Raw genomic sequence first — 114,630 nt, 5'->3', positions numbered from 1 at the left:
GACCAGCACGGCGAGCGCCAGCCAGCGTTCCAGGCTGGTGCCGGTGACATAGGGTTCGAACAGGATGTTCAGAAACCACATTGCCGCGCCCATCATCACCGCCGCCACCCCTAATCGTGGCGCGCGTCGGCGAAGCTGCGCATCGGGGGCGAAATGCCCGCGCTTGGTCAACGTGCGATACAGCAGCGCGACGTTCACCGTGCTGGCGATCGCGGTCGCCAGCGGCGGACCCATGTGGCGAAGCGGCACGATCAGGATCAGGTTCAGCACCAGATTGACCGCGATCGAGATCGTCGCATACCGCACCGGCGTCCGCGTATCGCCCCGCGCATAATAACCCGGCGTCAGTACCTTCACCAGGATGTAGGACGGCAACCCGACCGAGAACGCCGCCAGCGCCTGCGCCGTCAACAGGCTTTCCATCGCGCCGAACTTGCCGTGCTGGAACAGCGCCGCGACGATCGGCATGCCGCACACGATCAGCGCGATCGTGGCGGGCAGCGTCAGGAACAGCGCCAGCTCCATGCCCCGGTTCTGCGTCTCCATCGCCTGCGCCTCCTCGCCCCGGCCGAGCAGGCGCGAGATGGTGGGAAGGAGCACGGTGCCAAGCCCGATACCGATCAGGCCCAGCGGCAACTGGTTCAGCCGGTCGGCATAATAGATGTACGACACCGATCCCGTCGGCAGCAGCTTGGCGGTGAGCGCGGTGGAGATGACGAGGTTGATCTGCACTGCGCCGGCGCCGGCGGCGGCGGGCCAGATCAGCTTCATCAATCGCCGCACGTCGGGGCCGAGGCGCGGCAGCTTCAGCCGCAACGTCACACCCGCCCGGCGGCACGCGTACCAGAGCCACAACAGTTGCAGCACGCCCGACACGGTGACGGCGATCGCTTGATTACGGGCGGTCAACAGCGGATCGGCGTGGTGAAACAGCAGCAACGCGGTAATCAGCGTCAGGTTGAGCAGGATGGGTGCAGCGGCAGCGATCCAGAACCGGTGCAGCGAGTTGAGGATGCCGCCCAGCAACGAAACGAGGCTGATGAGCAGCAGATAGGGGAAGGTCAGCCGGGCGAGGCCGACGGCGAAGGCGAACTGATCGTTCGTTGCGTCGCCGAAACCCAACGTCAGCGCCCAAGTGACGGGGTATGCCGCCACCTCCATCAACACCGTCATGCCGATCAGGATCGGCAGCAGTACCGACAGCGCATCCTCGGCAAAGGCGATGCCGTCGGGCAGGCCGTTACCGTCCTTGTCCGCCACCTTCTTATTGAACAGCGGGATGAACGCAGCGGAGAACGCGCCCTCCGCAAAGAGGGCGCGGAACATGTTCGGCAGGCGGAAGGCGATCTGATACGCGTCCGACGCGAAATTCGCGCCGACGAAGCGCGCGAACAGCGCATCGCGTACCAACCCCAGCACCCGGCTGGCCAGCGTGAGCCCGCCGACCGAGCCGAGTGCCTTGGTGAGGTTCATCTACCGTCCGCTGCCTAGTGTATCAGCAGGCCGTGCTATCAGGCGTGACCGACCTCGGTCGTGGTCGGCTGACCCTGCTGCGATGCCTGTTGCAAATAGAGCTGACCGAAATCGATCGGCTCCAGCAGCAGCGGCGGGAAGCCGCCGTCGCGCACCGCATCGGCCAGCACGCGGCGGGCGAACGGGAACAGCAGGCGCGGTGCCTCGCCCAGCAGGAACGGCTGGATCTGATCGACCGGCACGTTACGGAAGCCGAACAGGCCGGCGAACGATAGGTCGACGATGAACGCGGTCTGGCCATCGACATCGGCGCGCACGTCGATCTTCAGAACCAGTTCGTGCACTTCGTCGGCCACCTGGCTGGCGCCGATGTTGAACTGCACGTCGATCGCCGGCGGCGTCTGCGACTGGAAGATCGCGGGCGCGTTCGGGTTTTCGAACGACAGATCTTTCACATACTGCGAGATCAGACCCGCCGCGGGGCCGGTATCGGTGCCGTTGCCGACGGGCTGCTCGTTGGCGGCGTTGTCCTGATCGTCCATGTCCATATCCTTGACTGAAAGGGAGCGTGAGGCGGTAGGCCGGGGCAGGCGATCCCCGCGCCATCGGTCCGATGAAGCGCGCCTAGCAGTGCGTCGGAACGGTTTCAACGGGCGCGGGTTTGAATCGCAGCGTGCTTGCGCCTATGTTGAACAGGAAGATCGGAGGCCTGGTGCTGTACGTTGTAGTGTTTGCGATGATTGCTGCCTTCCTGGCGCTGAGACTGTACGGGGTGCTGGGCAAGCGCACCGGGCAGGAACAGCAGCCCTTGCCGCGTGCGGCGGAGGAGCGGGCAGCAGTGCCATCCGCCCCGCGAACCGTGGATGCGGTGGCCGAGGTGCGGGAACTCGCCAACCGGAATATCGACACCCGCGCCGAACAGGGCCTCCGCGCGATCGTCGCCGGTGAGCCTGGTTTCGATGTCGGCCAGTTTCTGCAGGGCGCCAAGGGTGCCTATCGCATGACGCTGGAGGCGTTCTGGAAGGGCGACGAGCAGACGCTCGCGGAGCTGGCCGAACCAGACGTCTGCGCGGCATTTGCCGAGGCGATCGCGGCGCGCAACGCTGCTGGCGAAACGCTGGAGAACCGGCTGGTGACGATCGAGAAGGCGGTGATCGCCGATGCGCAGCTCGCCGGTCGTGAGGCGCGGATCACCGTGCGCTTCGACGCCGATATCGCTGCGGTGACGCGCAACGTGGAAGGGCAGATGATTGCCGGATCGTTGACCGATGCCGTCGAGACGCACGACGTATGGACGTTCACCCGGACGCTGAAGAGCGGTGATCCGAACTGGAAGCTCGCCGACACCGACGAGGCGTGAACGTGCGCCTGATCGGGGGGATCGCGCTGGCGCTCGTGTTGAGCGCATGCAGCGGGCGGCTGGTGCCGCCCGCTCCCGTATCCGGGGCATCGCTAACACCTCCCCCGCCCACAAAAGCGACGCATCACCTGACGCGGGGCGATGTGCCGGTAAACGTCAGGCAGGCGGATGGGCGCATCGTGGCGGCGGTCGCGATCATGCCGCAGCTAGTCACGGTGCCGGTCGGTGCGGCGACAGCGGTGGCATCCGGCTTGGTGGCGGGACCGCCGGTCGCGTCCCTGCCAATGACCGACGTCCAGGCGGCGGCGGCGCGGGCGGCGTTCGCTCGTTCCTGTCCGGGGCTGATTCGCCGGGTCGACACGTCAGGGCTGACGAGAGGCACCGACTGGCAGCCTGCCTGCGCCGCGGCCGCGATGGGCGGCGACGCTCGTGCATTCTTTGCGAGCCATTTTGAGGCGGTACAGGTCGGCGACGGCAAAGCGTTCGCCACCGGCTATTACGAGCCAGAGATACGTGGGTCGCTCGATCGTCGGCCGGGATATGACGTGCCGGTCTATGGCCGGCCGACCGATCTGATCGACGTCGATCTGGGCCAGTTTTCCGAGACCCTGAAGGGCAAGCGCGTTCGCGGTCGGGTGAACGGCAGCAATCTGGTACCCTATTTCGACCGGACGCAGATCGAGGAAGGTGCGCTGGCCAATCGCGCGCCGGTGATCGCCTGGGCGGCCGATCCGGTGGAGATGTTCTTCCTCCAGATTCAGGGATCGGGCCGATTGCGGTTGCCGGACGGATCGGTGCTGCGGATCGGATATGATACGCAGAACGGCCGCGACTACACCGGGATCGGTAGCCTGATGCGTCAGCGCGGCCTGCTCCAGCCGGGGCAGGCATCGATGCAAGGCATCGTCGCGTGGTTGCGGGCGAACCCCGAACAGGGGCGGGCGCTGATGCGCGAGAACAAGAGCTTCGTGTTCTTCCGCGAACTGGACGGCCCGCCGCAGGGCGCGATGGGCTATGCGGTGACGGGGCAGGTCAGCGCGGCGACCGATCCGAAGTTCGTACCGCTCGGCGCGCCGGTATTCCTGTCGGTCGATCGGGCGGATGCTACGGGTCTGTGGGTGGCGCAGGATACGGGCGGCGCGATCAAGGGAGCAAATCGCTTCGACACGTTCTGGGGGGCCGGCGCCGGTGCGGAGGCGACCGCCGGCGGCATGGCGGCGCGCGGCGCGGCGTTTCTGTTGCTGCCGGTGGGTACGCTTGCGCGATTGAGCGCGGGGGTCGCGGGTGCGTCGCCTCAACCCTGACGAGGCATTGGCGTGGGGCCGGGTGATGGCCACCGTCAGGCCGATCCGGGTGCCGGCCGCCAAGGCGCCAATGCCGGTCGTCGTGGCGGCCAAGCCGATCGCGCTACCGAAACCGATCGTGGTGCCGACCCGCAAGATGGGCAGGGTGCCGCCTCCGCCCGTCATCGTGCCCAGACCCTCGCCCGCCCGCACGGTGCAGAACAATCTCGATGCGTCATGGGATCGCAAGCTGGGGCGGGGCGCGGTGATCCCCGACAGTTCGATCGATCTGCACGGACACACATTATCGTCGGCACATGCGATGCTGGATGCGGGGATCGAACGGGCGATCCGGCGGGGCGACCGGGTGCTGCTGCTTGTCACGGGCAAGCCGCCGCGCCCGGAGAGCGAGCGACCGCACGCGCGCGGCGCGATCAGGGCGGCGGTGGCAGACTGGCTGGCGGGATCGCGCCATGCCGATGCCATTGCGGCTGTACGCGGCGCCCATCCGCGCCATGGCGGGATGGGCGCGCTCTATATCGTGCTCAGGCGGCCACGCGTCGGATGATGTCGGCGTAGATATCGGTCAGGGCGTGGAGGTCGGCCACGGCCACCGCCTCGTCCACCTTGTGCATCGTCGCGTTCAGCAGGCCGAATTCGACCGTCGGGCAAAGCCGCGACAGGAAGCGCGCGTCGGACGTGCCACCGGTGGTGGATAGTTCTGCCACGACACCGGTGCGCGCCGCGATCGCATTGGTGACGATCCGCGACCAGTCGCCCGGCTGGGTCAGGAACGCCTCGCCAGAGATGCGGCCGCTCACGGTGGCGCGGTAAGGAGCGGTGAGGGCGCGGATCCGCTCGATCAGTGCCGCCCCACTGTGTTCGTCGTTAAATCGGATCGACAGGCGGGCGCGGGCGGCGGCGGGGATCACGTTGGTGGCGGGGTTGCCAACCTCGATGTCCGTGATCTCGATATTAGACGGCTGGAACCAGCGATTGCCGTGATCGAGCACTATTTCATCGATCGCGGCCAGCAGGGCAACGAGGCGGGGTATGGGGTTGTCGGCCAGATGCGGATAGGCGACATGGCCCTGACGGCCGGCGACCTCGATCCAGATATTGACCGATCCGCGCCGGCCGATCTTGACCATGTCGCCCAGCCGGACGGCCGAGGTAGGTTCGCCGACCAGACACAGATCAGGCACGATCCCGCGTGCCGCCATGCGATCGATCAGCGACAGCGTGCCGTAAGTCGCCGGTCCTTCCTCGTCCCCGGTGATGACGAGCGTCAGCGGCGTGTCCGGCACGCGGGCGGCAGCGGCGACGAAGGCCGCGACCGCTCCCTTCATATCGACCGCACCGCGGCCGTATAACAGGTCGCCGCGCACCTCGCCCGACCAGGGCGATCCGGTCCAACCGTTGCCCGCGGGCACGACATCGACATGGCCGGCGAAGGCGAGATGGCGGCCCTCACCACTACGGGTGGCGAGCAGGTTCTCGACCGGGCCATCGGGTGCTTCGCCCACCACGAAGCGGTCGATCGCGAAGCCGAGGGGGATCAGCGCGGCTTCCAGTACGGCGAACACGGCGCCGCGCGCGGGCGTGACGCTGTCGGCGCGGATCAATGCCGCCGCGAGCGCGACGGGATCGGTCGCCCCGTCGATCAATGCCCCCTGATCTCCGGCGTCTGTTCGTATTGCTGGATCACCCATTCCTCTTCCTGCGCCGCGGCGATCCAGTCCTGCATCCAGCGATGCTCCAGCACCGCCTGCATATAGGCGGTGGCGAAACGGGCGACGGGCAGTTGATAGGTGACGATCCGGGTGATGACGGGCGCGTACATGATGTCGACCGCACCGAACGCGCCGAACAGGAAATCGCCATCGCCGCCGAACCGCGCGCGCGCCTGCGCCCACAATTCCATGATGCGCGCCAATTCGGCGATCACCGCGTCGTCCGGGCGCTGGGCGGGAAACACCTGGCGGATATTCATCGCATAGGTGCGGCGCAGGTGCTGGAACGACGAATGCATCTCGGCCGCCATCGACCGGGCCATCGCGCGGGCGGCATCGTCGGCCGGCCAGAAGACGTCGCGACCGACCTTGTCAGCCAGATAATCGACGATGGCGAGGCTATCCCACACCACGGCGTCGCCATCCCACAGGATCGGCACCTTGCCGGAGGAGGGGGCGAATTCGTCACCCTGGCGGCGGCGATCCCATTCGGCGTCATAGAGCGGGACGACGACTTCCTCGAAGGGCAGGCCCGATTGCTTGCAGGCGAGCCAGCCGCGAAGCGACCAGGACGAATAGGCCTTGTTGCCGATGATGAGCTTCATGGCGCACGGACTAGGCGAGGCGACCGGCGGGGGCAACCGGGCTTAGGCTTTGCCGGGAGCGAGAGTTGAACATAGGATCGCGTCCGAAAGGGAGCGCATGGCCATCGAATCATCGTCCAGTCGTGCCGCCATTTCTCGTTCGGCGGGCCGGCGTATCGGGGCGATGGCAGCCACGATACTGGTCCATGCCATTCTGTTGCTGATGATCCTGTTCGGGCGAGATCCGCCGCTTGCCAATCCACCGGTGGTACCAGCGCTGATGGTGTTCGACGTTCCCCTGCCGCGGCCGCCGGCTCCCCAGCCGATCCCGCCACCCCCCACGGTCCAGCGACCGCGTCCGGATGCCGGCGGATCGCCGGGCCGGGCGCGGACGTTGCCGAGGGTCGCCGTGGTAAAGGCCCCGACGCCGCCGCCCCGCACGGCCATGCTGGAGGAGGAACCGTCATTGGTGTCACCGCAGGGAAGGCCGGTTTCGGCCGACCTGTTCGCATTACCCGATATTGCGGCGGGGAACGGCGGCGGGGCTGATCGAGGCGGGGCGGGCGGCCGCGGCGATGGTCGTGGTAGCGGCGATGGCGCCGGCGACCGCGTCGGGCTCTCGCGGGCACTGTGGATCAGGATGCCGACAGTTCGCGAGATGGAGCCCTATTGGCCGGTCCGTGCCCGTCGAGAGCATATTGCAGGGCGGGTCGTGCTGGCGCCTGCATCGTGCCAAGACCGGGGCCGCCCCGTCGATGCGCAGTGATCCAAGAATATCCGCAAGGAATTGGCTTCGGAGAATCGGCGCTGAAAATGTCGAGGCTGTTCCGGATGAAACCCGTGACCCGCGGATCGGCGGTCGAGGATTTGCCCGTGATCGTCCCCGTCAGATTCGATGTGTCGATCGACATCAACCTACCCGCCAAGGCCCGTTGAGCCACCGGCCGATCGGTGGTCAGACGGTGACGGCCTCCATCACGGCGGCGCGCAGTTCGGCGATGCCCATGCCGCCCTCCGACGACGTCGTGATGATCTCCGGATGCGCAGCGGGGCGCTGGCGCGCTTCGTCAGCGGTCGCCTGTGTCACGGCGGCGAGGTCGGTGGCCTTCACCTTGTCGGCCTTCGTCAAGACGATGCGATAACTGACGGCGGCCTTATCGAGCATGCCGAGGATCTCGCGATCGACATCCTTGATGCCATGGCGCGAATCGATCAGCACCAGCGCGCGCTTCAACACGTCGCGTCCGCGCAGGAAATCGTTCACCAGGAAACGCCATTGGCGGACCATGTCCTTGGGCGCCTTCGCAAAGCCGTAGCCGGGCATGTCGACGAGGCGGAAGCTCAGTGGCTGGCCGACATCGAAGAAGTTCAGCTCCTGCGTCCGCCCCGGCGTGTTCGACGTGCGGGCAAGGCCGTTGCGATTCGCCAGTGCGTTGAGCAGCGACGACTTGCCGACATTGGACCGGCCCGCGAACGCCACCTCCGGCACGATCGGTTCGGGCAGATGCTCCAGCTTGGGCGCCGATTTCAGAAATGCGATCGGGCCGGAGAAAATCTTCCGCGCGATTTCGACTTGTTCGTCGGTAAAGCTCACTTCGCTGCCGCCTGCTTCAGGCCCGGATGGCGGGCGTAGAGCAGCTTCTGCTGCAGGATCGACACGCAGTTGGTGGTGATCCAATAGACCTGAAGGCCGACTGCAAACGGCGCCATCACGAACATCAGCACCCATGGCAGGAACTGGAACACCTGCTTCTGGGTCTCGTCCATCGCCTGCGGATTAAGGCGGAACTGGAAGAACATCGAGATGCCGAGCAGCACCGGCACAACGCCGATCGCCAGGAAATGCGGCAGCGTGATGGGGATGTAGCCGAACAGGTTCAGCACGGTTGCCGGATCGGGCGCCGACAGATCCTTGATCCACAGGATGAATGGCTGGTGGCGCATTTCGATCGTCAGCAGCAGCACCTTGTAGAGCGCATAGAAGATCGGAATCTGGATCAGCGTGGGCAGGCAGCCGGCCAGCGGATTGACCTTTTCCTGCTTGTAGAGGGCCATGACCTCCTGCTGCATACGGACCTTGTCATCCTTGTACCGCTCCTGCAGCGCCTTCATCTTGGGCTGCACCGCACGCATCGCGGCCATCGAGGCGAACTGGCGCTGGGCGATCGGGAACAGGACGGCGCGGATCGTCAGCGTCAACAGGATGATCGCGACGCCGAAATTGCTGACCATGCGGAACAGCCAGTCGAGGTAATAGAAAATCGGCTTTTCGACGAGGCGGAACCAGCCCCAGTCGATTGCATAGTCCAGCTTGGCGATCAGGCCGGTGTCGGAATAATGATCGAGCAGGCGCACTTCCTTGGCACCGGCAAAGAAGCGCGCGCTGGTGGCGAGCGACTGGCCAGGCTGCAGCACCTTGGGCTGTACGATATAGTCGGCCTGATACGCCTGGTTGGCGCCGGCGCGGAACTGGCCGTCGAACGTCTGGGCGGCATCGGGCGACAGCGCGGTCAGCCAGTATTTGTCGGTGAAGCCCAGCCAGCCGCCCTGCGTGGTGAAACGCTGCGGCCCGGCGTCGACATCCTTGAAATTCGGATCGTAATGGGCGGCGCCGTTGTTGACGGACATCGGGCCGGTATGGATCGTCCAGCTATCCGGGTCCTTCGACACGCCGACGCGGTTGACGAAGCCATAGGGCGCGACGGGCACCGCGCCGGTGCCCGCGTTCAGGACCGTCTGCTTGATCGTGAACAGATAGCCGTCGTCGATCGCGATCTGGATGCGGAAACGCTGGCCGGTCGCGTTGGCGGCGTCGAGCGTGACGGGGCGACCGGGGGCGAGCACGTTGGACGATGCCGTCCAGGTCGCATCGGCGGCGGGTGGCGCCAGACCGTCCGCGCGCCAGCCGAAGCCGGCAAAATACGCTTCCGGCGCGCCGGCGGGCGACAACAGGCGGATCGGCGCGGAGTTCTTGGCGACGGTTTCGTTATAGCCGACCAGCACGAGATCATCGATCCGCGGCCCGCGCAGGTTGATCGAACCGCGCAGCGTCGGCGTCTCGATCCGAACGCGCGGCGATTCGCGCAGCACCAACTGGCGATCGCGGATCGCGGCGGGGCTGTCGGCGGTGGGATCGGCACCCGGCTTGGGCAACGCGACCTGCTTGCCGTCGACGATCTTCGTCGCGGGCGGATTGGCGGTCGGGAAGAAGCGATTCTGGATCAGCGGCCATCCGAACAGGATCAGCGCCGCGATCACCGCGAACAGCACGAAATTCTGGCGATCGTCTTTCACGGCGTCTGTATTCCCGTTTGGGCGTGATGGTCGTGGGCGTGAGTCAGGGGACCGGGTCCGGCCCGAACCCACCCCAGGGATGGCAGCGCGCGATCCGCTTTAGCGCGAGCCAGCCCCCCTTCATCGCGCCATAGCGGTGAAGGGCGGTGATTGCATAGGCCGAACAACTGGGATCGTAGCGACACGTCGGTGGCAGGATGGCCGAGGGGCCGATCTGCCAGCCGCGGGCCAGCAGGATAAGGAACCGGGCCATCACCGGGCGGGCGATCGCAGGGCCGGTGCCGCCTTGCCCGGTACCGCTTTGCCCGAGGCCGCCTTGCGAAGCGCCTTGGTCAGTTCGGTCCGCAACAATGCGAAGTCGCGCTCGACGCCGCCGTTGCGCCCGATCAGCACATGATCGGCACCGGCCGTGCCATCAGTGGGCAGCAGCTCGCGCGCAAGCATCCGCAGCCGGCGTTTCATCCGGTTGCGGACCACGGCGTTGCCGATTTTCTTGGTAACGGTGAAGCCGACGCGCATCGCGGCGTCACCGTCGTTGCGGGGGTGCACCAGCAGGACGAATCCCGGCATCGGTGCACGCCTGCCCGCATTGGCCGCCAGGAAATCCCGGCGGCGCGACATCACGATCAGGCCGACAGCTTCTTGCGGCCGCGGGCGCGACGGGCGCGGATCACCGCACGGCCGCCGACAGTCGCCATCCGCGAACGGAAGCCGTGGCGGCGTGCCCGCACCAGGTTGCTCGGCTGGAAGGTGCGCTTCATCGTTCATTCCTCGAAGATCGTCGTGTAATAAAAACGGCCGCCCGGAGGACGGCCTTGCGGGGCGGCGCATACGCGGGACGGGCGTTCAAGTCAACGCGTCGCGGCCACGGCCTGCGCCATACCTCGACCTGCTCTTACCCCATTTGCACGCGCTTGAAAGCGGTTATGAGGGCCGACCGGGGGGAATGTGAATGGCGGCGATCGTATCGACAGTGGCGTATCTGGGGCTGGAGGCGCGCGCGGTCGAGGTGCAGGTGCAACTGATCCCCGGCCTGCCGGCGTTCAACGTGGTGGGGCTGGGCGACCAGGCGGTGGGCGAGAGCCGCGAGCGGGTGCGCGGCGCGATCGCGGCAATGGGGTTGGCGATGCCGCCCAAGCGGATCGTGGTGAACCTGTCGCCCGCCGACCTGCCCAAGGAGGGATCTCATTTCGACCTGCCGATCGCGCTCGCCCTGCTGGGCGCGATGGGCGTGGTCGATGTCGAGACGCTGGCCGGCTATGTCGTCGTCGGCGAACTGGCGCTGGACGGCCGGGTGGCATCGTCGCCCGGCGTCCTGTTGGCGGCGCTGCATGCGGCAGAAACCGGCAAGGGCCTGATTTGTCCGGGCGCGCAGGGGGCGGAGGCAGCATGGGCCGGATCGGTCGAGGTGATCGCCGGCCCCGACCTGTTGTCGCTCATCAATCACTTCAAGGGTCACGGTCTGCTGGCGATGCCGCAGCCGGGCGAGGTGGAGGAGATGACACACGGCCCCGACCTGCGACAAGTAAAGGGGCAGGAGACGGCGAAGCGCGCACTGGAGATCGCGGCAGCGGGCGGCCATAATCTGCTGCTCTGCGGTCCGCCGGGAGCCGGCAAATCGCTGATGGCGGCGTGCCTGCCGGGTATCCTGCCGCCGCTCGATCCGGCGGAGGCGCTGGAGGTGTCGATGGTGCAGTCGGTCGCCGGCACGCTGACCAACGGCCGGCTGACGCGAACGCGACCGTTTCGCAGCCCGCACCATTCGGCGTCGATGGCGGCGCTGACCGGCGGCGGGCTGAAGGTAAAGCCGGGCGAGGTGAGTCTGGCGCATCTGGGCGTGCTGTTTCTCGACGAACTGCCCGAATTCGGGCGGGCGGTGCTCGATTCGCTGCGCCAGCCGCTGGAGACGGGGACGGTCAGTGTGGCGCGGGCCAATGCGCATGTGACGTTTCCCGCCCGGGTGCAGTTGATCGCGGCGATGAACCCGTGCCGGTGCGGGCATCTGGGCGATCCCGGCCTCGCCTGCGCGCGGGCGCCGCGCTGCGCGGCGGATTATCAGGCGAAGGTGTCGGGGCCGCTGCTCGACCGGATCGACCTGCACGTCGATGTCGCGGCAGTGACCGCGGCCGAACCGGTACTGCCACCGCCGCTCGAGGGATCGGCCGAGGTGGCGGCACGGGTCGCGGCGGCGCGGGCGGTGCAGACGGCGCGGTATCGCGACCACCCGGTGCGTACCAATGCCGAGGCGGACGGACCGTTGCTGGATACAATGGCGACGCCGGATCAGGCGGGCCGCACGCTGCTGGCCCAGGCGGCCGAGGCGATGCGGCTGACGGCGCGCGGCTACACCCGCATCCTGCGCGTGGCGCGGACGATCGCCGATGTGGCCGGTGCCGAGGAAGTAGGGCGCACCCATATCGCCGAGGCGCTGAGTTATCGCCGGCAACCCCCGCGTAACTGATGACGACGAGGGTCTGCATGAAGGCATCGTACTGATGCGTCCCGGCCGCCAGACGGACAAACGGCGATGACCGCCGACAGCGATGCTAGGCGTCTGACGTTGGCCCTGCTCGCTGCGCGCGCACCGGAGGCGACGGTTTGCCCCAGCGAAGTCGCTCGCGCATTCGCGCAGTCGGGCGGGGTCGGAACGACGGCGATGGACTGGCGCGAGGCAATGCCCATCGTTCACGCCGCGATCGACGGGATGGTCGTAGAAGGGCTCGTGCGATTGAGCTGGAAGGGCGACCGATTAGAAGCGCGGACCGGACCCTATCGGATCGGACGGGGTCCCGGCCGTACGGCGTGAAGTGGCCGTCTAATGCCGTTCAGTGTGACAAGCGACGCTCGTCACGTCATCGGGTCCGACCCTTCGCAATACCCATCACCAAATGAACCCGAAAATCCGATTTGAAAACTCCGGACGACTTGCATATAGGCTGGCGGCTCGCTGATCGGTGGCCCGCAAGTGGCACCGATCGACGTGCGGGCGTGGTGAAATGGTAGACGCGCCGGACTCAAAATCCGGTTCCGCAAGGATTGTCGGTTCGAGTCCGACCGCCCGCACCAATACTTGATCGACGTGGCGAACGTCCGGTCTCATCACCATCGATATGGCCGTCTGCTGCCCTGCCACGAACGCATGGCGGCGTTGGCGCTGCCTGAGAATCCGTCCATCGGTCTGCGAGTTTATCGCCATCACCTTACTGGTGCTGTTGGTGTCGAGCGACCACGATACCTCGCGCCGCTCGTCGGCCATGGCGACTGGATTAACGCGGCAATAGCGAGAGCGCGCATCTGGCTACGGTCCCGCCGTCCTAACGGCGACCGGGGGCGGATCAGACGTTGCTCTCCCGTCTTCCAACACCTCCACCTCATCCCCGACGCGGATCGTGCCAATCCGGTCGGCGATGGCGTTCTGGCCGAACATGATCCCCCCCGTGCCGGCATGACCCATCGCGCGCAGGGTCGTCAGCGGTTCATTGCCGTCAAGCCGCTCGCCGGTCAGCGGCTGCTGCGTCACGATGATGCACCGGGAACACGGCTTGGCGATGCGCAGCACCACCCCGCCGATGCGGATACGACGCCAGCGATCCTCCGCCCACGCCTCCGCGCCCGCGATGACGATGCTGGGCCTGAAGCGGGCCATGGTGACGGGCGTCACAAGGCGTTCGTTGAGCGCGGCCAACGATGCGTCAGTCGTTACCAGCAGCGGAAATCCATCGGCGAGGCTGACATGCTCACCCGGCCGCGACCATGCTGGATCGATCGGACGCACGCTGTCATCGGGTTGATAGGCCAGTCGCACAGGTCGGCCGAGCGCCGCCGTAAGGAAAGCGTCGGCGGCGGGATTGCCGAGCCGGACAGGCAACGTGTCACGCCAGACACTGGCGGTGGCCGTCTCGGCATCACTACCGGGTATGCCCGCCTCGCATCGTCCCAGCGTTGGATGATCGAACAAGATAGGTCCGTCCCCAACTGTCACATCCAGCAAGGCCATCTGCGGAAACTGCCGTCGCGTCAGGAACCGGCCGTTCGCATCGATCAGCATCCACCGCCGATCGCCCGCGATCCCGCGATGCTCCACCAGGGCCTCGGCCAGCGAATGCCCACGAACGCTTTTGACGGGATAGCGGAACACGCCAGACAGCTTCATCATCAGCGCTTCCTATCAGCGATCGGCGAGGGCCTGACGCAGAAAGGCACGGATTTTCGCGTCACGTTCCGGTGAAGCCGGACCGACGACACCGCGCGCATGGTCCGGCAGATGGTCTGCCACCGATGCTGCCGTTGGCTCGAACACATACTGCTCGAACCACACCCGCATTGCGTCCCGCTCACCCGCCGGCAGGTCGCGAACGGCCAGGACCGCGTGCATCAGCGCGTTGAACGGCGACGCGCCCGATCCTTCATGCCACCAATAATTGACGAGCACGTTGAGCGGCCCAGTCGCACGAACATCATGCCACCAGTATGCGGGGATATAGATCGCATCGCCCGGCCCCAGCTCCGCGACCCGCACCGCCGGCATCGCCTCGGCAAAGCGAGGATAGCGGTCAAGATCCGGAGCCTCCAGATCGACCATGCTCACCGGCTGCCCCGCAATCGTGTCCTCCAGCGGGCCGACGTACAGATCGGGCGTCTGCGCGGGCGGGATAACCGCGAAACGGCGGCGGCCCGACACCACAACGGCGAGGTTGCTCGACATGTCGTAATGCGTCGATACGCGGCTGCCGTTGCCGATCCACAATCGCGGCACCGCGCCCGGCGTCGGCAGCGACAGGACGTTCGCCTCTGCCCAGCCGGGAAACACATCGGGCGTCGGCGTCGAGCCGACATACAATGACGGCGCCGCCGGGTTGCCTGCCTCCGCTGCCAGCGCATCCAGGACAAGCGACAACAGCACCTGCGCCTGCTGAAAATTCATACCGCGATGATCGGCGCTGTAGAAGAAGCGCCCGGCGATATCCGGTGCGCCCGCGAACATCGTCACCGGCCGGCCGGCATCGAACTGCCGCAGGTAATCGATCATCGGCCGCACGCCGCCTTGCCACGCCGCCACCGCCGGCCAGTCCGCCGCCAAGCCGCGCAGCACGACCGGACGATAGGCGGGCACGATTTCGCTTGCGAAGACGTCGGGCGTGACACCCGACCGCTCGGCAATAGGCGCGGCGCTGGACAGGAAATCGATCATCGCGGTTCAGCCATCATCCCGTGTGCATCATCGATCAAGCACAAAAAAATGGGCGGGGCGGCCGATGCCGTCCCGCCCCGAGGTTGGGGAAACCGTAAAGGATCAGAAGTTGAGCCGGGTCGACAGGGTGAACTGACGATCGGTCTTGAACGAGGTCAACGGAGCCGTCAGACCATCGCCATTCAGCAGATAACGCGTCTGCGTCGTCGTGTTGGCGATGTTCTGCACCTCCAGGCCGATCTTGAATCGCGGGTTGACCGTCAGGAAGACGGAACCATCCAACTGTCCGGTCGGCTCGGCATAGACCGGCAGGAACGGGAAGCAGCAGTCACGGTTGTTGAGCAAGAACTTCGACCGCCAGCTATAGGCGATACGGGCGGCGAAACCGCCCATGTCGTAAAAGCCCGCCACGTTGTAATTGTGCTTCGACAGGCCCGCCAAGGGCAGGTTGTCATAAAGCCCGGTCACATCCAGCGGCGGCCGGTTGCCGTCGTTCGCCGCATTCGCTGGTGGCGAGTTCGGGATGTTGCCCGCGTCGACGAACGTATAGGTAGCCTGCGCGCCAAGTCCCTTCAGGAAGCCGGGCAGGAAGTCGAACGTCTGCTGGTACGAGACTTCGGCACCCTTGATGTTGCTGCTGCCGTCGATGTTTGCCGGCCCGTTGATGTTGGCCGTCACGGTCTGGCCGTTGTTCGTGAAGGTGCGGTTATAACCGAAATTGTCGAGGATGATGTTGCGCAGCTTCTTGTAGAACACCGTGCCCGTCAACTGACCGACCTTGGCGAAATACCATTCGGCGGTCAGGTCGAACTGATCCGCTTCGACCGGGGTCAGGAACGGATTGGCGTTGTTGGTGCTGCCCGAGAAGTTGTACGTCCCCGCGACGTTCGCGGCGCTCGGCGACAGCGTCGTGACGTTACGCAGCTTGCCGAAATCCGGGCGCGAGATCGCGCGCGAATAGGCGAAACGCATCAGCACCTTCGGCGACAGGTCCAGACGGACGTTCACGCTGGGCAGGAACTTGTCATAGCTCTGGTTGGTGACCGAGGGCGTCGTGCCGCCATTGGCAAACGCCAGTGCCGCCTGTGCCTGTGCCAGCGGAATCGTGCACAGTGCATCGACAGTCTGGAACTGGCCGGGATTGGCCAGGCGGAAAGCGCAATATTCCGCGATGGTGGTGTAACGAGGCGGCAGCGCCTGACCATTCGCGTCGGTCCGGCTGTCGGGGCGGAACACGTTGGTCGCCTGCGGATAATTGACGGCACCGAACGAGCGGTCTTGGGTCCGGACCCAACGCAAGCCGATGTTGCCCGACAGGTTCATCCCGCCGCCGAACAGATTGTCACGCCCGAAATCGACCCGGGCATAGGCGGCATAGGTCTTCTCGGTATTGCGATATACCTCGTTGGGCAGGAAATACCCCTCGACCAATGGCTGGCCGTCGGCGCGCACGCGATCCTCGATCGGCACATAGGTACCGCCGCTCGCCTTCGTTGCCGCGCGGATGAAGGTCATCAGCGCATCGTGGTTCGAGATCAGGTCGGCATTCAGGAAATTGGTCGGCAACGGGCCACCATCCGATGCGCCGCGCAGGAAATTGTCAAAGCTGTGCACGCCATACGTACCGGCGGGCGACTGGGCGAACGACACCGGACCACCGCCGGTCCAGGTCTGCGACACCGCACCCCAGTTGGTATAATCGTTGGTCCGCACCGTCTGATCGCGCGATGCGAAACGACCGCCGACCCTCACCTTGCGCAGGAAGCTGTCGTCGCCGAAGTCGTAGTCGACGTCGCCACGGAATGCCCACTCGTCGCCATCGTTGATGTTGCGGTTGTTGAACGCATCGGCAAAATAGAAGCTGTTGGGATTGGCGAAATAGCTGCCTGCATTAAACCCGGGCGTCAGCAACTGGACATTGGGGATGCTGCCGCGCGTGTCGATCGAAGCCTGCGCCTGCGATGCCGTGTCCAGAATGTCGTCACGACCGGTCACCTTCGACTTCACATACTGCCCATCAAGGTTGATGTGCAGACGTTCGGTCGGGTTGAACTTCAGGTTCAGCGAGTGATCCGCGGTGATCGACTTCGAATCGAAGTACCGGTTGGTGGAACCGATGTTCAGGCCGTTCGCGACGAACTGCGTCAGGGCGCCGAAGCCAGCGCCGTTCGGACGGTTGCCGAACACTTGGCCGGTGCGCCGCGCCAGCACGCCGCTGGTGAAGACACCGTTCGCGTCATAGGTCGGCGTCGTGCCGGCCAGCGGGAACGTCGTGGTGGCGTCGCCGTAATAGATCGCCGGCCCGATCGTGCGGTCGAGATGATCCTCAGAGCTCTGGGTGCGGAGATATTGCGCGGTCAGCAGCAATCGCTTGTCGAGGCTCTCGAACTGAAACGCGCCCTGGATACCTAGGCGCTCGCGATTGATGTGCTCCTCACGATATCCGCCACCCAGCGGCACATAGACGCGGCTGAGGCCATTCGGGACCGGGTAGGTATCGAACAACGACGAGGCATAAGGGGTGCCGGCGTTGATCGTGCGGCCTTCGCCCGTGTCCTGAACGCCGTTACCGTTTTTGTCGTCGTTAAAGCGCGGCAGGTAGGAATTGAGATAAACCGAATCCACGCGGGTGTGGAACTGCGAATAGGTCACGCTGCCGAGGATGCCGAACCGGCCGATGCCGGTATCGAACTGCTTCGAGAGAAGCGCCACGCCAGAAGGTGCGCCGCGCCCTTCGAAATCGCCATAGCTCATCCCGCCCGATACGTAGAGCAGGTCCTTGTCGCTATCGAACGGCTTGCGCGTGTTGATGTTGACGGTGCCGGAAATACCGCCTTCGATCAGGTCGGCGGTCAGGTTCTTGAAGACCTCGATCGATCCGACCAGCTCGGACGGCACGTCATTGAAGCCGATCTCGCGGCCGCCATTGGCGGCGAAGGTGTCACGGCCATTGAACTCGCTGCGGACATAGCTCAGGCCGCGGATCACCACGCCCGATCCCTGGACCGAGAAATGCTGCGCATCGGTCGGTGCGGCAAAACGGCTGATCGCGACGCCGGGAATACGCTGCAACGCTTCGTTCACCGACCGATCTGGCAGGGCGCCGATATCCTGCGAGGTGATCGCGTCGACGATCGTGTCGGCGTTGCGCTTGATGTTCTGGGCACTGGCCAGACTGGCGCGGACGCCGGTGACGACGATGTCGTCGGACGATGCCTCCTCGGCGGTGCCGGCGGGCACGGTGCCCTGCTCGGGGCCGGCCGGGCGCGTCGCGTCACCGGCCTGTTCGGCGGCGGCGCGTTCGGCGGGGGTGGCGGGCTTGCTGCCGGCGACGACCTGAGCCCAGGCGGGCTGTGTGGCACAGACGAGCGCCAACACCGATGCGGTGATGGCCAGACGATTGACGGCACCTTTGCGCGCCGCGCGATCGACAACAGTAAACATAAAGCCCCTTGATCCTCATCCCCGCTGCCTTCCTGTTCGGAAGATCGCATTATCCCGCCCCAATCGCGGTCATTGTCGTCAATAGACAATGGCCGGGACGGGCACAACAATAATATGGAAAGTTGAAATATTTTGTTAAGATCGCGTATGGGCCGGGGCGGGGAGAGAGCGGAACGGTGACGGAGCAGCAGCGCGTGAGCGTCGTGGTGGTGGGTGGCGGCACCGCCGGATGGATGACCGCGGCGGCCCTTCGCGGCGTCGCGTGTGCGGCGTGTGACGTGCATCTGGTCGAATCGGCAGAGGTGGGCATCGTCGGCGTTGGCGAGGCTACCTTGCCACATCTGCGCGCGTTCATCGAACGGCTGGGGATCGACGAGGCCGCGTTCATGGCGGCCACCAGCGCGACCTTTAAACTCGGCATCGAATTCTGCGATTTCGGCGCGATCGGTGATCGCTACATTCATCCTTTCGGCACCTATGGCCGCGACCTCGCCGGCGTCGGTTTCCATCATTACTGGCTGCGACGGGCCAGCGCGAACGCCGCCGCCGCACCGATCAGCGATTACAGCGCCGCCGTCGTTGCCGCCGAGGCGAGACGCTTTGCCCGACCGACCGGAATCGACGATCCGGCCGCCAGCTTCGGTTATGCGTATCAATTCGACGCGACCCGCTTCGCCCCTTTCCTGCGCGAATGGTCCGAGGCGCGGGGCGCGGTGCGGACCGAGGGACGCATCGTCTCGGTCGATCGTGATGCGGCGACGGGCGACGTCCGTGCGATCGTGCTAGCCAATGGATCGCGTATCGAGGGCGATCTGTTCGTCGATTGCTCGGGCTTCCGCAGCCTGTTGCTTGGCGAGGCGATGGGCGAGGGGTGGGAGGACTGGTCGCATTGGTTGCCCTGCGACCGCGCGGTCGCGGCCCCCTGCGCCAGTCCGCCCGGTCCGATCGAACCGTTCACGCGCGCGGTGGCGATGTCGGCGGGGTGGCGATGGCGCATTCCCCTCCAGCACCGGGTTGGCAACGGGTACGTCTATTCCAGCGCCCATATATCCGACGACGACGCGCGCACGGCATTGCTGGACGCGCTGGAAAGCGAGCCCTTGGCCGAACCGCGTTTCCTGCGCTTCCGGGCCGGTCGCCGGCAACGCAGCTGGGTCGGCAACGTCGTCGCGATTGGGTTGGCCTCCGGCTTTCTCGAACCGCTGGAATCGACAAGTATCTACCTGTCGCAAATGGCGATCACGCAGCTGATCGAACATTTCCCGGAGCGCATGGTGGAGGACGTCGATCGCGACGGGTTCAACGCGTCGGTCGATGCTGAATATGATCGGATCCGCGATTTCCTGATCCTGCATTATCACGCGACGACGCGGACGGACTCGCCGTTCTGGGATCATGTCCGTACCATGGCGATCCCCGATACTCTCGCCAGCAAGATGGCGCTGTGGCGAGAGACGGCGCAGGTTTCGAAATACGCCCATGGCCTGTTCCTCGAACCTAGTTGGGTCGCGGTGTATCTGGGCCAGGGCATCGTGCCGACCGGGTGGGACCAGCGCGCCGACCTGCCCGAACCGGCCGCCCTTGATCGCGCGCTGGCGACGCTGGCTAGCACGATCGCCGATCGCGTGGCGGCGATGCCCGATCACGCCACCTATCTGGCGCGCGGATCGGCATGAGCGCCGCCCTGCGCAGCGTAGCGGTATTCGGCGGCGGCATCGTCGCGCAATCCGCCGCGCTCGCCTTTGCGAAGGCGTTGCCACGGGCGGCGATCGTTCAGGTGGCGACGCCGGTGTCGCCCGCCGCGCTCGCCGACCGGCTGCCGCTGGTTCAACCCTTCGCACTGGCGACCTTCGATCGGTTGGGCATCGATCCCGATGCCCTGATCGATCGGGGCGTCGCGACGCACCGGCTGGCACAACGGTTCGAGGCATGGGGTCCCGATCGCCGCCCCTGGCATCTGTCCGACAGCGGCACCGCAGTCCCATCAGGGCCGGGCGCGCCACATCAACGCTGGCTGGAGGCGGAACGGCAGGGCGATACTCGTCCGTTCGATATGCTGTTACCTGGCGCGGTACTCGCGCAGTCAGGCCGGTTCGCACCCGATCTGCCGCCGCCACTCGACATGACCGAGGCGGCATTGCGGCTTGACGGGGACGCCTTCGCGCGCGTGCTGGCGAGCGGTCTGGCCCGCTCACGCGTGACGAGCCGATCCGGATCGATCGCGTCGGTCGATCGCGATGCCGATGGACATGTCGCCGCTGTCATGATGGCGGACGGTACGCGGATCGTCGCCGACCTGTTCATCGATGCCACTGGCCCGGCGGCGCTGGTGGCGGGCGATATGGCGTTCGAGGACTGGAGCGCCGCACTACCCTATGATCGACTGCTGCTTCAGCGCTCGGGCGCGGGCACGACACCGTTGCTCGACAGCTATACCGCCACCGATATCGGCTGGTCGGCGCGGTGGCCGTTTCCGGGTGGCGAATGGCGCGCGCTGGCTTTTGCGGCGACGACACGGGAAGATCGGGCGCGGCGCAAGCTGCCCAGCGGCCGCGATACCGCCGATCTGATATCATACCGTCCCGGCCGCCGCCGCGACGCGTGGCGGGGCAACGTCCTAACGCTGGGCGAAGCCGCCGTCCAACCCGGACCGCTGGGCCTCGCCGGCCTGTCGCTCGCCTGGACGCATCTGGCGCTGGCGCTCGACCTGCTGCCCGATCGAACCATGCCGCCGTCACTGATCGCCGAATATAATCGCCGCGCCGGCCTGCGCGCCGATCGACTGTGCGATTTTCTGGCCGCGCATTATCGGGGCCGGAACGAGGCGCCGGCCGGGCTGGCCACCACGCTGGTGCAGTTCGAACGCCGCGGACTGCTGCCGCATCACGAGGAGGAAAGCATGATCGACGATGCGTGGGCGGCGGTGCTGCTCGGCCAGGGGATGCGGCCGACGCGCCGCGATCCCCAGGCCATGGGCGCCGAACCGCGCGCCATCGCTGCCGCGCAAACGGCAATCACCGCCGCCGTCGCGCGCGTGCCGGCATGACCGGGGCACCGATCTCGCGCGTCGTGATTGTCGGCGGCGGCACCGCGGGCTGGATGGTCGCCGCCGCCGCCGCCCGCTTTCTGGACGATGGCCAGCGCACCATCACGCTGGTCGAATCCGATGCGATCGGCACGGTCGGGGTTGGCGAGGCGACAATCCCGCCGATCCTGAACTTCAATCGCCTGCTCGGCATCGACGAGGCGGAATTCCTCCGCGCCACCAACGGCAGTTTCAAACTGGGGATCGAATTCGTCGGGTGGCAGACGGGGGAGGATCGCTATTTCCATCCCTTCGGCATGCATGGTCGCGCGTTTGAGGGGCTGAATTTCCATCAGGTCTGGCTGAAGCTGCGCAACCGGCCCGGCATTGGCGACATCGGCGATTATTCGATGTCGACCGTCGCCGCCGCCGCGCACCGGTTCGGCGCGCCGGTCGACGATCCGCGCTCTCCTCTGTCGGGCATCGCCCATGCGTACCATTTCGACGCCGGTCTCTATGCCGCCTTCCTGCGCCAGCGGGCCGAGGCAGAGGGCGTGACGCGGATCGAGGGGCGGATCGCCACCGTCGATCGCGATGGCGAAAGCGGCCATGTCCGCGCCGTCGTGCTGGACGACGACCGCCGCATCGAAGGTGACCTGTTCATCGACTGCTCCGGTTTTCGCAGCCTGTTGCTGGGCGAGGCGATGGGTGTCGGCTTCACCGACTGGTCGCACTGGCTGCCGTGCGATCGGGCGATCGCCGTCCCGACGGTCCGGACAGAGCCGATACTGCCCTTCACCCGCTCAACGGCCCGCCCGGCGGGGTGGCAGTGGCGCATCCCGTTGCAGCACCGCACCGGCAACGGCCATGTCTATGCCAGCGCCTTCATGGACGACGATGCCGCCGAAGCATTGTTGCTCGCGAACCTCGAAGCGGCACCGGCGGCCGAACCGCGTCGCCTGTCGTTCAAGGCGGGGGTCCGGGCAAAGCTGTGGGAGGGGAATGTCGTCGCGCTCGGTCTGGCCGGCGGTTTTCTGGAACCGCTGGAATCGACCAGCATCCATCTGATCCAGGAAGGCATATCGAAACTGTTCGCGCTGTTTCCCGACCGGCGGTTCACCCCGGTCGAACGCGACGAATATAATCGGCTGATGGGCGATGCCTATGCCGGCATCCGCGATTTCGTGATCCTGCATTACCACGCGACCAAGCGCGACGACTCACCGTTCTGGCGCCATGTCCGCACGATGGAACTGCCCGATACGCTGCGCGCGAAGATCGCGCTGTTTCGGGAAAAGGGCCGCATCTTCCGGTACGACGACGAACTGTTCGCGGTGCCCAGTTGGGTCGCGGTGATGCTGGGGCAGGGGATCGTGCCGGATGGGTACGACCCGGTGGTGGATGCGCTCGACGCCGAGCGGCTGACGGCGGCGGTGGTCCGGATGCGCGGCGCGATGGCGGCGGCGGCGCAAGCGTTGCCGACGCATGGCGCGGTGCTCGATCGGTTGAAGGGAATGACGACGGCATGACGGGTTTGACGCGGCGGACCGCGATGTTGGGCGGTGCCGCCTTGGGTCTCGCCGCGCCCGCGCTGGCGGGGGCGACGCCATCGCTGTCGAACGCGCGCGCCGCCGCCGGCGCGCGGCGGTTATATGCCTGGCTGTGGAGCCAGTACGGCCGCAAGACGCTGACCGGTCAACAGGAACAGGGATCGGCACCGCCGAACCCGCATGCCGAACTCGATTATCTGGAAAAGGTGACGGGGCGCCTGCCGGCGATCCTCGGCCTCGATTATATCGATCCGCGTGACAATGATGCGGTGAACGCGCGCGCGATCGACTGGTCGCGGAAGGGCGGCATCGTCACCCTGTGCTGGCATTGGGGCGCGCCCGACATCGGCACGGGGTACGAAAATTCGAAGAAGGATTTCGACCTGATCGCCGCGCTGCGACCCGGCACGCCGCAAAACGTGGCGATGCTGGCGCAGATGGACGAGGTGGCGGTGCTGCTCCGCCGCCTGCGCGACGCGCGCGTACCGGTGCTGTGGCGTCCGTTGCATGAATTCAGCGGCGACTGGTTCTGGTGGGGCAAGCATGGGCCGGCGGCGTTCAAGGCATTGTGGCGGTTGATGTACGATCGCTTCACGCGGATGCACGGCCTGAACAATCTGATCTGGGTGCTGGGCTGGGCCGGGCAGAATGTCGATGCCGCCTGGTATCCGGGCCGATCGACGGTCGATATCGCGGGCGCGGATATCTATGCGGCCGATCACGGCAATCTGGCGCCGATGTTCGCACAGGTGAAACGCATCGTCGGCGACACGCTGCCGATCTGCCTGCATGAAAACGGGCCGGTCCCGGACCCCGCGCTGCTGGGCGCGGAGGCGGACTGGTTGTGGTTCATGACGTGGCATACCCGTTGGCTGACCGGCGCCGATCAAAACCCGCCGGACCTGTTGAGCCGCTATTATGGGTCTGATCGCTATTTGACACGCGACGAACTGCCAACATGGCTGAAGGACCCAAAATGAAACTGCGTATCGCCATCCTCGCCTCGGTCGCCTTTACCACTGCCGCCATCGGCGCACCTCGGCTGGCACCGGCCCCCGGCGCGCAAGTCACCACCGCCGCGTTGCCGCTACACGTCGGCGGGCGCGTGGTTCAGCGTGACGGCGACGCTGTACGGCAATGGCCCGGCACCTATTTCGAGGCAACATTCCGGGGCAGCGCCGCCTTGCTGAAGGTCGGCACCGGCGATGTCCGCCTGCACGTCCTGATCGATGGCGTGACCGTCGACGATCTGGTGAAGCCCGCACCCGGCCTGTACCGTGTCGATGGCCTCGCCCCCGGCCGCCACATCGTCCGGGTCGAGGTCGCGAGCGAAAGCCAGTCGTCGCCAACCCAGTTCGGCGGGATTTATCCGGCGGACGGTGGCCGCGCCCTGCCGCCACCATCACCCCGCGCACGCCAGATCGAATTCATCGGCGACTCCCATACCGTCGGCTATGGCAACACCGCGACGAAGCGGGACTGTACCGAAGGCGAGGTGTGGCAGACCACCGATACGTCCCAAGGGATCGCCGGCCTGCTCGGGCGCCAATATGATGCCGATTATGCCGTCAACGCGATTTCAGGACGCGGCATCGTGCGCAACTATGACGGGTTCGCCGCCGATACGCTGCCGATCGCCTATCCGTTCGCGCTGTTCGATCACAGCGCCAGTGCGACGCCGGCCGGATGGCATCCGCAGGTGATCGTGATCGCGCTCGGCACCAACGATTTTTCTACCCCGCTAAAGGCCGGCGAGCCATGGTCGGACCGGGCGGCGCTCGATGCCGCCTATGTCACCCGCTATGCCGCGTTCGTCCGCGATCTGCGCCGTGCGAACCCTGACGCCCAGATCGTCCTGTGGGCGACCGAGCTCGTCGATGGCGAAATCCTGCGTGAGGCGGGGAAGGTCGTTGCCTCGCTTCGATCGACCGGCGATCGCCGGGTCGGCCTGGTCCCCGTGACCGGGCTGGCGTTCAGCGGGTGCCATGCCCATCCATCGCTCGCCGACGACAAACGCATCGCTGCGGCGATCGACACCTATCTGGCCGCACAACCGACAGTCTGGCGCCGATGATCGCGGCGCTGTCCTACAGCATTATCGATCGGTATAAGCCGGTAAGGACCACCGTTTCCGCGTCCTTGCCGGCCAACCGGAGGTGACGAGAAAGGACATGATTTCGGCCTAACTTTAGCCTAACTTTCCAATCTCTCAGGCGCGGTTCACCCGCTCCGTCAGGACGATTTCTCCTTCTACCTCAATATCTTCATCGTCACCCAGGTCGCTGGTGTCCGGCATCTCGAATTCGGCGCTCCAGTCATAGATCCGCTCCTGGCCGCCGCCATCGATCCACACGCGGACGGCACCGCTGGTGATCTCGCCGCCCATCGCCCCGACGAAATCGGTGACAAGCGTATCGGCGGCGCTTTCATGGTCGGTGCAGCCAGGGATGCTGGCCGGCGCGATCTCTTCGTCCATCTCGATCAGCTGTGCCCAGAACCGCTTCGCCATCGTCCGTTCCCTCAATGAATCAACGGCGGTCGCCTTGCCGGGCAGGCCGGCTCTGCGCAAGCGCTGGCTCAGGCGGGCAGCAGCGTCAGCGCTGCCAGCGTCAGCGTGCGGATGCCGGATCGGATCGCCGGATCATGGTCCGGGGCGAAATAGGGGGAGTGATTGCTCGGCACCGGCTGGCCCTTGCTCGCCAGATCGGCCAGCCGCGCCTTCTCGTATCCGCCGATCGTCAGATAGACGGAGGGCACGCCCGCATCGATGAAGGCCGAATAGTCCTCGCTGGCCGACCAGCCCGGCTGAGTGGACGGAATGTGCATGATCCGGTCACCGCCGGCCGCCGACAGGGCGGTGGCCAGCTTGGCGGCGAGCGTATCGTCGTTGACCACCGCCGCCGTGCCATGAAGCCGGGTGATCGTCGGCGCCGGCGCAATCGCCATCGTCGCCGATGCCTGGGCGGTCCGCGTCACGCCGTCGAGCAGCAGCTTGCGCACATCCGCATCGAAGGATCGCAGGCTCAACTTCACGACCGCTTTGTCCGGGATGATGTTGGCGACGGTCCCCGCCTGGAACGCACCGACGGTGACCACACCGAATGCGTTGGCATCCTTCTGCCGGCTGATGACGGTCTGCACGTCGGTGACGAAGCGGGCGCCCATGACGATCGGATCGATCGTCGCGCTGGGCATCGATCCGTGTCCGCCGCGACCGTTGAACACCACCTCGACCGGGTCCGAATTCGAGCTGACGATGCCGTCCTTGACGATCACCGTTCCGACCTCGTTCGACCCGACATGGACGGCGATGCCGAGATCGGGCTTCGGAAAGCGTGTGAACAGGCCGTCCTCGATCATCGCCGCGGCGCCGCTTACCTGTTCCTCGGCCGGCTGGGCGACGAACATCAGCGTGCCTTTCCACCGGTCCTTCATCGCGAGCAGCGCCTGCGCCGCGCCGATCCAGGCGGTCATGTGCACGTCGTGGCCGCAGCTATGGGCGACGAAGGTCTGCTTGCCCTCGAACGTCGCCTCGGCCCGGCTGGCATAGGGGAGGCCGGTCTTCTCCTCCATCGGCAGGCCGTCCAGTTCGGTCCGCACCAGCAATGTGGGGCCGGGGCCGTTGCGATACAGCGCGACGACGCCGGTCCGTCCGACCTTCTCGGTCACGGTAAAGCCCAACGCCCGCATCCGCTTGGCCAGTACGGCGGCGGTGCGCGTCTCCTGAAAGCCCATTTCAGGATGGGCATGCAGATCGCGGTAGAGCGCATCGAGCGCCGGAAAATCCCTGCCGATCTGCCCATCGATCGCGGCACGTTCCTCCGCCGGCGTCGCCGCCGCTGCCGCCGTGGGGGTCGGTGCGAGCATCATGGTAGAGATCAGCAGGGAACGGCTCATGGCGATATCCTCGGGCGTGAACGGCGTTGTCGACGGTGGCCGATTGCAGGCGGCCTGACCAGCTATCTCAAGACGTATGGGATCGCTCGGACCTCACATTCAGTGGCGGATGGCGGGTGGCCATCCGCGCTTCACCATCCTAGGCGGAGGCGATGAAGGATCATGTCGCCCAAGCATCGATGAAACCGGGGGAGTTCGTCGCCTTTATCGCGGCGCTGATGGCGGTTAACGCGCTGGGCGTCGACCTGATGCTGCCGGCGCTGGCCGATATCGGCCATCAGCTAAGCATTGCCACGGCCAATCACCGGCAGTGGATCATCACCGCTTACATGCTCGGGTTCGGGGCCGGCCAGCTAGTCTATGGGCCGCTGGCGGATCGTTATGGCCGGCGGCCGATCCTGCTCGTCACGCTGGTGGGCTTCGTGGCGGCGAGCGTCTTCGCGGCGGGATCGCAGACCTTTGCCGGGCTACTTGGTGCGCGGGTGTTGCAGGGGCTGATGTCGGCATCGACCCGCGTGCTGGCGGTCGCGATCGTACGCGACCGGTATTCGGGACGGCAGATGGCGCGCACGCTGTCGGTGGCGCAGATGATCTTCTTTCTCGTGCCGATCATGGCGCCCAGTTTGGGACAAGTCCTGCTGGCGTTCGGGCCGTGGCGCTTCATCTTTTACGCGCTCGCCGGTTTCGCGGCGTTCGTGCTGGCGTGGACGATCCTTCGCCTACGGGAGTCGCTACCGGTCGATCGGCGCTCGCCATTGTCGATCATGGCGCTGAAGCAGGCGTATCGGCTGACGCTGACGAACCGATTTTCGGCTGGCTATGCCGTGGCGGCATCGATGACGTTCGGCGGCATCATCGCCTTTGTGTCATCGGCGCAGCAGATCTTCGTCGATGAGTTTCACGCCGGTGAGCGGTTCACGATCCTGTTCGCGATCTGCGCCTTTTCGATGGGGTGCGCGTCGTTCGCCAACAGCCGGCTGGTCGAGCGATTGGGAACGCGCCTGATCTCGCAATCGGCGTTGCTGGGGCTGATCGGGTTGTCCGTCCTGCACATTGTCGTGATCGCCGCCGGCCGGGAATCGCTGGTGACGTATATGGTGTTCCAGGCGCTCAGCATGACGTGCATCGGCCTGTGCGGTTCGAATTTCGGCGCGATGGCGATGGAGCCGGTCGGCCATATCGCCGGCACAGCATCCTCGATCCAAGGTTTCATCACCAGCGTGGGGGCGGTGGTGGTGGGATCGGTGATCGGCCAGTCGTACAACGGGACGACATGGCCGCTGGCGATCGGCTATCTGGGCATCGGTATCGTCGTGCTCGGTATCGTCTATCTGGTCGAAGGCGGCCGGTTGTTTCAGGCCCGCCACGGGCCTGACGGCGCCCCCTAACGTGCGACCACCACGCGCGGCAGGGTGCGGATCGGTTCGACGGTGATGGCGCGAAACCATGTTTCGGCGCCTTCGGATTGCAACTGGATATGGCCGTGGGTCAGCGGCTGGCGGGTGCCGTCCGGCGCGATGGTGGCGAGGTCGCGCACCTCGGCGACGGGCACGCCGTTGACGACATGGATGGCCCGGTCGCCGAGGACATAGAGGTCGAGCATGTTCCATTGCCCGATCGGCCGTTCCGCGTCGGTGGCCGCTTCGACGTTCCATGTCGCCGTGCCATTGACCATGTCGATCTGGCGACCGCCGACCCGAAACCAAAGGTGCGGCGCGATCAATGACGGATCGAACGCGACCGTTGTGCGAGCGCGGACGCTGGCGCCGACGGTGACGGCCATGCCGGTCGAACCCTTCATGATTTCGAACTCGACCGAGGGTTGCCAAGTCCCAAACACTTCTCCGGGGGCGCCGTGCGTATGATAGAGCAGGCCGTTATTCGGTGGTTGGCCCACACGCGGCGGCCAAGTCTTCGCGCCCCATTTATATTGAAGCCTGAGGTGATCGTCTCGCAAATCGGCGAGCTGTACCAAGCTGCCCCAGGTCTGACCCTTGATCCAGATCGCCGGCGCGCCGTCCATCTGTCTAACGGCGAAATCGCCACTGAGAGTGCGACGGGTGCCGATCGGTTTCTCGGCGGGGTTGGCGCGATAGGTCACGGCAGGGTCGGCATATCCCAGCCATGGTTGCCAGCCCGTCAGGCTGCGCCCGTCGAACAGCGCGGTCGCCTTGCCCGTCGGGCGAGGCAGGTCGGCCAGGATCGATCGCTGCGACGTCGACGGCGGATTGCCGGCGATGGCGCGCGCCTGATCGATCGAGCTTTGCGCCAGCGCGGCGGCGGGCAAGATCAGGACGACGATCAGGGCTTTGCAGGCGTGCACGATCTGTTTTCCCAGCAAGCTGCCGACAAGAGCGGGGGGTTCGACAGGCGACAGCCGTGATTGGTCATGGCGACCAATCACGCGCTGACCTTGTCGCCGGAAAGAACCAGCGCGAGCCCGATCGGGTGACGGGCCGCTCGCGGCAACGTCACCTCCAGCGCGTTGGGGGTGCGACGGAAACGCAATGGCTCCGTGCTGCCGGGCAGGGTCACCCGCTGTACCTGCCCCCGCAGCGTGGGATCGCCGCTGCCGAGCAGCGTCAGCCGTACGACGCCATCGTCTGGCCAGCCGAGGATCAGGGCGTGGAGATCGTCTCCCTTCGTAACGTAGCGGATATCCCGTGCGCCGTACGGCGAGTTTGGGCCGCCTTCCGAAAACAGCCCGGCATTCGCCTTGGTCGGTCCCTCGCCATAACGTCGCCAGGGGCGGGTGCCGTAGATCGCCGATCCGAAACGCCCCATCCAGTTGGCGATATCCTCGACGATGCGTTCCTCCTTGTCGTCGATCGTGCCGTCGCCGCGCATCGGGACCGACAGCATCAGGTTGCCGTTCTTTGAAACGACATCGCACAGCGTATGCATGACGGTTGCGGCCGACTTGTAACCGCCACGTTCATATAGATCGGAATCGTAATGCCAGTTGCCTAGACAAGTATCGGTCTGCCACGGGAATCGCTCGATATAGTTTTTCCCGCCTCGCTCCACATCGTCGACGATGCCCATCCGGCGTTGCGGCGGCGTCGTCTTCGCCGTCACCACAGCTTCTAGACTGCCCTGATGCCAGCGCATCGACTGATTATAGTAATAGGCGGTGATATCCAGGCCGTACTGTTCCAGCGGTAGATCGAAATTATCGAAGTAGATCATGTCAGGTCGGTATTTATCGATCAGTTCCTGACAACGCAGGAACCAGTTCTTCGCGAAGCCGGCATCCGCCGGCACGCCTTCGCTCCATAAACGGTCGGTACCTTCGTGCCATTCGTTCGCTTCGGCGATCGTGCGGATGCCGTCGGGCATGGGCATTTGGCGGCCGGTGTATAGTTGCTGCGGGTCCAGACCCTGCCACCACTTGCCGCGACCCTGCGCCGCCGTCAGACGATAAGCATCGTAGCGCTGGCCGACCCGCGCTCCTTCCGGATCATAGCCATAGGCAGGCTGGTTCCAATGCCACGCGTGCGCGGAATGGTTCGACACGCCGAACCGAAGACCCCGTTCTCGCGCCAAACTTGCCCAGGTGCCGATAATATCCTTTTTCGGGCCGACGCGGGTCGTGTTCCACGCATGATGCGACGACGCGTAGGTGTCGCAATTGTCATGATGATTGGCCAGTGCCATGAAATACCGCGCGCCGGCCCGCTTATAAAGATCCATCAGACGGGCCGGGTCCCAGGCCTCCGCCTTCCACCGGTTCTGCATCTCCATGAAGCCAATGTCCGACGGGTGGCCGTAATGCTTCAGGTGATGAGCATAGGCGCGCGTGCCGGGGAGATACATATCGCGCGCATACCAGTCACCGGCGGCGGGGACGCATTGCGCGCTCCAATGCGCCCACATCCCGAACTTCGCGTCGCGAAACCAGTCCGGGGTGCTGTAGCCCGCCGTGAGCGAGGCCCAGTCGGCGGTGAAGCGGGCAGGCGGCGGCACCCGCAATGCTCGACCTGCACCGTTCGGTGTCGGCAGCGTCCGGATCGAAGCGTTAGCAGCGGCACCGGCCAGAATGGCGGCGGCACCGCCTCGCATCAGTCCACGTCTGGTCGTCATGGCATCCTCCGATCGATAATTTTATGTTGGAAGCTGGTGTTCGTCCGACACCGATACGTTGATTGGTTTCAGACGTCTGCGCTCCATCCGGGTGGAGCGGTGGACTCCCGCGGCGTGAACGTCAGATCGAAGAATTCATGGAGCGGCGTCGAACGGTCGGCCGGGCCGGCGCCGATCATCGTCAGCAGGACATCGGTGGCACGCCGGGCGATATCGGCGATCGGGCGATGGACGGTCGTCAACGCGGGTGTCAGCATTGTCGCGAGGTCGGTGCCGTCGAAACCCACGACCGACAGCTGTGACGGCACATCCACGCCGCGACTGGACGCGACCTTCAATACGGCGGCGGCCATCAGGTCGTTGCACGCGAAGATCGCCGTAGGCGGGATCGGTTGCGACAATAGCTGCTCTGCGGCGGAGTGGCCGGAATCGAAGATGTAGTCCCCCTCGATGATCAAATCAGGGTCGAGCACGATGTTCCTGCGGGTCAGTTCGTCGCGTAGGCCGTTCAACCGTTCCAGCGACGACAATCGGACGGAAGGGCCAGTGATGACCGCGATCCTACGATGGCCCAGATCGGCCAGATGCGCGCCCACCGCGCCGCCACCATCGCGGTCGCGTGAGATCAACATGGCTGCGAAACCATCGATCGGGCAGGACGCGAGCGCCACCACCGGCACCCGCAATTGGCGGATGATGGCAGCCAGCGTCGGATCCTCTGATGTCGGGGACAAGACGATGAGGCCATCGACCCGCGAACGGCGGATGAATGCCCGGATATTGTCGATCAGGGCGTCGCCGGACAGCGAGGTCGGATGGACGAGCAATTCATGACCGGATGGCGCACATGCCTGGGCGATGCCGTGCTGCACGCGACCGAGAACGTGGGCATTCTCGTCCCCTTGAATTACCCCGATCAGCCGCGACTTGCCAGAGGCCAGCGCCTGCGCCCGCGCGCTGGGGGTAAAATCCATCTCGCCGATGATCCGCTGTACGGCGATGCGGGTTTCGGCGTTCACCTTGGGCGAGTTGTTGATGACGCGCGACACCGTCCTGACTGACACGCTCGCCGCGGTCGCCACATCGGTGATGGTGGGTACGCCGCCCTCTGCAGACCATCCCAGGTCCGAACCGTTCGACATGCCTTTTAACCTCTACTCGACCGTGCGGCCTGTATCGTGAAGATACCAGGCGATCAAATCGACCGCTTCCATCAGAACTGCGATGCGCCACGGCCCAACGATTTCTTGACGAAGTCCGATCATGAAACGCTGTCGCAACGCCCCCGATAGACGCCGCGCCGCAGGATCAGCGTGACGATCGCGCGGGGCGGCGCGGTGTTGCCGGCCACGCAGGCGACCGTGCGGGTGGCGTCGGTGACGATCATCTGCGCGCGCCAGCCGGTGGGCAGGGTCAGGCGGCGCGGGTTTAGGCCTGCGTTGACATGAACCATCACCAGCGTCCGTCCATCGGCCGACAGCGCGCCCGCCGTATCCAGATCATCGACCGGCACCAGTCTATAGCCCGGACGGATGAAACGGCTGAACTGCGCCATGGCCCAATATTTGCGGGTGACATGGATCGCGTGCGTGCCCGTTGGCCCAGCGCTCAGGTTTGCCTTGACCAGACCCCAGTTCGATCCCGAACCGCCGTTCAGCGTGCTGAGATGTTCGACTGCCTGCCAGAATACCCAGGCGGCAGGTTCCAGCCGCTTAAGGTCGGCCACGACATGCTCGGCGAAGGCAAGCGGCGATGCCATATCGACGAAATCCTCCGGGTCCTTGTCCAGCGGCGCGTCGTTCTCGCTCATCCAGAGGCGGGTGCCTGACGCCCGTGCCGCGTCGCGCACCGCCGTCTGGTGAACAGTGCCATAGCTGTGGACGTTGATCTGGTCGATCTTGGCACGTGTCGCGGCAGGGTAGGCTGCCCAGTCAGCCAGAAACAGGTGAGAGTTGGTTTCGTCAGGTGCCGCGATCGTCGTCTTGAGGCCGCGCGCTTGGAGCGCGGTAAAGGTCGCATCGATCATCACCGCCTGCCGTGCGGGGCTCCAATGCGCGCCCTCCTGCGTGTTGGCCGCATACCAGTAGTCGGTGTTCGGTTCGTTGACCGGTGACAGGGTTCGGAAGGTGATGTGGTGCCGACGCTGGAGCTCATCGACCGCGCGGGCGAGATAGGTGGCGAAGGCTTTCTCCTGTCCGATGCGGAGATTGTCGTCGGTTCGCCGCTCGGCACCTGACACGCGTCCTGATACGGTCATGAACCATGGCGGCGAGTTCGAGAACGCCTCGAAAATAGGTTGCTTCACCCGGATGCGGATCGCGTTCAGCCACCAGCGTTGATTGGCATCGCGGGACCAGTCCCACAGCGCCTCGTTGTCCGCGCGCCACCAGTCCTTGCCGGTGGCCCCAGCGGGTCGGCGCCAGAATCCGGGCACCGCCGCTCCCTGGCGCAGATAGGGTGGCGTCTCCGGGGCATCGCCGCCGCCGATATTGTAGCGGGCGATCGTCCAGCCCAGCCCCTCGGGACCATAGAACAGATCAGCCAGCCGCTGACGCTCGGGATCGGGCCAGCCACCGGTGACGTTGGCGAACCAGGCGAGGGCGGTGCCCCACCCCTCAAACGGGGTGGACGGCCGATCGACGGCGGGCCGCAGCGTGACAAAGACGGTCGGTTCCTGCGCCGATGCCGTGCCGGCCGCGAACAGCATCAGCGCGGCCAATGCGATTCTACTGCGCCCTTGCAATCCGATCATGGCAATCAGGCGACCGGCGGGGGCGATGTGGCTCCGGCCGAGGACGTCAGCATTCTGACCTCATAGATGTCGATATCGCCCTGTTTGCCGGTGAACGAGATCGTCGCCTGCGCCTTGCCCTGTTCGCCGGCCGAACGGAGGGGATAGTCGACCTCGACGAAGCCTGGCTTGCGTGGGCCGGGCCGGGTTTCATTGGCAAGCGGCGTGCCATCGACGCTGATGTCGAACTGTTTGTCGATATCCTGTCCCCAATAGACGACCTGCAACATCGCCGGGCCGGGGCGTCGCGCGAGTGTCAGCGTCAATGTCTCGCCGCCCCGCAGTTTGCGCGCCGATCGGCCGTTGAGCTGCACGGTTTCGCTACGTGTGGCGGTGAAGCCGTGATCGCGTTCGGGCTGCATCTCACCGAGATAGGCGACATCGACCGTCCGCCGGGCCAGCGCCTGGCGTTCCGCCTGCGCGCGGAGATAGCCATCCTTCGCTCCTGCCCAGTCGGAGGGGGTGAACGTCGGCAGATAGACGGCGGTGCGGCGATCATATTGTGCGAAAAATGGCTTGAATTCCAGCGGCTCGCCCAGGGCGGAGCGGGCGGTAAAACGGTGGGTTCCGGCTGCGCTTCGCAAGGCCCCGGTCACCGCGCCATCGGCGACGAGCGCCGGCCCCAGCCCATCGAAGGGCTGTGACGCCGGACCGAGATCGGCGGCCAGCACCAACGGCCCCTGCATGAACGCGACCATCGACGGATCGTCGGGCAGCGCCTCCGTGCGCAGCGCCATCGGCATCGTTACGCGAAGCCGGTCGCCTGGCTTCCAGATGCGGCTCACGATTGCATAGCCATCGCGGATCGTCGGGACGATCGTCCGGTCGTTCAATGCGATCGTCGGTCCCTGCGCCCAGCCGGGCAGCCGCAGCGCGATCGCCTGTTCGACACGCGGTGCCCGCCGGATGGTGAGGGTAGCCGCGCCCTCCATCGGCATCCGCGTATCGAGATCGAGCGCGAGCTTCCGGTTCGTCCAGTCCAGCGTACTGGGGACGTACAGATTGACGTAGAGCGTGTGCGCCGCTCCGGCGCCGATATCGTGCCAATAGATCGAATCGGCATGTTTCGCGTGGCTCTCCATGCCCGAACCGACACAGCACCAGAAACTCTCTTCCGCGGTCGAATAGCTGCGCCGCGCGCCCGCCGACAGCGGCATGAAATAGACGAACTGCCCGGTATCGGGCCGCTGATGCGCGAGGATGTGATTGAGCTGGACGCGCTCGTAATAGTCGAACCAGCGCGCGTTCGGGTCCCAGCTATACAGATGCCGGGTCAGCTTCAGCATGTTGTAGCTGTTGCATGCTTCGCACGTCGCCTCGGTGACGCGCTTCGCGAGTTTGTCGGGGGCGCCGAAATGCTCGCGCTCGGAATTGCCGCCGATGACATAGCTGTGATGACGGGTTACCCGGTCATGGAAGAAGCGGGCGGCGGTGGCATGGTTCGCGTCGCCGGTCAGTTCGTGGAGCCTAGCCAGGCCGACCAGCTTTGGTATCTGGGTATTGGCGTGCAGTCCCTCCAGTCGATCCACCTGCGCGGTCAGCGGATCGAGCACCGCCTTGTGGCGGATCTTTTCGGCCATGCGCAGCCAGCGCGGGTTCCCGGTCAGCGCGTGGGTTTCTGCATAGCTTTCGTTCAGGCCGCCATGTTCGGCGCGCAGCACCTGCTGCATTTGCGCGTCCGACAGCGGTTCGAGGACGTCGGCGAGATAACCGGCCAGCCCGATCGCGATCGGCAGGGCGCGTGGATTGTCTGCCAGTGTATGCGCATCGAGCAGACCGGCATGAACCTTGTGCCATGTATACAGCGGTACCCAGCCGCCATTTAGATCAAACCCCTGTGTGCGGATATCGCCGCGGCGCACCTCCTCGAACACGATCTTGCCGTCGACCTGCTTGCCGTCGCGCTCGACCGTCGTGCCGCCCAGATAGCCATCGCCCTGCGCGTTCTGGATGCGCGCCATTTCGGCCAGGGCGTGGTCGAGGCGACCAGCGATAGCGGTATTGCCGGTGTTGGCGACCACCAGCGCGCAGGCAGACAGCCAATGTCCCAGCGAGTGCCCTGCGATCCCCTGCGCTTCCCAACCTTGATACACCGGCTTCGGCGTTGGAAGACCGGCAGATACATAAAAATTGTGCAGTAGGCGTTCAGGGTCGAGCGATAACAGATAACGTTGATTGGCCGCGAATGCGTCGGCAAAAGGCGACGGCTTCAGCCTGACATGGCGCATGGACACCGCCTCCACCCGGCGGGCGCCACCGGGGGGCGATGTGGCTATGGTCGTCAGCGCAGCCGCGGGACCAGCCAAAACGAAGACGCTACCGCCCGCCAGCAGATTACGGCGCGTTAACGCGCGACTTGAAGCGGATGCCGCGTGATGTCCGGCAATAGCGATCGTTTTCGCCATAATCCTCTCCTATTGGGGCGCCGACAAAGATATCATGCCGGGCTACTTGGCCCTCTTTTAATATGTCCGACTATATTTGACGGTGCTGATCGGTCAATGCCGAACGGTAACGCGGCTTCTCAAGCACCCGCGATGTGCGGCGCCGATCAACTGCGTGTGCCGTTAATTCTTGGCGAGGCGCGCTTCGATTTCCAAGGCGGCTTCGGTGTCCAGATGCGCCTGATTGACGAGCGCCCGCGTCGCCTCGCCGGCCGCCGCCGGGTCGCTGTTGGCGATCGCTTCGAACAACGCTCGATGCTCAGGGATTGGGTTTCGGGGATGTTTTTCGTGGCGATACTTGAAGAACGTCGTCCAGCGTACCGCCGCCGATATGCTGGCCGACAGACTGACGAGCAGCTCGTTGCCCGTCGAATCGAGAATGACCGAATGGAATTCCTGATCGGCAGCACGGCCGATCTCGCTGGCCAATCCGTGCGTGGACATCGTTTCCAGCGCATGACCCATCGCGGACAGATGCCGCGCGGAGCGCTTGGTCGCGGCAATCTCTGCGGCCGCCGGCTCCACGATCATGCGCAATTGAAACAGGCTGTGGACGAAGGGCAGGGGCGGCGCACCCTCGAACATCCAGCCGAGCAATTCCGGGTCGAGCAGATTCCAGTCGTGGCGGTCGCGCACCCTGGTTCCGGTCTTGGGGCGTCCTTCGACCAATCCTTTGGCGGCAAGCGTTCTGAGCATTTCACGGACCACGCTGCGTGATACACCCAGCGTTTCGGCCTGTTCGATCTCACCCGGCAACACGGTGCCGGGCGGATGCCGACCGGTGACGATCGCGACGCCAAGTTGCTGCGCCAGCATCAGATGTGCCGGGCGCGTCCGTTTCCCCGCCGCCATCGTGCTCCTCCCGCTATACCGTGATAAGCTTTACGCAGACGATATCGTCCTACGCAATGCTCTCAGTGTCTCACATATACTTTGAATGGATTAATATGTAGGACAAGAGGATGGGTGAGGGAGGAAGTGGACATGCGGCATGTGCTGATTATGGGAGCAATTTGGGCCAGCTTGGCGCCGCTCGCGCTAGCGGCGCAGACGATCACGGTCGCAAAGAACGGTTCGGCATCGCCGGCGAGCTCGGACGACACCGCGGCGCCAAGCGTCTGCGCAAATGCTCGGTCGGTGGATTGTCCGCAAATGAATGATCGACTTGCCGGGGATATCGTTCCTGCGCACGACCCGGTGCTGATCCGGGAGGGCGATACCTATTATTCCTATTCTACGGGCCAACGCGATCGGCTGCCGATCCTGGCGCGCACCTCTCGCGATCTCATCACGTGGCGCGCTTTGCCGGGGCCGATATCGGCGATCCCGAAGTGGGCATTAGCGGCGGTGCCGGGTGCGAGGGATATCTGGGCGCCCGACATATCGCGGACCCGCGATCGATTTCGCCTGTACTATTCGGTTTCCACCTTCGGCAAACAGCGGTCGGTCATCGGCTTGCTAACCAACACGACGCTCGACCCGGCAAAGCGAGGCTATGGTTGGCGTGACGAGGGGCTGGTGATCGGATCGAAGGAAGGCGACAACTTCAACGCGATCGATCCCAATTTCGCACGGGATAGAGAGGGCGGTCAGTGGTTGGCGTTGGGCAGTTACTGGACCGGCCTCAAGATCGTCAGGCTCGATCCGAAAACCGGCAAGCTCGCCGATCCGGCCGCGCCGCCGATTGCGATTGCCCGAAGGGCGGCGAGCGACGGCACCGCGATCGAGGCCGCGTTCATTGTTGATCATGGCGGCTGGTACTGGTTGATCGCCTCGTTCGATCATTGTTGTCGCGGCGCGGACAGCAATTATCATCTAGTCATCGGCCGATCCACGAAGATCACCGGGCCCTATGTCGATCGGTCCGGTCGTCCGATGCTGGATGGTGGCGGCACCGTGCTGGTGCAGGCCGATGCAGCAGGGCGTGATCGATTTCGCGGACCGGGCCATGCCGGTTTTCTGCATGATCGCGATGGTAATGATTACCTGATCTACCATGCCTATGACCGCGATGCTCGTGGGGTGCCTACCCTGAGGCTCACACGCGTAAGGTGGGACGCGGACGGCTGGCCTGCGGCGCAATGATCGCTATTGCGGTCCACCGCGGTCGGTTGTCAGCGTTCGATGGCGGGTACCGCTTGCGAGGCGAGCACCGCGGTGTCGCTGGCCAGGGAGTGGAGATACGCGTGGCGGGCCGCTGTTCCGGGCTGAAAGCGGCGTAACGCCCGCGTCTGATCCTTGGTCAGGATGAAGCGGCGATAATCAAGGCGGATCAGGCACTGCTCCGTGGCGGACAGGTGAACATTCTGCAGCTCTGCGATGCGCTTTTCGGAGCTTAGGAGCTGTCTGATCAATGCCTGCTCCCTGATCGTGTCGGCATTCGTCAGCGGGGCATTCAGGTTACGATCGTTCAAGCGTTCTGCCGCGACAAACGCTGCTGTCGCCGGTTGATCCTCAATATCGATATTGGCGCCGAGACGTCCACAAGCGATCGCATCGGTTCGATACACGTCAAAAGGAACGTCGGCCCGCCCCCAGCTGACTTCCGGCGATTTCTTCGCCGCGCTCGTTGCGATGAATGCGATGACGAGGGGCAACAGAATGGTTGGCCGGCGCACCGCAATCTCCCGCAAGACTGTCGATCCCTTAGCGGAATAGCGCCTGTCGAACAATCTTCGCCGTGGTGATCGGACCGCCCATGAACTCGCCGCCGCGGCCGTTGAAGCGGTAGTCACGAACACCCCTTGACGAGCGAGCACTAGTCAGACAATTACTGACCACAGGATGGAAGGCTGGCAAGAACCAGCTTCTACGATGGGGGAGGCAATGATGACGCGTTTCGTGCTTTTGGTTTCGGTGGCGCCCTTTGCGCTCTTGGCTGCGCCCGCAACGGGCCAGACAGCGAGGGCCCCAGAAAGTGCGGCGGTCGCTGCTCCGGATGCTTCGGTCGATGCGCCGGTGCCAGCCGCACAGGAAACCGCAATCGAGTCTGCAAAGGGTCGCAGTCCCGGCACCGAGGCAACGGAAAATCTACCTGCCGCGGCCGATCCGGCCGTCGATGATTCTGTCGATCCACGCGATATCGTGGTGACCGGATATCGCGCCAGCCTTGGCAGTGCGCAGGCTATCAAACGTAATTCCGATGCAATCCTCGACGCGGTGGTCGCACAAGACATCGGTAAGCTGCCCGACAACACGGCTGCGGAATCGCTCGCACGCGTCACTGGTATTCAGGTCAATCGCTTTAGCGATGAGGTGAGCCAGGTAATCGTTCGTGGCTTGCCTGATGTCGCCACGACCTTCAACGGTCGCGACATCTTCACGGCAGAGTTGCGTCGATCACAGTTGCAGGACTTTCCGGCCGGTGCGCTTGCAGGTCTCGAAGTCTATAAATCGGGGACGGCCGATCTGCTTGAACCAGGCCTTGCAGGACTCATCAACGTGCGGTCGCGTCGTCCGTTCGACTTCACCGAGAAGTTCGTCGTCGCCGGTGGCATTCGTGGTACTTATAACGATCAGAACAAAAAATACGATCCGCTTGGCAACATCCTTGTCAGCGCGCGCGCCGATACCGGGATCGGCCAGGTCGGCGTGCTTGTCAACGCGTCCTATGCGCAGTCGCATTATCGTAACGCTGCCCGCTGGGCGAGCGGCTTTGTGCCTTCGGACCTAGGCCAAACTGTCGTCAGTCCTGCGTCGGTCGGTCGTGCGTTTCGCATTCCCGAACGGGTCGGTGTGTATAACGACAGCGGCAAGCGCTGGCGACCGGCGGTGAACGCCAGCGTCCAGTGGAAGCCCGCGTCCAATCTCGAGGTCTATTACGATTTCCTGTATCAGGGGTATCGCGGTCGCGGGGCCAATGACTTGTTCGAGGCATCGCTGCTCAACAACAATGCCGCGCTATCGAACGTCGTACTGCGCGAGGGTAAGGCCGATCAGGTTCAAACCCTGACGAAGACCGGCGGCGAGCGCGGTCAGGCGTATCGGAGCACCAACGTCAACAACACGAACACCTATCAGGCAGCAGGTGGCTTCAAGTGGGACGTCGGTCGTGCGCACCTTTCGAGTGATCTCGCTTATACGCGCAGCGCTTACGATTCCGACGAATACAGCTTCGACATGTCGCAGACGAGCGCGCCGACGATGGATGTCAATTTCTTTGTCGATGGTGGCACGGCGTTCAGCCTGCCGGGATATGACCGCGAGAATCCCGCAAACTACAAATGGCGCGGTTATTATGAGAGCATCTACCGAGTGAAGGGGGCAGGTTGGCAGTGGCGCGGTGACCTCGATCTCGATACCGATGTGTCACTGCTTCCCAAGCTGCAATTTGGCTTCCGCTATACTGACCGCGATGCCTCACTGGAACGCGGCAATCGTTACGCGTACACAGAACCGCTCAACATTCCGCTCGCGAACACCCCCGCTGGGGCGCTGTCGCTGACGCAGGATGCGTTCCGCGGCAACGTGCAAGGCTGGACTAGCTGGTTGATGCCCTCACGAGATGGCATCGAGGGCAATGCTGTGCAGTTGCGCCAGTTTTCGCTACAACAATTGCAAAGACGACTTGCGCTTAATCCAACCGATAGCGGGTTGATCGCAGACATCGCCCGTTTCTCTACACCGACGGTGCAATTCGATCCGCGCGCGGCCTTTCTGGCGCAGGAGAAAACCTACGCCTTTTATGGCCAGACTAAGTACGAGTTTGACATCGGCTCGTTCCGAATCGACGGCCTCATCGGCGCGCGCGTCGTCAATACAGTCGGCCGATATAGCGGTCTGGGCGGCGTGCCGGTGATCGTGAACGGTGTGGTCCAGACGGATGCCGGAGGCGTTCCCATCACCGCCGATCAGCAGGTTTCGACCAAGGCGAACTATATCAACATCTTGCCGAATGCGAGCCTGCGCATCCGGCCGACCGATAAATTGCAAATTCGCTTCGGCTTTACCAAGACGGTCACCAAGCCTGACTTCGGCGCGCTTAATCCGGCGGTCTTTTTGACTCCGAACATTTCGCCGCTTCCTGGGACGATTATTACCAATCCGGACGGAACGACCACAGTAGTCTCACAGCCCCTGAACGATCCCCGCTTTGCAGCCAATCTCCAGGGTCGTCCAAATTATTATGGTAATGGCGGCAACCCCAATCTTGTGCCACTCAAGTCAAAGAATTATGACGCAACGATTGAATATTACTTTTCGAATAACGCGTCGTTGACAGCGGCGGTATTCTACCGTGACTTGTTCGGTTTCCTATCGAACTATACGCAACGGTTCCGTGATCCGGTTTATGGCCTGATCGAGGTTAGTGCGAACGCCAATGCCGGCGCTGGCAAGATCAAGGGTGTCGAGGTTGGAGGCCAAACCTTCTTTGACTTCCTGCCCGGCCTGCTCAGCGGCTTTGGCATTCAGGCGAACGCTACCTATCTGGAGGGCAAGCAGCGTTTCCCTGCCAGCATAGGCAGTGGCGGTACGATTCCTCCGTTCGTCCCAATCCCAGGTCTTTCCAAGTGGAGCTACAATGCCGCCCTTTTCTATGAAAAGGGAAAGGTTTCGACGCGACTGTCTTATAATAGTCGGTCGCGGTTCTTGAATGGTAACAATGTCGTGAATGGCGTGTATTTTGGCGAGGGAACGGAGCGGATCGAGCGTCTCGACTATTCGTTCAACTTCACGCCGATTCCGGCAATTACGCTGACGTTCGATGCATCGAATATACTAGCGCAACCATTCCGTAATTATGCCCAGTATGGTGATGATCGGTCTTACCCGCGTGACGTGCGCGATGAAGGCCGTTACTACGGCTTGGGCGCCCGGTTCCGCTTTTAAACTGATGGGACAATGGGTGGTGCGACCGATCCATTGTCCCATTTGCCGCGGTCGTTTTGCGAACGGAGGCGTCCGATGCGTATCGTCAATAGCCTGACAGTGCCGATCGTCGCGGTTCTTGCGCTTGCCCAGACCGCTGAGGCGCGGCCGCTCTGGACCAAGCAGGCGGCCAACACTTGGTACGCACGGCAGCCATGGCTGGTCGGTGCCAACTACACACCAGCCAGCGCGATCAATCAGCTGGAAATGTGGCAGCCGGCGACGTTTGATCCGGCCGCGATCGATCGTGAGTTGGGTTGGGCCGAGAAGCTGGGGATGAATACCATGCGCGTGTTCATCCACAATTTGTTGTGGGAGGACGATGCCGAAGGTTTGAAGCGGCGAATGGACCAGTTTCTGGTCATCGCCGCCCGACATCACATCCGCCCCGTCTTCGTTCTGTTCGACAGTTGCTGGGACCCGAACGCGGCCACGGGTCCGCAGCATCCGCCGATACCCGGCGTTCATAACTCCGGCTGGGTCCAAGGACCCGGCGCGGCACGGCTTGCCGACCGCAGCCGTTATGCCGCGTTGGAAGGTTATGTGAAGAACATCGTCGGTCAGTTCGCCAAGGATGACCGGGTATTGGCCTGGGACGTCTGGAACGAACCCAATAATGAGGGCGGCGGCAATTATGCGGCGACTCCCGGCAAGAAGGCGATGGTCGCCGGATTAATTGGCCAGATGTTCGACTGGGCGCGATCCGCCAATCCGATACAACCGTTGACCAGCGGTCTGTGGATTGGCGACCAATGGGACCGGCAGGCGACGCTTGATCCGATAGAGCGTATTCAGGTTGCCAATTCCGACGTGATGAGCTTTCACGATTATAGCTGGCCCGAGAAGTTCGAGGCCCGTGCGACGCAGATGCTGAGCTATGGCCGGCCGGTGTTCTGTACCGAATACATGGCGCGCGGCGCGGGATCGACATTCGATGGATCGCTGCCGATCGGCAAACGGCTGAACATCGCAATGATCAACTGGGGTTTCGTCGATGGTCGCACGCAGACTCGGTTGCCATGGGATAGTTGGAAAAAACCCTACACTTTCGATGAGCCGACCGTCTGGTTCCACGAGGTTTTACGGGCAAATGGTACGCCCTATCGCGACGCGGAGGCTACATTGATCCGCCAACTGACGGGCCGCGGATCACGCCCATGATGAGTGGAGGATGGTATTCTGATACGCATCTCGTTCGAGCGTCGGTGAAAACGACAATCGGCTCTGGTCTCGTTCAACGTGCGAAACGTTCGTTAAGAATCATCTGCCAGCAATTGTTACAATGCGTGCTCGCTGGGACAGTCTCTGCTGCGCTGGACGCGAACATATTTCAGTTTGGCGGTGACAGTTGGTGGCATGTCCACTATGGGATGCATGGTGTCCCGGCAGCTTTGGTCCCTATTGCTCGTCATGATTGCGTCGTCATTGGTGATGACGGCCGCTGTGCATGCGCGTGAAATACCGGGGCTTGTGACAATTGAATGCAGTGGCACGGTGCATAGCGACGGCGATGCCGATCAATCGCAGGGCGATGCCGATAAGGCGATGCCCCACCATCACGGCACCTGCCATGGTCAGACACTGGACGTGCCGGCGAGCGATACTCTGCCGTCGATGACGAGCGCAGACGGTCTGCGTCCGTTCCCTGCATCTACCAGCGCCATCGCGTCGCATCTAACCGACCCCGCATTGAGGCCTCCGGCCGCCTGACGATACCCGCTGGCCGGCATCTGCCGGTCCGACGTATTCTGTCAGGATCGATATCCGATGAAACTGATGCTCGCGGCCATCCTGGCCGCGGCGTCCTGTGCTTCGATCGCGCAGGCGCAACAGGGGCGGCCGATACAGGCGGCCGTCCCGACTGAAACTCCGACCGCGGCGCAGCCGTTGCCCGGCCTTTCGCTTGATCAGGCGGTGTCGGCCGCTGGCGGATCGGCACCTTCTGGTGCCGCTGCCTCCGCTTCGGTCGAAGCCGCGCAGGCAGCGCGCGCGGTGGCTGAGCTCCGGCCCGACCCTGTCTTCCAGGGGCAGGTCGAAAACGTCGTCGGCTCCGGTCCATACAGAGGGGTGCGAAATGCGGAGACGACGATCGGGGTCGCAATCCCGATCGAACTGGGCGGCAAACGCGGTGCCCGGGTTGCCGTTGCCGACGCGCAGGTATCCCGCGCGCAGCTCCAGAAAGCGATCGTCGCCGCCGATATCCGCGTGCAGGTTACGCAGCTCTATATCGATGTGATCGCAGCCGAACGCCGGCTGGTGACGGCGCGCGATCAGGCGCGGATAGCAGGCGAGGTGCTGCGCGGGGCTTCGGTCCGCGTCCAGGCAGGGCGCGCGTCACCGCTCGAACAACAGCGCGCCGATGTCGCCCGTATCAACGCAGACACCAATGTCGAACGCCTGACCCGGCTCGCCGAGGCCGCGCGGACGAACCTCGCGAGGCGGCTAGGCCGTCCGATCGACGGCACACTCGATGTCGAACTGCTCGATCGGCTACCGCCTGCAACCTTCGGCCCGGCGGCACCGGTGCAGACCGCCGGCACGCTGGAACTGGCGGCGGCCGACGCAGATCTCGTCATTGCGGACGCCGGCATTCGGCTCGCGCGCGCCAACCGTGTTCCCGACATCAATGTCGGCCCCGCGCTCCGGCGTCTGGAGGCGACCAATGACACCGCCGCCGTGTTCGCGATCTCGATCCCGATCCCCGCGTTCAACAACGGCCGTGCAGCCATCGCGCAAGCGACGGCTGAGCGGACACGGGCGGAGGCCGTCCGGCGTATCACGGCGCTCGACGTCGAGCAGGCTATCACCGACGCGCAGGCTGAAGTCGCCAATGCAGCGACCTCGGCGCGCGCCGCGGTCGGCCTCGCGCTGGCGGCGGCGGCCGAAGCCGCCCGGATCGCACGGATCGGCTACCGCGAAGGCAAGTTCGGGCAGCTCGACCTGCTCGATGCCGAACGCACGCTCGCCGAAACCCGCGTCGCCGCAATCGATGCGCTCGCCGATTACCAGAATGCCCGTGCGCGACTGGAGCGACTGACCGCCTCTGTGCCGACCACCAGTTCCGAGGGAACCGACCGATGAAGAAGATCCTGACGCGCGGCCTCCTGCCGCTCGGCCTGTTACTCGCGGCCTGCGGCGGCAGCCCCGAGGACGGCTACGTCATTGCCACCAACGAAACAGCAGCCGGGACCGAAGCCGGCGGCAATGAAGCAGCGCATGCGAACGAGGGCGCCGTCACGCTCTCGGCGGACAAGATTGCCGCTGCGGGGGTCCAAATCGGCCGGCCGTTGACGGGGGGTACTGGCACGATCGATTTGCCGGCGACGATCGAGGGCGACCCGCAGGATACCCAGGTCGTCTCCGCCGCGATCGGTGGACGGGTCGTCGCGCTGACGCGCAACCTCGGCCAGTCAGTCGGACGCGGGCAGACGATCGCCATCATCGAGAGTCGCGAGGCGGCACAGCTCAAGGGTGAGGTCGAGGCGTCGCGTGCCCGGCTCGCGCTTGCCAACTCCAATCTCGGACGCGAGCAATGGTTGCTTGCACAGCGCGTTTCCCCCGAGCAGGATCTAATCGCTGCACGTACCGCGGCGACCGAAGCACGCATCGCCTACCGTCAGGCCCAGAGCCAGGTATCGGCAGCAGGTGGAGGCGGGGGCGGGCTCAATCGGCTCGGCATCGTCGCGCCGATCGCGGGGCAGGTAATCGCCCGGCCGGTCGTGCTGGGACAGACCGTCGCGGCGGACAGCGAGCTCTATCGCATCGCCAATCTTGGCCGGGTGTCGCTGGCGCTCAACCTCAAGCCCGAGGATGCCGGCCGGGTGAAGCCGGTCAATATCGTGACGGTGACGGCACCGGGACGGCAGGCGAGCGCCCGGATCAGCTTCTTGTCGCCCGCGCTTGATCCGCAGACGCGGCAGGTGCCGGTCATCGCGACGCTCGACAATCGCGGAGGTCAGTGGCGCGTCGGCGAGCCCGTCACCGCCGCGGTCCAGCTCAGCGGCAGCGGCGGAGGCAGCGCGGTTCGCGTGCCGACGACCGCCGTCCAGATGGTCGAGGGCAAATCGGTCGTGTTCGTCCGGACGGCCAAGGGGTTCCAGGCGACCCCGGTCTCGCTCGGCGACGCAGCCGGCGACACAGTCATCATCCGCTCCGGCCTGACAGGCCGAGAGCAGATCGCCACCACTGGCAGCTTCACGCTCAAGGCCGAACTCGGCAAGGGCGAAGCGGCGCACGAGGATTGATGTCATGATCGCGCGCATCGTCAATTGGGCGGTAGAGAAGCGCTGGCTCGTCCTGCTTCTCACCGCCATCGTCGCCGTCGTCGGCGCCTGGTCACTATTTCGGCTGCCGATCGACGCAGTGCCGGACATCACCAACAATCAGGTCCAGATCAACGTACGCGCGCCGGCGCTCTCGCCCGAGCTCGTTGAGAAGCAGCTATCGTTCCCGATCGAAACCGCGCTGGCTGGCATCCCCGGCCTCGACAACACGCGCTCGCTCAGCCGCAACGGCTTCGCGCAGATCACTGCGGTCTTCGACGATTCCACCGACATCTATTTCGCCCGCCAACAGGTCGGCGAGCGGCTGCAGGGCGTCGCGGAAAGCCTGCCCGATGGCGTGAACCCGGAGATGGGGCCGATCGCGACCGGCCTTGGCGAGGTCTATATGTGGACCGTCCGGCTCGATCATCGCAAGGACGACGAGCATCGTCGCGGCGAGCCGGGCCAGCAGCCCGACGGCAGCTACATCACGCCCGAGGGCGAGCGGCTGACGAGCGAGGAGGACAAGGCGACCTATCTGCGCACCGCACAGGACTGGATCGTTACGCCACTGCTGAAGAATGTCCCTGGTGTAGCGGGTATCGACTCGATCGGTGGGTATGCGAAGCAGTATCTGGTTGTTCCCGACGTCCAGAAACTGGCGGCGCTCAAGATCACGCTGACCGACCTCGGCACCGCGCTCGAGAAGAACAACACCAGCGTCGGCGGCGGTTTCGTCAACCGCAACGGCGAGGGTCTGGCGGTCCGCTCGGACGCGCTGTTGCGCAATGCGAGCGAACTGGCCCGCACCGTCGTCGCCACCCGTGAGGGCGTGCCGATCACGCTCGATCAGGTCGCGACCGTCCGCACCGGGCAGGCGATCCGCATGGGATCGGCATCGGAAAACGGCACCGAAGTCGTCGTCGGCACCGCGATCATGCGGATCGGCCAGAATAGCCGTAACGTGGCGACCGCCGTCGCCGACCGACTGAAGGCGATCAACGCCTCGCTGCCGCCGGACGTGGTCGTGCAGCCGGTGCTCGATCGCACCGCGCTGGTCAACTCGACGATTCGGACGGTGGCGAAGAACCTGTCCGAATGCGCGCTCCTCGTCATCGTCGTCCTGTTCCTGCTGCTCGGCAACTTCCGCGCCGCGCTGATCGCCGCGGCGGTCATCCCGGTAACGATGATGCTGACGGGGTTCGGGATGCTCCGGCTGGGGGTCTCGGCGAACCTAATGAGCCTCGGCGCGCTCGACTTCGGGCTGATTGTCGATGGCGCGGTCATCATCGTCGAGAATGCGTTGCGCCGTCTTGCCGAGAAACAGCATTATGAACGCCGTTTATTGAGCATCAAGGAGCGGCTGGATGCGGTCGCGACCGCAACGCGCGAGATGATCCGGCCGTCGGTGTACGGGCAGGCGATCATCATCCTCGTCTATGTGCCGCTGCTGACCCTCTCCGGCGTTGAAGGCAAGACGTTCGTGCCGATGGCCCTGACCGTCATCATCGCGCTACTGTTCGCGTTCGTCCTGTCGCTGACCTTCGTGCCCGCGACGATTGCCATATGGCTATCGCGGAAAGTGAACGAAGAAGACGGGCGGATCATTTCGTGGCTGAAACAGCGCTACGAACCGGGCCTCGAAAAGGCGATGAAGCGGCCGTCGATGACCATCGGTGTTGGCGTCGTCAGCCTCGTGCTGGCGGCGTTCGCCTTCACGACGCTGGGGCAGGTGTTTCTTCCTCAGCTCGACGAGGGGGACCTGCTGATCCAGGCGCTTCGCATCCCCGCGACGTCGGTCCAGCAGAGCCAGGCGATGCAGGTGCCGATCGAACGGATGGTGTCGAAACAGCCGGAGGTGCGGTTCGTCTTTTCCAAGACCGGCACCGCCGAACTGGCCTCGGACCCGATGCCGCCCAACGCGACCGACATGTTCGTCATCCTGAAGCCGCATGACGAATGGCCCAATCCCAAAGTGGATAAGTCCGCGCTGGTCGAGCGGCTGGAAACCAAGCTCGAGCAGTTCCCAGGCAACGCGTATGAGATCACGCAACCGATCCAGATGCGGTTCAACGAGTTAATTGCGGGCGTGCGCGACGACATCGCGGTCAAGGTGTTCGGCGACGACTTCGGCGCCATGAACCGCACCGCCCAACAGATCGCCGGCGTCCTGCGCAAGACGCAAGGCGCGGTAGACGTGAAGGTCGAACAGACGACAGGACTGCCGATGCTCGACATACGGGTAAATCGTGATGCGATGGCTCGTGTCGGCGTCACTGCACAGGACGTACAGGACACCATCACCGCCACGATCGGGGGCCGTGAGTCCGGCATGATCTTCGAGGGTGACCGGCGCTTCCCGGTCGTCATACGCCTGTCGGACGCCGAACGGGCCGATCTGGGGCTGCTCGAGCAGGTGCAGGTCCCGGTTGCGGGCGGTGGCTACGTGCCGTTGTCCAGCGTCGCCGACATCGGTGTCGTCGACGGGCCGAACCAGATCAGCCGCGAAAACGGCAAGCGCCGCGTCGTTGTCCAGGCGAATGTGCGCGGACGCGACGTCGGCAGCGTGGTGGCGGACGCACAGGCCGCGTTTTCAAACGGAGTGCGTTTGCCTGCCGGAACCTACCTCGAATGGGGTGGGCAGTTCGAGAACCTGGAGTCCGCCAGCCAGCGGCTTCAACTCGTGGTGCCGGCATGCTTCGTACTGATCCTGCTACTGCTTTACGGAGCATTGGGATCGGTGCGCGACGCCGCGATCGTATTCACCGGCGTGCCGTTCGCACTGGTCGGCGGCGTGCTGCTGCTGTTCGTGCGCGGCATGGACTTCTCGATTTCGGCGGCAGTGGGGTTCATTGCGCTGTCGGGAATCGCGGTGCTCAACGGCCTCGTGATGGTCAGTTCGGTGCAGGACCTGATCAGGTCGGGCATGAACCGGGCCGAGGCGGCGCGGGCAGGGGCACTCCAGCGGCTGCGCCCCGTCGTCATGACCGCGCTCGTTGCAAGTCTCGGCTTCGTTCCGATGGCATTCGCGACTGGAGCTGGCGCGGAAGTGCAGAAGCCGATCGCGACCGTCGTTATCGGCGGGTTGATCTCAGCGACGTTGCTGACGCTGTTCGTGCTGCCGACGCTCTACGCACGGTTCGGGCAGCAGACGGTTAAGATCGATGACCCGGACATGCAGAACGACACCGCGCCGCTGTCGAGCCCCGCATGATCACGCTGGATGAAGATGATTGACCCACGGCAGCGCTCAAATTTGTATTAATTTAGTCGATGGGGGATCTTGATCGACTAAATCGGTGCGGTTGCTGAACACGGGCGAAGACAATATTGATGCATCAGGGCCGCATAGTTTTGCGGTCGAGGCGAAACTGATTGGATTGACCGGCCGCATAGCTAACATGTTTGAAAGCTGCTTGACGAGCTGGATAACCGTTAGAAATTGAAAATGCCGCCGAGAGAACCTTTATGGGGCTGCGACACTATCAGTTGCTAATCAACCTTGTAGAAGGTTGGTCGACGAGCCCTTAATATCAATAGTTGCAATTCCGCCGCTTAGGCGGGCGATGGTGACCCCTACGGGAATCGAACCCGTGCTTCAGCCGTGAAAGGGCCGCGTCCTAACCGCTAGACGAAGGGGCCGTCGGGCGTGGGGGTCGGTTAGGGCAGAGAAACGCGTACGTCAATCCGCCCATGCAGCATCTTCGACATGAAGTTCGGCGGCGGGGCGTGATCCCCAGTCGTCGAGGCGGGCGCGGCCGGCCAGCCAGAGGCGGCGATGGGGGGGGCAGGCGAGCAATGCCTGACCCAGATCGGTGTCGGCGGCGCGGAAGGCCATGGCCTTGATGCTGCGGCCGTCGTCGCCGGCGGCAATGACGCGGATGTGGCCGTTGCCGACGATATCGACCTTGATGAGGCGGAACGGGCCGGCGGCGACGCGGGGGGCGGGCCAGCCGGCGCCGTAAGGGCCACCGACCTCCAGCGATTCGACCAGCGCGGGGGTGACGCCGCCGGGGGCGAGTACCGCGTCCAGCAGCAGCGCGCGATCTTCGCGGGCGCGGGTGACGGTGTCCGACAGGCGTTCGTTCAGGAAGGCGCCGAGGGCGGGGAGGTGCGCTTCCTCGATCGTCAGGCCGGCGGCCATCGCGTGGCCGCCGCCGGCGACCAGGAGGCCGTGTTCGCGCGCGGCCATGATCGCGGCGCCGAGATCGACGCCGGTGATCGACCGGCCCGACCCCTTGCCGATGCCGTGTTCGTCCACGGCGACGACGACGACGGGGCGGCCGAGCCGTTCCTTCAGGCGGCCGGCGACGATGCCGATGACGCCGGGGTGCCAGCCCTGACCCCAGACGAGGATGACATTGGCCTGTGCGTCGATGCGCAGATCGGCCTCGACCTGCACGGCGGCTTCGATCGCGCGCCGTTCCTCGTTCAGGCGGTCTAGTTCGGCGGCGAGAGTGCGGGCCTCGTCCGGATTGGTGGTGATGAGCAGCCGGGTGCCGAGATCGGCGCGACCGACGCGGCCGCCGGCGTTGATGCGGGGGCCGAGCGCGAAGCCGAGATCCTGCGCGGTGGGCGCGCGGGTCAGGCGCGACGCCTCGATCAGGGCGGAAAGGCCGATGTTGCGGCGACCGGCCATGACCTTCAACCCCTGCGTCACGAAGGCGCGGTTTAGGCCGCGGAGCTGGGCGACGTCGGCGACGGTGCCGAGCGCGACGAGATCGAGCAGGTCGATCAGCTTCGGTTCGGGGCGATCGGCGAAGAAGCCGCGATTGCGCAGCGTGCGAACCAGCGCGGCGGCGAGGAGGAAGCACATGCCGACCGCGGCGAGATGGCCGTGCGCTGCGGCGTCGACGGCCTCGTCGAGGCGGTTGGGGTTCACCAGCGCGTGGGCGGGGGGCAGGGCGCTGGAGCATTTGTGGTGATCGACGACGACGATGTCGGCGCCGTTGTCGCGAACCGCCTCGAACGCGTCGAACGCCTGTGCGCCGCAATCGACGGTGAGGATCAGCGACGCGCCTTCGGCCGCCAGCCGGGCGAGGGCGGCGGCGGTGGGGCCGTATCCCTCCAGCAGGCGATCGGGGATGTAGGGGCGGGCGATCAGGCCGAGATCGGCGAGGACGCGCGCCAGCAGCGCGGTGGAGGTGGCGCCATCGACATCGTAATCGCCGAAGATCGCGACCTGCTCGCCGGCCTGCACCGCATCGGCGAGCCGGGCGGCGGCGCGGTCCATGTCGCGGAAGATCGACGGATCGGGCATGAAATGCCGGATCGACGGGGTGCGGTGCGCATCGATCGCATCGGGCGGGCAGCCGCGCGACAGCAGGAGCTGGACGAGCAGGCCGTCACCGCCAAGGGCACCGTCGCGGGCATCGGCGGACAGCGATCGCCAGCGCCAGGGCTGGCCGAGAATGGACCGGGTGACGCCGAGCACGCTCATGCCGGGGTGATCCGGCTGGGGTGTCGAAAGCGTGGAAAGTCCCGAAAGTCACACCTCGCACGCGGGCGCGACGCGCGTGTGCGCGAGGCCGGGGTAGTTAGGGCGGTAATGGCCGCGCAGCCAGCAGTGATCGGCCCGGCTTGGTTCGATGGGGAGTGTCGGGTTTCGATCGCTGTGTTCATGAACGTTCGGGTCTCAGGAATTGAATGGACTCGGGTGCTTTCGAGTGGATCAGTTCCGGGCGACCCTCACCCTTCCGGCGCTTTGCGCCTCCCGCCCTCTCCCGATAGGAGAGGGACAATCGTCTTTGTCACGAACATTGTCTGTAGGACAGGTTATTTGATCCAGCGTTCTTCGCGAAACCATTTGGTGACGATGTATTTCACGCCCTCGACCACGGGCATCCCCTCATGAATGGTCAATTCGTTGGGGCTGCCATCGGGCTTCATGTTGTTCCATGCGAGCATCATGCCGCGCCGGGGGGCGACCTTGATGCCGGCTTGGGGAAACCACGTGGCGCCACCCTCCGTGACGTCGTTCAGGTAGATCATTGCGGTCCACGTCCGCTGACCGCCTTCCTGCAGCATCCGCTGCCAATAGCTTTCGCTTTCGTGGAAATAATCGTGGTGCGCACGGAACTGCTGGCCGGGGGCATAGCGCTGACCCTGCATGGTTTCGCCGTGGAGCGGATCGATACCGAGGAGCGTCGCGATCCCCTCATCGATTGGCTGCACATCGGGCGACCAGCGATCCATGTCGCAACTGTCGCTGGTGCGAAAACCCTGATCGTTGCGATCGGATAGCAGCGTCGAGGGCCGGCGATGCGCGTCGATCATCGCGATCAGCCGGTCGCAGGTCGCGGCGTCGAGGAAGTCGGGGTGGAAATAGACCTGTGCGCCCTGAATAGCGGCGCGTTCCACCGCGGGGTTCGCATCGAGCCGGGCGGCCACTTCTGCGCCGACGCGCTGGCGGAGCGGAGAGATCGACGGTTTCTTGCGCGTCGCGGCGCGGGGCGAGAACAGGCTCATGATCGATCTATTTTCGGGCGTGGGCCGATGGAAAGCAAGGGATCGATGCTGCCGCGATCCATGTGTCGCAGCCCGGTCGAGTCAATCAGTAACCGGTGGCCGCGTCCCGCTGAGCGGGACGCGGCCGATCGTCCGGTTCTACCAGAAGATGCCGTATACCGCGTCGATCACCTGCCCGCTGCGCAGGTCGACGAGCAGCGCGTCGTCATAATAACGGACCCAGCGATAGGGGCCGTACGCCTCCGGCAGGCGATAGGACCATGGATCCGAAATCCAGTAATTCTGGCTCCAGAGCACTGACGACAGGCCGGCGCCGACACCGAAACGGCGATAGCCGCGATCCCAGCCGTTGGGCGCGTAATAGCGCGGCAGGCGATAGGCGCCGCGATTGGTGGTGCGATAGCGGTTCCAGTCGTAGCGGTTTTCGTTGCGCCAGCCGCGATCCCAATTGTTGCCGCGGCGATCGTTGCCCCAGTCGTTGCCACGATCGCTGCCGGCGAAGCGACGGTCGTTGCTCCAGTTGCCGACCCGGTCGCGGTCGTTGAAGCGGCTGCGCGTCCAGTCGTCACCGCGACGGTCGTTGCGGTCGCCACGGTTGTTCCAGTCGCGGCCATCGTTGCGGGGGTTGCCGGCGCGGTCGTCCCGGCGGTTGTCTATGCCGCGTTCGGCGCGGCTGCCGTCGCGCCAGGTCGCGCTGCTGTCGGGACGGCCGCGATCGCTGGGCTGGAAATCCGGGCGCCGGGGTTCAGGGCGGTCGCCCCTGTCGCCCCGATCGATGCCGCCGCGCAGGCCGTCGTTGCGATCCGGGCGTTCCGCCGCCGGATCACGCCGGTCGCCCTGGAAGCCACCACGGCGGGTGTCATCGCGCCAAGGTGCCTGACGCGCCTGACCGACATCCGGCGCGGCGTCCGGCGCGCGTTGACGGTCACCACGCACATCTCCGCGCATGTCACCGCGCATATCTCCACGGGGGCGATCGCCGCGGCGGTCGGGTTCCTGTGCGGTGGCGATAGTCGGCATCAACATCGTCGCGGCGAGCAATGCTCCGATCAGCTTACGCATCCTTGTCGTCCTTTATCGCCGGCGCACTTGCCGGCCCTGATGATGGACGAGTTGTGCCATGAACAGGTTGAGGCGAAGCTGAATAGTGTCGTCAGCCTCGCGACAGCTTTCGATCCGTCATCGCGGCGAGAGGGCGGGGACGACGCGGGCGGCATCCGCCGGTTCGATACCGGGGCGGGCGCCCGCCGGGATCATCTCTTCGCCGCGCATCGCGGCGGCGGCGCGGCGGATCGCGTCGGTCAGGCGGGGGTAGATGCCGCAGCGGCAGATGTTGGTAATGGCGGCGCGGATCGCATCCTCGTCCGGATCGGGATTGCGGCGGATCAGCGCGGCGGCGGCCATGATGATGCCGGGGACGCAGAAGCCGCACTGGACGACATTATTGGCAAGGAAAGCGAGTTGCAGCGGATGGTCGCGGCCGGTCGACAGACCCTCGATCGTGGTGACGAAGGTGCCCTCGGCCTGCGCGATGGTCATCCGGCAAGACCGCACGGCGCGGCCGTCGACATCCACCGTGCAGGCGCCGCAATGACCGGTGCCGCAGCCATATTTGGTGCCGGTCAGGTTCGATCCGTCGCGCAGTGCCCAGAGCAGCGGGGTCTGCGGGTCGATCTGATAGGCCACGGGCTGGTTGTTGACGGTGAGGCTGGTCATCGCCGGCGATTGTAGGCGACCGGCGCGACGGGCGAAACGACTCGTTTCCGGCGGCGATGTTGATGGCGGGCGGGGCAGCGACGACATGGGGGGTATGACGCTTCCCACGCTTTTCGTGCCGCATGGCGGTGGTCCGTGCTTCTTTATGGAAGCAGGCGGCGGGCCGCCCGATCCGATGTGGCGACCGATGGAGGCGTATCTGGCCGGGCTGATTGCCAGCCTGCCCGAGCGGCCCCGCGCGATCCTGATGGTGTCGGGGCATTGGGAGACGCCGACCGTGACGGTGCATGTCGGCGAGCGGCCGGCGTTGCTGTATGACTATTACGGCTTTCCCGAGCATACCTATCATTTGCGCTGGGATGCGTCGGGTTCGCCCGATGTGGCGCGGCGGGCGGCGGCATTGCTGCGCGCGGCCGGGCATGAGGTAGCCGAGGAAGCGGCGCGAGGCTGGGACCACGGTGTGTTCGTGCCGATGATGGTGGCGGTGCCGGGGGCAGATATTCCGATGGTGCAGATGTCGCTGCGCGCGGATCTCGACCCCGACGCGCACATCGCGATCGGGCGGGCGTTGGCGCCATTGCGAGACGAGGGCGTGCTGATCGTGGGATCGGGTATGAGCTTCCACAACCTGCGCGCGCGGGGGCCGCAGGTGACGGCGGTGGCGACCGAGTGGGACGATGCGCTGTCGGCAGCGGTGACGGAGGCCGATCCCACGCAGCGACGCGCGCGGGTGGCGGCGTGGGATAACCTGCCTCACGCCCGCTTCGCGCATCCCGAGGCGGAGCATCTGTTGCCGTTGATGGTCGCGCTGGGCGCGGGCGGGGATGACGCGGCGGTACGGGATTACCGGGACGTGGTGATGGGGTGGGTCGTCTCCGGTTATCGCTTCGGCTGAATCATTCGCGCCAGCTCGTGTCGCGCTTCTCGATCAGGCGGACCATGGCGGCGAAGTCGGCGGCGCCGGGGCCACCGGGCACCTGCGCCATGTGCAGGTCGCGCTGGTGGACAGCAACGACCTCTGGCGCGACCTCCAGCGGGGTGCCCATCGACAGGGTGGCGAGCTGGATCTCGCAGGCGCGTTGCAGCGCCCAATGCTTCACGAACGCCTCGGGCAGGGTGCGGCCCATGACGAGGATGCCGTGGTTGCGCAGGAACATCATGCGCTTGTCGCCGAGATTGCGGACGAGGCGTTCGCCCTCTTCGGAACGGACGGTGACGCCCTCGAAATCATGATACGCGATCTGGCCGGCGAAGTTGCAGGCGTAGAAGTTGATCGGGCGCAGTCCACCCTCGACCGAGCTGACCGCCATTCCGGCGGTGGTGTGGGTGTGCATGATGCAATGCGCGTCGGGCAGGTGGCGGTGGAACACGGCGTGCTGAACGAAGCCGGCGCGGTTCACGGGATAGGGGTTATCGTCCAGCTTGTTGCCGTCGATGTCGATCTTGACGAGGCTGGAGGCGGTGACTTCGGAGAAGTGCAGGCCGAACGGGTTGATGAGGAATGCGCCTTCCTCGTCCGGCACCTTCAACGTGATGTGGTTGTAGATCATCTCCGACCAGCCGAGCATGTCGAACACGCGGTAACAGGCGGCGAGCTGCTGACGCGCCTCCCATTCGGCCGCGGTGGTTTCCGGGCGGATTCGGGCGGCGGTGGCCATGACATGCTCTCCTGATTTTTATGCTTCTTTATCGCATGACGGCGGGCGCTTGGCCAGCAGGGGCGCGGCGCGGGGCGGGGCGAGATCGGCGTCGGAAAAGCGGATCGGGGTGCGGATGCCGGGGACGGTGGAGCCATCCGGGCGGGCGGCGTCGATCGCCATGCCGCGCGCGATAATCTGCGGATCGGCAAAGGCCTGCGCCACGCTGTTGATCGGGCCGGCGGGGACGCCGGCGGCGTCGAGGCGGGCGAGGAGATCGTCGCGCCGGAAACGGTTCGTGGCATCCTCGATCGCCAGGGTGAGGGCGGCGCGGTGTTCGACGCGCAGCGCATTGGTGGCGTAGCGGGGCTCGTCCATCGGCAACCCGACAACGGCGCAGAAGCGGCGGAATTGCGCGTCGTTGCCGACCGCCAGGATGAACCAGCCGTCGCTGGTCGGGAATACCGCATAGGGCGCGATATTGGGATGCGCGTTGCCGGCGCGGGTGGGATCGACGCCGCCCGCCAGCCAGTTCATCCCCTGGTTGGCGAGCACGCCGGTCATCGTGTCGAGCAATGCCATGTCGATCTGCTGCCCTCGCCCAGTCCGCTCGCGCTGTGCCAGCGCGGCCTGAATGGCGATGACGGCGTAGAGGCCGGTCATGATATCGGCGAAGGCGACGCCGATCTTTTGTGGTGGGCCGGCGGGGTCACCGGTCAGGTCCATGATGCCGCTCATTCCCTGCACCACGAAGTCATAGCCGGCGCGGGGTGCATAGGGGCCGTCCTGCCCGAAGCCGGTGATCGAGCAATAGACGAGGCGGGGGTGGCGCGCGGCCAGCGATGCATAGTCGAGCCCGAAGCGCGCAAGGCCGCCGACCTTGAAATTTTCGATCACCACATCGGCGTCCGCGATCAGCGCGTGGACGCGGGCGAGGTCGGCGGGGTCGGTGAAGTCGGCAACGATTGAGGTCTTGCCGCGATTACAGGCGTGGAAATACGCGGCGTCGCGACTACCGTCGGGATTATCGATGAAGGGTGGCCCCCAGCGGCGGGTGTCGTCACCTTCCGGGCTTTCGACTTTCACCACTTCGGCGCCAAGATCGGCGAGAGTCTGACCCGCCCAGGGGCCGGCGAGAATGCGGGCGAGTTCGACGACCTTCAGGCCGGTAAGGGGGGCGGCGGACATTACGGCAACTTAGCAGAATATCGCTACCGGCGCCTCCCGGTGCGAGCAGTCAGCAATAGACCGCGTCATAGACCACCCGGTTCCGGCCGCCGTTCTTGGCCATATACAGCATCTGGTCGGCGGCGTTCAGGTTGTTGTCGAGGCCCTCAGCGGGCTGGATCAGAGCGGCACCGATCGAGGCGGTGATGCGCAGCACGGCATCGTTGTAGGGAATGCCGATATTCTCGATCGTCGTGCGGATCGCGTCGCAGCGGGCGTGGACCTCGTGCTGCGGCAGATCAGTGAACAGGATGATGAATTCCTCGCCGCCGAACCGGGCGGTGATGGCGTTGCCGCGCGCGCAGCAATCCTCCAGCACGCGGGCGACCTGCTTGATAACCTTGTCGCCGGCATCGTGGCCGTACCGATCGTTGACCTTCTTGAAATGGTCGATGTCGAGGATCGCGATCGATCCCTGCCCATCGTTAGCGCGCAGGTCGTCAACCATCGGGTGCGCGCGTTCGAAAAAGGCGCGCCGGTTGTACAGCGAGGTCAGCGGATCGCGGTCGGCCAGGAAGCGCAGGTGCTTGATCTGGCCGAGCGTGTCGATGTTGCTTTCGATCCGGTAGCGGACCTCCTCGGTGATGAAGGGGCGATAAATGAAGTCGGAGGCGCCAGCCTTCAGGAACTGGGCGGAGAGAAACGGATCGGACGAAGCGGAGATGCCGATGATCCTGATCCGGTCCGCCGCATAGCGCGCGCGGATGCGGCGGGTGAGTTCATGGCCGTCCATGTCCGCCATGTGATGATCGGTAATGACCAACTGGATGGCGTCGTCATCGGCCAGTATGCGCAGCGCTTCGGCCCCCGATGCAGCCTGGAAAATGCGATAATGCTGGTGGCGCAGCAATTGCGCCAGCACCGAACGACCGCTTTCCATGTCATCGACGATCAGCACCGACGGTGCGAGTTTGTCGGTGAAGCGGGCGACGGTCCTGACCACATGGTCGACGATGTCGTTCGCGTTCTTGAAGAAATAATCGATGATGTTCGGCGACGTGAATCGCTCGCGCGCCTTGCGGTCGAGTGTGGCGGTGAACAGGATCGTCGGCACGTCATGCTGTGCCAGCAGGTCGATGATCTCGCCATCGGGGGCGTCGGGCAGGTTGATGCCGGTGATGGCGAGGGCGGGTGCCTGTTCCGACAGCGCGCGGGCCGCTTCTGCATAGGTCTTCAGCCACACGACGTTCGCGGAGATGGATGCGCGAAGCTTACTTTGCAGCAACATGCCCAGCGCGACCGAGTCCTCGATCAGGAAGACATCACGGGAAGGTGCCTTGGCGGCATGGATTGGCGCCTTGCGATCCTGCTCCCGAAAACGTGTCATGATGGTGCGTTGTCGTCCCACAAGCGCGCACCGACCCGGCGTCGGTTATCGCCACTGATGCGGGCCTAGGAGAAACAGCCTTTTATTTGGTTACCGGCAGCGGCGCCGACTTCACATTTGTTGTTTTTTGGCGTCGCGAGCGTCAGAATGCGGCGATACCAGTGATCGCGCGGCCGAGGATCAGGGCGTGGACGTCGTGCGCGCCTTCATAGGTGTTGACCGTCTCAAGGTTCATCAGGTGGCGCATGACATGGTATTCGCCCGAGATGCCGTTGCCGCCATGCATGTCGCGAGCTATGCGGACGATATCGAGCGCTTTGCCGACATTGTTGCGCTTCACAAGACTGACCATTTCCGGGGCGAAGCGGCCTTCATCCATCAGACGGCCGACGCGCAACGATGCCTGCAGGCCCAACGCGATCTCGGTTTCCATGTCGGCAAGCTTCTTCTGATAAAGCTGGCGACCGGCAAGGGGCGTGGCGAACTGCTTGCGGTCGAGACCGTACTGGCGCGCAGCGTGGAAGCAGAATTCGGCGGCGCCGAGTGCGCCCCAACTGATGCCGTAACGGGCGCGGTTAAGGCAGCCGAAGGGGCCCTTCAGCCCCTCGACATCGGGCAGCAGCGCGTCATCGCCCACCGCCACCTCGTCCATCATGATCATGCCGGTGATCGAGGCGCGCAGCGACAGCTTGCCTTCGATCTTGGGTGCGACGAGGCCCTTCATGCCCTTTTCCAGGATAAAACCACGGATCTTGCCGTCATGCGCGTCGGATTTGGCCCAGACCACGAAGACGTCGGCGATCGGCGAGTTGCTGATCCACGTCTTGGCGCCGGAGATGACGTAGCCGCCCTCGACCCTCTTGGCGCGGGTCGTCATACTGCCGGGGTCGGAACCGGCATCGGGCTCGGTCAGGCCGAAACAGCCGATCCATTCTCCCGACGCCAGTTTCGGTAGGTATTTCAGGCGCTGTTCCTCGGACCCGTAGGCGTGGATCGGGTACATCACGAGGCTAGACTGGACGCTCATCATCGAGCGATAGCCGCTGTCGATCCGCTCCACTTCGCGCGCGATGAGACCATAGGCGACATAACTGGCACCGACGCCGCCATATTCAGCCGGTATGGTGGGGCCGAGCAGGCCGAGATCGCCCATCTCGCGGAAGATCGCGGGATCGGTATGTTCATGGGCGAACGCATCGACGATGCGCGGCAACAACCGGTCGGTCGCATAGGCGCGCGCCGTGTCGCGGATCATCCGTTCGTCTTCGGTGAGTTGATCGTCGAGAAGGAAGGGGTCTTCCCAGTCGAACCTGCCCATGCCTGCCATCTGCCGCTCTCCGTTTGGAAGAGGCGGTACGGGGATGGCGGCGTCGGGGCAAGTCCGACTTGGAGACAGGCGACGCCTAGAGGTGGAAGCTCAGTGTAGCGCGCAGATCGCGGCCGCTGAGCGGGGCGAAGTCCTTCAGGAAGCTGACATGGCGGCGGGCGTTCACGTCGAAGATGTTGTTGGCGCTGAGCGTCAGCGTCGTCTGGTTGCTGGCGCCGAACGGCTTCAGGGCGAGGCTGGCGTTGACCAGCGTGAAGCCGCCAGTGGGCGTTTCGAACTGGGTCACGCGGTCCTGTTCGAAGCTGTGTTCGACTTCGGCGCGCGCGGTCAGGCGATCGCCCTGCGCTTCGAGACCGCCGAGCAGGCGCATCGGCGGGATACGGGGGACGGGACCCTGATCGACGATGCGGGCATGGACCCAGTCACCGAGCAGATCGGCGTTGATCTTGTAACCGGCCAGCTTGGCGAGGCGGACATTGCCCTGCGCTTCCAGCCCGTAATAGCGCGCATCGGCCTGCGCATATTGGAAACACGGCAGATCGACGGTGCGGCCGGACGGTGCGGCGGCGGTTTCGCACGCAACGGGATCAACCTGATTGTCGAAGATATAGTTCGAGAACCAGTTGTAATAGGCGGCGGCGTCGAAGCTCCAATTCTCGCGGTGCGCGTGCAGCGTCGCTTCCAGTCCCCATGACTTTTCGAGGCGGAAATTGGGGTTGCCGAGCTCGTAAGACTGCGTGCCGGCATGGGGACCGTTGGCGAACAGTTCCTCGGCCGACGGTGCCCGTTCGGTGCGCGACCCGTTCAGGCCGATGCGGATGTTCGGGGCAATTTCGTAGGACGCGCCGAGCGAGCCGGACACCGCGCGGAAATCGCGGCCGCCGCGGGCGAAGCGATCGTCGCCGACCACGGTGCGGGCGTCGACCGATGTGGTTTCATACCGTGCGCCCGCTTCGGCACGAAAGGCGCCCATGCTGTATTGTTGCAGCGTAAAAAGGCCAACCTGGCTGGTTTCGTTGCGCGGCAGAAATGCCTCGTCGCCCTCGACGTCAAAGCGGCGGTTGAACACCTGCACGCCGGATGCCCCCAGCCAGCCGCCATGGTTCGCTTGCACGAACTCGAGGCGCCCCTCGAGTCCTTGGTTCTTGAACGTTGTGCCGACCGCACCCGAGGGGTCGAGTTCGGAATGGGTATAGTTCGCCATTGCCGCGCGCAGGCGGATGCGGTCGAGGAAGCCGCCGCCGGTGTCGACTTCGGCGCGCAGATCGACCCGGTCCTGCTTCAGGTCGATGCGGGGGGCCTCCTGCTCCTGACCCTGTTCGGTGGCGTAGCGGATGGGGACGCCGTACAGGCTGTCGTAGCGGCTGTACGAGATGCCGATATTGCCGCCGTCGCGGATCAGCGCGGCGCCGACGCCGACATTCCACGTCTCGGATGCGGTATTAGGCAAGCGACCGCGGATGGCGGCGTTGCCGGCGAAATCGATCGCGTCCTCGCCGGGTTCGACCGCCTGCGGGGGCAGGGCGGCGGTGGCGAGCGAGGCGGCACGTTGCTGCTGGGACAGGGCGTAGCCGCCGATCTTCAGGTCGTTGGTCTTCAGGTACGATCCGTCGGCATGGACGACGAAGCCTTCGCCCACCGCGACGTCACCCGCCGCCCCGCCGGACCGCTCGTTAGCGGCGGAGCCATAGGTCAGGTTACCGGCGACCCGGTATCCGGCCTCCGGCACGCTGCGTGGGATGCGTGTGTCGATGACGTTGACGACACCGCCGACCGCCGACGATCCGAACAAAAGGGCAGAGGGGCCGCGCAGCACCTCGACCCGCTCGGCAATCAGCGGATTGATCGCGACGGCGTGATCGACGCTGGTGTTTGATACGTCGATCGAACCGATGCCGTCGGTCAGCACGCGGATGCGCTCACCCTGGAAACCGCGCAGCACGGGGCGCGAGGCGTTGGGGCCGAACGAGGTGGCGGACACGCCGGGCAGGCGGGCGAGCGTCTCGCCGATCGTCGGGCGCAGCGCGCGCTGAAGTTCTTCGCCGCTCATGATCGAGGTGCCGGACAGCACATCGGCCTCGCTCTGCTGAAACGGTGCGGTGACGACGATCTCGCCACCGCGATCGGCTTGGACGGGCTCGGCGGCGGCGGTCGGCGCGACGGGTGCGTCGACCGTTGGGCCTTCTGCCGACGCCGGTGTGTGGATGGCCAACAAGGCGGTGCCGGCGAGGAGGAGGGGACGCATCATCGAACTGAAAGCTCCGCGGGGGAAAGGTCGCACAGCTTCGTAACGATCGTGTTACGTTATATCAACAGTATATTGCAGCGCATCATCATGCCTCCACCAGCGTCAGCGCGGACAACTCAATCTGGCATTCGTTGCCGACGGGCGACACCCGGTCAACCGTCAGGTCGCCGAGCAGATCGCGGCCGGGCACCAGTTGTGCGGACGGCAGGGCGGCGAGCCATACGGTCAGCGCCGGACTGGCGATGGCGGTCAGCAGGATGCTGTGTTGGGCGCCAACGAAGGTCGCGCTCGCCCAATCGCGAGTCGCGCTCGCGACGAGATGGACGGTGCAGCCGTTCGCCGCGGCATCGGCGATCAGTGCGCGGATCAGCGGCAGGGCGGGATCGGTCGGCAAGCGCCGTTTGAAGCGGGCGAGGAGCGTCATGCCTGGGCATCCGCGATATAGGCTTCGACCTTGGCGGTGATTTCCGGCCCTGGATCCCGGCCGCGGCGGAGATCGAAGATCAGACGGGGGTCGTTGACCGCCTCACGCCCGAAGCGGGAGACGGAGATACCCGTCTCCCGCAGATAGCGATCGATCTTGATGAGCAACGACATGACGGACCCCGCGAATCTAATATTACGTTCTTGGTCTGTTCCTCCATTTCCAACTTGTCTAGGAATTATTCCTACGATAATGATCCGGCATGGCGCAGGACGATCCGCGAACCGCGCTGGCGGCTCTGGCCGCGGCGAGCGGCACCAGTCTGGCGGCGTTGTCGCGGATGCTGGGGCGCAATGCCGCCTATGTTCAGCAATATGTACGGCGGGGGACGCCGCGATCACTGGTGGAGGAGGACGTGGCGCGTCTGGCGGCGTTCTTCGGTGTCGCACCGGCCATGCTGAGTGGACGCGCGGTGGCGGCGATGTGGCGGGTGCCGCGCTTGGACGTGGCGGTGTCGGCAGGGCCGGGCGCGCAGGTGGATGACGAGGTGGCCGTGGGGACCGACCTGATCGATCCGTCACTGGCGCGGCGGCTGGGCCTGTCGCCGGGGGCGGCGGCGATCCTGCGGGTCAAGGGCGATTCGATGGAGCCGGGGCTGTTCGACGGCGATCATATCCTGGTCGACACCGGTGATCGCCGGCCGGGGCCGCGCGGCGGCGTGTTCGTGGTGCGGATCGATGGCGCGACGATGGTGAAGCGAGTGGCACTGCGCGGCGGCGTGCCGGTGGCGAGCAGCGACAATGCGCTCAGTCCGCCCTTACCCGACGCGCCGGTGGAAATGATCGGCCGCGTCGTGTGGCAGATGCGACGGCCGCGTTAGCGGCGGTCTTTTAACCAGATGAGCAGCGCGGCCGCGCCACCCGCGGCGAGCCCGATCAGGAAACCGGGGGTGGCCTGTCCAAAGGCGAAACCGATGGCGACGCCGACCAGCGGCCCGATCGCGATGAGGACGCCGCCGGCGGCGGCGGGAGGGGATCGATCCGACATGGCGACAACCCTGCCACGCCCGGCGGGCGGACGCTACCCGGTGATGGTGCCGCGTCGATGCGGCGAGCCGTTGCGACGGGCGATTGACGAACGTGTCCGCGGACGGGATGGGAGGCGATGCCGTCTGCCCGTTACATCGCCCCGTATATCACCGACGCTGGTCAGGCCGCGACGGCCGCCGAACTGATCGCCGCCTTCGGCACCGATGCCGCGACCGAGGCCGCCGCCCGCGCCGACCGCAGCCGCGATTTGGGCAATCACATCCATTTCTGCCGCTGGCGGCAGGTCGAGCGGCTGATCGTGATCCTGTCGGTCGACGAGGCGATCGGGACGGTGCACTGATCCGGGGTGACCGCGGCTGATCGAAAGTCCGGTTGTTCCGTCGATATTCCCGGATCATAGGGGTAGGTATCGGACCGGAGCGGAGCTAGAGGGCGAGCATGGAATGCCGCATCCGGCGGGCGGGCCATGCCGCCGCCGTCTGTCTTGCCCTGGCCGGATCGCCTCTTTCGGCGCAGGGCAATGCCGTGCCTGCCGCCGGGCAGACGCCCGCCGTCGGCACAGAAACAGTCGATCCCAACGCGCCGCTGGCGCCGCTACCCGATATCGGCGTGGACTGGCCGACGCTCTCCGTCGAACCGGTCGATCCGCAGGCGGTGGCCGCGACGACCGACGTCACCGCCGAGCGCCGATATACGTGGCGGATCGACGGGATCGAAAAGGTTGCGACGCCGCTGCTGCGCCAGCGTTTCGCCGAGAACTCGACGCTTGACGCCAATGACGGCGCGGTGGCCAATGCGGCGCAACTCGATCGTCGGGCGCAGGAGGATGCGGCACTGCTCCTCACGCTGTTGCGGGCGCAGGGATATTATGATGCGCAGGTGACTACGCGGGTGGAGCCGGGTGCGCGACCGCTGGTGGTACTGGATACCGATCCGGGTGGGCTTTACCGGTTCGCGGGGGTCACGCTGGCCGGGGTGGATGCGGCGGGGGACAAGACCACGGTGCTCAACACTGCCTTTGCTGTGAAGGCAGGTGACGCGGTCGATGCCGATGCGGTGGTTGCTGGGCAGACCGCGCTGGAGACCGCGATCGGTCGCGCGGGCTTTCCTTTCGCCAAGGTGGGCGAGCCGGCGATCGTGGTCGATCGCGCAGCGAAGACGGCGACGCTGGACCTGAGCGTTCAGCCGGGCGGCGCGCGGCGGTTCGGCGATTTCGTCGCGCTGCCGGGCAACAGCGTATTCGGGCCGGATCACGTCGCCGATATCGCCCGTTTCCGGCGGGGGGCGACGTTCGATCAGTCGCGCGTCGACGACCTGCGCCGGGCGCTGATCCAGACCGGACTGGTCGCGGCGGTGGAACTGGAATCGGTCGAGGGCAGGGAGCCTGGCACCGTCGACGTCGCGGTGAAGCTGGACCCCGCCCCGCCGCGCACCGTGGCGGGCGAGCTGGGATACGGCACGGGCGAAGGCGCGCGGCTGGAACTCAGTTGGACGCACCGCAATCTGTTCCCGCCCGAAGGCGCGCTGACGATCCGCAGCGTGCTGGGAACGCAGGAGCAGCTGTCGTCGCTGGTCTATCGCCGCAACAACTTCCAGGCGCGCGACCGGGTGCTGACGTTGCAGGCGGCGGCTGCCCATCAGAATCGCGATGCATACGACGCCAAGACCTATTCGCTGTCGGGATCGCTGGAAAAGCAGACGAACATCTTCTTCCAGAAGACCTGGACATGGTCGCTGGGAGCGGAGCTATTGGCGTCGGACGAGCAGGACGTGTTGCTCTCGACCGGCTTGCCGCGACGGCGGACGTTCTTCATCGGCGCGCTGCCGACCAGCCTGATCTATGATGGCACCGACGACCTGTTGAACCCAACGCGCGGGTTCCGGCTGGGCGGGCGGTTGAGCCCTGAAGTTTCTTTGCAGGGCGCGGTGTTCGGTTACGCGCGGACGCAGGTCGATGCCAGCGTCTATCGCAGCATTGGATCGCGTGTGGTGCTGGCTGGGCGGACGCGGCTGGGCACGATCGTCGGCGCGCCGCGGGACGCGGTGGCGCCGTCGCGGCGCTTCTATGCCGGTGGCGGCGCGTCGGTGCGGGGGTACGGATACCAGTCGATCGGGCCGCGCGATCCCAACAACGATCCGATCGGCGGCCGCAGCCTGACGGAATTCGCGATCGAAGCGCGGGTGAAGGCGTTTGGCAATTTCGGGATCGTGCCGTTTCTCGACGCGGGCAACATCTATACCTCGCCGTTGCCGGGCTTCTCCGGCTTTCGCTACGGCACGGGTCTGGGCGTGCGATACTATTCAAATTTCGGGCCGATCCGGCTGGACGTCGGCACGCCGATCAACCCGCAGCCGGGTGATTCAAAGATCGCGGTGTACGTGTCGCTGGGGCAGGCATTCTGATGCGGTGGCGGCGATGGATTGCGGGTGCGATCGCAGCGCTGGCGGCGATCGCCGCGATGGCGCTGATCCTGGTCGATACGCCGTGGGGTCATCGGCTGGTTGCGGAGCGCATCGGCGCGATCCGGACGGCGAACGGGCTGCGCTTTGCGGTCGGGCGGATCGACGGGTCGCTTTATGCCGACACGCGGTTGAACGACCTGCGCGTCTATGACGTCGACGGACTGGTGTTCAGCGCGCCGCGTGTCGAGCTGGACTGGGCACCATGGCGCTGGTTGTGGAACGAGCTGTCGATCGACCGGCTGGCGATCTCCGAGGCGCGGCTGGCGCACGTGCCACACACGCGGGTGACGGGAAAGCGTGGTCCGATCCTTCCCGATTTCGACATTCGCATCGGCCGCGTCGATGTCGGCCGGCTGGTGCTGGCGCCGCCAGTATTGGGGCGCGAGCGGGTGGGGCGTCTGGCGGGTGAGGCGGATATCCGGTCGGGCCGAGCGGTGGTAAAGCTAAATGCGCTGGTCGAGGGGAGCGACCGGTTGCGGCTGGCGATCTATGCGGCGCCGGCGCAGGACCGCTTCGATATCGATGTGCGCGGGGCCGGCGCGGCCGGCGGCGTGCTGGCGAAGGCGGTGGGCGTCCGCGGACCGTTGACGCTGACGGTGGCGGGTGACGGCAGCTGGGCACGGTGGCGCGGAGACGCACGGGCGGAGGTGGTTGGCGCTCGCGTCGTCGATCTGGCGCTGACCGCGCAGGAGGGACGCTATACGCTGGGCGGCACGATCGCGCCGGCATCGTTGCTGACGGGCAAGGCGGCCCGGCTGGCGGCGCCGCGTCTGCTGGTCGAGGGGGCGGCGACGTTCGCGAATCGGCGGCTGGACGGGCGGCTTGGTCTGCGCTCGGCGGCACTGGCGGCGGAGGCAGATGGCGAGATCGATCTGGGCGCTGGCGTCTATCGCAACCTGAAGATCCGCACGCGGTTGCTGCGGCCGGCGGCGCTGTTTCCGAACATGAGCGGGCGTGGGATCGAGTTGCGCGCCATCCTCGACGGGGCGTTCGCAACGGCGAAATACGACTATCGATTGATCGCCGACCGGCTGGCGTTCGACGATACCGGGTTCGAGCGGGTGCGCGCCGGTGGCGTCGGGCGGTTGTCGCCGTTTCCCACGACGGTGCCGATCCGGGTGACGGCGGCGCGAGTGACGGGCGTCGGCAATGTCGCGGGCGGTATCCTGAACAACCTGGCGATCGACGGCGCGCTCCGACTGGCGCCACCGACGCTGACGGGCAGCAACCTGCGGCTGCGATCGGACAAGCTGCAGGGGCGGATCACGCTGGCGCTCGACCTGCGTACCGGCCGGTATCAGGTGGGCCTGGGCGGGCAGCTCGCCCGGTATCTGATCCCCGGTATCGGCGTGGTCGATGTCGATTCGACGTTGCAGGTCGTGCCGGGACCCAATGGCCATGGCACCCGCATCGTCGGGCGCGGTGTGGCGCAGGTGCGACGGCTGGACAATGCGTTCTTCCGGTCGCTAACGGGCGGATTGCCGCGGATCGTGACCGGGCTGGAGCGGACGCTGGACGGCATCCTTCATTTCAACGGCCTGCAATTGACCGCGCCGGGGTTGCGGCTGAGCGGTAACGGCTATCGCCGGCGGGACGGGACGTTCCATTTCGAGGGAACGGGGCGGCAGGCGACCTATGGTCCCGTGACGCTGATGCTCGACGGCCCGATCGAACGGCCGACGATCGACCTGCGGCTGGCCCGGCCCAATGAAGCGTTGGGATTGAGTGATGTGCGCGCGCATCTTGACCCGACCGTGGCCGGCTTCGCGTTCGTGGCGGCGGGCGGATCGCGGCTGGGTCCGTTCCGCGCAAATGGGTCGATCCTGTTGCCCAGTGGGCAGCAATCCTCGGTCGCGATCGACGCAGTGGATGTCGCGGGCGCGCGGGGGCGGGGCAGTCTGGCGATCGTCGATGGCGGGTTCGACGGCCGGGTGGCGGTGACGGGAGCGCTGTCGGGCGAACTGCTGTTCCGGCCGGTCGGTGAGGTGCAGCGGATCGAGGCGCATCTCGACGCGCGACAGGCGGCGTTCGACGGCGCGACGCTTCGGGTCGGGCGGCTGGACGGTTCGGTGCTGCTGGCGGAGGGCGGGCCGGTGATCGATGCCACGGCGCGGGGGTTGGGCCTGCGTTATGGCGGACTGTCGCTGGCACGGTTTGCAGGCACCGCCAAGCTGACGAATGGCACGGGCGAAATCCGCGCGTCGATCGCCGGGTCGCGGGGGCGGGCGTTCGATATCCAGACGGTGGCACAGGTGCGGCCCGATGGTTTTACCGTGAACGTGCAGGGGACGCTGGATCGCCGGTCGCTGCAATTTTTGGCGCCGGCGGTGATCGCGCGCGATGGCGATGGCTGGCGCCTGCAACCGACGCGGCTGACCTTTGCGGGTGGCGAGGCGCGGTTGGCGGGACGCTGGTCCGCCGGTGGCGTGGCGGTGGACGGCAGCGTGACGAAGATGCCGTTGACGATCCTCGACATCGGTTTTCCCGGACTGGGGCTGGGGGGCAGCGCGTCCGGCACGCTGAGTTTGGCGGCGGCGGCGGGGGGTGCGCCGACCGGGCGGGTCGATATGACGGTGCGCGGGCTGACGCGGGCGGGATTGGTGCTGAACTCGACCCCGATCGATGTCGGCGTCGCGGGCGTGCTGCGCGCCGATCGCGCCGGACTGCGCGCGGTGATGGCATCGGGTGGCAAGACGATCGGGCGGGCGCAGGCGCAACTCGCGCCGCTGGGCAGCGGATCGTTGGCGGCGCGGCTGGCGGGTGCGGGGTTGTTCGCACAGTTGCGCTATGCCGGGCCGGCTGATGCGCTGTGGCGGCTGACGGGCGTGGAGCTGTTCGACCTCTCGGGGCCGGTATCGATCGGCGCCGATGTGACCGGGCGACTGGGCGCGCCGGTGATCCGTGGTGCGTTGCAGACCAACGGCGCCCGCATCGAAAGCGCGACGACGGGGACGCTGCTGACCAATGTGCAAGCCAGCGGCCGCTTCGCCGGATCGCGGCTGGCGATCGACCGGTTCGGCGCGGATGCCGGGCGTGGCGGTCGGGTGACGGGGGCGGGGCAGTTCGATTTCGCCGCCGCCAACGGCATCGGCCTGGACCTGAAGTTGCAGGCGGACAAGGCGGTGATGATCGCGCGCGACGATATCGGCGCGACCGTGACCGGTCCGTTGCGGTTCCTGTCGAACGGCACGGGTGGGACGATTTCGGGTGAAGTGACACTGGACGCCGCGCGATATCGCCTGGGTCAGGCAACGGCAGCGACGGCGGCTCCGAAGCTGAACATCCGCGAGATCAACGTGCCGGGCGGCGACGAGGGCGACGATCGCCCGACCGCACCGTGGACGCTGGCCCTGAACGCGCGGGCACGGACCGGCGTGATGGTCAGCGGACTGGGCCTGACCAGCGAATGGTCGGCGAACCTGCAGATCGGTGGCCAGCCGGAAAACCCGGCGATCACCGGGCAGGCGCGGTTGATCCGCGGCGATTACGAATTTGCCGGCCGCGAGTTCGAACTGTCACGCGGCGTCATCCGCTTCGGTGGCGAGACGCCCGCCAATCCCGCGCTGGATATCGAGGCGAATGCGGACTCGACCGGGCTAAACGCATCGATCCGCGTGACGGGCAACGCGCTGAAGCCTGAGATCGGCTTTTCCAGTGTGCCGACGTTGCCCGAGGACGAGTTGCTGTCGCGGTTGCTGTTCGGCACGTCGATCACCAACCTGTCCGCGCCCGAGGCACTGCAACTGGCCGCTGCGGTGGCGGCGTTGCAGGATGGCGGCAATGGCCTGAACCCGATCAACGCGGTGCGCCGGGCGGCGGGCCTCGACCGGCTCCGCATCCTGCCAGCCGATCCGCAGACCGGACAGGGCACGTCGATCGCGGCGGGCAAATATGTGACGCGACGTCTCTATGCCGAGATCGTAACTGACGGGCAGGGTTACTCGGCGACACAGGTAGAGTTTCAGGTGACGCGCTGGCTCTCGCTGCTGTCGAGTATCTCGACGCTCGGCCGGCAGAGCGCGAACGTGCGGATATCGCGGGACTACTGAGCCGGGGCGGGCCAGATATCGAGCGAGAGGCCGGGAATGTTGCGGAAGTCGTCGCCGTTGATGGTGACGAGCGTCAGGCTATGGATGATCGCCGTGGCGGCAATCAGCCGGTCGAGGATGCGCGGGCGGGAGAACCCGCAGGCGCCGACGATGTTGGTATAGGCGGCGACCACCGGTGGATCGAGCGGCAGGATATCGACGGCTGCGACCAGTGCGTCCGTTGCCGCGCGCCGGTACGCGGCGAAGCGCGGATGGGTGTGAACGCCGCCCTCCATCTCTACCCATGTCATCAACGAGATGGCAGGTCGTTGCGACAGGGCTATCAGGCGGGTGGTCATTTCGCCATGCCCATCGCGCAGATAGATCGCGATGTTGGTGTCGATCAGATGCATCAATAAAGGCCGGGTCGGTCAGGAAACTCGAATCGTGTATCCTCCCGATCGAAGGTTGGCCGCGGCGCATCCCCCCATACATCGCGCAGCCGCGTGACGAGTTCCGTCAGCTTGCGCTTCTCCTCCGTCATGTCGACGCTCGCGCGCAGCGTGATCGTGTCGCCGACCTGTTCGATCACCACCGGCACGCCGGCTTCGAACCCCAGGCTCCTGGGCAGGCGAACGGCGACGCTGTTTCCGCTTTTAAAGGTTTTGGTTTCGATCACGCCCATGGCCATGCTCCTGGTATGCACGCGTATATACGTCGATGCCTGTCGAATGGCCAGCGGGTGCAACCGGTCGCGCAGTTGATACGTTCGCGACACCTGCATGCCCGAGGAGAATATCGTCATGAGCCAGTCAGCCCGCGTCGCCCGGATCGAGCGTACCGGCGGACCTGAGGTGATCGAGTGGGTCGATGTCGACCTGCCGCCACCGGGCCCCGGCGAGGTGCGGTTCCGCAGCACGGCGGTGGGGCTGAACTACATCGACGCCTATCACCGCAGCGGCGTCTATCCCGTCGATCTGCCGGCGGGGTTGGGATCGGAAGCGGCGGGGTTCATCGAGATGACGGGGCCGGATACCGATGGGTTTTCGCCGGGCGACCGGGTCGGCACGTTCGGTCCGGCGCGGGGTGCCTATGCCACGGCGCGGAATGTGCCGGTCGGGCAGTTGGTCCACCTCCCGCCGGCGGTGGACGATCGGACCGCGGCGGCGCTGATGCTGAAAGGTGCCACTGCGGCGATGCTGATCGAACAATGCGCCAAGGTGACGGCGGGGCAGGCGGTGCTGGTCCATGCCGCGGCCGGTGGTGTCGGGCATCTGCTAGTCGGCTGGCTGAAGGCGATCGGCGCCACCGTCCTTGGCAGCGTCGGCAGCGAGGAAAAGGCCGCGATGGCGCGGGCGGCGGGAGCCGATTATGTCATCCTGCACCGAACCGAGGACGTCGCGGCGCGGGTGCGGGAGATCACCGATGGTGTGGGCGTGCCGGTGGTGCTGGATGGCATCGGCAAGGCGACATGGGACATCTCGCTGGCGGCCACGGCGCGGCGGGGGCTGATCGTCAGTTATGGCAATGCCGGCGGCGCGGTGGACGGCGTCAATCTGGGGGTGCTGGCGGCGCGGGGGTCGCTGTTCGTGACGCGGCCGACCCTGTTCGATTATACCACGACGCCGGGTGAGCGGCAGGCGATGGCGGATCGGGTGTTCGCGATGCTGGCGCGCGGGGCGATCAAGCCGGAGATCGGCCAGACTTTCGGGCTGGAGGACGTGGCGGCTGCGCATCGGGCGATGGAGGCTGGCGAAACGCGGGGGAGCACGGTGTTGCTGGTGTGAGTTTTCCGCCTGAGGCCGAGACCGCGCGGTATCCTATCGTTTCTTCGTCTTTTTTGGTTTCGGTAGCGGCAGGGCATCGGTCGTGGCGCGGATCAGTTCCGAGAGCCACGCACCGTCCTGCCATCTATCCGGTGGGATGAGCAGGCTGGGCTTCGCACCCGTGTAAGGCGGCACATCTTCGACTGCACCAGCGAGGTGACGACCGGCATCGGTCGGCTTGACGAACAACTGATCGTCGCAGATCAGCGCAACTACTTTGCCGTCGCAGTAAAGCGCATATTCGCCGAACATCTTGCGGGCGGATACGTCTCCAGCGCCGGACGCGGCGAGAATGATCGCATCGACGACTGCCTGTTGCGATGCCATCGTTTAGCTTTCCAATGGCGAATGCGGCAGAGGTTTCATTATGTGATCCCGCATGTGGTTGATGTTGTGCGGTGGTTTGTTTGTCTGCTGTCTCAATCGTGAGTTGAAAAGGGGCGCCCGGTTTTGCCGGACGCCCTTTTTTACTCGTGGGTCGGGATGATGCCCCGCCGGCCGACAGCGGCTGTGCGCGTTGGCGCACCGCCGTGCCGACGCGGCACGGCTCAGCCGCTGTAGTACATATCATATTCGACCGGGCTCGGCGTCATTTCCCAGCGGGCGACTTCCGAACGCTTGATCTCGACGAACGAGTGGATCTGGTCCTTCGAGAACACGTCGCCCTTCAGCAGGAAGTCGTGATCGGCCTCCAGGCAATCGAGCGCCTCACGGAGCGAACCGGCGACGGTCGGGACCTGGGCGAGTTCTGCCGGCGGCAGGTCGTACAGGTTCTTGTCCATCGCTTCGCCCGGATGGATCTTGTTCAGGATGCCGTCCATGCCCGCCATCATCAGTGCCGCATAGGCGAGATAGGGGTTGGCGAGCGCATCGGGGAAGCGAACCTCGACGCGCTTCGCCTTGGGGCCGGTGCCATAGGGGATGCGGCACGAGGCCGAGCGGTTACGCGCCGAATAGGCGAGCAGCACCGGCGCTTCGTAACCCGGCACCAACCGCTTGTAGCTGTTGGTCGACGGGTTGGTGAAGGCATTCACGGCCTTGGCATGCTTAATGATGCCGCCGATGAAATACAGGCACATGTCGGACAGACCGGCATAGCCGTTGCCGGCGAACAGCGGGTTCTTGCCTTCCCAGATCGAGAAGTGCGTGTGCATGCCCGAGCCGTTATCTTCCTTGATCGGCTTGGGCATGAACGTCGCAGTCTTGCCATAAGCGTGCGCGACCTGATGGACGACGTACTTGTAGATCTGCATGCGATCGGCGGTCTGGGTCAGCGTACCGAAGGTCAGACCCAGCTCGTGCTGCGCGGCGGCAACCTCGTGGTGGTGCTTGTCGCAGGGCAGGCCCATTTCGATCATGGTCGAGACCATCTCGCCGCGGATGTCGACGGCCGAGTCGACCGGCGCGACGGGGAAGTAACCGCCCTTGGCGCGCGGGCGGTGGCCCATGTTGCCGCCTTCATATTCACGGCCCGAATTGCCCGGCAGCTCAATGTCGTCGATCTTGTAGTAGCTGGTCGAGTAGCTGTTTTCGAACCGAACGTCGTCGAACAGGAAGAACTCGGCTTCGGGGCCGACATAGACGGTGTCGCCGACGCCGGTGGTCTTCAGATACGCCTCGGCGCGCTTCGCGGTCGAGCGCGGATCGCGGGCATATAGCTCACCGGTCGAGGGATCGACGATGTCGCAGAACACGATCAGCATCGGCGTGGCCGAAAACGGATCGGTGTAGACCGCCTCCAGATCGGGCATCAGCGTCATGTCGGATTCGTTGATCGCCTTCCAGCCTTCGATCGAGCTGCCGTCGAACATCAGGCCGTCGGTAAACTCGTCCTCGCCGAGCAGCGAGGCGACCATGGTCAGGTGCTGCCACTTGCCCTTGGGATCGGTGAACCGCAGATCGACCCACTCGATCTCTTCTTCCTTGATCCGCTTCAGAATGTCGCTGGCCGAAATTGCCATGTGGATGCCCCTTGCTCTAGAAATGAACCGGCTGGATCGCCGGCGTGGATGTTGCGGCGCGGCGCCCCAATTCCACAGGATGTTGCGCCGCGTCAAATGATCGTGAAATTAAATCCGCTCGCGTTCAGATTGCGGCCTCGTCGCGTTCGCCGGTGCGGATGCGGAGCGCCGCCTCGACCGGAATGACGAAGATTTTGCCGTCGCCGATCCGGCCGGTCTGCGCGGCGGCGGCGATCGCCTCAACCACGCGGTCGGCCAGCGCGTCCTCGACAACGACCTCAAGCTTAACCTTGGGTAGAAAATCCACGACATATTCGGCGCCGCGGTACAGCTCGGTATGACCCTTCTGCCGGCCGAATCCCTTGGCCTCGGTGACGGTGATGCCGGATACGCCGATTTCGTGTAGCGCTTCCTTCACCTCATCCAGCTTGAACGGCTTGATGATGGCTTCGACCTTTTTCACTTCATGCCCCCGGTGCGCATTGATCCCTCGCCCGTCTGGGCGTGTTGCATGCAGCGTGCCAGTCGCCACGCTCTCGGGCAAGTCCGCAATGGGCGGGTAAGGGGTGCCTGAAAAGCGGGCATTTCGGTCTGTAATGCCCGAGTTAACGGCATCTTAACTTCCTATCATGGGTGCGCTTGGGTGGATCGAAAGTCACTAAAGTCACACCCGTCCCTCGCGCGCGGGCGTACGCGAGGGCGCGATGGACGGCTTTCGATTAAACCGAAGGCGGGGGCTGGCTGCATCCGGATGACCGTAATTGATTGTCGCGGTGTAGGACATCGGTTGGTCGATGGGGTGGAACACATGGAGGCACGCGCGCAGCCGTGGAAAATAAGGTTCGGGAAGGCGCTTGCGAGCTATGATCATGGCGCTCGTTCCCTCAGCGATGTTCCGGCCTCCGCGGAAAACGATGGTGGTTTGGAATGGCTTGTGCGTGAGCCGTTCAGGTCGGGAGATCACGCCCGCGTTGGGCGACCGACTGCCGTTTTCATCGCTGCCACTCCGACATGGCACCCCGATACCCGGCCGATGCTTTAAGCCGCGGCATATAGGTTATCGCACGTTTGCTGCGCCAGGGCAGTGATCCGTTCAGGAAGCTGCCGCGTGCTCCGCAATGCATCTTGCACGTGCCGTCGTCCTCCCAGCCGAGCGTATCGCCCATGCGACGGACGAGCAGGCGGCACGGTGGTTCGCCCGGTATCGCGTCGTCGGCCGGGGCGCGATAAACCAGCGCATTGCCTTCGGCCGCGGCGATGCCGGACAGACTGCAACTGTGTCCGTTGTAGAATGCCAGGCTGAAATTCAGGTAGGCGTGGCGGCGATCGACGGGCACGATTTCGGCCACATCATCGCTCCAGTAACTGCTGCCGTCGACCAACCCATTCTCAAAATGCGCCGAGTATCGCCCCGCCAAGTCACGAACCGGATTGGGCGCGGGCGGGCCTGCGGCGAGCAGCGCGGGCAGAAGACAGATCAGCCACCCGCGCCGCATCGTCAGGCGTCCTGTTTCGCCAGCCATTCCTCCAGCCACTTGATCGTGTAGCTGCCGGCCTGGAACTCCGGGTCCTCGATCAGGTCGCGGTGGAGGGGGATGGTGGTCTTCATCCCCTCGATCACGAATTCCTCCAGCGCGCGGCGGAGGCGGGCGATGCAGCGTTCGCGGGTGGTGCCATAGACGATCAGCTTGGCGATCATGCTGTCGTAATAGGGCGGCACCTTGTAGCCCGCATACAGGCCGGAATCGACGCGGACGTGCATGCCGCCGGGAGCGTGGAACTGCGTCACCTTGCCGGGTGAGGGCATGAAGGTGCGCGGATCCTCGGCATTGATCCGGCATTCGATCGCGTGGCCGGTGAAGCGGACCTCGTCCTGCGTCACCGACAGCGGATGCCCCTCGGCGACGCGGATCTGTTCGCGGACCAGATCGATGCCCGTAATCATCTCGGTTACGGGATGTTCGACCTGCAACCGGGTGTTCATTTCAATGAAATAGAACTCACCGGCTTCCCACAGGAATTCGATCGTGCCGGCACCGCGATAGCCCATGTCGGCCATCGCCTTTGCCACGATGCCGCCCATCCGCGACCGTTCCTCCGGCGTGATGATGGGCGAGGGGGCTTCCTCCAGCACCTTCTGGTGCCGGCGCTGGAGCGAGCAATCGCGTTCGCCGAGATGGATCGCCTGGCCGTTGCCGTCGCCGAAGATCTGGAATTCGATATGCCGGGGGTTGCCCAGATATTTTTCCATATAGACGGTGGCGTCGCCGAACGCGGCCTTGGCCTCGGTTCCGGCCTGTTGCATCAGGGTTTCGAGCTGGTCCTCGCTATTGCAGACCTTCATGCCGCGACCGCCGCCGCCTGAGGCCGCCTTGATGATGACCGGATAACCGATATCGGTGGCGAGCTTCTTCGCCTCGGCCACGTCGCTGATCGCCCCGTCCGATCCTGGAACGAGCGGCAGACCGAGCTTGCCGGCGGTGCGCTTGGCCTCGACCTTGTCGCCCATCGTGCGGATATGTTCGGGCTTAGGCCCGATGAAGATCAAATCGTGCATCTCGACGATCTCGGCGAAGCGCGCGTTTTCGCTGAGAAAGCCATAGCCGGGATGGATCGCGTCGGCGCCGCTGATCTCGGCCGCCGAGATGATGTTGGGGATGTTCAGATAGCTGTCGGTCGCCGAGGGCGGACCGATGCAGATCGCCTCGTCCGCCAGCCGCACGTGCATGGCATCGACATCGGCGGTGGAATGCACCGCCACCGTCCTGATGCCCATTTCATGGCAGGCGCGGTGAATGCGGAGCGCGATCTCGCCACGATTGGCGATCAGCAGCTTCTTGATCTGCGCCATTACGCGGTCCGGCTCATGCGACGACGATCAGGGGTTGGTCGAATTCGACCGGCTGGCCGTTTTCGACCATCACCTGCATCACCGTGCCGGCGGAGGGGGCGAGGATCGGGTTCATGACCTTCATCGCCTCCACGATCAGCAGCGTGTCGCCGGCGGCGACCTTCTGGCCGACCGCCGCGAACGGCTTCGATCCCGGTTCGGCGGAAAGGTAGGCGGTGCCCACCATCGGCGATTTCACCGCATCGGCGCTGACGGTGGGCGCCAGCGCGCCTACTTCTGCCGGCGGCGAGGCGGCGGCCGGTGCTGCGGCCAACGGGGTCGCGGCGGGGGCCGGTGCATATTGCACCGGTGCCGCGACGGGCGCGGCCTTGCGAGCGACGCGGATCTTGCGATCCTTGTCCTCCACCTCGATCTCGGTCAGCTGCGTCGTATCGAGCAGTTCGGCAAGCTGGCGGACCAGATCGACATCGATCTGCATCGGCCCGTTCGGATTTCCTTCGGTCATCGTGACCCTTCCCTTTTCAATCGGCGGCGTCTGTCAGATGCGGGCGGCGGCTTCAAGCGCGAGCAGGTAGGAAAGCGCACCGAACCCCGCAATCGTACCCTTCGCTGCCTGCCCGATCAGGCTGACGTGTCGAAAGGATTCACGTTTGTGCGGGTTTGATAGATGCACTTCGATCACCGGCGTCACCACCGACTTGATCGCATCATGTACAGCAACCGATGTGTGCGTGAAGCCACCCGCGTTCAGCAGCACCGCCTTTGCCTTCACCGCCTGCGCCTCGTGCAGCCAATCGACCAGATGACCTTCGTGATTGGACTGACGCAGGTCGATGGCGAGGCCGAGCTCGCGAGCCCGGTCTTCGAGCATCCCGGCGATGTCGTCGAGCGTGTCATGGCCATAGATGTCGGGTTCGCGCAGGCCCAGCAGGTTCAGGTTCGGGCCGTTCAGGACGAATACGGTATCGGGCATCGGGCACTTTCGGTTGCGTTACCACTTTAGGTTGCGAGACTGGGTGGGCGAACCTAGATCGCCCTTATCTGTTCGCCCCATCTACCCGCTCGTGTCGAGGGAAGTCGAGACGCGTGTTCCCGTGGGGCCTTAACTCGAACGTACGCGACTGGAACCGGATCATGGCCCATACCGATGGCACCGTATCGATCACCGTCAACGGCGAACACAAGCGGGTCAGCGCCGGGCTGACGCTGGCGGCGCTGGCGACCGAACTGGGGCTGGCGGTGGATAAGGTGGCAGTGGAGCGCAATCTGGAGGTCGTGCCGCGATCGACGCTGGGCGATGTGTGCGTCGAGGATGGCGACGACCTGGAGATCGTTCACTTCGTCGGCGGCGGCGATCATGCGGTCGCGGTCGATACCGACAGCTGGACGGTGGCGGGGCGGACGTTCCGGTCGCGGCTGATCGTCGGCACCGGCAAGTACAAGGATTTCGCCCAGAACGCGGCGGCGGTCGAGGCATCGGGCGCGGAGATCGTGACGGTCGCGGTGCGACGGGTGAACGTGTCCGATCGCAATGCGCCGATGCTGACCGACTTCATCGATCCCAAGCGGATCACCTATCTGCCCAACACCGCCGGCTGCTTTGAGGCCGAGTCGGCGATCCGCACGCTGCGACTGGCGCGTGAGGCGGGTGGCTGGGACTTGGTGAAGCTGGAGGTGCTGGGCGAGGCGAAGACGCTGTACCCGGATATGGTCGAGACGCTGCGTGCGACCGAAGTGCTCGCCAAGGAAGGCTTCCTGCCGATGGTATATTGCGTCGACGATCCGATCGCGGCGAAGCGGCTGGAGGATGTCGGCGCAGTGGCGATCATGCCGCTGGGCGCGCCGATCGGGTCGGGGCTGGGTATCCAGAACCGGGTCACGATCCGTCTGATCGTGGAGGGCGCGGGCGTTCCGGTGCTGGTCGACGCCGGCGTCGGATCCGCGTCCGACGCGGCGGTGGCGATGGAGCTGGGTTGTGACGGGGTGCTGATGAACACCGCGATCGCCGAGGCGAAGGACCCCATCATGATGGCGGCCGCGATGAAGGCGGCGGTCGAGGCTGGGCGGTTGTCGTATCGCGCCGGACGGATGGGGATGCGGCGTTATGCCGATCCGTCGAGCCCGCTGGCCGGGCTTATCTGACGAGCGACTGACGGGTTTTTCACGGAACCGTGGCCGCCGCGGGCCGTTTCCCCATCAGATGCTGAAGCCGGCGCGGTACTCGCCCGGCAGCAACGATGGAGGCTCCTATGGGTGAGTTCACGGACAAGGTTGCAGCAGCAGCCAACAAGGTCGTCGGCAACGTCAAGGAAGCGATTGGCGAGCACACTGACAACGAAAAGCTTCAGGCCGAGGGCGAGGCCCAGCAGGTCAAAGGCACCGGTCAGGACGTCAAAGGCAGCGTCAAGGGCGCGCTTGGCGACAAGATCTAAGGCTCTCGCCTGATCTGCTACAGGGGCTGCTCCGGGGAACCGGGGCGGTCCCTTTTGCTGTGCGGCCATTCGAGGATCCATAAAGCTGCTTAGCGGCGGAGGCAGGGTCCGCGGTTGGGCGTTGGGTTCTGATTTCTTACCGCGGCTTTCCCATCTGGGTCTCGGCGTCCGCCGGGGAACCGTCCGTTTTATGGGTCGTGCCTTGAGCTGCCTTCATCGCGGTCAACGTCGTGCCGTTGGTGATGACCTCCACATCGGTCTTCAGGTGGAGCAACCGCACACCGGGTTGGGCGATCGCGCGGTCCAGGGCCGCAACGAAATCCTCGGTCCGCTCAACCGTCTCCGCCCAAGCCCCATAGGCCCGCGCCAGTGCGGCGAAATCGGGATTGGCGAGGGTGGTGGCAGCCACACGCCCCGGAAACTCGCGCTCCTGATGCATCCGGATCGTGCCATAGGCGCTGTTGTCGATCACCAACACGAGGATGCTGGCGCCTGATTGCATCGCCGTCGCCATCTCCTGACCGTTCATCAGGAAACAGCCATCACCGGCCAGCGCGACGACGCTGCGGCCGGGATGGCGCAAGCTGGCGGCGACGGCGGCAGGCAGGCCGTATCCCATCGCGCCCGCCGTCGGCGCCAGTTGCGTGCCGAGGCCGGCATAGCGCCAATAGCGGTGCCACCAGCCGCTGTAATTGCCCGCGCCGTTGCAGATGATCGTATCCGCCGGCAATGCCGCGCGCATCGCCGCGACGCAGGGTCCGAGATCGAGGACGACGCCATCGCGCGGGGCGGGGGTGGACCATGCCAGATAGTCCGCATGGGCATCGGCAGCGGCCGGATGGGCCGGGCCGTCGAGCGCAGCGAGCGTTTCGGCGAACTCCGCCATGCCGGCACAGATCGCCAGATCGGTGCGATAGGTCCGGCCCAGCTCGTTCGGGTCGGGATGGACATGGATCAGCCACTGGCCGGGATGGTCGGGCGTGACAAGGGCGTAGCCGTCGGTCGTCGCTTCGCCGAGGCGTGGGCCGATGACGAGCAGCAGATCGGCGGCCTTCACCCGTTCGACCAGCTTTGGATTGGGGCCATAGCCGAGATTACCGGCATAGGCGGGGCAGTCGTTGGCCACCGCATCCTGGCGCCGGAACGCGGCGACGACGGGAACGCCCGTGCGGTCCGCCCAGCCGGCGATGGCGTCGCCCGCCGTCCTGTCCCACCCGGCGCCACCGACGATTGCGATGGGGCGTTCGGCGGTGGCGAGCAGATCGGCGAGCTGGGTCGTGGCGGTGTCGTAGCAACCCTGCGCGATCCGCTCCACGCGAGGGCGGTCGACCGCCTCGACCGTGTCGAGCAGCATGTCCTCCGGCAGCGCCAGCACAACCGGCCCCGGTCGGCCATTCATCGCGGTGGCATAGGCGCGGGCGATATATTCGGGGACGCGGGCGGCGTCGTCGATGCGGGCAGCCCATTTGGCGATGGGGGCGAACATCGAAGCGAAATCGATCTCCTGAAACGCCTCGCGGTCGCGGGTGCCGCGATCGACGTCGCCGATGAACAGGATCATCGGCTGCGAGTCCTGCATCGCGACATGGACGCCGATCGAGGCGTTGGTCGCGCCGGGGCCACGCGTGACGAAGGCGATGCCGGGGCGATGCGTCAGCGTGCCGTCCGCACAGGCCATGAACGCTGCGCCGCCTTCCTGCCGGCAAACCACCAGATCGATCGCGGGGGTGTCGTGCAGCGCGTCGAGCACGGCGAGGAAGCTCTCGCCTGGCACGGTGAAGATGCGGTCGCACCCCTGTGCCACGAGTTGATCGACGAGGACGCGGCCACCGGTTCGCTGGGTCATCACGGTATCATAGCGAACCTGTCCGGAACGGGGAACCGGGGGCGGGTGGCAATCATTGACGGGCGACATTTCAAGGACATGGATCATGCCGCTTTCCCCAGACCCCGTCTGGTTCATTTCCGGCTGTTCGACCGGCTTCGGTCGCGAACTGGCCGAACAGGTGTTGGCGCGCGGCTGGCGCGCGGTCGTCACCGCGCGGGATGCGGCGCGGGTGGCCGATCTGGTCCAGGATGCGGGTGACCGTGCGCTGGCGTTGTCGCTGGACGTGACCGATCAGGCGCAGGTTGAGGCGGCGGTGACAGCCGCGAACGAGCGGTTCGGGCGGGTCGATGTGCTCGTGAACAATGCCGGCTATGGCTATCAAGCGTCCATCGAAGAGGGTGAAGACGCAGAGATCCGGGCGCAGTTCGAAGCCAACGTGTTCGGCCTGTTCGCGCTGACCCGCGGCGTGCTGCCGATCATGCGGGCGCAAGGGGCGGGGCATGTCATCAACATCACTTCGGTCGCCGGGCTCGTCGGGTTTCCGGGTTCGGGATATTATGCCGCGTCGAAACATGCGGTAGAGGGCTTCACCGATGCATTGCGTGCAGAAGGGGCGCCGATCGGTATCGATGTCACTTGTGTGGAGCCGGGGCCGTTCCGTACCGACTGGGCGGGACGATCGCTGAAGCAGACGCCGGTGCGGATCGATGACTATGCCGAGACGGCGGGCGCGCGGCTCGACCAGACCAAGGGATATAGTGGGACGCAACCGGGCGATCCGGCACGTGCGGCCAAGTCGATGATCGCGCTGGCGGAGCAGGCCGAGCCGCCGCGGCATATGGTGCTGGGTGCGTTCGGAATGGACGCGGTGACGGGGAAGCTGAAGGAGCGGCTGGCCGAGATCGAAGGGCAGCGGGCGGCCAGTCTGGCGACGGACTTCCCGGACGCGGGCTGAAGGCGGGTTAGCGCGCCAGCTTCACCAGCGCGGCATCGAGCGCCGACAGGAAACGGGATCGGTCCGCCTTGGCGAAGGGGGCGGGACCGCCCACTTGGTCGCCGCCGGCGCGCAGGTCGGCCATGATCGCGCGGGTGGCGATGGCGCCGCCGATCGAGGCGGTGGTGAAGGCTTTGCCGGTGGGCGACAACACCGTCGCGCCGGCCTTCAGACAGCGATCCGCCAGTAGGATGTCGGCGGTGACGATGACCGACTTCGCGTCCGCCGCTTCGGCGATCCAGTCGTCGGCGGCGTCGAAGCCATCGCTGACGACCACGCGCGTGATTAGCGGGTGGGCGGGGATGCGGAGGTGCTGGTTGCTGACGATCACGACGGCGACCTCCATGCGCCAGGCGACGCGGTAGATCTCGTCTTTTACCGGGCAGGCGTCGGCATCGACGAGGATGCGGCGGGGGGTGGTGATGGGTGGCTCCTCGCTGGTGTTGCGTCCTCGCCCTCGCCCTTTCGCCGGCTTTGCCGTCTTTTCCCTCTGCCGGTGGGAGAGGGAGGGAGGCGCGCCAGCGCCGGAAGGGTGAGGGTCGTTTTTACACACGGAAAGGGCCGAGATTGCTCCCGGCCCTTTCGCTTTGTCCGGCGGAGGCCGGCATGGGAGTGAATCCCATGCCGTCAGTCGCGGGCTACGCCCGCGCTGGCCGGGCGGGTCGCTGCGCTTCCGCGCACCGGTGCGTAACTTGTGTTACGCTCCTGCGACTTCAGCCGTATCAACCCGGATGCCGGGGCCCATCGTCGACGACAGAGCGATCTTGCGAACATACTTGCCCTTGGCGCCCGACGGCTTGGCTCGGACGACCGCATCGACCAGCGCGTCGAAGTTGGCGCGCAGGTCCTCAGCCGGGAACGATGCCTTGCCGATGCCGGAATGGATGATGCCGGCCTTTTCGACGCGGTATTCGACCTGACCCGACTTGGCGTCCTTGACGGCCTGCGCGACATTCATCGTCACGGTGCCCAGCTTCGGGTTCGGCATCAGGCCCTTGGGACCCAGCACCTTACCGAGGCGACCGACGATGCCCATCATGTCCGGGGTCGCGATGCAGCGATCGAAATCGATCGTGCCACCCTGGATGATTTCCATCAGGTCTTCGGCACCGACGACATCGGCACCGGCCTCACGTGCTTCGTCAGCCTTCGGGCCGCGCGCGAACACGCCGACGCGCACCGTCTTGCCGGTGCCCTTGGGCAGGTTCACGACGCCGCGGACCATCTGGTCGGCGTGACGCGGATCGACGCCCAGGTTCAGCGCGACCTCGATGGTCTCGTCGAACTTGCTGGTCGCGTTGGTGCGGGCCAGCGCGATCGCCTCGTCGATGCCGTGCAGCTGCTCGGGGTTGATCGAGACCGACTTCTGCTTCTTGCTCAGCTTGGCCATGATATCAGCCCTCCACCACTTCGAGGCCCATCGCGCGAGCGGAGCCTTCGATGATTTTCGTTGCGGCTTCGATGTCGTTCGCGTTCAGGTCCTTCATCTTGACCTGGGCGATCTCGGCGAGCTGCGAGCGCTTGACCTTACCGGCCACGACCTTGCCCGGTTCCTTGGAACCCGACTTGATCCCGACGGCCTGCTTGATGAGGAAGGTCGCCGGCGGCGTCTTCGTCTCGAAGCTGAACGAACGGTCGGCATAGACGGTGATCTTGGTGGGGATCGGCGTCCCCTTGGCCATGTCGGTCGTCGCGGCGTTGAACGCCTTGCAGAACTCCATGATGTTCACGCCGCGCTGACCCAGCGCGGGGCCGATCGGCGGGGCAGGCTTCGCGTCGCCGGCCGGAACCTGCAGGTTGATGTAACCTGTAATTTTCTTTGCCATGTCACTCTCACATTTGGCTGGGCGCCCGAAGGCGATCCGACCGGTTCAGTTTAGCGGTGATAACGGCCCGAAGACCTCCCGCGGCATTTTCCCACAACCTGGAAGGTTAGGGGAAAGTTAGACCTAAACCGTCCCTATTTCGGGGAGGTCCGGGAAACTCGTGTGGCCCGTTAGACGGGGCGGACGCGGGAGTAAATCCCGCGTCTTCGTCGGACGGGATCGCCGAGGCGACCCGCCGGGCGGTCGAGCGCCGTCTCGCTTCCGGCTTCGCCGGGCGCGTGCAGCACGCCAAACAAGGCCTTGCCCTATTTAGAGCGCTCGACTTGCTCGAAATTTAACTCGACGGGCGTGGCGCGGCCGAAGATCGAAACGCTGACCGACACCCGCGACTTGTCGAAGTCCAGTGCCTCGACCGTGCCGTTGAAGCTGGCGAAGGGGCCTTCCAGCACCTTGACCGCGTCGCCGATCTCGTAATCCACCTTGACCTTGGTCTTCGGAGCAGCGGCGGCCTCTTCCTTGGAATTCAGCATCCGCGTCGCTTCGGCTTCGCTGATCGCCTGGGGCTTGCCCATCGATCCCAGGAAGCCGGTCACCTTCGGCGTGTTCTTCACCAGGTGATATACCTGATCGGTCATGTCGAGCTTGGCGAGGACGTAGCCGGGCATGAACTTGCGCTCAACGGCGATCTTCTTGCCGCGACGTGCCTCGGTGATCGTCTCGGTGGGGACCTCGATCTGTTCGACAAGGCGATCGAGACCCATGCGGGTCGCCTCTGCCATGATCGAATCGCGGACCTTGCCCTCGAAGCCCGAATAGGCGTGGATGATGTACCAGCGCGCCATCGTGCGTGATCCTTTACTGCGCGAGTTTGAGCAGGAAGTTGACGACCGCCTGGAAGAACGAATCCACGCCCAGGAAGAACAGCGCAAGGATCGTCGTCATAATGACGACCATCAGGCCGGTCATCCACGTTTCCTTCCAGGTCGGCCACGTGACCTTGGCGGTCTCTGCCTTTACCTGGTTGATGAATTCGATGGGGGTCGTCTTGGCCACTGTCAAAACCCGCTGAAAAAAATGCCGATCGCGAGGCATAGACCGACTCGCCGCTTCCCAAATGGAAACCGGCGCTGGCCCGTCCTCGCTGTCGGATGGACTGTGCATCTAACCCCGGGGGGCATCGAAAGCAAGGCCGGGGGAACGCGATGCCGGAAGCGATCCGCGGGACCGACGCACCGGCGATCCGAAAGCGAAAAGGCCGCCGGCGTTTCCGCCGGCGGCCTTCCCGTATCGCTACACCGAAAACTGGTGTCAGGCGGTGACGAACTTCACCGACCGGCGTCGGTAGCGCGACGCGGCGCCGACCATGCCGAAGCCGACCAGCATCAGCGCCCAGGTGCCGGGCTCAGGCACGGCGGAGACGCTGAAGTTTGCGGTCTCGAACGCATCCTGACGGGGCGTGTTGGTGAACGAGACGCTGCTGATGGTTTCACCCAACGAGCCGACGAACTGGACGTACTGCGAGAAATTCTGGTCGCCGCTGGTGACCGAGAAGCCCAGGTTCGACACGTTGAAGTCGTAGGTCGACTGATTGGTGACCAGCTGCAGGCGGTTGTACGTGTCCGGCGAACCCCACAGGAAGCTGAGATAGCTGACCGGCGAGGTGAAGGTGAGGGTAGCAGGCTGACCAGCCTGCGGCCCGGCCGCCAGGAAGTTGTTGCCGAATACATCGCCCTCGGGAATGTCGGCGAACGGACGATCGGAATTATAAACCGTGCCGCCTGTCAGCGTCGCGACGGAGCCGCCGTCGAGGCCGGCGCTGCTGAGGTTCAGGAAGGGGCCGGTGCCACGGCCGAGGCTGCCGACGAGTGCCGCATTGGCGGTGGCAGGAACCGCGCCCATGGCGGCGGCCAGCAGAAGGAACTTGATGGAACGCATACTAATCTCCCTGACGCGAACGCCCACAATCGACATCCGCATTGGTTCCCGGGGAATTCCTGAACGCATCAAAAGTTCATTAATTTCTTGTAACTTTATCGCGGTGCCACATTCCGTTTATGTCTCATAACAGGACAGGGGTACTGCCGAGCCTAAGAGATGCCGAGGTCGGATGGCCCAAAGGCGTCCGGTAGCAAATCGGATAACCGGTAAGTCCGTACCGCATCGCCTTCCGCCGCGCCGCAGTGGACGGGCAGGTCGCGACCACCCATTTGCGCGGCCTCGTTGATGATCTGGCGACAGCGGCCGCAGGGGCTGACGGGGACGGTACCCGTGGGCCTGCCGTCCGTATCCATCGCGCCGCCGATCACCGCGATCGCGACGATCTCGCGCAGGCGGCCGGCGGCGCTGGCGGTGGCGATGGCGACGGTTTCGGCGCAGAGCGACAGACCGTAGCTGGCGTTTTCGACATTGGCGCCGGTGATGACGTCGCCATTTTCCATCAACAGCGCGGCGCCGACGGCGAAGCGCGAATAGGGCGCGTGGGCGTTGAGTGCGGCGGCGCGAGCGGTCGCGATCAAAGCAGAAATATCGGTCATGATGCGGTCACGTCCCAGTTCACGGGGTTTTCGACCGCCTCGATACGGCGCATGTCACTGGCGCGCCACAACCGCCATGGGCGGGCGGCATAATCTGGTTTCAGAAAATTCCCCTTCGCCCAGATCGGACGGTGAATCGCCCCGGATAGCGAATAGGCGGTGTCCATCGCCTTCCCGACGCGCAACAGCACGGGTTTGCCGGTATGCGCCTCGACCATCTTCACGAACAGGCGCACGTCGCGGATCAGGGCGGCGGGTTCGGGACGGTCGGTGCAATCCTCGCGGAAATCGACGTCGACCGCGGCGGGGAGTGCATCGGCAAGGCGGGGGACCAGGGTGTTGAACGCATTCGCCTGCGCCTCGGCCGGCTGGCATAGCGAATAGAGGTGAACCGCGCCGCGGCGCAGGCCGGCGGCGGGCAGGGCGTTCCAGTTCGCCTCGAACGAGGGCACGCGCCGGTCGGCGCCTTGCGTCGCGGTCAGATACGCGAAGTCGGCGCCGGCGGCGCGCACGAAACCCCATTCCACCGCGCCGGGGGTGGCGCCCAGATCGATACCCTGCAACGGATAGATCTTGGCCGATGGTTGCCAGATGGTGGCGTAATGCCAACCGGCAATGGCCGTCGCGCCGAGCAGCGACAGGGCCAAGGCGGCCTTGCGAATAATGGTCATGCGTTCCTTAAGGGGTGTGGTCAGCCGCGCAGGTGAAGCACGCAGATCAGCGTGAACAGGCGACGGGCGGTATCGAAATCGACATCTATCTTGCCCGCCAAACGCTCGCGGAGCAACTCGGCGGCGTCGTTATGGACGCCGCGTCGGGCCATATCGACGGTTTCGATCTGCTGCGGGGTCGCGGCGCGGATCGCTTGGTAATAGCTGTCGCAGATCGCGAAATAGTCCTTGATCGGCCGCCGGAAGCGACCGAGCGCGAGGACCAGTGTTTCCAGGTGGCTGCGATCCTCGCGGTAGATGTGGATGCCGAGGCGGCCTTCCTCCGATTCGAGCTTGATCCGGTAGGGGCCGGCATAACCGTCCGCCTGCGGACGTTGCGGCGCGAAATGGTTGCCCTCGATCAGGTCGAAGATCGCGATGCGTCGCTCCTGATCGACATCGGCCGACCGCCAGCCGATGCTGCGTTCGTCCAGTTCGACATCGATGATGCGCGGATCGCCTTCGGCGGTGGCGGGAGGGACCACGGGGTCGGTCATTGCCATCGGATAGCGTCGCGAATGAAGGCTGTCACTTAATCGGTAACGTTCCATCGACCATTGCTTGAAGGCGGGGACAGGCGGCGTATGAGCAGGGGATGGCAACCCTCGCATTCCCGACTCCCATCGCCGCCGCCGAGCCGCAGCACCTGCCCCGCAATGTCGAGGCGGAGGCGGCGATGCTGGGCGCGATGATGATCGACAACCGGCTGGCGGACGATCTGGTCGACCGGCTGGAACCGGCGCATTTCTACGAACCGCTGCACGGCCGCATCTTCGCGTCGATAAAGACGTTGCGGGCCAATGACATGCTGGCGACACCTGTCACGCTGCGTCCGATGTTCGAGGCGGACGAGGGGATGAAGGAGCTGGGCGGCCCGGCCTATCTGGCGGGGCTGACCGGATCGGGGGCGGGCCTGATCGGCGCGCGTCAGTTCGCGACCCAGATCTATGATCTGGCGATGCTGCGGGCGCTCGTCACCGTCGGGCGGACGCTGGTCGACCGGGCGATGGACACGTCCGAGGAGGTGAACCCGCGCGCGCAGATCGAGGCGGCGGAGGAGGAGCTGTACAAGGTCGCCGGTGACGGCGGTGCCGAGAACGCGACGAAGACCTTCGCGCAAGCCACGACGATGGCGGTCAAGATGGCCGAGCGCGCGCTGAATTCCGGCGGCAATCTGTCGGGCGTGACGACGGGGCTCGATTCGATCAACGCGAAGATCGGCGGCATGCATCATTCGGATCTGATGATCCTCGCCGGGCGACCGGGCATGGGCAAGACGTCGCTGGCGACCAACATCGCGTTCAACGCGGCGCGGCGGTGGATGCGGGACATGGAGGACGGCATCGCACCCGCCGACTCGGTGGGCGCGAAGGTGGCGTTCTTCTCGCTGGAAATGAGCGCCGACCAGCTGGCGACGCGTATCCTGGCCGAGCAGGCGCGAATCTCGTCGGAGTCCTTGCGCATGGGCAAGATCAGCCGGGCCGAATTCGGGCAACTGGCGGCGGCGGCGGCGGAGCTGGAAAACCTGCCGCTGTTCATCGACGATACCGGTGGCCTGAGCATCAGCGCGCTGCACACGCGGGTGCGGCGATTGCAGCGGCGGCACAACAACCAGATCGGGCTGGTGGTGGTCGATTATCTTCAGCTTCTGAGCGGATCGGGCAAGTCGAGCGAGGTTAACCGCGTGCAGGAAATCTCGGAGATTTCGCGCGGCCTGAAGACTTTGGCCAAGGATATGAACGTGCCGGTGCTGGCGCTGTCGCAGCTGAGCCGTGCGGTGGAAAGCCGCGAGGACAAGCGGCCGATGCTGTCGGATCTGCGTGAATCGGGATCGATCGAGCAGGACGCGGACATGGTGTGGTTTGTGTTCCGCGAGGATTATTACGTTGCGGCCAAGGAGCCGAAGCGCCCGACCGAGGGCGACGACAGCCGCGTGTTCGAGGATCACCAGAAATGGGCGACCGACATGGAACGGGTCTATGGCCTGGCAGAGCTGATCGTGGCGAAACAGCGCCATGGCGCGACGGGCAAGGTCGTGATGAAGTTCGATCCGACGATTACCCGCTTCTCCGACTATGCGGGATATTGATCCGGGTCAGCAATAGGCGCGCAGGGTCAGGACCAATTCCGCCTGGCGGTGGCACCCGGTCTTGGCAAAAAGCGATCGCAACTGGCTCCGCACGGTGGCCAGCGACGTGCGCCGCCGCCGGGCGATGGTGGCGAGGTCGTCGCCGCGTAACAGCGAACGGGAAACCTCCACTTCCGACGGGGTGAGCGCGAAAGCATTCATCAACCGGCTGTCGTCGAGTGCGACATCCGGTCGTGGCAGTCGGATCGCCAGCAGCGCGCGGGCCTGGGACAGGGGGCCGGAGGGGCGGCGGGGTAGTGGGCATAGATCGGCGAATAAGGGCGTGGCCGATGCCGCCGCGCCCGACACGGTAATCGGCACGGCGCCACGCCAATCGGTGCCGTGCGCGGTCATCGCGGCGAAGGCGTGTTCCAGCGCGGCCGAGGCGCGCGGACAGGCCGCAACGAGACGGCCGGCGCGAACCGACAAATGGGTGGCATCGCGCAACATCGCCTCCGCACCCGGCGACAGCGCGGCGATCGACATGCCGGGGCCAAGCAGGATACCCGCGCCCGACAGGTGATCGGCGGTGGTGACGAGCGACCGATCGACCGTGGTTCCCATCGCGAGAGCGGCATGGATCGCGGCGCTGATCGCCGGGGAGATGGCGTTGACGAAGCGGACAGCGCTCGCCTCGGCTTCACCGACCGATCCCGGTTGAAGCAGGCTGAGCGTGGCGATCAGGTCGGTCGAGCTGTCGAGGCGGGTGAGCATGGCGAACGGCACGTCGCTGTCGCGAAAGAGGCCGTTGTAGATCGGTGTGCGCTGCCGTGCCATCGATGACAGGAAATCGCTGTCGATCATGCAGTGCAGTGGCGATGCCATCAGCAGTGCGCGCGTGCGGGGATTAACCATCGGGTTCGGGCCGCCGGCCGCGAGATACGCGCCCTCCTCGTCAGCGGAACACCCGGTCAGATAATTGAACGCCAGCCCGCCCTGTCCGTTGACCGCCGCCAGTTGCGCAATACGCGACTGCGTAACCCGTGCGATGGCCGAGAGGGGAACCGACCAGTCGATCATCCCCATTGCCGCTTCGCGAAAGCGCTCGACTATCTGTTCACCGTCCCCGTGTGTCATGGCGCCCCCCGCCCTTTGCCGGGCAGCATCGCCAAAGTATCGTCGGCAGGCAACTCTTTAGTCTGTTTGGGGGATGCGGCGTGATCGTTCAGGCTTCAAGATGACCCCGTGCCCGGGGGGAAATCGCGGCGCGACCAGCGCCGGCGACGCGAGTGAGGCATCGACAGATGCACCCGCGTCGCCGGCGCCATGGTCAGACAAACAGGATCAGAAAATGGGGTCTTCGCCCGGCAAGGTGGAGACGTGAATGCCGCATTCCACCTTGTCCCAGCCACGCCAGCGACCCGAACGCGGGTCTTCGCCTGGCTGGACTTTCGTCGTGCAGGGGGCGCAGCCGATCGATAGATAGCCCTGCGCCTCCAACGGGTGGCGAGGCAGTTCGTGCTCGGTGAAATAGGCGTCGAGCATCGCCTTGTTCCAGTCGGCGAGCGGATTGATCTTTAGCCGGCCCTCGTCTTCCTCGAAACGGGGCAGGGCGATGCGGGTGCCGGACTGGAAGCCCTTACGGCCGGAAATCCATGCGTCGAACGGCGCCAGCGCGCGGCGCAACGGTTCGACCTTGCGCAGGTCGCAGCAGCCATCGGGATCATAGGACCAGCGCAGGCCGGTCTTGTCCTTCGCCGCCAGCAGGCGTGGATCGGGGCGGAAGACGCGCAGGTCGGTGAGGCCAAGCCGCTCCGACAGTTCGTCGCGATACGCCAGCGTTTCGCCGAACATCTTTTGCGTGTTGGTGAAGATCACCGGCACGTCGGGATCGACGCTGGCCACCATGTGCAGCAGCACCGCCGATTCCGCGCCGTACGACGAGACCGAGGCGATGCGGCCGGCCAGTTGGCCGGTCAGCAGATCGCGCAGCATCGCCGTCGCGGGCACACCTTCGTACCGCGCCTGAAACGCGGCGGCATCGGCGGCGGTGAAGGCGGGGGTGGTATCGATCGTGTCGATCCGGCGGGCGGCATCAGCCATGTCGCAGTTTCCAGACGGGGACGACGGCGTCGGCAGCGGCCTGATAGCGAAAATCATAGCGGTCGAGGCTGCGGCGCAAGGCCTCTGCATCGATTTCCGCCTGGGGGGCGAAGCTGTCGAAACCGCAGCGGCGCATCAACGGCAACTGATCAACCAGCACGTCTCCCTGAGCGCGCAGTTCGCCGGTGTACCCGGCCTCACGCAGGACACGTCCGGCGGAATAGCCACGACCGTCGCGGAAGGTCGGGAAGCTGACCTCCACCAGCGCGAGCCGGTCGAGATAGGGGAGCAGCGCGCGGGCATCCTCTCCCGCTTCCAGCCGGACGGCGGTGGCATTGGTCTGTTCGGCGAGAAACGCGTCGAGGGTGACGGCTGGTTCGTCGTGCGGTTCGTCATCGCGAAAACGCAGCGTGGTTTCGGTGGCGGACTCAACCATAGATCGCCTCCTTGAACGGCTGCATCCCGACGCGGCGATAGGTGTCGAGGAACCGCTCGCCCTCCTCGCGCAGGGCGACATAGGTATCGGTGGCGCGCTCGATCGCCTCGACCACGCCGTCCTCGTCGAAGCCGGGGCCGGTGATCTTGGCGAGCGATACGTCCTCGGCTCCCGATCCGCCGAACGAGAGCTGGTAATTCTCGGTGCCTTTCTTGTCGACGCCGAGGATGCCGATGTGACCGGCATGATGATGGCCACAGGCGTTGATGCAGCCGGATATCTTCAGCTTCAATTCGCCGAGGTCATGGCTGCGATTGGCGAAACGCACCGCGATCTTCTGCGCCAGCGGGATCGACCGGGCGTTGGCGAGGCTGCAATAATCGAGGCCCGGGCAGGCGATGATGTCGGTGATGAGGTCCAGATTTGCCTCGGCCAGCCCGGCGTCGGTCAGCTGCTGCCAGATCGTGTACAGGTCGGCCTTGCGGACATGCGGCAGGACGAGATTCTGGGCGTGGGTGACGCGCAGTTCGTCGAAGCTGTAACGCTCGGCCAGATCGGCGACGAGATCGATCTGTGCGGACGAGGCATCGCCGGGAATGCCGCCGACCGGCTTCAGGCTGACCGTGACGATCGCATGGCCCGGCTGTTTATGGGCGTGGACATTCTGGTCGAGCCACACGGCGAAATCGGGATCGCTGCGGTCGACCGTGTCGGGCACGTCCGTATCGAAGGCGGGCGGCGCGAACATCGCGGTGATGCGCGCGAGTTCGGCGGCGGGCGGATCGATGCCCAGCGCCTTTACCGCGAGAAATTCCTCCTCAACCTGACGGCGATATTCGTCGGCGCCGATCTCGTGGACGAGGATCTTGATCCGCGCCTTGTACATGTTGTCGCGGCGGCCATAGCGATTGTAGACGCGCAAGGCGGCTTCGAGATAGCTCATCAGGTCGTCGGCGGTGACGAAATCGCGGATCAGCGGCGCGATCATTGGCGTGCGGCCCATGCCGCCGCCGACATAGATGCGGCCGCCCAGTTCGCCGTCACGCTCCACCAGCTGGATGCCGATGTCGTGGAGCCGCATCGCCGCGCGATCCTCATCCGCCGCGATCACGCAGATTTTGAACTTGCGCGGCAGGTAGCTGAATTCGGGGTGGAAGGTGCTCCATTGCCGGATCAGCTCGGCCCAGGGGCGCGGGTCCGCGACCTCGTCGGCGGCGGCGCCGGCGAACTGATCGGACGAGATGTTGCGGATGCAGTTGCCGCTGGTCTGGATGGCGTGCATCTCGACCGTCGCGAGGCGAGCGAGGATATCGGGCGTATCCTCCAGCTTAATCCAGTTGAACTGGAGGTTCTGGCGCGTGGTGAAGTGGCCGTAATCGCGGTCGTAATCGCGGGCGATCGACGCCAACATCCGCATCTGGCGGCTGTCGAGCGTACCATAGGGGATCGCCACGCGCAGCATGTACGCGTGCAATTGGAGATACAGACCGTTCATCAGCCGCAACGGCTTGAACTGGTCCTCTGTCAGCTGGCCGGCAAGGCGGCGGGTGACCTGATCGCGGAATTCGTCGACGCGGGCATCGACGATCGACTGGTCGTACTGGTCGTATTTATACATGCTACCTCAATTCCCCGCCGTGCCGGCAAGGATGTATCGCGCGTTCATATTACCCAGCTTCCTGCCGCCGGATCGGCTGGCTTCAGCGTCAGATCGATGCGCACGGTCGGGCCGAGCGCGCGGATGCGGTCCTTGATATGGGCGGGCCGGGGGCCGTCGGCTGTCGACGTCGCGTCGATCACATAGGGGACGTTGACGCGCCTTGCGCCTTCCTCGGCCCGCGCGATCGCTTCACCCTGGTCGCCGACGTCGACGGCGTCCTCGATATGGCGCGACCAGCCGGAGCCGGTCCACCATGTCACGTCGCCGGTGGGCAAATCGTTGCCGGTCAGTATCTTCATGCCGCCGTCTCTTCCGCGATCCGGGCCCAGCGGGCAAGCTTGTCGACCGCGTCGGATAGTTCGACGACCTCGCCGACGACGATTACCGCCGGGCTGCCGACCTCCTCCCGCGTGACCATCGGACCGAGATCGGCGAGCAGCGTCTTCATCGCGCGCGATCCGGCCTGCGTGCCGCGTTCCAGCACGGCCACCGGCATGTCGGGCGCGACGCCGTCGGCCATCAGCTTGTCGGCAATGTCCGATGCGGTCGCGACGCCCATGTAGATCACCAGCGTGCGACCCTGCCCGGCGAGACCGGACCAGTCCTGATCGGCCAGGCCCTTGCACTGGCCCGCCACGAACGACACCGCGCTGGAATGATCGCGGTGGGTAAGCGGCAACATCGCCTCCGCCGCGCAACCGAGAGCCGCCGAGACGCCCGGGATCACCTCGACCCGCAGGCCCGCGGCGCGCACCGCCTCTACCTCTTCGCCACCACGGCCGAAGATGAACGGGTCGCCCCCCTTCAGCCGGATGACGATCGCGCCGGTCTTCACATGCGCGACGATCAGTGCGTTGATCGCTTCCTGCGGCAGCGTGTGGCGTGCGCGCTGCTTGCCGACCGAGATACGCTGGGCGCTGGCGGGGGCGAGATCGAGCACGCAGGGATCGATCAGGCCATCATGCACGACAATATCGGCGATCCTCATCGCCTCCACCGCGCGTACCGTCAGCAGGCCGGGATCGCCGGGCCCTGCACCGACGAGGATCACGCGACCGTGCGCGTGCGGATCAAGTAGCGTCGCCATGATGGTCAGATGGGGAAGGCACGGGCGCGGGGCCAGTCACCTTTGCTTGGGGTTACCGCTAGTCCTTCTTTCGCAGTGTCGTTTGTCGCGTTAGGCATTGGCATTCGCGTGGGTAATCCGACGCGCAACGAAAGTCCGAATCCATGCGCCTCTCCCTTGCCGTTGCCCTGTTGCTCGCCACCGCCACCGCCACCGCCGCCGCCCCGTCGTTCGGGCAGGCGCTGCCGCCGCCCGTGCCGATGCCCGGTGACGGGCCGGAGGACGCGCGGCTGAAGCGGTTGTTCTATGACAGCGACGAGCGTGATCTGAAGACGGGGCCGCTCGGCGCGATCGGGCGGGGCGACATGCGCTATGCCGACCAGTTCGGCGAGTATCTGACCGATGCACGGACCGCGCAGGACAAGGCGAATGTCGAGGCGGACCTGAAGGCATTGCAGGCGATCGACCGCGCGAAGCTGACCCCGACCGACCAGATCGCATATGATGTGTTCGGCAACGGGCTGGAAATCGCGCAGCGGGGTTTCACCCCGGCGGTGCTGAATGTCGACCGGTTGTTGCCGATCAGCCATTTCGGCGGCTTTCAGACGTTTTACCCCGATTTCGCGTCGGGCAAGGGCGCGGCGCCGTTCAAGACGGTGCTGGATTACGACAACAACCTGAAGCGTAACGCCGGCTATGCCGCGCTGTACGAGCGGGTGATCGCCCGTCTGCGCGAGGGTATGGCCAAGGGGGTGACGCAGCCGAAGCTAGTCGTCCGCAACCTGATTACGCAGTTCGACAACCTGCTGGCCGAGGGCGTCGAGAAATCGACCTTTTACGCGCCGGTCACGATGTTCCCCGCCAGCATCCCGGCGGCCGACCAGACGCGGTTGAAGGCGGCATATGCCGCGCAGATCCGTGACGTCATCAATCCGGCACACCAGCGGATGCGCGATTTCCTGGCGAAGGAATATCTGCCCAAGGCGCGTGACACGGTGGGCCTGTCGGCGTTGCCGGGTGGTGCGGCGCTTTATGCGTTTCGGATCGAGGAGAGCACCACCCTGCCACTGAAGGCGGAGGACGTGCACCAACTGGGCCTGTCGGAGGTCGCGCGGATCACCGCCGAGATGGAGGCGCAGAAGGCGAAGGTCGGTTTCAAGGGCACGCTGGCGCAGTTCTTTGATTATCTGCGCACCGACAAGAAGTTCCAGCCCGCCTCCGCCGATGCGCTGCGCACCGGGTACGAGGCGATCGGCAAGCGCATCGACGCGCGCGTTCGCGAGCAGTTCTCGCTGATCCCGAAGACGCCGCTGGAAATCCGCCCCGTCCCCGATTTCCGCGCCAAGAGCGACGCGGCGGGTTCGTACAACAGCGGCACGCCGGACGGGTCACGGCCGGGCATCTTCTATTACAACACTTATGACCTCCCCGCCCGCTATACCTGGGGCATGGAGACGCTGTACCTGCACGAGGCGGTGCCGGGACATCATTTCCAGATCAGTCTGGCGCAGGAGAATAAGGCGTTGCCGGCGTTCATGCGCTTTGGCGGCAATACGGCCTATGTCGAGGGTTGGGCGCTCTATGCCGAGACGCTGTGGCCCGATCTGGGCATGGAAACCGATCCATATCAGCGCATGGGTGGCCTGTCGGACGAGATGCTGCGCGCGATGCGGCTGGTGGTCGATACCGGGCTGCACGCCAAGGGGTGGAGCCGTGACAAGGCGATCGCGTACATGACCGCGAATTCACCGATGGGGCTGACCGACGCGACCGCCGAGGTGGAACGCTATATCGCGATCCCGGGGCAGGCACTGGCATACAAGATCGGCCAGTTGACCATCCTGAAGCTGAAGGCGCAGGCGAAGACGGCGCAGGGTACGGGCTTCGATCCGCGCGCTTTCCACGCCGAGGTGCTGGATACCGGCGCGCTGCCGATGCCGGTGCTGGAGAAGAAGATCGGCGACTGGATCGCCGCGAAGCCGAAGTGACAGGGTGCCGCCCCGGCATCGGCCGGGGCGGGATCAGTGGCGGATGAAGACGCTGATCGACGCGACGTGGATCATCTGCGTCCGCCCGGCGGGCTGGTTGATCGTCTGGTTCAGATAACCGAGTTCGGCAGTCGATTGGCCGAACAGGCTCACCTCGACGCCGGCGAAGGTGCGGACCTGATCGAAGCCATCGCGCACGCCCCAGTCGGTCGCGTTGAGCGCGACGAAGCCCTCCACCGATCCCAGCGCGCGGACCTTGCTGCCCTTGATCGGGAGTTCGTAACGCAGCATCTCGCGCAGGCGCCAGCCGGTGTCGTTGCCGTCGGATCGCCAGCGTTGTTCCATCCGGGTACGCGAAGTCAGTTCGCCTTTGGCGGTCGGCACGATCCAGCTTGCCTGCTGGAAACTGCGATCCTCGTTACGGTCGGGCGCGCCCTCGATTGGCAGGAAGACATGGGCATAGCCCTGGAACAGCGTCAGCCGTGGCGTCACGCGATATCCGATCGCCGGGCGGATGATCAGTTGATCGAGGTGCGACACGCCCTGGCCGATGCGCGGCTGGATCTCGGCGAAATAGACCAGCTTGCCGTCGATCGGCCCCTGCACGGTCAGGTTCAGCCAAACCTGTTCGTCCTGCGTGGTTTGCGCCGTCGCCGGTACGGGGAGGGTCAGGGCGGCGACGGTGGCGAGCAGAAGAAGATGGCGCATGGCGGCGCCCATGCCCCGACTGTCATCAATCTGTCACGATCAAACTGCCGCCGATTGGTCTTTCAGGCGTCGCGCAGTCCGATGCCGATCGTCGCGCGCGCCGCGTCCGCTTCGTTCGAGGCGACCGGATAGGCGCAGTAATCGGCGGCATAATAGGCGGAGGGGCGGTGGTTGCCCGACCGGCCGACACCGCCGAACGGGGCGTTGCTGGCGGCGCCGTTGGTCGGCCGGTTCCAGTTGACGATACCGGCGCGGACGTTGGCCCAGAACCGGTCGTAGAGCGCCGGCGTCTGGCTGATGAGCGAGGCGGACAGGCCGTAGCGGGTGTTGTTGGCCTCGGCGATGGCGGCGTCGAAATCGTCGCTGCGGATGACCTGCAATACGGGTCCGAACATTTCGACATCCGGGCGATCGGCGACGCCGGTAACGTCGATCATCGCCGGGCGCAGGAACGGCAGGGCGGCATCGGGGCGTTCCAGATGCCGGATCGGCCGGCCGCCGCGCATCAGCAGGTCCAGGAACCCCTCGGTCAACTGGTCGGCGGCCTCGTTGTCGATCACCGGGCCCATGAAGGGTTGTGGCGTATCGTGCGGGGCGCCGACGACCAGCCGGTCGATCAGCTTGTCCACCTCTGCGATCAGCGCGTCGTGCAGTCGGTCCTGCACGATCAGCCGCCGGGCGGCGGTGCAGCGCTGGCCGGCACTGGTGAAGGCGGACTGCACCACCAGCACGGCGGCGGTGTGGATATCGGGCGTATCCCAGACGACGATCGGGTTGTTGCCGCCCATCTCCAATGCCAGCATCTTTTCCGGCCGGTCGGCAAACAGGCGATTGAGCGCGAGGCCGGTGCGGGCCGACCCGGTGAAGAGCAGACCGTCGATCCCGCGATGTTCCGCCAGTGCGCGACCCTCGTCGGCGCCGCCGATCAACAACCGGACGCAGGCCTCCGGCACCCCGGCGGCGTGCAGGCAATCGACCAGGAATGCACCGGTGGCAGGTGTCTTTTCCGATGGTTTGAACACCACCGCATTGCCGGCGATCAGGGCGGGCACAATGTGGCCATTGGGCAGGTGCGCAGGGAAGTTGTACGGGCCGAGCACCGCCAGCACGCCGTGCGGCTTGTGACGAACGGCGATGCGCGTCCCCATCTGGCCGTCCATCCGCCGCTGCGCCGTGCGATCGGCATAGGCGGCGATCGAGATATCGACCTTGGCGATGACCGAATCGACCTCGGTCCGGGCTTCCCACACGGGCTTGCCGGTTTCGCGGGCGATCAGGTCGGCGAACGCCTCGTGGCGCTGCCGCACGACATTGGCGAAGCGGCGCATCGTTTCGATCCGGAAGGCGAGCGGCCTGGCCGCCCAATCTGCCCAGCCGGCGCGCGCGGCGGCCACCTCGTCATCGGCGTTGCCAATCGTCAGGCGCGCAAGTTCGGCGCCGGTCGCAGGTTCAAACGAGAGAAGCTCGGCCATCGCGTGTCTTTACCCTAAGTCTGGCGCTTGTCGATCACGCCAGCGCGGCGCCCATCCGGCGAATATGGGACAGTTTTTCGTGCAGAATCGACCAGTCGTCGGCAGCGGCGATCGGCGCCCAGATCGCCTCGACCTCGTCGATCAACATGCCGCAGGGTTCGCCCGACCAGTAGCCATCGTCGCGTGGTTTTCGCGGGCGATGCCCGGCGATTGCGGCGCGTACCGCCGCCCATGGCTCGCCATAATCGTCGGGCAGCGCACCACCGAACGCATCGAAGAAGAACCGGTCGATCGAATGGCCGGTGGTCCGCAGCGTCTGTTCGACAAGGCGCACGGTCGCCCGGTCGGTGACGTCGTCGACAGGCATCAGTCCGAGGCGCCAGAGCACCGCCGCCGCCAGATCCGCCTGAAAGCACGGCGCGAAACCGTCGAGCGCGGCGATCAGCGGGTCACTCTCGGCGATCAGGCGCAGCGAAGACGCCAGTTGCATCACGTCCCAGCCGATCGCCTCGGGCTGGCGGCCGAAGGCGTAGAGGCCCTGATGATCGAAATAGGCGGCGGTGAAGGCCGGGTCCCAGGTCGCGGCGAAGCGCCATGGCCCGTAATCGAAGCTCTCGCCCGTCACGTTGATGTTGTCGGAATTGAGCACGCCGTGGACGAAACCCGCCGCCATGTACCGCGCCGCCAGCCGCGCGGTGCGGCCGACGACCAGACCCAGCAGCCGCACCGGATCGTCGCCCGGCTCGTCATAGAGGTTCGTGAGGACATAGCGCACCAGCCGGCGCATATTCTCCTCGTCGCGGAGATAGGCCAGCCGCTGGAAGGTGCCGATGCGGACATGGCTATGGCTCAGCCGCACCATCACCGCCGAACGGGTGGGGGAGGGTTCGTCGCCGCGCGCCAGTTCCTCGCCCGTCTCGATCAGCGACAGGGTGCGCGAGGTGGGGACGTTCAGCGCCTCCAGCATCTCGGTGGCGAGGATTTCGCGGACGCCGCCCTTCAGGGTCAGGCGCCCATCGCCGAAGCGGCTCCACGGCGTCTGCCCCGATCCCTTGGTACCGAGGTCCATCAGCCGGCCGTCGCGGCCCCGCATCTGCGCGAAGGTGAAGCCGCGGCCGTCGCCGATATCGGGGTTATAGTTGCGGAACTGGTGGCCGTGATAACGCAGCGCCAGCGGTTGCGGCAGCGTGCCGGGCAGCGGACGGAACTCGCCGAAATGCGCCAGCCATTCGACATCGGTCAGCGTATCGAGGCCGACATCGGCCGCCGCGCGATCGGTGCGAAATCGTAGCGTCGTCTGGGGGAAATCAGCAGCGGTGACCGGATCGTAGAAATCGGGGCCGAGGGTCAGGAGGGTCTGTTCGGGGCGATATGCTTGCGGGGTGGATGCCATGCCGCGATATGGGTGTGGATCAACCCGGGACGCAACATGGCCGCTTATGCAAACATCCACTGGTGGTCGAATGATGGCATCCGCCTGCACGCTCGCGATTATCCGGGTGACCCGACAAAACTACCGTTGATCTGCCTGCCCGGCCTGACCCGCAACGCCCGCGACTTCGCGGCCTTTGCCGAGGCGCGGAGCGGCGACCGGCGGGTGATCGCGGTCGATTTCCGGGGGCGGGGAGAGAGTGGTTATGCCAAGGACCCGATGACTTACGTCCCGCTGACCTATGTGCAGGATGTCGAGGCGTTGCTGATCGATCAGGGCATCGGGCGGTTCGTGGCGGTCGGCACCTCGCTGGGCGGGATCGTCACGATGTTGCTGGCGGGGCCGGCGCGCGGGCGGCTGGCGGGGGCGTTGCTGAACGATATCGGGCCGGAGATCGAGTCGGCGGGGCTGCACCGGATTCGCGGTTATGTCGGCAAGGGATCGAGCTGCCCGACCTGGCTGCACGCCGCGCGGACGGTGCAGGAGAACAACGCCGATATCTATCCCGAATGGGAACTGGACCAGTGGCTGGGCATGGCCAAGCGGCTGTACCGGCTGACCGGCAATGGCCGCATCGTGCTGGATTACGACCTGCGCATCGCCGAGCCGATGCGCGTGCCCGGCGCGGAGACGGGGCCGGACATGTGGGGTGCGCTGGCGGGGCTGGTGGATATTCCCGTCCTGCTGGTGCGCGGCGAGGGATCGGATTTGCTCGGTGCGGCGACGGCGGTGCGGATGGCGGCGGCGCTGCCGCAGTCGGATCTCGCCGTCGTGCCGGGGGTGGGGCATGCGCCGATGCTGGACGAACCTGTGGCAGCGGCGGCGATCGATCGATGGCTGGCGCGGCTCGACTGAGCGTGGTGTGGACGGGCGGCCGATCCGCGCTGGCAATCTTTGATTATCCCGCCCAAAACACGGCATGAACTTCGATCAACTCGTCTTTACGCCGCGCGATCTCGATCTGGCGCGATCGCCGCTGGCCGGCAAGGTTGCGGCCGAAACCTACATCCTCGGCACCTTCAATCCCGGCCTGACGCGGCTCGCCAACGGCAATCTGTTGATGATGGTCCGGGTGGCCGAGGCCTTGCGGCGGCCGATCGTCGACGGGCATGTCCATGCGATCCGCTGGGCGGCGGATGGCTATCACCTCGATCCTTGGCCGCTACAACTGGTCGATACCGCCGATCCGCGCAAATTCATGATGCGCGGCGGCGGGTGGAAGGTGATGGCGCTGACCAGCCTGTCATGGCTGTTGCCGGTCGAACTGACGGCGGACGGGACGGCGGTGGTGGCGGTCCATTACGACCGGGCGATCGTGCCGGCGGCGGATTACCAATGCTATGGTGTCGAGGATGCGCGGATCAGCCGGGTCGGCGACCGGTATCTGATGACCACCTGCTCGGTCAGCCCGGAGCGCCATTCGACCACGCTATATTCCAGTCCTGATGCGATCGAGTGGACGTTGGAGGGGATCGTGCTCGATCACCAGAACAAGGACATGCTGATCTTCGAGGGGCAGATCGCCGGCAAATACTGGGCGCAGACGCGGCCCCTGGGCGATCTGTACTTCGCCTATCCGCCGGACAGTCCGTGGCGGGCGGGCCCGTCGATCAATCTGGCGTCGTCGCCGGATGCGCTGCACTGGAAACCGCATGACCGGCCGGGGATTCGGCCGCATGCCGGCACCGTGTCGACGGCGCGCATGGGTGGCGGGACGCCGCCGATCCTGACGGTGGACGGTTGGCTGACGCTGTGGCACGGGGTGGAGCCGTCGGGCGTCGTCGGTATCTATCGCACCTATTGGTCGATCCTGGACCGTAACGATCCATCGGTGACGATCCGTACGCAGCACGCGCCGCTGCTGGAACCCGCGCCGCATCTGATCGAGCCGCTCAAGGATTTGGTCTATCTGGACAATGTCGTCTTTACGACCGGGATCGTCGAGGCGGGCGATCATTATATCGTCGCCAGCGGCGAGGCCGATCTGGCGTGCCGCATCACCCACATCGGGACGGATGCCTTCGCCTGAGTAGCTTGAGCAGCGGCAGTCCGACCGGTAAAGCCGATGCCAGGAATTGTCGCTTGGGGGAGTGACCGATGCGGTGGTGGCTGGCGCTGGGTGCGTCATTGATGATGCTGGGCGCGGTGCCGGTGGCGGCAACCACGGTGGCGTCGGACGATGTCGGTTCGGTCTATCGCATGGCCGTCGATCGGACCGGCAGCGTGGTCGAGGACTGTGCGGCGCCTGCTGCTCGTAACACCGCCCTGTGTGGCGATGGATCGGCGGATGCCGATATCCTGTTCGTGAACGCCGACCGGACGCTGTCGATGCCGGCGCAGTCGTTCTCGCTTCTGGCCACCGGTGGCGCGCCGATGCGGCTGAGTGCCTATGACGCGACGGGCCGGCTGTTGGGCGTAGCAGAGGCCGATAACGATCGGATCGAATTGTCAGGGATCGGCCAGATCGCGCGGATCGCGGTGAGGCCGGCGGCGGTGCACGAGGCCGAGATCGGTGTCGATCGCCTGTCGCATTTACCGGAACCGGCGACTTGGGCGATGCTGATCGCCGGGTTCACGCTGATCGCCGCGGCGATCCGGCGGGTCATTCGGCGATCAGAGGCGCGATTCGAAGCGCGCATTCTGCGGATGACGGCGGGCGATGCCGCCTGATCGGATCAATCTCTTTCCGTCAGTCACAAAAAAAGCCGGCAAGTGCCAGCCATCTTGATCACCAGATAATAATACAACCGGCGGCCCAGACGACCGCCGGTTGTCCTGATCCCTTAGTTGCTGTCCGAATTATCGTCGTCGACGACCAGATAGATACCGCCAGCGATCACGGCGGCGGCCAGCACCAGGCCGACGATCGCGCCGGGTCCGGCGAGCTTGCTGTCACGCTTGGACGGTGCGGCGGCGCGAACGCTCGACTTCACCGAGAGCGACGATGCCGGATTGGCGGTTGCCGCCAGAACCGGAGAGGCAGTCAGCATCAGCGCGCTGGCGCCGGCAATCATGGACTTAATCATCGTCGTAATCTCCCAGTCAGATCAACTTACTGCATCGCAGCACATCTTGGTCGCGGTCGTCAAGTGATCGTGCAATTGTGGAGGTAACTGATTAACGGGGCGATATGACCGCGCCACTCTCCATCCTCCACCTTCACGCCTCCTTCGGAATGGGGGGCAAGGAGGCGCGCGCCGCCCGGTTGATGGCGGCCTGGGGACCGCGTGCGCGCCATGTCATCGTGTCCGCCAATCCCGAGTCGCTTGACGGGCGGACGATGATCGGACCCGGTGTTCAATATGAACTGGCGCAGAATGCGCCGCCGCTGGCCGGCAAACCATCGGTCGCGCGGTACGAGGCGATCGCGCGGCTGATGCGGCGGTCCGATCTGGTCCTGACCTATGGTTGGGGTGCGATCGACGGGGTGATGGCGCGCCGCGTGTTCGGCAAGGGCATGCCGCCGCTGATCCATCACGAGGATGGCTTTGGCGCGGAAGAGGCCGATGGCCTGAAGATCGAACGCAACATGTACCGCCGCGTCGCGCTGACCGCCGCGCAAGGACTGGTGGTGCCGTCGGAAGCGCTGGAGGGGATTGCGCTTGGCGCGTGGAAGCAGCCGCGCGACCGGGTCCACCGCATCGTCAGCGGCATCGCGACCGCACATTACTGGACGGACCCCGATCCAGCGGCAATTCCCGGCCTGACGCGCCGCGACGGTGAGGTATTGATCGGCGCGGTCGCGGCATTGCAGCCAGTGAAGAACCTGACTGCGCTGGTCCGCGCCGCCGGCGGTCTGTCCGGCCGGTTCCGGCTGGTGATCGTCGGCGAGGGGCCGGAACGTGCCGCGATCGAGGGCGCGGCGCGGGCGATGGGCATTGCCGAGCGACTGGTGATGCCGGGCTTCGTCGAGCGCCCCTATCGCTTCCTGCGGCAATTCGATCTCGTCGCGCTGTCGTCGCTGAGCGAGCAGTTTCCGACCAGCGTGGTCGAGGCGATGGCCGCCGGGCTGCCGGTTGCGGCGTTACCGGTCGGCGATCTGCGCCGGATGGTGTCGGCTGATAACGCCCCCTTCATCGCCGAATGGCCGACCGAGGTTCGCCTGCGCGATGTGATGCAGGCGCTGGTGAATGATGGTGCCTTGCGGGCGCAGGTCGGGGCGGCGAACCGGGCGAAGGCGGTGGCCGAGTATGACGAGGCGGTGATGATCGCGCGGTATCGCGATCTTTACGAGGGGGCGTTGGGGCGGCCCGGGGCGCTATCGTAGTGCGGCGATCTGCTCTATGTTTCGCTCGCACCGGGTCGTCCATCCGCTATAGAGCCGGTGTTTAGGCAAAAAGGGCTGTTTCCACGTGTTCAAAGGTCTGACTCCCATCAATTACGCCGGCCGCGAAGTGTGGCCGCTGGTGGAGGGTGGCAAGGGTGTCGCCGCGACCAATCACGCATCGGCCGGCGCCTGGGCTGCAGCGGGCGGCATCGGCACGGTGTCGGCGGTCAATGCGGACAGTTATGACCCCGACGGAAAGATCATCCCGCAAGTCTATCATGCGTTGACCCGGCGCGCGCGGCATGAGGAGCTGGTCGAATACGCAATCGCCGGCGCGGTTGAACAGGTTAAGCGCGCGCATGACATTGCCGGCGGCAAGGGCGCGATCAACATCAACGTGCTGTGGGAAATGGGCGGTGCGCCGCGCATCTTGCACGGCGTGCTGGAGCGGACGCGCGGGCTGGTGGCCGGCGTGACCTGTGGCGCGGGCATGCCCTACAAGCTGTCCGAGATCGCGGCATCATACGAGGTCGCCTATCTGCCGATCGTGTCATCGGGCCGGGCGTTCCGTGCGCTCTGGAAGCGGGCCTATCACAAGGCGCCCGAGTGGCTGGCGGCGGTGGTGTATGAGGATCCGTGGCTGGCGGGCGGGCATAACGGCTTGTCCAATGCCGAAGACCCGTTGAAGCCGCAGGACCCGTTTCCGCGGGTGAAGGCATTGCGCGATACGATGCGCGAAGGGGGCATTCCCGATACAACGCCGATCGTGATGGCCGGCGGCGTCTGGTATCTGCGCGACTGGAACGACTGGATCGACAATCCCGAACTGGGGACGATCGCGTTCCAGTACGGCACCCGGCCGCTGTTGACGCGCGAAAGCCCGATCCCCGATGGCTGGAAGAACAAGCTGATGGAGATCGAGGAGGGCGAGGTGCTGTTGCATCAATTCTCGCCCACCGGTTTCTATTCGTCGGCGGTGCTGAATCCGTTCCTGCGGTCACTGGTGGCGCGGTCGCAGCGGCAAATCGCATTTTCGACGCAGGAGGCGGGCGACCACATCTTCCAGCTCGACGTCGGCGTGAAGGGCAAGAATTTCTGGGTGACGCAGGGCGACCTGCTGCGTGCGCGGGAATGGTTCGGCCACGGCTTCACCGATGCGCTGAAGACGCCGGACAACACGCTGGTGTTCGTCAACCCATCGGAAAAGGCGGAAATCCGGAAGGATCAGGCGGATTGCATGGGCTGCCTTTCGCAGTGCCTGTTTTCCAGTTGGGCGGATACCGAGACGAATTCGACCGGCCGACTCGCTGACCCGCGCTCGTTCTGCATCCAGAAGACGTTGCAGGATATCGCGCATGGCGGCGACACCGACCAGAACCTGATGTTCGCCGGCCACTCCGCTTATAACTTCAAGCGTGATCCGTTCTATTCCAACGGCTTCGTGCCGTCCGTGAAGCAACTGGTCGATCGCATCCTGACCGGCGACTGATCGTCGGCACAGATGACGGCCGCGACATGTCGTCCGTGCCGGGCGATCCGTCGCGGCGTTAACCATTCGTTTACCTTCGGAGGCCATGCCTCCGAGGCAGGACGGGTCGCCCGGACCGGAACCGTCCGTCGACTTATCCCTTTCGCCCGGCCCGGTGCCGGCCGGATCAACGGGACGGGACGCTGGATATGACACGGACCATCATCGCCGGATTGATGCTGACACTGGCCGGTTGTGCCACCGATCGGACGCCGCCCCCGACCGTCACGATGGGACCACCGCCGCCGGCATGGCGCATGGCGATCGTGGCGGACGACGTCGATCGGATCGAGCAGTTGTCCGGTGCCTGGGCCACCGCGCGCGGACGGTTGGGGCGACGTGCGGCCACGACGATCAAGATCGAGGGTGATCTGCTGCGCGCCGATGCCGCCCTGCCGCATCCGGCGCTGCCGCCGGGTTCTTACAAATGCCGGCTCGTCACGATGGCGCGGATCGCGGTGCGAAAGACGGGTTCGTTCTTCTGCTATGTCGGCGACGAGGTGGGCGATCGGATCAGCTTCACCAAGCAGACCGGCCCGACCTTGTTGGGCGGCTGGCTGTATCCGGATGGTGACCGGTATGTCTTCATGGGAACGCGGCAACAGCGACCGGGCAATGCCGCGCTCGGCTATGGCACCGATCGGGCGCGGGATCGGGTCGGCGTGGTGGAGCGGATCGGCCCGTTCCGCTGGCGGCTGGCGATGCCGGGCGATGCGTTCGAGGTGTACGAACTGACGCCTGTGCCGGTCGAACAGCAGGGCGCGACCAACAAGAGCTGACGACAGATTGCGACAGATGTTGCCGGCCCGCAACGGTGGCGACAAACCGCGGCAATCCACGGGGCCGACAGCCGACCTGCCCCGATGGAGTAGTGCCGATGACGTCCGATCCAGACTGCCAATATCATGCCGATCGCGCTCGTACCGAAGCCGTTCGGGCGATCGAAGCAGGTTCATCCACGGTTGCGGCCATCCATCAGGAGTTATGCCTGCATTATTGCGGACGCGTGATCGCGGCGATGTCGCTGACGGCGGCGCGGGGCGGCTGACCTGAAGCATTGGGGGGACGAAGCAAAGGGCGGCGCGGGATGTCTCCCGTGCCGCCCTTCGCATTTGCCGATCGGCGTAGGTCAGTCGACGACAGTACCCACGACGGCGCCGGCGGTGCCCCCGACGGCCGCACCCTTGCCGACATCCTTGCCGGTCACGGCCGCGACACCGGCGCCGCCAGCGCCGCCGATCGCCGCGCCGCGCAGCGTCGAGCACGCCGACATCGACATGGCGGCGGCGACAAGCATGGACGACATAACAATCTTCTTCATGATGGATACTCCTGTTGGTCCCGGGGGATGCCCGACAGAAATCCGATCAAACTCAATCGTTCCAACCGTTTCGGGGTCGAAATCTTAGGCCCAACCCTCGAGCACCTGATCGGGCGGGCGATGGCCGTCCGCCCACATGCGGATGTTCTGAATGACCTTTTCACCACTGGCCACCCGGCCCTCGAACGTGGCGGAGCCCATATGCGGGGTCATGACGACATGGGGCAGGGCGAGCAGACGCGGGTCGATACGCGGTTCGTGCTCCCATACGTCGAGGCCCGCGCCCGCCAGCCGTTTGTCTTCCAGTGCGTCGACCAGCGCTTCTTCGTCGACGATGCCGCCGCGACTGGCGTTGATGAGATAGACGTGCGGGCGCATCAGGGCGATGCGACGCCGGTCGATCAGCATCCGACTGTCGTCGTTCAGCGGCGTATGCACCGTGACGATGTCGGCGGTGCGAAGCAGATCGTCGAGATCGGCATGCCAGGTCGCCGCCAGCTCCTGTTCCAGCACGGCGGGCAGCCGATGGCGATTGTGATAATGGATGGAGAGGCCGAAAGCGCGGGCACGCGCCGCCACCGCCTGGCCGATCCGCCCCATGCCGACGATGCCCAGCGCCTTGCCGCCGATACGGTGGCCGAGCATCCCGCCCGGGCTCCAGCCATGCCATTCACCGGAGCGGACGAGCTTCTCCCCCTCCGCCAGACGGCGCGGCACGGACAGGATCAGCGCCATCGTCATGTCGGCGGTATCGTCGGTCAGGACGCCGGGGGTGTTGGTGACGATGATGCCGCGCGCGCGGGCGGCACGCAGGTCGATATGGTTCACGCCGGCCCCGAAATTGGCGATCAGTTTCAGCGAAGGCGCGGCCGCGATCAGTTCGGCATCGATCGCATCGGTGACGGTGGGGACCAGCACGTCGCATTCCGCGACCGCCGCGTGCAGGGTGTCGCGCGACAACCGCGTGTCGCCGCGATACAGCCGCGCATCGAACAGTGCCGCGATCCGGTCCATCACCTGATCGGGCAATTCGCGGGTGACGACCACCCGGGGGTGGGAGCAGCGACGCGTATCGGGCATGATAAGGACTTGGCGGAGCGCGCCGGACGCGTCAACGGGCGTTGATCGCTTGCCTGCGTCGTGTCGGGACGGGCAACAGGGGAACAGTTCATGCGTATCGCGGGCATCGCCCTCATCATCATCACCACCGCCGCAGCGGCCGCAATCAGTTCGGCGGCACCGGCGTCCGCCCAGACGGCGAAGCAGGCGCCACCCTATTGGCGGTCGATCGGGCCGGGCCGGGCGCTGACGCGGACGGGACCGGCGCGCACCTATCCGGCCAGCTGGGTGTACCAACGGCGCGACCTGCCGGTGCGGGTTGTCGCGGTGTTCAAGGAATGGCGCAAGGTGCAGGACCCCGACGGGGCCGAGGGTTGGATGCTGATGAACCTGTTGCGCTCGACGCGCACCGCCGTCGTCCGTGGGACGGAGCCGGCGGAGATGCGCGAGCGGCCGGAGGCGGGCGCGCCGCTGGCCTGGCGGGCGGCGCCGGGCGTGGTCGGGCGGATCGACCATTGCGGCAATGGCTGGTGCCGGCTGGACGTGGAAGGGAAGGCCGGCTTCGTCGAAGTCAGCGATCTGTGGGGCGTGGAGTCTACCGAGGTTCTGCCTTGAGGTTGTCCCCGGCGTTCGCCGGGGACCTGTCAGCCGCGGGTGAAAGCGCCGATATCCGCGATCGCCATCTTTGCCGCTGGCAGCGCGGTGGTGGCGAAGGAAAGGCGTAGATAGCGGACCGAGCGGGGCGTGGTGAACGGCACCCGCTGCGTCGCCAGGGCATAGGCGATGTTGGGAAACTCGCCCTCGCCAGCGGCGATCCAAGTCGTGCCGTCGGTGCTGGTTTCGGCGCGATAGCCGCGTGGCGGGGCGGTGTCCTTTTCCGGGTGGCGCGCCGGCGTCAGGCTGAAGCCTGCCAAGTCGAATGCCTCGCGCAGATCGAGCGTCACGCTGACCGGAGTGGCGGTGGGCGCGGGTACGGTCCAGACGGTCGATACGTCGTTGTCTAGCATGACATTGGCGCCGGGTGCCGTGGCGGTAACGACCCGCCAGTTACGTGGCGACAGGACTGTCAGGTCACTGGAGGCGGGCGGTGCGACGTCGATCGGCGCGACCGAGCGGAACAGCGACACCTCGCTGATCGCCGGGCAGGCGGGCGCATCCAGGATGACCAGGCGGACGCGCCGCGCGGCGATGGGGGCGGGCAGGCGGATGATCCGCTGGGCACCGATGCACTCGTGCGTCGCCAGCCGCTGCCACTGGCCGCCGATCTCTGCCTCCACCGCGAAGCGCGTCACGCGGACGCCGAGCGCCAGATATTCGCGCAGGCGGATCAGGTCGAAGCTGCGATTGGGCGGCAGGTCCAGCGTCAGCGTCGGGGTGGTGACGCCATCGGGCGCCGACCAATAGGTTTCGCGGTCGTTGTCGAGCACCTTCGACGCGGCGAAGGCGGGACCGCGGACATGGCTGGCGCTGGCCACCGCACCCTGTGCCAGATCAGTCGCGAAGCTGGCGCGGATCGCGTCGCCGAACGACTTCAGGACCGCGACGTCGTGGTTGGCGATCCGGCCGCGCCGGTCGGGCGGCAGGTTCAGGTGCATGTTGGTGCCGCGTGCGACCGATTCGTCGAAGAAGCGGATCAGGCGGGCGGGGCTTTTCACCTTGGCATCCTCGTCGGCGTGGTAGAACCAGCCGGGACGGATCGACGTGTTGGTTTCCGCCGGCCACCACAGCGGCGCGCCGCGCACGCCGGAATTACCCTCCGACTGGACATAGGGGTGGTTAGGCATCGTCGGCCAGCACGGGTCGCCCGCGATCCCGTCCTCATTGCCGACCCAGCGGATGTCCGCGCCGAGCGGATCGAAGGTGCAGGCCATCGGCTGATGCTTGTGGACCAGCGCGATCAGCTCGGGCCATTTGTAATAGGCCGGCGCATCGATCTTCCGAGTCTCGCGCGCGCCGCCATAATAGCCGTCGCCGCCATTCGCGCCGTCGAACCAGAATTCGAACAGCTCGCCGTACCGCGTGCAAAGCTCGACGATCTGCGCGCGGAAGTAGTCGATATAGCCCTGCCGGCCATATTCCGGATGATTGCGGTCCCAGGGCGACAGGTACAGCCCGAACGACAGGCCCGCACGGCGCGCGGCGCGCTCGATCTCGCCGACGATATCGCCCTTGCCGCCCTTGTAGGGGGCGTTGCGGATGCAATGTTCGGTCAGCCTGGTCGGCCAGAGGCAGAAGCCGTCATGATGCTTGGCGGTCAGGACGATCCCCGTCATCCCGCCCGCCCTCGCCGCCGCGACAATCTGGTCCGGGTCGAAATCGGTCGGGTTGAACAAGTCGGGGCTCTCGTCCCCATAACCCCATTCGCGGCCGGTGAACGTGTTGATCGAGAAATGGATGAACGCGTACCGCTCGCGTCGGTGCCAGACCAGCTGCCGCTTGGAGGGCGTGGCACCCCACGGCGCCGGGGTGCCGGATGGAGTCGCAGGCTTCGCCAACGTCGGAGCAGCGGTGACGGCCAGGCCGGACGCGATGCCCGATGAGATCAGCGTGCGGCGGGTGAGGTCGTTCACGGTCATGCTCCGTATGCGGCGGCTTAATGAGGGAGGCTGTAACGACAACAACCCCGGCACGCGAATGCCGGGGTTGCTAAAATCGACGACCTGTTGAGGTCGCTTACAGGCGGAACGAGACGTTGGCCGCCAGCGTCCGGCCGTTTTTGTAGAAGGCGGTCGGACGATCACGGGTGGTGTTGTACTGTAGATACGTCTCGTCGAGCAGGTTCTGCGCGTTGACCGTCAGCGTGATCTGCGGCGTGATGTTGAAGCCGGCCGAGAAATCGAGCTGGTTATACGGCGCCACCATTTCGTTCGAGCCGAGGCGGCCGATCGTGCGGAAATAGGAGGTGCGATAATTGTAGCTGAGGCGCGCCTGGAACGGCCCACTCTCGAAATACGGGATCACGTTGACCGTGTGCTTCGACAGATACGGCAGGTTGAGCTCCGCGCCGGTGGTATCGACCGACGAGGTGCTGCTGTCCTGATACGTGTAGTTGGCCTGAAGACCGAAGCCGCCCCAGATCTCGCTCTGCGCCGAGATCAGCGCGCCGTTGACCTTCGCCTTGCCGCCATTGATCGGCTGATTGACGTTATAGGTCGTTAGCCGGTTCTGGAGCGAGTTGAAGAACACCGTGTTGGTGCGCGTGTTGATGATGTAGTTCGAGATTTCGCGGCGGAACAGTTCGACCGCGATCAGCGAACCGGCGCGCGGATACCATTCCGCGGTCACTTCGTAGTTGGTCGATGCGTACGGCTTCAGGTTCGGATTGCCGCCACCGCCGTCGAGCGTCACGTCGTTCAGCGAGGTCGCCGCCGCCAGATCCTGATAGCGCGGACGTGAGATAACCTTCGCCGCTGCACCACGGATGATGATTTCCGGCGTGACCGAATAGGCGATGTTCAGGCTGGGCAGGAACTTCAGATAGTCGGTGGTGACGCGCGTCGGCACCGGCTGCGGGTTCACCGTGTTGCTCAGCGTCGTCGCATAGTTCGAGATGTCGCGTGTGTAGACGAGACGACCACCGATGTTGCCGCGGATGCCGCTCTGGTCGAAGTTCAGCTGGGCATAGCTGGCCGCGACGGTTTCCTTCACGCGGGTCGATGCGCCGATCTTGGTGACGAGCGGCGAGTTGATCGCGTTCGCCAGGATGTCGATCACTGCTTGCTCGGGCAGGTTGAGATATTTGGTGGCCGAACCGGTGCCACCGCTGCCGTCGAACGTGCCGTCCGGCGTGGTCAGCGTGTCGACGCCCAGCTGCGAACCCAGCAGCGAGGTGCGTAGATAGGTGTTGATACCACGCGCATCGATGCGGTTGACGTGATCCGTGACGCGGCTGCCGACGAGCAACTGGGTGAACGGACCAAATTCGAACGGGATCACCGCGTCGTAACCACCGAAGATGTCGCGATCGGTCGTGACACTGTAATCGAGACCACCGATCTGCGCGGCGTTGAGCTGCGTGCCACCAACGATGACCGGGCGGCCCTCGATCTGGGCATCGTTGTTGTTCGGGTTGGTGAAGTAGTTCGCCGGGTTGGTCAGGTCGCCGGTGAAGTTCACGTCGGCCGAGGTGCCGGTGAAGGCATAGCTGAACGGCAGCTTCGTCTGCACGTTGAACAGATATTCGGGGTTGCGGCCGCCGGTCGCCTTGCTCCAGCCGCCAGCGAACGACACCTTGGCGTCGTTGTCGCCTTCCCAGTCGGCGAAGAAGTTGACGTTGTCCGTCTTCAGCTTGGTCTTGCGGACCAGCGTGTCGAGCTGCGCGCTCTGGTTGGGCGCGGCGGCGAACGAGGCGGAGTTGACCACGCCGTTGCTGACATTGGCAGTCTGCAGCACGCTGCCGGTCCAGGCGACCGGGATGGTGTACATCGACTGACTATAGTTGTTGTAGTTGCCGTCGATGTGCAGCGCGTTCAACGTGAACGTCAGGTCGCTGGACGGGCGGAACTGCGCCGTGCCGGTGTAGCTCTTGCGCTCACGGGTCTGCTGGAAATAGGCGTAGTTGATGCCGAACGGAGCGACCGCTGCGATCAGGTCGTTCTTCGTGCCGCCGGTGACGGTGGCGTTCGGGTTGAGCAGGATGCCCTGGCCGGCGCTGTCGCGACGGACGGTGCCGTCGCTGTTCTTCTGGAAGAAGTCCGCACCGCTCTGGTAGCCGAAGAACTCAACGCCAGCGCGGGTCAGGTTCTGCTTGTCATAGGTGACGGCACCGAGGATGCCGAACGTCTCGCTCGCATTCTTCCAGCTATAGAGGCCGGAGGCGCGGACATTGCCCTTTTCGGAGCGGTCGTTGTACGAATAGCCACCTGATGCGAAGATCGAGTTGGCCTTCAGTTCCAGCGGGCGGCGAGTGCGGACGATCACGGTGCCGCCGATGCTGCCTTCCTCGATGCGCGGCTCGGGCGATTTGTATACTTCCAGGCGGTCAACCAGCTCAGGCGCCAGCAGTGAATAGTTGAAGGTACGGCTGGACGGATCGTTGTCGTTGCCGCCCCAATCGGCCGATGCGAGCGCATGGCCGTCAAGCAGCATCCGGTTCAGCGCGGGATCGGTGCCGAGGATGGCGACCTTCTCACCTTCGCCGAAGCGACGGTCAATGCTGACGCCCGGAATGTGCGAGAGCGATTCCGCGACGTTGCGGTCGGGGAACTTGCCGACGTCTTCCGCGGTGATGACGTCCACGACGGCATTCGCGTTGCGCTTGACGTTGATGGCTTCGCGAAGGCTGCCGCGATAACCGGTGACGAGGATCTCGCTGTCGTCGGCATCACCGCTGGCGGCGGTGGTTCCCGTCTGCTGCGGTGCGGGTGTCGCATCCTGCGCATGGGCCACATTGGCGAACCCGGTAAGGGCAGTGCTGACGAGAATCATGTGTCGCAGGCGCATAACCATTCCCCAATGCGAAGGCGCGCCCAGCTGCACGCTCGCCCCTAAAACCTTACTGTCGGATGCTGACGACAGACCCGGCGACGGACGATTCTCGAGTGTCTCTTATCGTCACCATTTGGTATACATTACATAACCAATACATATCAAAGACGCTACCATGAAAATCACCCGCATAACGTTTTTTATAAAAAGTTCCTTTATTGAAGAAATTATCTCTCACTTTGCTGGATGGCCAGTCAGGCACCGAACCAAATTCCGGCTGTTCTCAAGGTACCCAAGCAGGCGGCGAAGCATGACAGTTGCACGCTTCCAAACGATAAAATCGACATTTTTAGGGGATGTATGCTGCCTAATCTGAACAGCCGCTCAACGTCCGCTGTTTGAAAAATGATCGAATATTTTCTGATCGATATCAGCTATTCCTGCTGACACAGGCTGTCGCTCCGATGCGAACGAGACGCCAAAATGTAACCGAGTGGTCATTGATAGGTATTGTCAGCGACGGGGTAGGCGATAGGGTGATGGCAACCTGCCGGGGAAATGGGCGATGACCGATATGCAACTCTTCGCGCCGCTTGCCGGCTGGGCCGTGCCGCTGGCCGCCGTGCCCGATCCCGTCTTTGCCGAGGGGATGATGGGTCAGGGCATGGCCATCGATCCGACCGGCGATACGCTGCACGCGCCGTGCGATGCGACCGTGCTGACGGTTCATGCCGCCGGGCACGCAATCACGCTGGCGGTGGGTGAGGGTGTGTCGATGTTGCTGCACGTGGGCATCGATACCGTGGCGCTGGACGGGGCGGGCTTCACCCCGCTGGTCCAGCCAGGCGACCGGGTGACGGCGGGATCGCCGCTGATCCGGTTCGATCTGGACAGGATCGTCCGCGGTGCGGCGGCGGCGATCACGCCGGTGCTGGTG

The 114,630-nt window shown here is 65.3% G+C and carries 104 protein-coding genes, 2 tRNA genes and 1 pseudogene (2 of these 107 only partly in view); 40 read left to right on the top strand and 67 right to left on the bottom strand.

Annotated elements, in window-relative coordinates; translation table 11 throughout:
- Both murJ and secB read right to left on the bottom strand, forming a co-directional pair.
- Positions 1-1,473 carry the 5' portion of a murein biosynthesis integral membrane protein MurJ gene (gene murJ, locus ASG67_RS09170; protein ID WP_056528597.1) on the bottom strand. 93 nt of this gene lie to the left of the window's left edge, so only the first 1,473 of its 1,566 coding nucleotides appear in the window; it begins with the start codon at positions 1,471-1,473; its stop codon lies beyond the left edge, outside the window.
- A gap of 38 nt (positions 1,474-1,511) precedes the next feature.
- Positions 1,512-2,015, bottom strand: coding sequence for a protein-export chaperone SecB (gene secB / locus ASG67_RS09165; protein ID WP_056529212.1), 504 nt, complete (start codon positions 2,013-2,015; stop codon positions 1,512-1,514).
- Positions 2,016-2,185: 170 nt separating this feature from the next.
- Here secB and ASG67_RS09160 point away from each other — a divergent pair, with 170 nt between their 5' ends.
- Genes ASG67_RS09160 through ASG67_RS09150 form a run of 3 tightly spaced genes read left to right on the top strand, consistent with a single transcriptional unit; the run spans position 2,186 to position 4,684 of the window.
- Positions 2,186-2,833, top strand: a complete 648-nt coding sequence (locus ASG67_RS09160; RefSeq protein WP_156460720.1) for a Tim44/TimA family putative adaptor protein — start codon at positions 2,186-2,188, stop codon at positions 2,831-2,833.
- Positions 2,830-4,137, top strand: coding sequence for a murein transglycosylase A (locus ASG67_RS09155; protein WP_082543403.1), 1,308 nt, complete (start codon positions 2,830-2,832; stop codon positions 4,135-4,137). Before ASG67_RS09160 ends, ASG67_RS09155 begins: the two co-directional genes overlap by 4 nt.
- Positions 4,138-4,162: 25 nt before the next feature.
- Complete coding sequence (locus ASG67_RS09150; protein ID WP_056529204.1) at positions 4,163-4,684, top strand: Smr/MutS family protein; 522 nt, start codon at positions 4,163-4,165, stop codon at positions 4,682-4,684.
- Here ASG67_RS09150 and dapE read toward each other — a convergent pair.
- Together dapE and ASG67_RS09140 are read right to left on the bottom strand one after the other, a co-directional pair.
- Complete coding sequence (dapE, locus tag ASG67_RS09145; protein WP_056529201.1) at positions 4,662-5,828, bottom strand: succinyl-diaminopimelate desuccinylase; 1,167 nt, start codon at positions 5,826-5,828, stop codon at positions 4,662-4,664. The genes ASG67_RS09150 and dapE overlap by 23 nt on opposite strands.
- Complete coding sequence (locus tag ASG67_RS09140; RefSeq protein ID WP_056528595.1) at positions 5,780-6,454, bottom strand: glutathione S-transferase family protein; 675 nt, start codon at positions 6,452-6,454, stop codon at positions 5,780-5,782. Before ASG67_RS09140 ends, dapE begins: the two co-directional genes overlap by 49 nt.
- 97 nt (positions 6,455-6,551) lie before the next feature.
- Between ASG67_RS09140 and ASG67_RS18835 the strand changes: the two genes are divergently transcribed.
- Positions 6,552-7,199: a hypothetical protein gene (locus ASG67_RS18835; RefSeq protein ID WP_056528592.1), complete on the top strand. Its 648-nt coding sequence runs from the start codon at positions 6,552-6,554 to the stop codon at positions 7,197-7,199.
- A gap of 189 nt (positions 7,200-7,388) precedes the next feature.
- Here ASG67_RS18835 and yihA read toward each other — a convergent pair whose 3' ends face one another.
- Genes yihA through rpmH form a run of 5 tightly spaced genes read right to left on the bottom strand, consistent with a single transcriptional unit; the run spans position 7,389 to position 10,488 of the window.
- The gene (yihA, locus tag ASG67_RS09130; protein WP_056528589.1) at positions 7,389-8,027 is read right to left on the bottom strand and encodes a ribosome biogenesis GTP-binding protein YihA/YsxC; all 639 of its coding nucleotides are present in this window, start codon (positions 8,025-8,027) and stop codon (positions 7,389-7,391) included.
- Positions 8,024-9,727 (bottom strand): membrane protein insertase YidC, encoded by a 1,704-nt coding sequence (gene yidC, locus ASG67_RS09125; RefSeq protein ID WP_056528587.1) that lies wholly within the window; start codon positions 9,725-9,727, stop codon positions 8,024-8,026. Before yidC ends, yihA begins: the two co-directional genes overlap by 4 nt.
- Positions 9,728-9,770: 43 nt before the next feature.
- Positions 9,771-9,983, bottom strand: a complete 213-nt coding sequence (gene yidD / locus ASG67_RS09120) for a membrane protein insertion efficiency factor YidD (RefSeq protein ID WP_056528584.1) — start codon at positions 9,981-9,983, stop codon at positions 9,771-9,773.
- Positions 9,980-10,348: a ribonuclease P protein component gene (rnpA, locus tag ASG67_RS09115; protein WP_056528581.1), complete on the bottom strand. Its 369-nt coding sequence runs from the start codon at positions 10,346-10,348 to the stop codon at positions 9,980-9,982. The genes yidD and rnpA overlap by 4 nt, the downstream gene beginning before the upstream one ends.
- A 5-nt stretch (positions 10,349-10,353) precedes the next feature.
- Complete coding sequence (rpmH, locus tag ASG67_RS09110) at positions 10,354-10,488, bottom strand: 50S ribosomal protein L34 (RefSeq protein WP_017978410.1); 135 nt, start codon at positions 10,486-10,488, stop codon at positions 10,354-10,356.
- Between the two features lie 191 nt (positions 10,489-10,679).
- On the opposite strand from rpmH, the gene ASG67_RS09105 reads away from it, so the two are divergent.
- From ASG67_RS09105 to ASG67_RS09095, 3 genes are all read left to right on the top strand, one after another.
- Positions 10,680-12,188, top strand: a complete 1,509-nt coding sequence (locus tag ASG67_RS09105; RefSeq protein ID WP_056528578.1) for a YifB family Mg chelatase-like AAA ATPase — start codon at positions 10,680-10,682, stop codon at positions 12,186-12,188.
- A 66-nt stretch (positions 12,189-12,254) separates the two neighbouring features.
- Positions 12,255-12,533 (top strand): DUF3253 domain-containing protein, encoded by a 279-nt coding sequence (locus tag ASG67_RS09100; protein ID WP_056528574.1) that lies wholly within the window; start codon positions 12,255-12,257, stop codon positions 12,531-12,533.
- A 176-nt stretch (positions 12,534-12,709) separates the two neighbouring features.
- A tRNA-Leu gene (locus ASG67_RS09095) sits at positions 12,710-12,793 on the top strand.
- A 232-nt stretch (positions 12,794-13,025) separates the two neighbouring features.
- On the opposite strand, the gene ASG67_RS09090 is transcribed toward ASG67_RS09095, so the two are convergent.
- The 3 genes from ASG67_RS09090 to ASG67_RS09080 form a co-directional block, all read right to left on the bottom strand.
- On the bottom strand, positions 13,026-13,883 hold the full coding sequence (locus ASG67_RS09090; RefSeq protein ID WP_056528571.1) for an MOSC domain-containing protein: 858 nt from the start codon (positions 13,881-13,883) through the stop codon (positions 13,026-13,028).
- A gap of 12 nt (positions 13,884-13,895) precedes the next feature.
- Entirely contained in the window at positions 13,896-14,918 is a 1,023-nt protein-coding gene (locus tag ASG67_RS09085) for a cupin-like domain-containing protein (RefSeq protein WP_056528569.1), read from the bottom strand.
- A gap of 102 nt (positions 14,919-15,020) precedes the next feature.
- Entirely contained in the window at positions 15,021-18,362 is a 3,342-nt protein-coding gene (locus ASG67_RS09080; RefSeq protein ID WP_056528567.1) for a TonB-dependent receptor, read from the bottom strand.
- 176 nt (positions 18,363-18,538) lie between these two features.
- Between ASG67_RS09080 and ASG67_RS09075 the strand changes: the two genes are divergently transcribed.
- Genes ASG67_RS09075 through ASG67_RS09055 form a run of 5 tightly spaced genes read left to right on the top strand, consistent with a single transcriptional unit; the run spans position 18,539 to position 25,011 of the window.
- Positions 18,539-20,038, top strand: a complete 1,500-nt coding sequence (locus tag ASG67_RS09075; RefSeq protein ID WP_082543401.1) for a tryptophan halogenase family protein — start codon at positions 18,539-18,541, stop codon at positions 20,036-20,038.
- Complete coding sequence (locus ASG67_RS09070) at positions 20,035-21,408, top strand: tryptophan 7-halogenase (protein ID WP_056528558.1); 1,374 nt, start codon at positions 20,035-20,037, stop codon at positions 21,406-21,408. Before ASG67_RS09075 ends, ASG67_RS09070 begins: the two co-directional genes overlap by 4 nt.
- Complete coding sequence (locus ASG67_RS09065; RefSeq protein WP_056528556.1) at positions 21,405-22,916, top strand: tryptophan halogenase family protein; 1,512 nt, start codon at positions 21,405-21,407, stop codon at positions 22,914-22,916. Before ASG67_RS09070 ends, ASG67_RS09065 begins: the two co-directional genes overlap by 4 nt.
- A complete protein-coding gene (locus ASG67_RS09060) occupies positions 22,913-23,917 on the top strand; it encodes a glycosyl hydrolase (protein ID WP_235535127.1) in 1,005 nt (334 codons plus the stop codon). The genes ASG67_RS09065 and ASG67_RS09060 overlap by 4 nt, the downstream gene beginning before the upstream one ends.
- Positions 23,914-25,011, top strand: coding sequence for an SGNH/GDSL hydrolase family protein (locus tag ASG67_RS09055; RefSeq protein WP_056528553.1), 1,098 nt, complete (start codon positions 23,914-23,916; stop codon positions 25,009-25,011). Before ASG67_RS09060 ends, ASG67_RS09055 begins: the two co-directional genes overlap by 4 nt.
- Before the next feature lie 135 nt (positions 25,012-25,146).
- Here ASG67_RS09055 and ASG67_RS09050 read toward each other — a convergent pair whose 3' ends face one another.
- Together ASG67_RS09050 and ASG67_RS09045 are read right to left on the bottom strand one after the other, a co-directional pair.
- A complete protein-coding gene (locus ASG67_RS09050) occupies positions 25,147-25,446 on the bottom strand; it encodes a hypothetical protein (protein ID WP_056528550.1) in 300 nt (99 codons plus the stop codon).
- 68 nt (positions 25,447-25,514) lie between these two features.
- A complete protein-coding gene (locus ASG67_RS09045) occupies positions 25,515-26,834 on the bottom strand; it encodes an amidohydrolase (RefSeq protein WP_056528548.1) in 1,320 nt (439 codons plus the stop codon).
- Between the two features lie 152 nt (positions 26,835-26,986).
- Between ASG67_RS09045 and ASG67_RS09040 the strand changes: the two genes are divergently transcribed.
- Positions 26,987-28,222, top strand: a complete 1,236-nt coding sequence (locus ASG67_RS09040; RefSeq protein ID WP_414887512.1) for a multidrug effflux MFS transporter — start codon at positions 26,987-26,989, stop codon at positions 28,220-28,222.
- On the opposite strand, the gene ASG67_RS09035 is transcribed toward ASG67_RS09040, so the two are convergent.
- The 6 genes from ASG67_RS09035 to ASG67_RS09010 all read right to left on the bottom strand — a co-directional run bounded on the left by ASG67_RS09035 (position 28,219) and on the right by ASG67_RS09010 (position 37,004).
- On the bottom strand, positions 28,219-29,157 hold the full coding sequence (locus tag ASG67_RS09035; RefSeq protein ID WP_235535126.1) for a DUF1080 domain-containing protein: 939 nt from the start codon (positions 29,155-29,157) through the stop codon (positions 28,219-28,221). The genes ASG67_RS09040 and ASG67_RS09035 overlap by 4 nt on opposite strands.
- A gap of 77 nt (positions 29,158-29,234) precedes the next feature.
- Positions 29,235-30,917 (bottom strand): alpha-L-fucosidase, encoded by a 1,683-nt coding sequence (locus tag ASG67_RS09030; protein ID WP_056528545.1) that lies wholly within the window; start codon positions 30,915-30,917, stop codon positions 29,235-29,237.
- Positions 30,918-30,985: 68 nt separating this feature from the next.
- Complete coding sequence (locus tag ASG67_RS09025; protein ID WP_056528542.1) at positions 30,986-32,059, bottom strand: LacI family DNA-binding transcriptional regulator; 1,074 nt, start codon at positions 32,057-32,059, stop codon at positions 30,986-30,988.
- 119 nt (positions 32,060-32,178) lie between these two features.
- Positions 32,179-33,636: a glycoside hydrolase gene (locus ASG67_RS09020; RefSeq protein ID WP_235535125.1), complete on the bottom strand. Its 1,458-nt coding sequence runs from the start codon at positions 33,634-33,636 to the stop codon at positions 32,179-32,181.
- Between the two features lie 38 nt (positions 33,637-33,674).
- Positions 33,675-36,113: a glycoside hydrolase family 127 protein gene (locus ASG67_RS09015; RefSeq protein ID WP_082543399.1), complete on the bottom strand. Its 2,439-nt coding sequence runs from the start codon at positions 36,111-36,113 to the stop codon at positions 33,675-33,677.
- Between the two features lie 162 nt (positions 36,114-36,275).
- Complete coding sequence (locus ASG67_RS09010; RefSeq protein ID WP_056528537.1) at positions 36,276-37,004, bottom strand: FadR/GntR family transcriptional regulator; 729 nt, start codon at positions 37,002-37,004, stop codon at positions 36,276-36,278.
- Between the two features lie 300 nt (positions 37,005-37,304).
- Between ASG67_RS09010 and ASG67_RS09005 the strand changes: the two genes are divergently transcribed.
- Positions 37,305-38,237 carry an arabinan endo-1,5-alpha-L-arabinosidase gene (locus ASG67_RS09005; protein ID WP_235535124.1) on the top strand — a complete coding sequence of 311 codons (933 nt, stop codon included), beginning with the start codon at positions 37,305-37,307 and terminating at the stop codon, positions 38,235-38,237.
- A 29-nt stretch (positions 38,238-38,266) separates the two neighbouring features.
- On the opposite strand, the gene ASG67_RS09000 is transcribed toward ASG67_RS09005, so the two are convergent.
- Positions 38,267-38,785 (bottom strand): hypothetical protein, encoded by a 519-nt coding sequence (locus ASG67_RS09000; RefSeq protein ID WP_056528535.1) that lies wholly within the window; start codon positions 38,783-38,785, stop codon positions 38,267-38,269.
- A 196-nt stretch (positions 38,786-38,981) separates the two neighbouring features.
- Between ASG67_RS09000 and ASG67_RS08995 the strand changes: the two genes are divergently transcribed.
- The 6 genes from ASG67_RS08995 (at position 38,982) to ASG67_RS08975 (ending at position 49,496) form a co-directional block, all read left to right on the top strand.
- A complete protein-coding gene (locus ASG67_RS08995; protein ID WP_056529179.1) occupies positions 38,982-41,981 on the top strand; it encodes a TonB-dependent receptor in 3,000 nt (999 codons plus the stop codon).
- A 75-nt stretch (positions 41,982-42,056) separates the two neighbouring features.
- On the top strand, positions 42,057-43,181 hold the full coding sequence (locus ASG67_RS08990; protein WP_056528534.1) for a cellulase family glycosylhydrolase: 1,125 nt from the start codon (positions 42,057-42,059) through the stop codon (positions 43,179-43,181).
- Between the two features lie 216 nt (positions 43,182-43,397).
- Positions 43,398-43,730 (top strand): hypothetical protein, encoded by a 333-nt coding sequence (locus ASG67_RS18285; RefSeq protein WP_082543426.1) that lies wholly within the window; start codon positions 43,398-43,400, stop codon positions 43,728-43,730.
- Between the two features lie 57 nt (positions 43,731-43,787).
- Positions 43,788-45,101, top strand: coding sequence for a TolC family protein (locus ASG67_RS08985; protein WP_056528531.1), 1,314 nt, complete (start codon positions 43,788-43,790; stop codon positions 45,099-45,101).
- Entirely contained in the window at positions 45,098-46,264 is a 1,167-nt protein-coding gene (locus tag ASG67_RS08980) for an efflux RND transporter periplasmic adaptor subunit (RefSeq protein ID WP_056528527.1), read from the top strand. The genes ASG67_RS08985 and ASG67_RS08980 overlap by 4 nt, the downstream gene beginning before the upstream one ends.
- Before the next feature lie 4 nt (positions 46,265-46,268).
- Entirely contained in the window at positions 46,269-49,496 is a 3,228-nt protein-coding gene (locus ASG67_RS08975) for an efflux RND transporter permease subunit (RefSeq protein WP_056528524.1), read from the top strand.
- Positions 49,497-49,849: 353 nt separating this feature from the next.
- Here the strand turns inward: ASG67_RS08975 and ASG67_RS08970 are convergent.
- The 5 genes from ASG67_RS08970 to ASG67_RS08950 all read right to left on the bottom strand — a co-directional run bounded on the left by ASG67_RS08970 (position 49,850) and on the right by ASG67_RS08950 (position 54,466).
- Positions 49,850-49,924: transfer RNA gene (locus ASG67_RS08970), tRNA-Glu, on the bottom strand.
- A gap of 40 nt (positions 49,925-49,964) precedes the next feature.
- A complete protein-coding gene (gene recJ / locus ASG67_RS08965) occupies positions 49,965-51,722 on the bottom strand; it encodes a single-stranded-DNA-specific exonuclease RecJ (protein ID WP_056528521.1) in 1,758 nt (585 codons plus the stop codon).
- Between the two features lie 335 nt (positions 51,723-52,057).
- Positions 52,058-52,750: a prolyl hydroxylase family protein gene (locus ASG67_RS08960; RefSeq protein ID WP_056528518.1), complete on the bottom strand. Its 693-nt coding sequence runs from the start codon at positions 52,748-52,750 to the stop codon at positions 52,058-52,060.
- A gap of 138 nt (positions 52,751-52,888) precedes the next feature.
- Entirely contained in the window at positions 52,889-53,812 is a 924-nt protein-coding gene (locus tag ASG67_RS08955; protein ID WP_056528516.1) for an RcnB family protein, read from the bottom strand.
- 117 nt (positions 53,813-53,929) lie between these two features.
- The gene (locus ASG67_RS08950; protein ID WP_056529176.1) at positions 53,930-54,466 is read right to left on the bottom strand and encodes a (2Fe-2S)-binding protein; all 537 of its coding nucleotides are present in this window, start codon (positions 54,464-54,466) and stop codon (positions 53,930-53,932) included.
- A 94-nt stretch (positions 54,467-54,560) separates the two neighbouring features.
- Here ASG67_RS08950 and ASG67_RS08945 point away from each other — a divergent pair, with 94 nt between their 5' ends.
- Complete coding sequence (locus ASG67_RS08945; RefSeq protein WP_056529173.1) at positions 54,561-55,361, top strand: DODA-type extradiol aromatic ring-opening family dioxygenase; 801 nt, start codon at positions 54,561-54,563, stop codon at positions 55,359-55,361.
- Between the two features lies 1 nt (position 55,362).
- Here ASG67_RS08945 and ASG67_RS08940 read toward each other — a convergent pair whose 3' ends face one another.
- The 7 genes from ASG67_RS08940 to ASG67_RS19200 all read right to left on the bottom strand — a co-directional run bounded on the left by ASG67_RS08940 (position 55,363) and on the right by ASG67_RS19200 (position 62,829).
- Positions 55,363-56,124, bottom strand: a complete 762-nt coding sequence (locus ASG67_RS08940; protein ID WP_056528513.1) for a class II aldolase/adducin family protein — start codon at positions 56,122-56,124, stop codon at positions 55,363-55,365.
- An 18-nt stretch (positions 56,125-56,142) separates the two neighbouring features.
- Positions 56,143-57,291, bottom strand: coding sequence for a CaiB/BaiF CoA transferase family protein (locus ASG67_RS08935; protein ID WP_056528510.1), 1,149 nt, complete (start codon positions 57,289-57,291; stop codon positions 56,143-56,145).
- A gap of 49 nt (positions 57,292-57,340) precedes the next feature.
- Positions 57,341-58,657 carry a diguanylate cyclase gene (locus ASG67_RS08930; protein WP_056528506.1) on the bottom strand — a complete coding sequence of 439 codons (1,317 nt, stop codon included), beginning with the start codon at positions 58,655-58,657 and terminating at the stop codon, positions 57,341-57,343.
- A 142-nt stretch (positions 58,658-58,799) separates the two neighbouring features.
- Positions 58,800-59,984: an acyl-CoA dehydrogenase gene (locus tag ASG67_RS08925; protein WP_056528503.1), complete on the bottom strand. Its 1,185-nt coding sequence runs from the start codon at positions 59,982-59,984 to the stop codon at positions 58,800-58,802.
- A 76-nt stretch (positions 59,985-60,060) separates the two neighbouring features.
- Positions 60,061-62,232 carry a TonB-dependent receptor gene (locus ASG67_RS08920; protein ID WP_200940752.1) on the bottom strand — a complete coding sequence of 724 codons (2,172 nt, stop codon included), beginning with the start codon at positions 62,230-62,232 and terminating at the stop codon, positions 60,061-60,063.
- A gap of 85 nt (positions 62,233-62,317) precedes the next feature.
- The gene (locus tag ASG67_RS08915) at positions 62,318-62,656 is read right to left on the bottom strand and encodes a hypothetical protein (RefSeq protein ID WP_056528500.1); all 339 of its coding nucleotides are present in this window, start codon (positions 62,654-62,656) and stop codon (positions 62,318-62,320) included.
- Positions 62,653-62,829 carry a hypothetical protein gene (locus ASG67_RS19200; protein WP_200940751.1) on the bottom strand — a complete coding sequence of 59 codons (177 nt, stop codon included), beginning with the start codon at positions 62,827-62,829 and terminating at the stop codon, positions 62,653-62,655. Before ASG67_RS19200 ends, ASG67_RS08915 begins: the two co-directional genes overlap by 4 nt.
- 89 nt (positions 62,830-62,918) lie before the next feature.
- Here ASG67_RS19200 and ASG67_RS08910 point away from each other — a divergent pair, with 89 nt between their 5' ends.
- Positions 62,919-63,536: a helix-turn-helix transcriptional regulator gene (locus ASG67_RS08910; RefSeq protein WP_056528497.1), complete on the top strand. Its 618-nt coding sequence runs from the start codon at positions 62,919-62,921 to the stop codon at positions 63,534-63,536.
- Here the strand turns inward: ASG67_RS08910 and ASG67_RS19195 are convergent.
- Complete coding sequence (locus tag ASG67_RS19195) at positions 63,533-63,703, bottom strand: hypothetical protein (RefSeq protein ID WP_200940750.1); 171 nt, start codon at positions 63,701-63,703, stop codon at positions 63,533-63,535. The two genes, ASG67_RS08910 and ASG67_RS19195, sit on opposite strands and share 4 nt — an antisense overlap.
- A 117-nt stretch (positions 63,704-63,820) precedes the next feature.
- Here ASG67_RS19195 and ASG67_RS08905 point away from each other — a divergent pair, with 117 nt between their 5' ends.
- The 3 genes from ASG67_RS08905 (at position 63,821) to ASG67_RS08895 (ending at position 70,217) form a co-directional block, all read left to right on the top strand.
- Positions 63,821-64,045, top strand: a complete 225-nt coding sequence (locus tag ASG67_RS08905) for a hypothetical protein (RefSeq protein ID WP_056528494.1) — start codon at positions 63,821-63,823, stop codon at positions 64,043-64,045.
- 98 nt (positions 64,046-64,143) lie between these two features.
- Entirely contained in the window at positions 64,144-66,108 is a 1,965-nt protein-coding gene (locus ASG67_RS08900; protein ID WP_056528492.1) for an autotransporter assembly complex protein TamA, read from the top strand.
- Complete coding sequence (locus ASG67_RS08895) at positions 66,108-70,217, top strand: translocation/assembly module TamB (protein ID WP_056528489.1); 4,110 nt, start codon at positions 66,108-66,110, stop codon at positions 70,215-70,217. The genes ASG67_RS08900 and ASG67_RS08895 overlap by 1 nt, the downstream gene beginning before the upstream one ends.
- Here ASG67_RS08895 and ASG67_RS08890 read toward each other — a convergent pair.
- Both ASG67_RS08890 and ASG67_RS08885 read right to left on the bottom strand, forming a co-directional pair.
- On the bottom strand, positions 70,211-70,609 hold the full coding sequence (locus ASG67_RS08890; protein ID WP_056528486.1) for a PIN domain-containing protein: 399 nt from the start codon (positions 70,607-70,609) through the stop codon (positions 70,211-70,213). The genes ASG67_RS08895 and ASG67_RS08890 overlap by 7 nt on opposite strands.
- Positions 70,609-70,881, bottom strand: coding sequence for a hypothetical protein (locus ASG67_RS08885; protein WP_082543425.1), 273 nt, complete (start codon positions 70,879-70,881; stop codon positions 70,609-70,611). The genes ASG67_RS08890 and ASG67_RS08885 overlap by 1 nt, the downstream gene beginning before the upstream one ends.
- A gap of 118 nt (positions 70,882-70,999) precedes the next feature.
- Here ASG67_RS08885 and ASG67_RS08880 point away from each other — a divergent pair, with 118 nt between their 5' ends.
- Positions 71,000-71,983: a quinone oxidoreductase family protein gene (locus tag ASG67_RS08880; protein WP_056529167.1), complete on the top strand. Its 984-nt coding sequence runs from the start codon at positions 71,000-71,002 to the stop codon at positions 71,981-71,983.
- 33 nt (positions 71,984-72,016) lie between these two features.
- Here the strand turns inward: ASG67_RS08880 and ASG67_RS08875 are convergent, their stop codons facing one another.
- The 7 genes from ASG67_RS08875 to aroQ all read right to left on the bottom strand — a co-directional run bounded on the left by ASG67_RS08875 (position 72,017) and on the right by aroQ (position 77,807).
- Positions 72,017-72,349, bottom strand: coding sequence for a TfoX/Sxy family protein (locus ASG67_RS08875; RefSeq protein WP_056528480.1), 333 nt, complete (start codon positions 72,347-72,349; stop codon positions 72,017-72,019).
- Positions 72,350-72,570: 221 nt separating this feature from the next.
- On the bottom strand, positions 72,571-73,983 hold the full coding sequence (gene glnA, locus ASG67_RS08870) for a type I glutamate--ammonia ligase (RefSeq protein WP_056528477.1): 1,413 nt from the start codon (positions 73,981-73,983) through the stop codon (positions 72,571-72,573).
- A gap of 124 nt (positions 73,984-74,107) precedes the next feature.
- The gene (locus ASG67_RS08865) at positions 74,108-74,446 is read right to left on the bottom strand and encodes a P-II family nitrogen regulator (protein ID WP_056528474.1); all 339 of its coding nucleotides are present in this window, start codon (positions 74,444-74,446) and stop codon (positions 74,108-74,110) included.
- A gap of 529 nt (positions 74,447-74,975) precedes the next feature.
- Positions 74,976-75,506: a hypothetical protein gene (locus tag ASG67_RS08860; RefSeq protein WP_056528471.1), complete on the bottom strand. Its 531-nt coding sequence runs from the start codon at positions 75,504-75,506 to the stop codon at positions 74,976-74,978.
- A complete protein-coding gene (gene accC / locus ASG67_RS08855) occupies positions 75,482-76,834 on the bottom strand; it encodes an acetyl-CoA carboxylase biotin carboxylase subunit (protein ID WP_056528468.1) in 1,353 nt (450 codons plus the stop codon). The genes ASG67_RS08860 and accC overlap by 25 nt, the downstream gene beginning before the upstream one ends.
- A 13-nt stretch (positions 76,835-76,847) precedes the next feature.
- Positions 76,848-77,339 carry an acetyl-CoA carboxylase biotin carboxyl carrier protein gene (accB, locus tag ASG67_RS08850; RefSeq protein WP_056528466.1) on the bottom strand — a complete coding sequence of 164 codons (492 nt, stop codon included), beginning with the start codon at positions 77,337-77,339 and terminating at the stop codon, positions 76,848-76,850.
- A gap of 33 nt (positions 77,340-77,372) precedes the next feature.
- Positions 77,373-77,807, bottom strand: coding sequence for a type II 3-dehydroquinate dehydratase (aroQ, locus tag ASG67_RS08845; RefSeq protein WP_056528463.1), 435 nt, complete (start codon positions 77,805-77,807; stop codon positions 77,373-77,375).
- Between the two features lie 161 nt (positions 77,808-77,968).
- Between aroQ and thiS the strand changes: the two genes are divergently transcribed.
- A complete protein-coding gene (gene thiS, locus ASG67_RS08840) occupies positions 77,969-78,976 on the top strand; it encodes a sulfur carrier protein ThiS (protein WP_082543398.1) in 1,008 nt (335 codons plus the stop codon).
- A 107-nt stretch (positions 78,977-79,083) separates the two neighbouring features.
- The gene (locus ASG67_RS08835; protein WP_056528460.1) at positions 79,084-79,266 is read left to right on the top strand and encodes a CsbD family protein; all 183 of its coding nucleotides are present in this window, start codon (positions 79,084-79,086) and stop codon (positions 79,264-79,266) included.
- 136 nt (positions 79,267-79,402) lie between these two features.
- Here ASG67_RS08835 and ASG67_RS08830 read toward each other — a convergent pair whose 3' ends face one another.
- Positions 79,403-81,112: a thiamine pyrophosphate-binding protein gene (locus ASG67_RS08830; protein WP_082543424.1), complete on the bottom strand. Its 1,710-nt coding sequence runs from the start codon at positions 81,110-81,112 to the stop codon at positions 79,403-79,405.
- Between the two features lie 85 nt (positions 81,113-81,197).
- On the opposite strand from ASG67_RS08830, the gene ASG67_RS08825 reads away from it, so the two are divergent.
- Entirely contained in the window at positions 81,198-82,049 is an 852-nt protein-coding gene (locus ASG67_RS08825; RefSeq protein WP_056528457.1) for an oxidoreductase, read from the top strand.
- Positions 82,050-82,056: 7 nt separating this feature from the next.
- Here ASG67_RS08825 and ASG67_RS08820 read toward each other — a convergent pair whose 3' ends face one another.
- The 9 genes and pseudogenes from ASG67_RS08820 to ASG67_RS08780 form a co-directional block, all read right to left on the bottom strand.
- Positions 82,057-82,512: a YaiI/YqxD family protein gene (locus ASG67_RS08820; RefSeq protein ID WP_056529161.1), complete on the bottom strand. Its 456-nt coding sequence runs from the start codon at positions 82,510-82,512 to the stop codon at positions 82,057-82,059.
- Between the two features lie 273 nt (positions 82,513-82,785).
- Entirely contained in the window at positions 82,786-83,478 is a 693-nt protein-coding gene (rplA, locus tag ASG67_RS08815; RefSeq protein ID WP_056528454.1) for a 50S ribosomal protein L1, read from the bottom strand.
- A 4-nt stretch (positions 83,479-83,482) separates the two neighbouring features.
- Entirely contained in the window at positions 83,483-83,914 is a 432-nt protein-coding gene (gene rplK / locus ASG67_RS08810) for a 50S ribosomal protein L11 (protein ID WP_056528450.1), read from the bottom strand.
- Positions 83,915-84,219: 305 nt separating this feature from the next.
- The gene (nusG, locus tag ASG67_RS08805) at positions 84,220-84,756 is read right to left on the bottom strand and encodes a transcription termination/antitermination protein NusG (RefSeq protein WP_056528447.1); all 537 of its coding nucleotides are present in this window, start codon (positions 84,754-84,756) and stop codon (positions 84,220-84,222) included.
- Positions 84,757-84,769: 13 nt separating this feature from the next.
- On the bottom strand, positions 84,770-84,967 hold the full coding sequence (gene secE, locus ASG67_RS08800; RefSeq protein ID WP_056528444.1) for a preprotein translocase subunit SecE: 198 nt from the start codon (positions 84,965-84,967) through the stop codon (positions 84,770-84,772).
- A gap of 255 nt (positions 84,968-85,222) precedes the next feature.
- Positions 85,223-85,333: pseudogene (locus ASG67_RS19805) on the bottom strand (PEPxxWA-CTERM sorting domain-containing protein); the annotation flags it as partial.
- 668 nt (positions 85,334-86,001) lie between these two features.
- A complete protein-coding gene (locus ASG67_RS08790) occupies positions 86,002-86,448 on the bottom strand; it encodes a cytidine deaminase (protein ID WP_056528438.1) in 447 nt (148 codons plus the stop codon).
- Entirely contained in the window at positions 86,445-87,119 is a 675-nt protein-coding gene (locus tag ASG67_RS08785) for a GH25 family lysozyme (RefSeq protein WP_056528435.1), read from the bottom strand. Before ASG67_RS08785 ends, ASG67_RS08790 begins: the two co-directional genes overlap by 4 nt.
- Before the next feature lie 20 nt (positions 87,120-87,139).
- The gene (locus tag ASG67_RS08780; RefSeq protein ID WP_235535123.1) at positions 87,140-87,661 is read right to left on the bottom strand and encodes a UPF0262 family protein; all 522 of its coding nucleotides are present in this window, start codon (positions 87,659-87,661) and stop codon (positions 87,140-87,142) included.
- A 92-nt stretch (positions 87,662-87,753) separates the two neighbouring features.
- On the opposite strand from ASG67_RS08780, the gene ASG67_RS08775 reads away from it, so the two are divergent.
- Entirely contained in the window at positions 87,754-89,247 is a 1,494-nt protein-coding gene (locus ASG67_RS08775) for a replicative DNA helicase (protein WP_056528432.1), read from the top strand.
- A gap of 6 nt (positions 89,248-89,253) precedes the next feature.
- Here the strand turns inward: ASG67_RS08775 and ASG67_RS08770 are convergent, their stop codons facing one another.
- The 6 genes from ASG67_RS08770 to cobA all read right to left on the bottom strand — a co-directional run bounded on the left by ASG67_RS08770 (position 89,254) and on the right by cobA (position 94,512).
- The gene (locus tag ASG67_RS08770) at positions 89,254-90,363 is read right to left on the bottom strand and encodes a helix-turn-helix transcriptional regulator (RefSeq protein WP_056528429.1); all 1,110 of its coding nucleotides are present in this window, start codon (positions 90,361-90,363) and stop codon (positions 89,254-89,256) included.
- Between the two features lie 207 nt (positions 90,364-90,570).
- Entirely contained in the window at positions 90,571-91,329 is a 759-nt protein-coding gene (locus tag ASG67_RS08765) for a phosphoadenylyl-sulfate reductase (protein ID WP_056528426.1), read from the bottom strand.
- Positions 91,322-91,765 carry a DUF934 domain-containing protein gene (locus ASG67_RS08760; RefSeq protein ID WP_056528423.1) on the bottom strand — a complete coding sequence of 148 codons (444 nt, stop codon included), beginning with the start codon at positions 91,763-91,765 and terminating at the stop codon, positions 91,322-91,324. Before ASG67_RS08760 ends, ASG67_RS08765 begins: the two co-directional genes overlap by 8 nt.
- A complete protein-coding gene (locus ASG67_RS08755) occupies positions 91,758-93,383 on the bottom strand; it encodes a nitrite/sulfite reductase (protein ID WP_056528421.1) in 1,626 nt (541 codons plus the stop codon). Before ASG67_RS08755 ends, ASG67_RS08760 begins: the two co-directional genes overlap by 8 nt.
- 44 nt (positions 93,384-93,427) lie before the next feature.
- The gene (locus ASG67_RS08750; RefSeq protein WP_056528418.1) at positions 93,428-93,724 is read right to left on the bottom strand and encodes a DUF2849 domain-containing protein; all 297 of its coding nucleotides are present in this window, start codon (positions 93,722-93,724) and stop codon (positions 93,428-93,430) included.
- Positions 93,721-94,512: a uroporphyrinogen-III C-methyltransferase gene (cobA, locus tag ASG67_RS08745; protein WP_056528415.1), complete on the bottom strand. Its 792-nt coding sequence runs from the start codon at positions 94,510-94,512 to the stop codon at positions 93,721-93,723. Before cobA ends, ASG67_RS08750 begins: the two co-directional genes overlap by 4 nt.
- A 143-nt stretch (positions 94,513-94,655) precedes the next feature.
- Here cobA and ASG67_RS08740 point away from each other — a divergent pair, with 143 nt between their 5' ends.
- Positions 94,656-96,479 (top strand): DUF885 domain-containing protein, encoded by a 1,824-nt coding sequence (locus ASG67_RS08740; RefSeq protein ID WP_056528412.1) that lies wholly within the window; start codon positions 94,656-94,658, stop codon positions 96,477-96,479.
- A 33-nt stretch (positions 96,480-96,512) separates the two neighbouring features.
- Here the strand turns inward: ASG67_RS08740 and ASG67_RS08735 are convergent, their stop codons facing one another.
- From ASG67_RS08735 to ASG67_RS08725, 3 genes are all read right to left on the bottom strand, one after another.
- A complete protein-coding gene (locus tag ASG67_RS08735) occupies positions 96,513-97,187 on the bottom strand; it encodes a DUF2490 domain-containing protein (RefSeq protein ID WP_056529154.1) in 675 nt (224 codons plus the stop codon).
- 62 nt (positions 97,188-97,249) lie between these two features.
- A complete protein-coding gene (gene astD, locus ASG67_RS08730; protein WP_056528409.1) occupies positions 97,250-98,659 on the bottom strand; it encodes a succinylglutamate-semialdehyde dehydrogenase in 1,410 nt (469 codons plus the stop codon).
- A gap of 34 nt (positions 98,660-98,693) precedes the next feature.
- Positions 98,694-100,052, bottom strand: coding sequence for a protein adenylyltransferase SelO family protein (locus ASG67_RS08725; protein ID WP_056528406.1), 1,359 nt, complete (start codon positions 100,050-100,052; stop codon positions 98,694-98,696).
- 36 nt (positions 100,053-100,088) lie between these two features.
- Here ASG67_RS08725 and ASG67_RS08720 point away from each other — a divergent pair, with 36 nt between their 5' ends.
- The 3 genes from ASG67_RS08720 (at position 100,089) to ASG67_RS08710 (ending at position 102,761) form a co-directional block, all read left to right on the top strand.
- A complete protein-coding gene (locus ASG67_RS08720; RefSeq protein WP_056528403.1) occupies positions 100,089-100,946 on the top strand; it encodes an alpha/beta fold hydrolase in 858 nt (285 codons plus the stop codon).
- A 64-nt stretch (positions 100,947-101,010) separates the two neighbouring features.
- Entirely contained in the window at positions 101,011-102,120 is a 1,110-nt protein-coding gene (locus ASG67_RS08715; RefSeq protein ID WP_056528399.1) for a glycosidase, read from the top strand.
- Between the two features lie 68 nt (positions 102,121-102,188).
- Entirely contained in the window at positions 102,189-102,761 is a 573-nt protein-coding gene (locus ASG67_RS08710; protein ID WP_056528396.1) for a PEPxxWA-CTERM sorting domain-containing protein, read from the top strand.
- 113 nt (positions 102,762-102,874) lie between these two features.
- Here ASG67_RS08710 and ASG67_RS08705 read toward each other — a convergent pair whose 3' ends face one another.
- Positions 102,875-103,117 (bottom strand): hypothetical protein, encoded by a 243-nt coding sequence (locus ASG67_RS08705; RefSeq protein ID WP_056528392.1) that lies wholly within the window; start codon positions 103,115-103,117, stop codon positions 102,875-102,877.
- 104 nt (positions 103,118-103,221) lie between these two features.
- Between ASG67_RS08705 and ASG67_RS08700 the strand changes: the two genes are divergently transcribed.
- From ASG67_RS08700 to ASG67_RS18830, 4 genes are all read left to right on the top strand, one after another.
- A complete protein-coding gene (locus tag ASG67_RS08700; RefSeq protein WP_056528389.1) occupies positions 103,222-104,358 on the top strand; it encodes a glycosyltransferase family 4 protein in 1,137 nt (378 codons plus the stop codon).
- Between the two features lie 85 nt (positions 104,359-104,443).
- Positions 104,444-105,847 carry an NAD(P)H-dependent flavin oxidoreductase gene (locus tag ASG67_RS08695; RefSeq protein ID WP_056528386.1) on the top strand — a complete coding sequence of 468 codons (1,404 nt, stop codon included), beginning with the start codon at positions 104,444-104,446 and terminating at the stop codon, positions 105,845-105,847.
- A 188-nt stretch (positions 105,848-106,035) separates the two neighbouring features.
- Positions 106,036-106,665, top strand: coding sequence for a DUF4893 domain-containing protein (locus tag ASG67_RS08690; RefSeq protein WP_056528383.1), 630 nt, complete (start codon positions 106,036-106,038; stop codon positions 106,663-106,665).
- 98 nt (positions 106,666-106,763) lie between these two features.
- Positions 106,764-106,934 (top strand): hypothetical protein, encoded by a 171-nt coding sequence (locus ASG67_RS18830; protein ID WP_156460719.1) that lies wholly within the window; start codon positions 106,764-106,766, stop codon positions 106,932-106,934.
- A gap of 81 nt (positions 106,935-107,015) precedes the next feature.
- Here the strand turns inward: ASG67_RS18830 and ASG67_RS08685 are convergent, their stop codons facing one another.
- Together ASG67_RS08685 and ASG67_RS08680 are read right to left on the bottom strand one after the other, a co-directional pair.
- A complete protein-coding gene (locus tag ASG67_RS08685) occupies positions 107,016-107,207 on the bottom strand; it encodes a YMGG-like glycine zipper-containing protein (RefSeq protein ID WP_056528380.1) in 192 nt (63 codons plus the stop codon).
- Positions 107,208-107,291: 84 nt separating this feature from the next.
- Entirely contained in the window at positions 107,292-108,287 is a 996-nt protein-coding gene (locus ASG67_RS08680; protein ID WP_056528377.1) for a 2-hydroxyacid dehydrogenase, read from the bottom strand.
- A 90-nt stretch (positions 108,288-108,377) separates the two neighbouring features.
- Here ASG67_RS08680 and ASG67_RS08675 point away from each other — a divergent pair, with 90 nt between their 5' ends.
- A complete protein-coding gene (locus ASG67_RS08675; protein ID WP_056528374.1) occupies positions 108,378-108,881 on the top strand; it encodes an SH3 domain-containing protein in 504 nt (167 codons plus the stop codon).
- A gap of 29 nt (positions 108,882-108,910) precedes the next feature.
- Here the strand turns inward: ASG67_RS08675 and ASG67_RS08670 are convergent, their stop codons facing one another.
- Both ASG67_RS08670 and ASG67_RS08665 read right to left on the bottom strand, forming a co-directional pair.
- Complete coding sequence (locus ASG67_RS08670) at positions 108,911-110,836, bottom strand: alpha-L-fucosidase (RefSeq protein ID WP_156460718.1); 1,926 nt, start codon at positions 110,834-110,836, stop codon at positions 108,911-108,913.
- Positions 110,837-110,939: 103 nt separating this feature from the next.
- Complete coding sequence (locus ASG67_RS08665; protein ID WP_056528368.1) at positions 110,940-113,708, bottom strand: TonB-dependent receptor; 2,769 nt, start codon at positions 113,706-113,708, stop codon at positions 110,940-110,942.
- Positions 113,709-114,258: 550 nt separating this feature from the next.
- Here ASG67_RS08665 and ptsP point away from each other — a divergent pair.
- Positions 114,259-114,630, top strand: the 5' portion of a protein-coding gene (gene ptsP, locus ASG67_RS08660; protein WP_056528364.1) for a phosphoenolpyruvate--protein phosphotransferase. 2,133 nt of this gene lie beyond the right edge of the window; the window shows 372 of its 2,505 coding nt (coding positions 1-372); the start codon lies at positions 114,259-114,261; the stop codon falls past the right edge of the window.

The sequence above is a fragment of the Sphingomonas sp. Leaf339 genome (assembly GCF_001426195.1).
Lineage (GTDB): Bacteria > Pseudomonadota > Alphaproteobacteria > Sphingomonadales > Sphingomonadaceae > Sphingomonas.
This window is presented reverse-complemented; position numbering and strand designations above follow the sequence as displayed.

Bases quoted from the DNA above. Each gene is read 5' to 3' on its own strand.
- ASG67_RS08725 (WP_056528406.1), bottom strand. From the start codon at position 100,052: ATGGCATCCACCCCGCAAGCATATCGCCCCGAACAGACCCTCCTGACC.
- ASG67_RS09055 (WP_056528553.1), top strand. From the start codon at position 23,914: ATGAAACTGCGTATCGCCATCCTCGCCTCGGTCGCCTTTACCACTGCC.
- ASG67_RS08925 (WP_056528503.1), bottom strand. From the start codon at position 59,984: ATGGCAGGCATGGGCAGGTTCGACTGGGAAGACCCCTTCCTTCTCGAC.
- ASG67_RS08935 (WP_056528510.1), bottom strand. From the start codon at position 57,291: ATGTCCGCCGCCCCCCTTACCGGCCTGAAGGTCGTCGAACTCGCCCGC.
- ASG67_RS08685 (WP_056528380.1), bottom strand. From the start codon at position 107,207: ATGAAGAAGATTGTTATGTCGTCCATGCTTGTCGCCGCCGCCATGTCG.
- cobA (WP_056528415.1), bottom strand. From the start codon at position 94,512: ATGGCGACGCTACTTGATCCGCACGCGCACGGTCGCGTGATCCTCGTC.
- rplK (WP_056528450.1), bottom strand. From the start codon at position 83,914: ATGGCAAAGAAAATTACAGGTTACATCAACCTGCAGGTTCCGGCCGGC.
- ASG67_RS08755 (WP_056528421.1), bottom strand. From the start codon at position 93,383: ATGTATAAATACGACCAGTACGACCAGTCGATCGTCGATGCCCGCGTC.
- ASG67_RS08980 (WP_056528527.1), top strand. From the start codon at position 45,098: ATGAAGAAGATCCTGACGCGCGGCCTCCTGCCGCTCGGCCTGTTACTC.
- rnpA (WP_056528581.1), bottom strand. From the start codon at position 10,348: ATGTCGCGCCGCCGGGATTTCCTGGCGGCCAATGCGGGCAGGCGTGCA.
- ASG67_RS08780 (WP_235535123.1), bottom strand. From the start codon at position 87,661: ATGGCAATGACCGACCCCGTGGTCCCTCCCGCCACCGCCGAAGGCGAT.
- ASG67_RS08760 (WP_056528423.1), bottom strand. From the start codon at position 91,765: ATGGTTGAGTCCGCCACCGAAACCACGCTGCGTTTTCGCGATGACGAA.
- ASG67_RS08950 (WP_056529176.1), bottom strand. From the start codon at position 54,466: ATGACCAGCCTCACCGTCAACAACCAGCCCGTGGCCTATCAGATCGAC.
- ASG67_RS08785 (WP_056528435.1), bottom strand. From the start codon at position 87,119: ATGACCATTATTCGCAAGGCCGCCTTGGCCCTGTCGCTGCTCGGCGCG.
- ASG67_RS08775 (WP_056528432.1), top strand. From the start codon at position 87,754: ATGGCAACCCTCGCATTCCCGACTCCCATCGCCGCCGCCGAGCCGCAG.
- ASG67_RS08720 (WP_056528403.1), top strand. From the start codon at position 100,089: ATGGCCGCTTATGCAAACATCCACTGGTGGTCGAATGATGGCATCCGC.
- ASG67_RS09080 (WP_056528567.1), bottom strand. From the start codon at position 18,362: ATGTTTACTGTTGTCGATCGCGCGGCGCGCAAAGGTGCCGTCAATCGT.
- ASG67_RS09040 (WP_414887512.1), top strand. From the start codon at position 26,987: ATGAAGGATCATGTCGCCCAAGCATCGATGAAACCGGGGGAGTTCGTC.
- ASG67_RS08740 (WP_056528412.1), top strand. From the start codon at position 94,656: ATGCGCCTCTCCCTTGCCGTTGCCCTGTTGCTCGCCACCGCCACCGCC.
- ASG67_RS08700 (WP_056528389.1), top strand. From the start codon at position 103,222: ATGACCGCGCCACTCTCCATCCTCCACCTTCACGCCTCCTTCGGAATG.
- ASG67_RS09085 (WP_056528569.1), bottom strand. From the start codon at position 14,918: ATGATCGATTTCCTGTCCAGCGCCGCGCCTATTGCCGAGCGGTCGGGT.
- ASG67_RS08770 (WP_056528429.1), bottom strand. From the start codon at position 90,363: ATGACACACGGGGACGGTGAACAGATAGTCGAGCGCTTTCGCGAAGCG.
- ASG67_RS09005 (WP_235535124.1), top strand. From the start codon at position 37,305: ATGAATGATCGACTTGCCGGGGATATCGTTCCTGCGCACGACCCGGTG.
- secB (WP_056529212.1), bottom strand. From the start codon at position 2,015: ATGGACGATCAGGACAACGCCGCCAACGAGCAGCCCGTCGGCAACGGC.
- ASG67_RS09150 (WP_056529204.1), top strand. From the start codon at position 4,163: ATGGCCACCGTCAGGCCGATCCGGGTGCCGGCCGCCAAGGCGCCAATG.
- ASG67_RS18835 (WP_056528592.1), top strand. From the start codon at position 6,552: ATGGCCATCGAATCATCGTCCAGTCGTGCCGCCATTTCTCGTTCGGCG.
- ASG67_RS08900 (WP_056528492.1), top strand. From the start codon at position 64,144: ATGGAATGCCGCATCCGGCGGGCGGGCCATGCCGCCGCCGTCTGTCTT.
- accC (WP_056528468.1), bottom strand. From the start codon at position 76,834: ATGGCGCAGATCAAGAAGCTGCTGATCGCCAATCGTGGCGAGATCGCG.
- ASG67_RS08750 (WP_056528418.1), bottom strand. From the start codon at position 93,724: ATGAAGATACTGACCGGCAACGATTTGCCCACCGGCGACGTGACATGG.
- ASG67_RS08885 (WP_082543425.1), bottom strand. From the start codon at position 70,881: ATGGGCGTGATCGAAACCAAAACCTTTAAAAGCGGAAACAGCGTCGCC.
- ASG67_RS08955 (WP_056528516.1), bottom strand. From the start codon at position 53,812: ATGCGTAAGCTGATCGGAGCATTGCTCGCCGCGACGATGTTGATGCCG.
- ASG67_RS08705 (WP_056528392.1), bottom strand. From the start codon at position 103,117: ATGATTAAGTCCATGATTGCCGGCGCCAGCGCGCTGATGCTGACTGCC.
- ASG67_RS08735 (WP_056529154.1), bottom strand. From the start codon at position 97,187: ATGCGCCATCTTCTTCTGCTCGCCACCGTCGCCGCCCTGACCCTCCCC.
- rplA (WP_056528454.1), bottom strand. From the start codon at position 83,478: ATGGCCAAGCTGAGCAAGAAGCAGAAGTCGGTCTCGATCAACCCCGAG.
- ASG67_RS08990 (WP_056528534.1), top strand. From the start codon at position 42,057: ATGCGTATCGTCAATAGCCTGACAGTGCCGATCGTCGCGGTTCTTGCG.
- aroQ (WP_056528463.1), bottom strand. From the start codon at position 77,807: ATGCCCGATACCGTATTCGTCCTGAACGGCCCGAACCTGAACCTGCTG.
- ASG67_RS08690 (WP_056528383.1), top strand. From the start codon at position 106,036: ATGACACGGACCATCATCGCCGGATTGATGCTGACACTGGCCGGTTGT.
- ASG67_RS08985 (WP_056528531.1), top strand. From the start codon at position 43,788: ATGAAACTGATGCTCGCGGCCATCCTGGCCGCGGCGTCCTGTGCTTCG.
- ASG67_RS09050 (WP_056528550.1), bottom strand. From the start codon at position 25,446: ATGGCGAAGCGGTTCTGGGCACAGCTGATCGAGATGGACGAAGAGATC.
- ASG67_RS08905 (WP_056528494.1), top strand. From the start codon at position 63,821: ATGCCGTCTGCCCGTTACATCGCCCCGTATATCACCGACGCTGGTCAG.
- ASG67_RS08790 (WP_056528438.1), bottom strand. From the start codon at position 86,448: ATGACCGATATTTCTGCTTTGATCGCGACCGCTCGCGCCGCCGCACTC.
- ASG67_RS08825 (WP_056528457.1), top strand. From the start codon at position 81,198: ATGCCGCTTTCCCCAGACCCCGTCTGGTTCATTTCCGGCTGTTCGACC.
- rpmH (WP_017978410.1), bottom strand. From the start codon at position 10,488: ATGAAGCGCACCTTCCAGCCGAGCAACCTGGTGCGGGCACGCCGCCAC.
- ASG67_RS08915 (WP_056528500.1), bottom strand. From the start codon at position 62,656: ATGACGCTCCTCGCCCGCTTCAAACGGCGCTTGCCGACCGATCCCGCC.
- ASG67_RS08945 (WP_056529173.1), top strand. From the start codon at position 54,561: ATGACGCTTCCCACGCTTTTCGTGCCGCATGGCGGTGGTCCGTGCTTC.
- ASG67_RS09090 (WP_056528571.1), bottom strand. From the start codon at position 13,883: ATGATGAAGCTGTCTGGCGTGTTCCGCTATCCCGTCAAAAGCGTTCGT.
- ASG67_RS08860 (WP_056528471.1), bottom strand. From the start codon at position 75,506: ATGGCTGGCGAAACAGGACGCCTGACGATGCGGCGCGGGTGGCTGATC.
- ASG67_RS09010 (WP_056528537.1), bottom strand. From the start codon at position 37,004: ATGGCGGCGGGGAAACGGACGCGCCCGGCACATCTGATGCTGGCGCAG.
- ASG67_RS08665 (WP_056528368.1), bottom strand. From the start codon at position 113,708: ATGCGCCTGCGACACATGATTCTCGTCAGCACTGCCCTTACCGGGTTC.
- ASG67_RS09030 (WP_056528545.1), bottom strand. From the start codon at position 30,917: ATGACGACCAGACGTGGACTGATGCGAGGCGGTGCCGCCGCCATTCTG.
- ASG67_RS09060 (WP_235535127.1), top strand. From the start codon at position 22,913: ATGACGGGTTTGACGCGGCGGACCGCGATGTTGGGCGGTGCCGCCTTG.
- ASG67_RS09070 (WP_056528558.1), top strand. From the start codon at position 20,035: ATGAGCGCCGCCCTGCGCAGCGTAGCGGTATTCGGCGGCGGCATCGTC.
- ASG67_RS18830 (WP_156460719.1), top strand. From the start codon at position 106,764: ATGACGTCCGATCCAGACTGCCAATATCATGCCGATCGCGCTCGTACC.
- ASG67_RS09025 (WP_056528542.1), bottom strand. From the start codon at position 32,059: ATGTCGAACGGTTCGGACCTGGGATGGTCTGCAGAGGGCGGCGTACCC.
- ASG67_RS08880 (WP_056529167.1), top strand. From the start codon at position 71,000: ATGAGCCAGTCAGCCCGCGTCGCCCGGATCGAGCGTACCGGCGGACCT.
- ASG67_RS09045 (WP_056528548.1), bottom strand. From the start codon at position 26,834: ATGAGCCGTTCCCTGCTGATCTCTACCATGATGCTCGCACCGACCCCC.
- ASG67_RS08765 (WP_056528426.1), bottom strand. From the start codon at position 91,329: ATGGCTGATGCCGCCCGCCGGATCGACACGATCGATACCACCCCCGCC.
- recJ (WP_056528521.1), bottom strand. From the start codon at position 51,722: ATGAGCGTGCTCGGCGTCACCCGGTCCATTCTCGGCCAGCCCTGGCGC.
- ASG67_RS08675 (WP_056528374.1), top strand. From the start codon at position 108,378: ATGCGTATCGCGGGCATCGCCCTCATCATCATCACCACCGCCGCAGCG.
- ASG67_RS08715 (WP_056528399.1), top strand. From the start codon at position 101,011: ATGAACTTCGATCAACTCGTCTTTACGCCGCGCGATCTCGATCTGGCG.
- glnA (WP_056528477.1), bottom strand. From the start codon at position 73,983: ATGGCAATTTCGGCCAGCGACATTCTGAAGCGGATCAAGGAAGAAGAG.
- ASG67_RS08895 (WP_056528489.1), top strand. From the start codon at position 66,108: ATGCGGTGGCGGCGATGGATTGCGGGTGCGATCGCAGCGCTGGCGGCG.
- nusG (WP_056528447.1), bottom strand. From the start codon at position 84,756: ATGGCGCGCTGGTACATCATCCACGCCTATTCGGGCTTCGAGGGCAAG.
- ASG67_RS08975 (WP_056528524.1), top strand. From the start codon at position 46,269: ATGATCGCGCGCATCGTCAATTGGGCGGTAGAGAAGCGCTGGCTCGTC.
- ASG67_RS08875 (WP_056528480.1), bottom strand. From the start codon at position 72,349: ATGGCATCGCAACAGGCAGTCGTCGATGCGATCATTCTCGCCGCGTCC.
- ASG67_RS08910 (WP_056528497.1), top strand. From the start codon at position 62,919: ATGGCGCAGGACGATCCGCGAACCGCGCTGGCGGCTCTGGCCGCGGCG.
- ASG67_RS08830 (WP_082543424.1), bottom strand. From the start codon at position 81,112: ATGACCCAGCGAACCGGTGGCCGCGTCCTCGTCGATCAACTCGTGGCA.
- ASG67_RS09105 (WP_056528578.1), top strand. From the start codon at position 10,680: ATGGCGGCGATCGTATCGACAGTGGCGTATCTGGGGCTGGAGGCGCGC.
- astD (WP_056528409.1), bottom strand. From the start codon at position 98,659: ATGGCCGAGCTTCTCTCGTTTGAACCTGCGACCGGCGCCGAACTTGCG.
- thiS (WP_082543398.1), top strand. From the start codon at position 77,969: ATGGCCCATACCGATGGCACCGTATCGATCACCGTCAACGGCGAACAC.
- dapE (WP_056529201.1), bottom strand. From the start codon at position 5,828: ATGGGTGATCCAGCAATACGAACAGACGCCGGAGATCAGGGGGCATTG.
- ASG67_RS08920 (WP_200940752.1), bottom strand. From the start codon at position 62,232: ATGATGCGTCCCCTCCTCCTCGCCGGCACCGCCTTGTTGGCCATCCAC.
- ASG67_RS08710 (WP_056528396.1), top strand. From the start codon at position 102,189: ATGCGGTGGTGGCTGGCGCTGGGTGCGTCATTGATGATGCTGGGCGCG.
- ASG67_RS08995 (WP_056529179.1), top strand. From the start codon at position 38,982: ATGACGCGTTTCGTGCTTTTGGTTTCGGTGGCGCCCTTTGCGCTCTTG.
- ASG67_RS08680 (WP_056528377.1), bottom strand. From the start codon at position 108,287: ATGCCCGATACGCGTCGCTGCTCCCACCCCCGGGTGGTCGTCACCCGC.
- ASG67_RS09100 (WP_056528574.1), top strand. From the start codon at position 12,255: ATGACCGCCGACAGCGATGCTAGGCGTCTGACGTTGGCCCTGCTCGCT.
- ASG67_RS09015 (WP_082543399.1), bottom strand. From the start codon at position 36,113: ATGGCGAAAACGATCGCTATTGCCGGACATCACGCGGCATCCGCTTCA.
- ASG67_RS08890 (WP_056528486.1), bottom strand. From the start codon at position 70,609: ATGCATCTGATCGACACCAACATCGCGATCTATCTGCGCGATGGGCAT.
- ASG67_RS08940 (WP_056528513.1), bottom strand. From the start codon at position 56,124: ATGGCCACCGCCGCCCGAATCCGCCCGGAAACCACCGCGGCCGAATGG.
- ASG67_RS19200 (WP_200940751.1), bottom strand. From the start codon at position 62,829: ATGTCGTTGCTCATCAAGATCGATCGCTATCTGCGGGAGACGGGTATC.
- ASG67_RS08930 (WP_056528506.1), bottom strand. From the start codon at position 58,657: ATGACACGTTTTCGGGAGCAGGATCGCAAGGCGCCAATCCATGCCGCC.
- accB (WP_056528466.1), bottom strand. From the start codon at position 77,339: ATGACCGAAGGAAATCCGAACGGGCCGATGCAGATCGATGTCGATCTG.
- ASG67_RS09140 (WP_056528595.1), bottom strand. From the start codon at position 6,454: ATGAAGCTCATCATCGGCAACAAGGCCTATTCGTCCTGGTCGCTTCGC.
- ASG67_RS08835 (WP_056528460.1), top strand. From the start codon at position 79,084: ATGGGTGAGTTCACGGACAAGGTTGCAGCAGCAGCCAACAAGGTCGTC.
- ASG67_RS19195 (WP_200940750.1), bottom strand. From the start codon at position 63,703: ATGTCGGATCGATCCCCTCCCGCCGCCGCCGGCGGCGTCCTCATCGCG.
- ASG67_RS09065 (WP_056528556.1), top strand. From the start codon at position 21,405: ATGACCGGGGCACCGATCTCGCGCGTCGTGATTGTCGGCGGCGGCACC.
- ASG67_RS08960 (WP_056528518.1), bottom strand. From the start codon at position 52,750: ATGAGCCTGTTCTCGCCCCGCGCCGCGACGCGCAAGAAACCGTCGATC.